Origin of the sequence: Comamonas piscis, from assembly GCF_014109725.1 — a bacterium.
Classification (GTDB): Bacteria; Pseudomonadota; Gammaproteobacteria; order Burkholderiales; family Burkholderiaceae_C; genus Comamonas; species Comamonas piscis.
Genome location: NZ_CP058554.1, coordinates 1,419,851 through 1,535,193 on the forward strand (window position 1 = coordinate 1,419,851; position 115,343 = coordinate 1,535,193).

Genomic DNA, 115,343 nt, shown 5'->3' on the forward strand with positions numbered 1-115,343 from the left:
TGACCACCGAGCTGATGCGCGAGCGCCTGGGCGGCCCGGCGATGAACCATGTGCCCTACAAGGGCAGTGCGCCTGCCGTCATCGATCTGATGGCCGGCCGCATTGAGGCGATGTTTGATGCGACCTCGGTGTTTGATCCCTACATCAAGTCCGGCAAGGTGCGCCCCATCCTGGTGACCAGCAGCAGCCGCGTGGCCTCGATGCCCGATGTGCCGACCCCCGCCGAAGTGGGCCTGAAGGATTTCGAGATCATCTCGTTTATCGGCATGTACGGCCCACCCGGCACCCGCCCGGAGGTGGTGCAAAAGCTCAATGCCGCCATCAATACGGTGCTGAAGGAGCCTGCGGTGATCCGCAGCTTTCAGGAGCGTGGCGACCAGCCCGGCGGTGGCACGCCTGAGCAGCTGGATGCCATGACGCGCGCGCAGTACAAGCTTTGGGGCGACGTGGTCAAGGCCAACAAGATCCACGCGGAGTAAGGGCTGAGCCAGGCCAGGCGCGCCGGGCGGCGCCCTGGTCTGCAGCGTTCAACGCACAAACTGGTTGAGCTGGATGATGGGCATGAGCACGGCCATCACGATGATGCCGACCACGATGCCCATGCCGACGATCAGCAGCGGCTCCAGGATGGTGGCCAGGCGCATCGCGCGGCGCTTCACATCGCCAGCCAACTGGTTGGCCACGCGCTGCAGCATTTGCGGCAGCTCACCGGTCTGCTCGCCCAGGCGGGCAAACATCGACAGCAGCGCGGGGAAGCGCTTTTTTTGCGCCAGGGCCGAGGCGAGGGGCGCGCCCTCGCGCACCTGGTCCAGCGCATCGATGGCGTCCTGGCGCATGGCCTGGTTGGAGACGGTCTCGGCAGCGGCCTGCAGCGCCTTCAAGATGGGCACGCCCGCATTGCTGAGCATGGCCAGGGTGGAGGCAAAGCGGGCCGCATTGTAGTTGCGCGCGAGCTTGCCAACGACCGGCAGCTGCAGCCAGCCGGCATCAAAGCGCTGGCGAAAGGCGGGCTGGCGCAGCGACAGGCGCAGCATCACGGTGCCGACAAAGGCCAGGCCGGCGCCCAACCACCACCAGTGGCGGATCAGGTCGCTGAAGCCCAGCATGATGCGGGTCAGCAGCGGCAGCGCGTGCTTGGTGCCCGAGAACACCTCGGCCACCTGGGGCACCACATAGCTCATCAGCACCATCACCACCACAAAGGCAAAGCAGGTGACGATGGCCGGGTAGAGCGAGGCACCGATGAGGCTGTTCTTGAGCTGGTCGCGCTCTTCCAGATCATCGGCCAGCCGCGACAGCACCTGGTCCAGGTGGCCGCTGTGCTCGCCCGCATCGATCACGGCGCGGTAGATCTGCGAAAAATCACGGGGGTAGAGGGCCAGCGACTTGGCAAAGGTGGAGCCGCCATTGACCTCGGCGCGCAGGCTGGCCACCAGCTGGCGCTGGGGCTCGCTGTCGATCTCTTCGATCAGGGCGGTCAGCGCCCGCTCCAGTGGCAGGCCGGAGCTGATGAGGCCGGCCAGCTGGCGCGTCCACACTGCCAGGCTGGTGGCATTGAAGACCGCGCGCCGGCTGCGCACCATGCTGGCGCCGCTGTCGTCGACATCGCCCAGCGGCTCGACCGCCAAAGGCACCATGGCCTGGGCACGCAGCAGGCTGCGCGCCGCCTTGGCGCTGTCGGCTTCGATCATGCCCTTGCGGGTCTGGCCCTGGGCGTCTAGAACTTCGTACGAAAAAGCGGGCATGGGCTGGTGGATAAAACAAGGTGGCTCAACGGCCACCCGGGGGCTATTGTGCCCCATCCACGTGGCACGCTGATGGCACAGCCCCGATCAGGCCGCTGCTGCACTGGGCATCTCGACGGGGCCATCGAGCGTGTTGGCACGCTGGGCCGCAGGGCGCTGCAGCAGCGGCAGCGCATAGTCCTGGAAGGCGGGCAGGCTCGGCAGGCTGCCCTCTTGCATGCTCCAGCCGATATAGCTGGCCAGGTACAGGTCGGCGGCCGTGAAGTGGTCGCCACAGACATAGCGCTTGCCGGTCACCGCCAGCTGCAGGCTGCGCAGCACATCGTCAAACCGGCCATAACCGGCTGACAGCGCCTGGCGCTCGCTCTGGTTTTGCAGCCAGCCCTCCGCCTTCGCGGTGGACACCGCCTCGACGGGGCCCGCCACCAGGAACAGCCAGCGGTAGTAGCTGCCACGCTCGGTGCTGCCCAGCGCTGGAGCCAGCTTTTTCTCGGGGTAGAGATCGGCCAGGTAGGCCAGAATCGCGCCAGTCTCGGTCACCATCGTGTCGCCATGCTGCAGTGCTGGCACCTTGCCCATGGGGTTGAGCGCCAGGTAGTCGGGCGCCTTCATCGTGCCGCCAAACTCCAGCCGCACCGGTTCATAGACGGCATCGCACTCTTCCAGCATCCAGCGCACCATGCGGGCGCGGGACTGGGGGTGGTAGAAAAAGCGCAGCGGGGCGTTGTGGGTGTTCATGTCAGGGTCCTGTTCAGTGCTTGGCAAAATCGCCATGCATGCAGGTTAGACAGGGGCGCTGACAGAAACTGTCAGCAGCTGAACAGGAAGCGGCCCGCGCTTATGACCAGCCATTCAGCGTGTAGCCCGTCTCCGCCAGCCAGCGCTGGATGAGGCTGTGGCGGCTGTGCGGATAGCGCTCCTGCAGCTCCTGCATCGCATGCACCCGGTCGGCGCGAAAGTGGCGAAAGCCCTGGCGCAGCTCGCACCAGGCAGACACGACCCGGCTGCGGTCGAAATAGGCCATCGCAAACGGCCAAACCAGGCGCTCGGTCAGGCGGCCGTGCTGGTCCTCGTACACCAGCACCACCTTGTGCTCGGCGCGGATCGCGCGGCGCAGCGCCGTCTGCCAGGTCTCCTCTTGGGTGGCAGGCTGCATATTGGGGACCATCAGGCCGCTGGTATCGACTGCTATGCGCAGCTCCAGCGGCAGGGCGCTGCGGATGCGGTCCATCGCGGCGCTGGCCGCACGGGCCAGTTGCGGGTCGGCCTGCAGGCTGGCCCAGCGGGCGCCCAGCAGCAGGGCTTCGAGCTCATCGGCATTGAACATCAGCGGCGGCAGCAGAAAGCCGGGTCGCATCTCAAAGCCGATGCCCGGATCGCCTTCGATGGCGGCGCCTTGCTCGCGCAGGCTCGCGATATCGCGGTAGACGGTGCGCAGGCTCACCTGCAGGGTCTGGGCCAGCGCCGGGCCGGTTTGCGGTTGGCGCGCGCAGCGCAGCAGATCGAGCAGTTGGAGCAGGCGGGCAGGGCGGGACATCGCGCAAGCATAGCCGTTCTGCCGCGCCTGCAACCCGCTTAGTTGGGCGGTTTTTGCCCGATCTCGAAGTTGGCCTGGATCTCCAGCGCGCGCACCAAGCCGGAATGGTCCCAGCCCGCGCCGCCATGGGCCACGCAGCTGTTGAACAGCTCCTGCGTCTGGGCGGTGTTGGGGAGCGACACGCCAAGCTGGCGCGCGCTGGCGAGGGCTAGGTTCAGGTCCTTTTGGTGCAGCGCGATGCGGAAGCCGGGATCAAACGTGCGCTTGATCATGCGCTCGGCATGCACTTCCAGAATCTTGGACGAGGCAAAGCCGCCCAGCAGCGCCTGGCGCACCCTTGCCGGATCGGCCCCGGCGCGCGATGCAAACAGAAGCGCCTCGGCCACCGCTTCGATGTTCAAGGCCACGATGATCTGGTTCGCCACCTTGGCGGTCTGGCCGTCGCCGTTGCCGCCTACCAGGGTGATGTTTTTGCCCAGGGTCTCGAACAACGGCAGCACCCGTTCAAACGACGCCTCCGGCCCACCCACCATGATGGACAAGGTTGCATTCTTGGCCCCCACCTCGCCACCCGACACCGGCGCATCCAGGTACTGCGCGCCCAGTGCCGTGATGCGTTTGGCAAAGTCCTTGGTCGCCACTGGCGAGATGGACGACATATCCACCACGATCTTGCCGCTGCTGCCTTTGAGCCCGGCGGCCAGGCCATCGGGCGCAAACAGCACTTTCTCGACGTCGGGCGTGTCGGGCACCATCACAAAGACGATATCGGCCCGCTCGGCCACGCCGCGCACTGACGTGCATTGGGTGGCTGTGCTTTCTGCGATATGGGCGGGCACCTTGCCGCGCGTGTTGATAAACAGCTGGTGGCCGGCGGCGATCAAATGGCTGCACATGGGGGCGCCCATGATGCCCAGGCCGATAAAACCCAGTTTGAGTGGCGTTGCATGCATGCAGAAATCTCCTTGGCTTTTATTGAGAGGGGTGTCCGTTTCGGGGCGCGGATCAAGCGGTGGCGGCGACCCGCTTCTGGCCCGCCACGGTCTCCAGCCAGTGCAGTCCCGCCTCGGTGCTCTGCGCGGGCTTGTATTCGCAACCTACCCAGCCGCTGTAGCCAATGCGGTCCAGGTGCGCAAACAGGTAGGGGTAGTGGATCTCGCCGCTGCCCGGCTCATGGCGGCCCGGGTTATCTGCCAGCTGCACATGGCCGATGCGGGCCAGGTGCTTTTGCAGGGTGGCGGCCAGCTCGCCTTCGCTGCGCTGGGCATGGTAGATGTCGTACTGCACAAAGGCATTGGCGGCGCCTACTTCGTCCAGAATGTCCAACGCCTGGTCGGTGCGGTGGAGGTAGAAGCCGGGGATGTCGAAGGTATTGATGGGCTCGACCAGCAGGCGCAGGTCGGCCATCCGCAGCGCCGCTGCGGCAAAGCGCAGGTTGTCCACCAAGGTGCGGCGCAGGGTGGCGGCATCCACATCGGCAGGTGCTTTGCCGGCCAGGCAGTTGAGCTGGGGCACGCCCAGTGCATGGGCATAGGTCACTGCCTTGGCAACGCCGGCGCGGAATTCATCCACCCGCCGGGGATCGCAGGCAATGCCGCGCTCGCCTGCGTCCCAATCGCCGGCAGGCAGGTTGTGCAACACAATCTGCAGGCCGGTGGTATCGAGCCGACTCTGGATCTCTTCTATCGTATGGGCATACGGAAACAAAAACTCCACGGCTTCAAAGCCGGCCTGGGCGGCGCGCTCAAAGCGGTCGAGAAACGGCACTTCGGTAAACAGCATGCTGAGGTTGGCAGCAAAACGGGGCATGGCGAACTCCAATCCAAAAATCGGTTGCTTAACTGAGCACCGCGAGGGCGCTGGGTGCATCGGCCTTGTCGGCGGCCAGGCCTTCGAACTCGACGATGTTGTCGATCTCGGTGCCCATGGCGATATTGGTCACCCGCTCCAGAATGCATTCGATGACGACGGGCGTGCGGTGCTCGGCCATCCAGGCCTCCGCCTGCTGCATCGCGGGGGCAAAGTCCTCGGGGCGGTGTACGCGGATGGCCTTGCAGCCCAGGCCTTCGACGACCTTGACATGGTCCACGCCATAGCCGCGCGCAGCGTCGTCGGCGTCCATATTGATGTTGTCAAAGGCGAGCTGCACGCAGTAGTCAATGCTGAAGCTGCGCTGCGCCTGGCGGATGAGGCCCAGGTAGCTGTTGTTGACCAGCACATGGATGTAGGGCAGCTTGAACTGCGCGCCCACGGCCAGCTCCTCGATCATGAACTGGAAGTCGTAGTCGCCCGACAGCGCGACGATCTTGCGCTGCGGATCGGCCACGCGCACGCCCAGCGCGGCGGGTGTCGTCCAGCCCAAGGGACCGGCCTGGCCGCAGTTGATCCAGCGACGGGGTTGGTAGACATGCAGAAACTGCGCCCCGGCGATCTGCGACAGGCCGATGGTGGAGACATAGGTGGTGTCGCGGTCTACGGTCTGGTTCATGCACTGGTAGATGCGCTGGGGCTTCATCGGTACGTTGTCGAAGTTGGTCTTGCGCAGGTAGTCGATGCTGTTCTTGCGGCCCTGGCAGTCGGCCACCCAGGCGCTGCGGTCGCGCAGCTTGCCAGCGGCCTTCCAGTCCTTGGCGACAGCGATGAACTGCTCCAGCGCGGCCTTGGCATCCGAGACAATGCCGAAATCAGGCGCAAACACGCGGCCGATCTGCGTGGGCTCGATATCGACGTGGATGAACTTGCGGCCCCGGGTGTAGACATCGACCGAGCCGGTATGGCGGTTGGCCCAGCGGTTGCCAACGCCCAGCACAAAATCCGAGGCCAGCATGCTGGCGTTGCCATAGCGGTGGCTGGTCTGCAGGCCGCACATGCCGGCCATCAAGGGGTGGTCGTCGGGGATGCTGCCCCAGCCCATCAAGGTGGGGATCACCGGCAGATCCAGGGTCTCCGCCAGTTCCACCAGCAGGTCTGCCGCATCGGCATTGATGACGCCGCCGCCGCTGACGATCAAGGGGCGCTCGGCGGCATTGAGCATCGCGATGGCCTTTTCGGCCTGTTTGCGGGTGGCGGCGGGCTGGTAGGCGGGCAAGGGCTCGTAGGTGTCGATGTCGAACTCGATCTCGGCCAGTTGCACATCGATGGGCAGGTCAATCAGTACCGGGCCGGGGCGGCCTGAGCGCATCAAGTGGAAGGCCTGCTGGAAGGCGCCGGGCACCTGGGCGGGCTCCAGCACGGTGGTGGCCCACTTGGTCACGGTCTTGGCGATGGAGGCGATGTCCACGGCCTGGAAGTCCTCCTTGTGCAACCGGGCGCGCGGCGCTTGGCCGGTGATGCACAGGATCGGGATCGAGTCGGCGCTGGCCGAGTACAGGCCGGTGATCATGTCGGTGCCGGCAGGCCCGCTGGTGCCGATGCAGACGCCGATATTGCCGGCCACGGCGCGGGTATAACCCTCGGCCATATGGCTGGCGCCTTCGACATGGCGGGCGAGGATATGGCCGATGCCGCCATGCTCCTTCATCGCTGCGTACAGCGGGTTGATGGCAGCGCCAGGCACGCCGAATGCGACGCTCACACCTTCTTTTTCCAGCACGCGGACGGCGGCTTCGATTGCTTTCATTTTGGCCATGGGGTCTCCTTTACAGCTGGGTTCGACTGTAGGGAAGGCGGGCCTTTGGCGGAAGGCGCAGGCAGACCATAAAATTTATTCCACTCAGGAATGGGCGGTGCTGCGCCGCATGCCGCATCATCGTGCGCAGAGGCGCTAAGAACCTGTTCAAACAAGCGCTCATCGTGTGACATGTGGCAAGCCATGCCGCAGCATTCCCAGGAGACAAACCATGGACCGACTCGATGCCATGCACATGTTTGTGCGCGTGGTGGAAACGGGCAGTTTCACCAAGGTGGCGCAGGAGTTTTCATCGACCCAGCCCACGGTGACCAAGCAGGTCGCAGCGATGGAGGCGCGGCTCAAAGTGCGCCTGCTTAACCGCAATACGCGGGGCGTGAGCCTGACCGAGGCGGGCGCGCTGTACTACGAGAAATGCAAGCGCATCGTCAGAGATTTGGCCGATGCCGACAATGTCGTGCAGGTGCGGCAAACGCAGGTGCAAGGCCAGCTGCGCATTGGCAGTTCGGTCGCATTTGGGCGGCGCGTGCTGATTCCGCTGGCGATGGATTTCATGAAGCACAACCCGCAGGTGCAGGTGGACCTGAGCTTTGAAGACCGCTACACCGACCTGGTGGCCCAGGGCATTGATGTGGCGTTGCGCCTGGGCAAGCTGGCGGATTCATCGCTGGGTGCGCGCATGCTGGGCGTCAATCCCTGGGTGTTGGTGGCCTCCCCCGCCTACCTGCGCAAGCACGGCACGCCGCGCCGGCCTTCAGACCTGAAAGAGCATTCGGCGCTGATCTACAGCAGCGTGCAGGGCAATGATGTCTGGCGCCTGCGCAATGCCAGTGGCGAGTCCGTCTCCGTGCCAGTCACGGGTCGGCTGCGCTCCAACAACCTCTCGGCCCTGCTGGCCGCTGCGCGCTCGCACATGGGCGTGGCCGCGCTGCCGCGCTATGTGGCGCATGAGTCGCTCAAGGCGGGCCGCGTGGTCGAGGTGCTCAAGACCTGCCGCCTGCCGGAGCAGGAGATCCACGCCGTCTACCCCTCGCCGCGCCTGGTGCCGCAAAAGGTGCAGTCCTTTATCGCGTTCTTGCAGGGCAGCTTTGATGCGGCCTGGTGGGAGAACCTGCCCCAGGGCGGCTAGGTGCGGGAGGGGCTGCCCAGCCTGGCAGCCCGCATCACAGAATCAGAATGGCGCGGAAATCGTTGACATTGGTGTGTGTAGGCCCGGTCACCACCAGGTCGCCCAGCGCGTCGAAAAAGCCATAGGCATCGTTGCGATCCAGATGGTCGCTAAGGCGCAGCTTCTGCTCGGCCGCGCGCTGCAGCGTGTCGGGTGCCACGCTCGCGCCGGCATTGTCTTCCACGCCATCGATGCCATCGGTATCGGCCGCCAGCGCCCAGACACCGCCCTGCCCTTGCAAGGCCTGCGCCAGGCCCAGGCAGAACTCGCCAGCGCGCCCACCCCGCCCCTTGGCGGCACCGGGTTGGCGTGGGCGGATGGTGACGGTCGTTTCGCCCCCGGAAAGGATCACGCAGGGTTTGGCAAACGGGCTGCCGTGGCGGGCCACGGCGCGTGCCAGCGCCGCATGCATCTTGCCGATCTCGCGCGACTCGCCCTCGATCTCGTCGGATAGCACATGGGCAGCGATACCAGCGGCGCGTGCGGCTTCGGCGGCGGCCTCCAGCGATTGCTGGGGCGTGGCGATCAGATGCACCGCATGGCCGGCAAAGCGGGCATCGCCGGGCTTAGGCGTCTCCAGCGAGCCATCCTCCAGCGCGGCGCGCAGGCGCTCGGGCAATGGGATCTGGTAGCGGTTCAGAATGGCCAGCGCCTCGGCGCAGGTCGAGGCATCAGGCACCGTGGGGCCGCTGGCGATGACCGAGGGATCGTCGCCGGGCACATCGCTGATGGTCAGGGTCACCAGCTTGGCGGGGTGGCAGGCAGCAGCCAGGCGCCCGCCCTTGATGCGCGACAGGTGCTTGCGCACGCAGTTCATCTCGCCAATCGCAGCGCCGCTCTCCAGCAAGGCCTGGTTGATGCGCTGCTTGTCCTGCAGGTCCATGCCATCCGCAGGCAAGGTCAGCAGCGCCGAGCCGCCACCCGAGATCAGGCAGAGCACCAGGTCATCGGCGGTCAAGTCTTCTGTGAGTGCGAGCATGCGCTCGGCGGCGGCCAGGCCGGCGGCATCGGGGATAGGGTGGGCGGCTTCGACCACCTCCAGGCGCTGGGCCAAGCCTGGGGGACGGGGCGGAATGTGTGCGTAGCGGGTGACGACCAGGCCCAAGAGGGGTGCATCGGGGGGCCACAGCGCCTCTAGCGCTTGCGCCATCGACCCGCCTGCCTTGCCGGCGCCGAGGACCACGGTGCGGCCTTTGGGCGGTGGCGGCAGGTACGGCGCCATGCTGTGCAGGGGCTGTGCGCGCAGCACCGCGCGGTGGAACAGGTCCAGAAGAAACTGCTGGGGATCGCGCCGGGGATCGGCCAGCGCTGGTGGTGGGGTATGGCTCATGCGGTAGGTCTCCGCTGGCCATTATGAAAGCAGGCTGCGCGCGCGGGTGGCATAGGCGTTATTCCTGGCCAGTGCTTTACTGGCCGCTCATCGCACTGTGCAACAGGTCTTGCCTCAACCGGGAGGCGTGCGGTTGCCCCAGTCGGTGTAGAACACGCCGCTGGCATCCTTGCGAACATAGACATAGGCGGCGCCGCCATGGGTGTCGCCATGGGCATGGGCCTTTTCGGGGATGCGCCAGTAGTAGACGGTGCCATCCAACTCGGCAAACTGGCCGATGTACTGCAAATCCTCGGCGCGCACCGGGTCGGCGCTGCCCAGCGACTGGCCCAGCTCCATGCGCACATAGCGCGGCACGGCGCGCTCCTGCGCATCGCTCAGGCCTGTGCTGCCTAACCAGGGCGCCGTTTCTTGCACCTCCGATTCGACCTGCAATTGCTCCTGCTTGGTGCGGTACTCGCGGCGGAACTCTGGCGTTTGCATGTGCGCGGCCAAGGCCGGGTCTTCGCTGCGGGCCGCTGGCAGGGCTGCTGCTGCAGGCGGGGCTACAGCGGGTGCCGCCTCTTGGGCCTGGGGGGCAGGGGCAGGATCGTCGGGGGGCTGCTGCATGCAGCCGGCCAGCAAGGTGCAGGCCGTCAGCGCCGCTGGCAGGGTGGTTCTATAGGGGGCAGACATGGCGCAAGCATAGCCTGGGTGAGGCGGGATCGGCACCGTTTCAGTGCAAAAAAGGGCGCCGATCCGCAGGTAAAGACTGTCTTGAGCCCTTGCGTTTAGCCCGCGTAGCCGGCCCGCAGTGCTTGCGCCGCAATATCGAGCGAGCGCAGGCGCAAATCGCCGTCATAGATATCGCAGACCAGCATCAGCTCATCAGCACCGGTGTGCTCGGCGAGTATCTGCAAGCGTTGTTGAACGCGCTCCGGCCCGCCAATGGACGCGACGGCCAAAAAGCCTTCAATGGCCTGGCGCTCGGCCATGTTCAGGCCTTCCATAAAGCCTTCGACCGGCGGCGGCAGCAGGCCGCGCTTGCCGGTCACAATGCCCAGCACGCGCTGGTAGGTGCTGCTGGCGAGGAACTCGGCCTCGCTGTCGGTAGGGGCTGCAATCACCGGCGCGCCGACGATCACATAGGGCTTGTCCAAGGTCGCCGAGGGTTTGAACAGATCACGGTACAGCTGCACGGCCTGCTGCAGCATGCGCGGCGCAAAGTGCGAGGCAAAGGCATAGGGCAGGCCCAGGTGCGCCGCCAGCTGGGCCGAGAACAGGCTCGACCCCAGCAACCACAGCGGCACATTGGTGCCAGCGCCCGGCGTGGCTACCAGCTTTTGCCCGGGCTGCGCGGGGCCCAGCAGGCGCTGCAGCTCCATCACATCGCGGGGGAAATCCTCTTCCGTCTCGACCCGGTCACGGCGCAGTGCCCGCATCGTCATGCCATCGGTACCCGGCGCGCGACCCAGGCCCAGGTCAATACGGCCCGGATAAAGCTCGGCCAAGGTGCCAAAGGCCTCGGCCACCACCAGCGGTGCATGGTTGGGCAGCATGATGCCGCCCGAGCCCACACGGATAAGCTGGGTCGCCCCCGCCACATGGCCGATCAGCACGGCCGTGGACGAGCTGGCAATGCCCGGCATATTGTGGTGTTCCGCCATCCAGTAGCGCGTAAAGCCGAGCGACTCGACATGCTGCGCCGTGCGCACGGCCAGTTGCAAAGCCTGGGCAACGGTGCCGCCTTCGCGCACAGCCACCAGGTCCAACATCGAAAGCGCGGGGGGTGTTTTTCTCTCAGTCATGCGGACATTCTTGCCTAGGCAAATATCCTTTGCTGACTGTGGGTATGGACGAAATGGGTAGTCCGGGATCGGGTCTTTGTCCGTGCGGCGCAGCGCCTGAGACAAGGAAATTCAACGCCGCCGAATCTCCCGCGCGCAGCTGATCCCCACCAGAATCCCCCAGAGCAGCACGAGCAGCGCAGTCGCCAGATAGCGCTCCCCTTGCTGCATCGCAAACCAGGAGATCACCAGGGCCATCAGGCCGGCGATGCGCATCAGCCGGCGCAGCTGCGCGGTGGCCATGCGTGGCTGGAAATGGCGCAGCGCCGCCAGGCTGGCGATGGCCAGGACGGTGAGCCAGAGAAACAACATGCCGCCATACGGCGCGACGAGGGTATTGAGGGATTCCAACATGGGGCGATTGTGTCAAATCGCCAATACCCGTTGGCGCGGGCTGCGCCTACGGGGTATTAGGAAGATCTCTGTCACTCGCGGGTGACGCGGACGACTTCTTCTGCGCTGGTGATGCCTTCGCGCACCAGGCGCTCGCCATCCTCGCGCATCAGCTGCATGCCGGTGGCCATCGCCTGGTTGCGGATCTCGGACTCGGGCACCTGGGCGTGGATCTGGGCGCGGATGGCCTCGTCCACCACCAGCAGCTCAAAGATGCCGGTACGGCCGCGGTAGCCGCTGGGGTCGCTGTCGTCGATGCGGCGCACCAGGCGCTGGGCCAGCACGCCCAACAGCGACGAGGACAGCAGGAAGGGCTCGACGCCCATGTCGGTCAGGCGGGTGATGGCGCTGGTCGCATCGTTGGTGTGCAGGGTGGCCAATACCAAGTGACCGGTGAGGGAGGCCTGGATGGCAATCTGCGCGGTTTCAAAGTCGCGGATTTCACCAATCATGATGATGTCCGGGTCCTGGCGCAGGATGGCGCGCAGCGCCTTGGCAAAGGTCAGGTCGATCTTGGGGTTGACCTGGGTCTGGCCGATGCCCGACAGCTCGTACTCGATCGGGTCTTCCACCGTCATGATGTTGCCCTGGCTGGCGTCAAGCCCACTCAGCGCTGCATACAAGGTGGTGGTTTTGCCCGAGCCGGTGGGGCCGGTGACCAGCACGATGCCGTGTGGCTGGGCGACCAGTTTTTCAAAGCGTTGCAAGGTCTCACCCTGCATGCCGACCGAGCCCAGGCTGAGCTTGGATTCACTCTTGTCGAGCAGACGCAGCACGGCGCGCTCGCCATGGGCGCTGGGCAGGGTGGAGACCCGCACATCGATGGCGCGGGTGCCCAGGCGCAGGCTGATGCGGCCGTCCTGAGGCAGGCGTTTTTCGGAGATGTCCAGGTCCGCCATGATCTTGAGGCGCGAGATCAGCGCCGCATGCAAAGCGCGGTGGGGTTGCACCACTTCGCGCAGCGAGCCATCGATGCGAAAGCGCACGCTGGAGTGGCGCTCATAGGGCTCGATGTGGATGTCCGAGGCGCCGTCGCGCGCCGCTTGTGTGAGCAGGGCGTTGAGCATGCGGATGATGGGCGCATCACCGGCCGATTCGAGCAAGTCCTCGACGGCGGGGATGTCCTGCATCATGCGCGAGAGGTCGGTACCTTCCTCGACCTCGCTGATCACGGTGGCGGCATTCGATTCGCTGTGTGAATAGGCGGCGCTGATGCGCTGGGCCAGTTCGGCATCGGCCAGCTGGGCCATGTGCTGCACGGGGTATTTGCGCAGCACCTCGGACAGCGCGGAGCCCTGGGGCTTGGCGCCGTGCCACAGCAGGTGCTGGCCGACATCTTCTTCCAGCAGCAGCTGGCTGCTGCGCGCAAAGGCGTAGGGCAGGGGGTGGCGCATGGGATCGTGTCTCTCTGGGCGCTATCAGGGCTCGAAGCGCATGCCTTGCGGCGTCACGGTCAGCGGACGGGATTCGATCACCGGCGTCTCGGAGTAGCCCAGCGGCGTGCCCGATACTTGCTGACCCATCGGCGTGATGATGGACGAGTCGTTGATCGGCACGCGGCTGCTTTGCTCGGGCTGGGCAGCAATTTGCGCACCGCGCATCAGCTCGTAGCGGTCCATGCTCACCTGCTGGGTGGCAGCGGCATCGCGCATCACCACCGGGCGCAAGAAGACCATCAGATTGGTCTTCTTGCGCGAGCGGGTGTCACTGCGGAACAGCGCGCCAATGCCGGGAATATCGCCCAGGTAGGGCACTTTCTGCACCGAGCCGGAGTATTGGTCCTGCAGCAGGCCGCCGATCACGATGACCGAGCCATCGTCCACCAGCACGGTCGATTCGATCGAGCGCTTGTTGGTGGTGGGGCCGTTGGTATTGGTGCTTGTGCCAGCGAGCACGTCAGACGTCTCTTGGTAGATGGTCAGCTTGACGGTGCCGTTGGCATTGATCTGCGGGCGCACGCGCAGGGTCAGGCCCACATCCTTGCGCTCCACCGTGGTGAAGGGGTTGACGGTGCTGTTGCCGGTGCTGTTGGCATAGGAACCGGTGACAAAGGGCACGTTCTGGCCGACCAGGATCTGCGCTTCCTGGTTGTCCAGGGTCAGCAGGTTGGGGGTGGCCAGCACATTGCCGTCGGCATTCGATTGCAGCAGGTTGGCCAGCGCGCCCAGCACATATTCGCCGTTGTGCTTGAAGGCCAGGCCCGCGTTCATGCCGGCGCTGGGCAGGGTGCTGTAGGTGCCGTTGGCAACGCCAGCGGCCAGGTTGAACAGGTTGGCCCCGCCCACGGTGAAGTTGTTGCCGATGACGCCGACGACATTGTTGCCCTGGCCCAGCAGGCTTTGCCACTGCACGCCAAACTGCGCAGCCTTCTCGGCACTGACTTCGACAATCAGGCTCTCGACCAGCACTTGCGCGCGGCGGCTGTCGAGTTGGTCGATAACGGCGCGGATCTGGCGGTACAGCGGCTCTGGCGCGGTGATGATCAGCGAGTTGGTCGCCGTGTCGGCCTGGATGATGCCGCCGGTCGCGCTGCCGCTGTCGCCCGAGGTGCCCAGCGAGGTGCCGGTGCCCAGGCGCGTGCCTGATCCCAGGCCGCCTGCGCTGCTGTTGCTGGCACTGCCGCCCAGGGTGCCGCTGGTGCTGCCGCCCAGCGATGTTGCGCCGCTGCGCGTGTTGCTGCTCAGCCCACCGCTGCTGCCGCTGCTCGACAGGTTGGTGGCGGGGCTATTGCTGTTGCTGTCCTGGCCGGCCAGGGCTGCGCGCAAGGTGGTGGCCAGCGCCGTGGCATCGGCATTGCGCAGGTAGACCACATGGATATTGCCCGAGGCATTGGCGCCACGGCTGGGACTGTCGAGCTTGCCGATCAGCATCTTGGCCTGCGACAGGCGCGCCGGGTTGGCCGCGCGCAGCAGGATGCTGTTGGTGCGCGGGTCGGCCAGCACCGAGGTGCGGTAGGCATTGTCAGACTGCGCGGCGCCGGGGGCTGCACCGGCGGTAGTGGTGCCGCTGCTGGCGATGGTCTGGCCGCCTTCGAGCAGGCGTTGCAGCAGGGGCACGATGTCGGAGGCGACGGCATGCTCCAGCGCCACCACTTCCACATCGCTGGCGTTGGCCACATCCATCGACGCGATGATGCGCGAGAGGCGCTGCAGGTTGTCGGCGTAGTCGGTGATGACCAAGGAGTTGTTGCCCGGGTTCACATTGATGGTGTTGTTGGGGCTGATCAGCGGGCGCAGCACCGGCACCAGGTTGTTGGCGCTCTCGAAGTTGAGCTTGAAGATCTGGGTGACGATCTGGCCGCCACCGGCGACCTGGCCACCAGCGCCGCCCTGGGTGATGCGCACCGTGCCGCCCTGGAGCTTGGCATCGGCTTCGGGCACCACCTTGTACAGGCCAGCGGCCTCGACCACGGTGTAGTTCTGCAGCCGCAGCGCCGCCAAGAACTGCTCAAACGCTGCCTGGGGCGAGACGGGCCGGTCGGTCACCAGGTTCATCGTGCCCTTGATGCGCGGATCCACCACCACGCTCTTGCCGGTGATGGTGGCCATGGTGCGCGCGATGGACTCAATGTCGGCGTTGGCGAAGTTCAAGGTCACCGGCTCGCCGGGGCGAATGCTGGCCGTGCCGGTGGTGATGGCGGTCTGCGCAAGCGCCGCGCCATTGCCGCCCATTAATAGGACGCTCACCGCGATGGAGTGCAGCGCAAATCGATAAATGGGAGAGTGGTAATGCATCATATGTTCAACCAACCGAGAGCAACACGCGGCTTCCGCTGCGCTGCCCAATCATAGTCAATAGATTTGCGAGAGCGGCCTCACGCCCTTCGGCGGCCCAGGCTTCTCCCTGAAAACGCAGGCGCTGGCCCACCCATTGGCCTTGGCCTTTGAGCTGGAGTGCGCCATCCAAGGTCGACAGTTGCAGGCCGGTGCTGTCACCGCCTTGCAGTTGCAGCCGGTAGCTGCCCAGCGGCTGGATGGTGGACAGGCGCGAGGTCACCGCCATGACATCCAGGTCCGCGCCGCCCTGCACCTGCAGGCGCCCGGCATTCAGCGCCAGCGACAGACCACGGGTTTTGAGCAGCAGCTGGCCTTGGGGCTGGATGGTGTTCCAGGGCGTGCCCAGGCCCACCAGCAGTGATGCCGGCCAGCGGCTCTCATGCGTGGCCAGTTCTATGCTGGCACCGCCCCAGTGGGGCTGGATGCGGATGGGCATCGGCGTGGCCATGCAGCAGCTGGCGTTCCAGCGCATGTTGAGGCCGCGCAGGCCCGGGCGCAGCGCCCAGTCCACGCGGCCGGGCAGGGCCATCTGGTCGCGGCTGGCCTGGCCGCCGGTAAATACCCATTGGGCCGAGCCGTTCCAGACGGTGCCGCGCGGCTCGCGCAGCTGCAGCTGGCCCTGGCTGGCCCAGGCCAAGCCTTGGGCCAACCAGTGCGCCGGTGCAAACAGCACCAGGGCCGCCAGGCCGCCGGTGCAGGCACCCAGCACCGCCCAGCGCCAGGGCGCACGGGCGCCGCTGCTGGGCAATGGGGGTGAAGTGCGTTGCAGGGCCATCGGGGGGTGCTGCGCTTACTGTGCAGGCAACTGCAAAACGATATTGCCCGACCAGGTGGGTGCGGCGGTAGGCGCCGCGCCCTTCGCCGGTTCGTCGCGGGTCAGGCGCAGCTCAGACGCAATCGCATGCGCATTGGCGCGCACCTGGCCCAGCCAGCGCTGGGTGGAGGCGGCCGAGGCGCGGCTCAAAGTGACGGTGACGCGCTCGCCGAGCACCGCCAGCTTGGCGGTGGTGCCCAGTTGCTGGGTCAGCGAAGCTTCGAGCTGCTGGCGCGCTTGCGCGGTGCTGACCTTGGTGGCGGATTGCAGCTGGCGCGCTTCGGCCTGCAAGGCCTGCATGCGGGCGAGTTGCTGGTCGAGCTGGGCGTGCGCCGCAGGCGCGCTGCGCCAGGTTTGCAGCACCGGCGCAATCGCCAGCCACCACAACAGCGCGATGAATACGATGCCGGTGGCCAGGCTGACGCCCCGGCGCTCACGCGCATCGAGCGCGCGCCAGCGTTGGCGCAGCAGGTAGGCGGCGCTGGAGGTGGCCGTGGCAGATGCCGCCGGACGGGAGTTGTTTTTCTTCATGGCTGGGCCTGTGCGCGGATGACCCATTGGTCGTTTTGCATCTGGGCCTGCAAGCCCTGGGCCTGCAGTTTCTGGCTGAAGGCCTCAAAGCCATCGGTGGGCAGGCCGCGCAGGCGCAGCTCGCCGCCGCTGTATTCGACCGTGCTGGGCACCGTGCCGGCGGGCAGGCTGGACAGCGCCTGGCCTGCAGCGGCCAGCAGGGGCTCGGCATCGGTAGGCGCCAGCCCGCCTGATGCCAGGCGCAGGTTGGCGACTTCGCGCGCCATCTGCACGGGGGCATCGACGACGACCTGCACGTTGGGGAAGGCAGTGGTCAGGCTGCTGCGCACCAGCGCGGCCTTGGCCTGCAGCTGGTGGCGCTCTTGCCAGGCCCAGATATTGGCGCCCACGATGGTGAGTACCACCAGGGCCAGCACGGCCCAGCGCGCAGGGCGCCATGCCGGGGCATGGAGCACATCATTGAGGCCGCTGCCCAGGCGCCGTTGCAGGCGGTTGCGCCCGCTGTTGGCAAATTCCAGCTGGGCCAGGTCCCAATCGCTGCGGGCAGCGTCGCGCAGGGTTTGGGCGGGGCTGTAGAGCTGTACCGGACGCTGCAGCCAGTGCTCGGCGGTGCTGACCACGGCGGGTTCGGCATGGACGATGCTGTCGGGCCCCAGCGGCGGCAGCAGCGCTGCGCTTTCGCGGGTGACCGGCAGCACCAGCACCGCATCGGCGCCATCGCTACCGTAGACCAGGGCTTGCGCTAGCTCAGGGCTACCGGTGATGAGGATCTGTGCACCATCGGGCGAAGGCTCGCCCGGCGCATGGCTGGGCACGACGCGGGCCACCGCGCGGCCGGCCGATTCCAGCGCCTGCAGGTGGTCACGCAGCCACTGGCGCGGGCAACAGGCGACCCAGATGGGTTCGCCCTGGCCGGCGGCGCGGGTATCGGGCTGCAAGGCAAAGTGCAATTGGGCGGGGTCGTCGAGCAGGCGCTCTTCCAACAGGCCTTCGAGTACCGCACGCAGCCGGGGCGAGCCGGGGCCCACGCCCTGGGGCAGGCTGACCCGCTGCCAAGACAGCATCGCAGCCGGCACCACTGCCACCACCTCGCCAGTGCGGCCCGGTTGGGGCAGCAGGCCAGCGCTGGTGCTGCCTTGCTGGCTGATGGCCACGCCATCCGGAGACAGGGCGTAGCTGTAGCTCCCGGCCGCGCTGGGCGCTGTGTCCGGCCCGGGGGCCAGCGGCAGTGAAATCAGTAAGGTACTCATGGGCGTGTTGTGCGCTGCATTGTAGAGGTGTCGGCTTCACCGAACTGCAATACGTTTGTCATCATGTTCTTGTGAGGGCACAGCCGCCTAGTTGGCGGCGCCGTCTCCCATCAGGCTGGCGGCCAGCGCAGCACCACGCTCGCGCACCACCGTCGTTACATTCAGGCCCTGGCGGTAGACCAGGGATTTCTCCTGCACCACCAGGTCGTCAAAGCGCAGACGCGCCCAGACCTCGAAATAAATCGATTTGACATCGAGCAGCGCGTTGGCATTGCTGAGCGCCGTACTGTTGGGGAAGCGTTTCTGCAGATCGGCCACATCATCAAAGGCTCTGCTCAGGCGCAGCTGTGCAATTTGTTGGGCGGTGGCAAAGTCCAGGCCCTCGACCGCTGCCCAAATGACGGTCGCCGATGCGGTGTTGATGTTGACCTTGCTCTCCTGGGGCAGCAAGACCATATAGGGCTCCAACCGGGCCAGCGTGCCGGGCGACAGGCCCCACCAGGCCAGCTCTTTGTAGGTGCGGGGCAGCAGCGGTGCATTGGCGGCCTTGCCCTCGGTGCGCAGTGCGGCCTGCGCTTGTTGGCTGAGGACGGTCAGCTCGGCGCTGGGCAGGCCCAGGCGCTCAAACAGGCGCTGGAACTGGCGCAGCGCCACGGGGTTGATCTGGCCGTTGGAGACCAGGTTGCGGATATTGAGCCGCGCCTGGGCATCGACAATGGCGCCCGACAAAAAGGCCTGGGCGGCATCGATGCTGCTGTCGTCGGCATTGCTCTGGTTGTTGGAGGCCTGCAAAAAGGTGGACAGGCGCGCTTCGGCCAGCGGCACGGACCAGGGCTCGGACAGTGAATCGGGGCCACCGACGCGCGCATCCTGGCGCAGCACCTGGCGGGAGAAATCCAGCCCACCCAGCAGCAGCCAGGCGGCCTGCACGCGGGTGCGCTCTGCGCCTTCAACCTCCAGATTGCGCCATTGCTGCCAGACGGCGCTGGCGGCAATCGTGGCCACCAGGGTGACGGTGAGCATGGCGGCCAGCAAGGCGGCGCCACGCTGGCCGCTGCGGGGTAGGCGGAGCGGCTTCATGATTTGTTGCCCGACATGATGGGGTTGACCCAGTCGTTGGTGATGACGCCCGACAGCGCGCCCGGTGCGGGCAGCTCCAGGCGCAGGCGGATGCCATCGGGCAGCGCCACCGTGGTGGGGTTGTTGGCATCGGTCTGGGGATTGGCGCCCTGGCTGGACAGCGGGTTGCTCCAGCTGTTGCCCCGGAAATACAGCAGCTGCCAGCCGCTGATGGGCATCAGCACGGTCTGCTGCGGGCCGCCATCGGCGTTGGTGTTGGTCAGCGCGCTATTGGTGACGGCGTGGGCCGCCATCTCCCAGGCCTGCTGCCACTGTTGCAGATCACGCACGGGGGCGGACTGCCAGCGCACCCAGTAGTCGCGGTTGCCCAGGCTGCGCTGGGCCCAGCTGACCACGCGCAGGCCTTGTTCGTTGATATCGCTGCTGCGGCGGGTGAGCCGCAGCACGCGGCCATCCCAGTCCACCGGGGTGGTGGCGGCCACGCGCTCGATGGCGTTCAGGTCCGTGTTCCACTGCGACAGCGCCGCCTGCACCACCATCACCTCTTCGCTGTACGCCTGGGCTTGCTGCTGGGCGCGCACCATGCCGTCGATGCCGCGCCAACTGGCAAGTGTCATCACCGCCAGGATGGAGATGGCGATCAGCAGCTCGATCAAGGTAAAGCCCTGGATGCGCTGCGGGCTAAAAGCTGGGCGACGCGGCATCAGTACCTCCCCACGATGGTGCTGAGGCGCAGCAAGGGCGCGCCGCCGGAGAACACATGGGCATCGATGCGGCGGAAATCCGGGTTGGGCGTGGCAAACACGCCCACGCGCACATCAAACATGCGGCCCGCCTGCTCGCAGGCCACACTGGTGTTGCCCAGGCCGGGCAGTTGTTGAGAGAGGCGGGCGGCAATCAGCTGGTTCTCGGCACAGATCTGCGCGAGCATCACATCGCTTTGGCGGCCCGCCGTCTGGGTCAGCGCGTTCATCGCCTTGCCACCCGCGAGCAGCGCAATGGCGACGATGGCGAGCGCGACCAGCACCTCGATCAAAGTGAAACCGGAATGGGGGGAGGGCTTGCTGGGCACGCGAGGCGGGTGGAGAAGAGGTTCAGGGCGCTTGCAAGGCAAACGGGCGCACACCATCGGTGGCCACGGCAATGCTGTTCGCGTTGCGGTTGGGGTAGGCGAGTACCACCGTCTGGGGGCCGATCAGCGCCTCTGGCCCGAGGATGATATCGCCACTGCTGCGCACTGCCACCGGCGGATGCAGCCAGGCGCCCTGGCGGGAGCCGCCTTGCAGGCCTTCAATGACAAAACCCTGGCTGTCGGCACGCCAGCGCACCGGCTGGCCACTGGCGCGGGACTGGGCCCGGGCGGCCTCCAGCTGCGCGGCCAGGCGCTGGCCTTCGCGCTGGAGCTGGTCCTGGCTGTTGTCGCCCATCGCAAACACCACGCCGGCGCTGGCCAGCGCCATCAGGGTGATGACGACCAGCAGCTCCATCAAGGTAAAGCCGCGCTGGCGGCGCGGCTGGGCGGTGGGGGCAAGGGCGCGAGGCATGGGGCCTGAAGGCGGAGCAGCGGGAAAAGGCAGAAAGCAGCAGTAAAGCGGGCTTATTGCCGCTTATTGCCAGCTGCCGATGTCGGCGTTATTGCCTTCACCGCCGGCCTGGCCATCCGCACCAAAGCTCATCACATCGACCTCGCCTTTAACGCCCGGGTTCAGGTACTGGTAAGGATGGCCCCAGGGGTCATTGGGCAGCTTTTCCAGGTAGGGCTTCCAGTTCATCGGCGCGGGGCCGCTGCTGGGGCGGTTGATCAGCGCGGCCAGGCCTTGTTCGGCGGTGGGGTAGCGCTGGTTGTCCAGGCGGTAGCGCTTGAGGGCGCCGCCGATATTGGTGATATCGGTGCGCGCGGCCGTCACGCGGGCTTCATCAGCAGCGCCGATGACATTGGGCACAATCAGCGCGGCCAGCACGCCGATGATGACCAGCACCACCATCAGCTCGATCAAGGTAAAGCCGCGCTGGATGTTGGCTTGTATGCGGCGGGCAGCCGACTGCGGGCGTAAGGAAAACATCATGCTCTCAAGTCAAAGGGGGTCAAAGTGATGAAACTGACATCTGGGTGCATCATAATCTGCGAATGGTGACACTATCGCGCAACCCCTGGTCTCCTCGGCTGGCGGCCGGCTTTTTATGGGCTGGCGCTGCGGCATTGGCGGTGTTCTGGGGGCTCAAGCTGTCGGCACCGCGCCAGGTGCTGGCCGTCCCGCAAGCAGGTGGCCCGGCTGCCGTGCAGGTCGATGGTACTGCCATGGCACGCCTGTTTGGCGTGCAAGATGGCGCGCCCGCCGCAGCCCCGGCTGCAGCGACCCGCTGGCGTTTGCTGGGTGTTATGGCCGGCAAGAACAGCGGTGGTGGCGCGGCCGTCATTGCGGTGGATGACCAGCCTGCCAAGGTGTTCCGTGTAGGCGCAGTGGTTGCCGATGGCCTGGTGCTGCAGTCGCTGCGCAGCGATGCACCCCGCGCCGTGACCCTGGGCGCTGGCGTGGATGGCCCGGCTGCGATGAGCATTGCGCTGCCTGCGCTGCGACCTATTGATGCGGTTGCAGGCCCAGCCCCCGCGAGCCCAGCCGCACCGCAAGTGCAGGGCGCTGTACCTGTGCCCACGCCGGCGTCTGCGCCAGTGGCAGACACTGCTGTCAATGTGGACCGCAGCACCGGTTCGCTGCGCGACTGAGCGCGCAGGCCCCGCTAAAGATTTACGTAAAGGTTTGTTCAGTTGTTGCTGAGCAGCGGTAGCCGGAGCCAGTCCCCGTAGGCGAGTTTGACCGACGGCCAATCCTTGGCCAACGGCACTCTGTCGCCCCGGGTCAGCAGCCAATGCGCACACTGGGCCACACCGGCATGGCTGATCCAGAGCACGGGCTGGCCGGTCTCCAGCGCCTGCTGGCGCGCAACATCAAGCGCGCGCGCCACACGCCGCATCATCGTGCCCAGCGATTCGCCGCCGCCCGGTGCATAGCCCATGAAGTCCGCCGTCCAGGCCTGTATCTCATCGCGGGCGATATCGTTCCAGCGCTGGCCTTCCCAGGCGCCAAAATCCATTTCCGCCAGGTCGTCGCACACCGTCAGATCAAAGCCTGGCGCCTGCGCCTGTAAGACCGCAGCCAGTTGGGTGCAGCGTTGCAGCGGCGAATGCCATAGCTTGCCGATGTTGAGCAGCTCTGCCCCCCAGGCGCCGTGCAGCGCGATGGCAGCGGCGGCGGTGGCCTTGTCATCGGCGGCCATATTGCTGCGGCCATAGCACACGCCTGGCGCCACCAGGGGCTGGGCATGGCGCTGCAGCCACAGCGCGCTCATACGAGCGCCTGGGCCAACAATGTGCCGATGGGGCCCAGCGACAGCGCTGCGCCCAGGTAAAAGCCCATCTCGCTGACCTGCTCGGCAGCGCCCAAGCCATCGCCGGTAAAGCCTTGCAGGCGGCGCTGCAGCCATTGGCGCATCCACAGCGCGGCGGCGGCGCTGAGCACCAGGGCCAACAATAAGACGACCCAGCCTTGCGTCAGGCCCAGCAGCAAGGCGGCGGGCAAGGACCAGGCTAGGCAGCAGACGAGGCCCTGGCGGCTGATAAATGCTGCCAGCGGCTTGCTTTTGGACGTGGCGCTGTCACCCACATGGGGCAGACTGCGCACGACAAACATCGGCCACAGCCGGGCGATGACATGGGCGGCAACCAGGCTCGCCATCGCCAGCGCCAGGCTGTGGCTGGCGAGTAGTGCGATCAACGCCGTTTTGCTGAGGATGGCCAAGACCATGGCCATGGCCCCATAAGCGCCGATGCGCGAATCCTTCATGATCTCCAGCGCGCGCTCACGCTGGTGGCTGCCGCCCAGCCCATCGACCACGTCGCTCAGGCCGTCTTCATGGAAGCAGCCGGTGAGCAGCACGGTGGCCAAGGTGCTGAGCACAGCGGCCACCAAGGGGCTGTAGCCATTGCCAGCGGGCAGCAGCAAGCTGCTGGCGGCCAGCACGCCGGCAGCGACCAGGCCCACGATCCAGCCGACACCCGGGAAGTGGCCGGCGCTGGCGCGCAGCATCTCCGGGCTGTAACCCACCCAGTCGCCCAGTTTGCCGCTGATGGGGATGCGGGTGAAAAACTGCACTGCCAGCAAAAAATGGCGCAGGGCTTGCATGGTGCGGTCGGTGCGGGTGGCGCCTTTGGGCTTCAAGCCTGCAGGAACAAGCGGTAAGCCGGGTTCTGCGTCTCTTCGACCCAGGGGTAGCCCAGGTTGTTCAAGAACTGCTCAAAGGCCTGCGAGTCTTCCTGGGGCACTTGCATGCCGACGAGGATGCGGCCGTAATCGGCGCCCTGGTTGCGGTAGTGGAACAGCGAGATGTTCCAGTTGGGGGCCATCAGGCTCAGGAACTTGAACAGCGCGCCGGGCCGCTCGGGGAAGATGAAGCGCAGCAGGCGCTCATCCTGCGCGAGCTGCGAGCGGCCGCCCACCATATGGCGCACATGCTCCTTGGCCAGCTCGTCAAAGGTCAGGTCCAGCGCGTCAAAGCCGTTCTTTTGGAAGTTGCGGCAGATCTTTTCCGACTCGCCCTTGCTGTTGGTGGAGATGCCGACAAACACATGGGCGCGGCGGTCATCGCTGATGCGGTAGTTGAACTCGGTGACGCTGCGCGCGCCACCCGGCAGGTTACCGATGACTTCGCAGAAGCGCTTGAAGCTGCCCCGCTCCTCCGGGATGGTGACGGCAAACAGCGCTTCCTTTTCTTCGCCCACATCGGCCCGCTCGGCGACAAAGCGCAGGCGGTCAAAGTTCATGTTGGCGCCGCTCAGGATGGCGGCATAGGTCTCGCCCTTGGTCTTGTTCTTGGCGACATACTGCTTGATGCCGGCCACGGCCAGCGCGCCCGAGGGCTCGACGATGGAGCGGGTGTCGACAAAGATGTCCTTGATCGCGGCGCAGACCGAATCGGTATCGACGGTGATGTATTCATCGACCAGGCCGTGTGCCACGCGGAAGGTCTCTTCGCCCACCAGCTTGACCGCCGTGCCATCGGCAAACAGGCCCACATCGTTCAGCGCCACGCGCTTGCCTTCGCGAGCGGATTGGATCATCGCGTCCGAATCGTTCATCTGCACGCCGATGACCTTGATCTCAGGCCGCACCGCCTTGATGTAGTTGGCCACGCCGGCAATCAGGCCGCCGCCGCCAATGGCGACAAACACGGCATTGAGCTGGGAGGAGCCGATTTTCTGCACCTGGCGCATGATCTCCATCGCAATGGTGCCCTGGCCGGCGATCACATCCGGGTCGTCAAAGGGGTGGACAAAGGTGAGGTTCTGTTCCTTTTGCAGCTTGAGCGAGTGCTCATAGGCATCGCTGAAGCTCTCGCCCGCCAGCACCACTTCGCCGCCCAGGCCCTTGACCGCATCGACCTTGAGCTGGGGCGTGGTGGTTGGCATCACGATCACCGCGCGGGTGCCCAGGCGGTTGGCCGACAGCGCCACCCCTTGTGCGTGGTTGCCAGCTGATGCACAGATCACGCCCGCCTTGAGCTGCTCGGCCGTCAGGTGGGCCATCTTGTTGTAGGCGCCGCGCAGCTTGAAGCTGAACACCGGCTGCTGGTCTTCGCGCTTGAGCAGCACCTTGTTGTGCAGGCGGCGGCTGAGGTTCTTCGCAGGATCGAGGCCCGATTCAATGGCCACGTCATAGACACGCGCAGTCAGGATTTTCTTCAGGTAATCGGCCGGCGTCAGCGCGGCTGCAGTCTTGGAGGGCATAGGGGATGCACGCTAGAGAAAAGAGGCAACAACAAGGAGATGGCGCATGCGGATGGCGCCTGGCCCATGCGCCGACCCGCAGCGCAGGCGCGGGTAGCGGCATGGGCGGGAGCGGCAAGCATCTGGCTATGGGGGAGATCGCTGCACTATAACCGCTGGCGCTCACTGGAGCAGGCCAGGGGCAGATTGGCGGCGCCCGGGCAGAAAAAAAGCCCCTGATGTGAATCAGGGGCTTGAAACCACCATTTGAGAGGTGGAGGAGACAACTTGCATGCTGGTATCCACTTAGTTTGGCTTGGCCAGGCTGTGGAGCAGCAGATGAGTCCGAGTATAGCGACGTTTCTGTTGCGATGCAGCAAAATAATGTGCGCAACCATTTTTTTCCCCAATGCTGTTGATAGACAGCAACAAATGGCAGGGGTCAGGGCAGATCTGCCACACTGGCAGCGTCTGATTTTTGGAGTGTTGCAATGGAATGCACGGTAACGTGGACAGGCGCCAGCGGCGCGCGTTCGGGAATGGGTTTTGTGGCCGAAACCGGCAGCGGCCATGTGGTGGCCATGGATGGCGCGCCCGATGCCGCCAACCCAGCCAACGGCGGCCAGAACTTCGCCGCCCGCCCGATGGAGCTGCTGCTGGCCGGCACCGGCGGCTGCACCGCCTATGACGTGGTGCTGATCCTCAAGCGCGGCCGCCACGATGTGAAGAACTGCACCGTGGCCCTGAAAGCCGAGCGCGCCGACACCGAGCCCAAGGTCTTCACCAAGATCCATATGCAGTTCACCGTCACCGGCAAGGGCATCCCTGCCGCTGCAGTGGAGCGCGCGATTGCGATGAGCCATGAGAAATACTGCTCGGCCAGCATCATGCTGAGCAAAACGGCGGAGATCACGACGGGGTTTGACTTGGTGGAAGCCTAAAGCTGCTCCCGTTTAGATACGCTGCGATAGCCGCATGTAACCGCCTTCGTGGCGGTTTTTGCATGCTGGATTTCTGCAGGCATGCCATACCTTAGGTGCCTCTGCTTATCTTTACATTCAGCAGCTCTATATACGGTGCGCAGTCACCGTCATCACCTTGGAGGCGATCTTCATCAGCATGCGGGCGGGCAGGGGTACGGGCAAGGCGCCTGCATCCACCGCAGCGGCGGCGTGGCGCTCTTCGTCGGCTTTCATCTGGCTGACGACGGCGCGCGACGGCGCATCATGCACGGGTAGCAGCTCCAGGTGGGACTGCAGATGCAAAGAGACCTGGTTTTCTGTTTCTTCGACAAAACCTAGGCTGGCGCGGTCGCTGACCTTGGCGGCTACGGTGCCAATCAAGAAGGCGCCGGCAAACCACAGTGGATTGAGGATGCTGGGGCGCTCACCCAAGTCTTGCAGGCGCTGGTGCGTCCAGGCCAAGTGGTCCATCTCTTCTTGCGCGGCCTCCAGCAGGTGTTCGCGCAGCTGCTCGTCGCGGGTCACCATGGCTTGGGCGGTGTAGAGCGCCTGGGCGCAGACCTCACCCACATGGTTGACGCGCATATAGGAAGCAGAAAGTTTTTTCTCCTCCGCACTGAGGTCGGCCTCGGGGATGCCCGTAGCCGGCGAGGGATGCGCCGCATGCGGCGTTGCGAACAGGGTACGCAGGGCGGTATCTGCCGCGCTAAGGAGTCGATCTTGCATAGATTGCCATGCTAACCAGTAGAATACACCCCGCTGCAAACATGGCGAATCTCCTCTGAAACGGCTTGTTTTGCAGCAAATTTTTGTCGAAAAATAGGACGGCTGCTGACATTCGTTAAACGTTGCACTCAAGCAACGATTTGCAGCGAATAGCTCTTCATGTGGGGGAATTTGTTTGCGCAACCGCCTGCGGTCTGTTGAAATAGAGAGAACTTCCACACTAGGAGGTTGGCGCGGGAGCAGGTAGAAGTTGTGCAGAACCGTGAGGCTGACATTAACCCCCCCGTACCAGCGCCGTCTGTTAAACCTTGGAGTAACTCGCAATGAAAAAATCTCTTGTTGCCTTGGCAGTGCTGGCCGCTTCCGGCGCCGCAATGGCTCAATCTTCCGTGACCCTGTTCGGTATCGTTGATGCTGGCGTGACCTACGCTAAGACCAGCGGTGGCGAAAGCAACTACGGTCTGACCAATTCCGGTAACGCCACCAGCCGTCTGGGCTTCCGCGGCGTGGAAGATCTGGGCGGCGGTCTGAAGGCTGGTTTCTGGCTGGAAGGCGCAATCCAGAACGACAGCGGTACCGCTTCCGGCGGCGGCGCTGCAGGTCCTGGCTTCGAGTTCAAGCGTCGTTCCACCGTGTCCCTGATGGGCAACTTCGGTGAAGTGCGTCTGGGTCGCGAACTGACCGCAGCTTACAACACCGTGTCTGGCTACGACGTGTTCGGCCAGGTCGGTATCGGCCAAAACTTCAGCTTCGGCAACGGCACCTACGGCTTCGGCGACCCAGTTCGCGTTGGCAACATGGTTTCGTACTACACCCCTAACATGTCCGGCTTCACCGCTGGCGTGAACTACGGCTTCGGCGAAACCGCTGGTGACAGCTCCGCTAAGCGTTACATCGGCGTGTCCGCTGGTTACAACAACGGCCCTCTGAGCGCCGGTATTGCTTACGACCAGCAAAACGATCCTACCGCCAGCTTCGAAAAGGCTCAAGGTCTGGGTCTGGGCGCTGCTTACAACTTCGGCGCTTTCAAGCTGTCGGGTCTGATCCGTCAAGTGCAAAGCACCCCAGTGGGTGGTGGCAGCAAGGCTAAGTTCCAGTCCGCTGGTCTGGGCGCAACGGCTGCTGTCGGCGCTGCTGGCGAAGCACGTCTGGCTTACAACTACTACGACAACAAGGAAATCGAAGGCAAGGCTCACCAGCTGTCGCTGGGCTATGTCCACAACCTGTCGAAGCGCACCGCTCTGTACGGCACCTACGCTTTCCTGAAGAACCAGAAGAGCGAAACCATGAGCCTGTCGGCTAATGGCCTGGGTATCGATCCAGCTGGTGCTGGCAAGAACCAAAACGCTATCACCGTTGGTGTGCGTCACGCTTTCTAATGAATGGCTAGGGTTTCCTAGCTACTCAACCTGAAAAGCAAAAAAGCCCGTCGCAAGACGGGCTTTTTTTATGCCTGTTCGTAGCATGCAGTTCAGCGGATGCAATGCGCGTTGCATCCCTCGTTGCCGCAGCACCAGGGATTGCTCGCGCGCCTGCAGGCATAAAGCCCATGCGGAGGCTGAGCCCTGGATCTGCTTTAAACCGAGCGTTGCCCTTCCTTGCTGCCAACGCTTGAGGCAGTTGCCCCGCGCCTTGTGGCAACCTGCATACATGCAGCACCCTGTATCGCTGCTGATAGACCCCAAGATGCAGCTGTATCGCTTTTTTCTGGCTGCAGAGCGCAGCGGCCGGTGTGGTCTTGCGATGCTGGCGTTTCCCAATTTGGCAGACGAAGCTGCGTTTTGCCCGACAAAACACCTGCTTTTGCCCATCACATAACAGAAATAAACAGCACTCGGGAATATCCCCGCCCTGGGGGAAGCACCATGCGGAAGATCGGTTCCTTGCGGCATAGTGAAGCACTACTATTCTGCGAGGACTTATGAAACAGCCTTCTCTTGCTCTGGTTGCGATAGCGGTTGCCGCCGTTTTGTCAGCTGGCGTGGCCCAGGCCAAGCCCTTCAAGTGGGCCAGCCAGGCTGATGTCGCCAGCTGGGATATCCATGCCCAAAACAATGGCCTGCACAACGCCATTCATCCCTACGTCTACGAAACCCTGGTCACCTACAACAGCAAGACCTTCGCGGTTGAACCTTTGCTGGCCACGTCGTGGAAGGAAGTCAGCCCCAAGCAGATGCGCTTTGCCTTGCGCCAGGGCGTGAAGTTCCAGGATGGTTCGAGCTTCACCGCTGACGATGCCGTGTTCTCGATCACCCGTGCCATGGCCAAGACCTCGAACTATGGCCCCTTTGTGCAGGGCATCGAGAAGGTCGTCAAGGTCGATGACGGCACCATCGATATCTTCATGGTGGACCCCAACCCCGTGTTGCTGCGCCAGATGACCGAGCTGCGCATGATGAGCAAGGCCTGGTCGGAGAAAAACAAGTCCACCGAACCCATGGACATCAAGAAGGCCGACGAGAACTTTGCCCACCGCAACGCGATGGGTACCGGCCCCTTCATCCTCGAATCCTGGCAGCCCGATGTGCGCATGGTGCTTAAGAAGAACCCCAATTGGTGGGGCCAGATGCCGGGCAATGTGAGCTCCATCACCTACACCCCCATCAAGTCGGCCCCCACCCGCATGGCGGCGCTGCTGTCGGGTGAGGTCGATATGATCCTCGACCCGACCCCGCAAGACCTGAACCGCCTGCGTGCCAGTCCGGATCTGAAGATCCTCGAAGGCCTGGAAAACCGCACGATTTTCTTTGGCATGGACCAGTTCCGCGACGAGCTGCCCGGCTCCAGCGTCAAAGGCAAGAACCCGCTCAAGGAGCAGAAGGTGCGCCAGGCGCTCTACCAGTCCATCGACATCCAGGCCATCACCAAGACCATCCTGCGTGGCTTGGGCAAGCCCACCGGAACCTTGGTCGCTCCGCAGGTCAATGGCTGGACGGAGACAGTGGGCCAGCGCCTGCCCTACAACCAGGATGCCGCCAAAAAGCTGCTGGTTGAGGCTGGCTACCCCGACGGCTTTGAAGTGGACTTTGCCTGCCCCAACAACCGCTACATCAGCGACGAGGCCATCTGCCAAGCCGTCACCGCGATGTGGGCCAAGATTGGGGTCAAGGCCAAGCTGCGCACCCTACCGATGGTCACCTACTTCCCGATGATTCAGCGCAACGAAGCCAGCATTTACATGCTCGGCTGGGGTGTGCCCACCTTCGACTCTCTCTACAGCCTGCAGTCGCTGGTGCGCAGCGTCGGCAAGGGCGGGGACGGCAACTACAATGTCGGCCGCTACAGCAACGAGCGCATGGATTACCTGGTAGACCGCGTCAAGACAGAAACCGACCAGCCGGTGCGCACCCGCATGCTGACCGAGGGGCTGCAGCTGTCCAACGACACGGTCTCGCACCTGCCGTTGTATGACCAGGTGATCCCTTGGGCGATGAAGAAAAACATCGACCTGGTACACCGTGCAGACAACCGGATCGATATCAAATTGGTCACGGTGCGCTGATCTGTGGCGAGTGGTTTCCAGGCTCGCTGCCCCTAACGGTGGCGGGCCTTTTTATAAAAAGCGATAGAGGATAGGCAGACAACACGGGTGCTAGGGATGCTCTGCAGAGAGTCCCTTAGGCACCTTCCCTCTGTTTGTCACGATGAGAGTCAGCCATGTTTGCATTCATATTGCGCCGATTGATACAGGCGGTGATCGTGATGATCGCCGTGGCGTTCATTTCCTTCATGTTGTTCCAGTATGTCGGTGACCCGGTCACCTTCTTGCTGGGCCAGGATGCCACCCCACAGCAGATTGCCGAACTGCGCAGCGCGCTGGGGCTGGACAAACCCTTCTTTGTGCAGTTCTGGCACTTTCTGGTGAATGCCGCCCAAGGCGAATTTGGCATCAGCCTGCGCCAAGGGGCCAAGGTGTCTTCGTTGATTGCTGAGCGCTTCCCGGCGACCTTTGAGCTGGCCATGGTGGCCGCCTTGCTGGCGCTGGTGGTAGGGGTGCCGATGGGCGTGTATGCAGCGCTGCGCCGGGGCAGCTTCATGAGCCAGATGTTCATGACCTTGTCCTTGCTAGGTGTGTCCCTGCCCACCTTCCTGATCGGCATCTTGCTGATTTTGATTTTCTCGGTGCATCTGGGATGGTTCCCCAGCTTTGGCCGTGGCACCACCATGCAACTGGGCTTTTGGAGCACGGGCCTGCTGAGCGCCAAGGGCTGGCACCACATCATTCTGCCGGCCATCACCCTGGCCATTTTCCAGCTCACCTTGATCATGCGCCTGGTGCGTGCCGAGATGCTGGAGGTGCTGCGCACCGACTACATCAAGTTCGCCAAGGCGCGGGGCCTGAGCAACCGCACCATCTACTTTGGCCATGCGCTGAAGAACACCTTGGTGCCGGTGATGACCATCACCGGTTTGCAGCTGGGAGGCCTGATTGCCTTCGCCATCATCACCGAGACGGTGTTCCAGTGGCCCGGCATGGGCCTGCTGTTCATCCAGGCGGTGACCTTTGCCGATATCCCGGTCATGGCGGCCTACCTCTGCCTGATTGCGCTGATTTTTGTGGTCATCAACCTGGTGGTCGATCTGTTGTACTTCGCCGTTGATCCGCGTTTGCGCGTCGAGAAGTCGGGAGGCCATTGAGATGCCACGTCTGCCCTATAGCGCCAATTCGCGCGCCTTTTCGCACCTCGCCCAGATCCATCCGGAGTTGACGGCTTTCCGCCGTGACCTGCATGCCAATCCGGAGCTGGGTTTTGAAGAAAAATACACCGCTGCCCGTGTGAGCGAAGCCTTGCGGCTTTGCGGTGTTGACGAGATCCACCAGGGCATCGGCAAGACCGGCATCGTCGGCGTCATCCGGGGCCAGAAGCAGGGAAGTGGCCGCATGATCGGCCTGCGTGCCGACATGGATGCACTGCCGATTACCGAGCAGGGCAACTGCAGCTGGCGATCGGGCAAGCAGGGGCTGATGCATGCCTGCGGCCATGACGGCCACACCGCCATGCTGGTGGGCGCTGCCCGCTACCTGGCGGAGACCCGCAATTTTGACGGCACCGCCGTGCTGATCTTCCAGCCCGGCGAAGAAGGCTATGCCGGCGCCCGCGAGATGATCCAGGACGGCCTGTTCGATCGCTTCCCGGTCGATTCTGTCTATGCCATGCACAACTGGCCTGCGATGCGCCAGGGCATGATCGGCATCAATCCCGGCGCCATGATGGCCGCGGCCGACCGTATCCAGATCAATATCAGCGGCAAGGGCGGCCATGGTGCCCATCCTTACCAAACCAATGATGTGGTGCTGGCGTCGGCCCACCTGATCACGGCGATGCAGTCCATCGTCTCGCGCAATGTGCGCGCCATCGATGCAGCGGTGATCAGCATCTGTGCGGTGCAGTCCGGCGACCTGGGCGCCTTCAGCGTCACGCCCGGCACCGCCACCTTGGTGGGCACCGTGCGCACCTTCAACCCCGATGTGCAAAACCTGGTGGAGCGCCGCCTGGGTGAGCTGTGCCAGGCCTTGGGCCTGGCCTTTGGCGTCAATGCCCAGCTGCAGTACGAGCGCTCCTATCCCGCAACCATCAACACCTCTGAGGAAGCGCTGTTTGCCGGCGATGTGGCGGCCGATCTAGTCGGCGAGCCGCTGGTGGTGCGCAACATGGACCCGAGCATGGGCGCCGAGGATTTCTCCTTCATGCTGCAGCAAAAGCCTGGCGCCTATCTGCGCCTGGGTCAGGCCGTGGGGGACGACATCATCCCGCTGCACAACAACCGCTATGACTTCAATGACGATGTGCTGCCGCTGGGTGCGGCACTGCACGCCGGCATCATCGAGCGTGGCATGCCACTTGCTTTGTACTAAAGCCGCAGCATCCGGCCCGCGAGGGCTGGATTTCACAAAAAAGGGAAGAACGATGAAATACACGATGAGCAAGACCTTGTTGGTATCGCTGCTGGCTGCTGCCTATGTTTCAGCCGGCGCGCAAACGGTGCGCATCGGCGCCCAGGGCGATGCGCTGTCGATGGACCCGCATTCCTTCAACGAGACCGTGCAGCTGAGCGTCACCGGCAATGTCTATGAACCGCTGGCCGGCCGCAACAAGGATTTGAGCCTGCGCCCGGTGCTGGCCACCCAATGGGAGCAGACCTCGCCCACCGTCTGGCGCTTTACCCTGCGCAAGGGCGTGAAGTTCCATGACGGCACGCCGTTCACCGCCGATGATGTCGTGTTCTCGATGATGCGCACGCAGTTGGAGGGGTCGGACATGAAGTCCTACACCAACCCCATCAAAGAGACGCGCAAGGTTGATGACTACACGGTCGATATCGAAACCAAGGACCCGGCCCCAATCCTGCCGAGCATGATCTCGCAGGTGTACATCATGAGCAAGGCCTGGTCCGAGGCCAACAATGCCGTGAACCCGGTGGACCGCCGCAAGGGCATCGAGAACACCGCCTCGTTCAAGGCCAATGGCACGGGTCCTTATCGGGTCGGCGAGCGCCAGCCCAATGTGCGCACCGTCTTCAACCGCAGTACCAACTACTGGGACAAGATCGAAGGCAATGTGCAGGAAGTCGTCTACACCCCGGTGGCCAACGATGCCACCCGCGTGGCCGCACTGCTGTCGGGCCAGGTCGATGTGATCGATCCGGTGCCGGTGCAGGATCTGGACCGAGTTGCCAACACGGGCAGCACCCGCGTGGTGTCCGGCCCTGAGCTGCGCGCCATTTTCATGGGCATGGACCAGAAGCGCGATGAGCTGCTGAACTCCAGCGTCAAGGGCAAGAACCCGTTCAAGGACAAGCGCGTGCGCCAGGCCTTCTACCAGGCGATCGATATCGACGGCCTGCACAAGCAGGTGATGCGCGGCGCATCGGGCAACCTGGCCACCTTGATCGGCAAGGGCGTCAATGGCTATCCCGACGACATCAAGCGCCTGCCATACGACCCGGCTGCGGCCAAGAAGCTGCTGACTGAAGCCGGTTACCCCGATGGCTTCTCGCTCACGCTGAACTGCTCGAACGACCGCTACATCAACGACAGCCGCATCTGCCAGGCGGTGTCGGCCAACCTGGCCAAGATTGGGGTCAAGGTACAGCTCAATGCCGAGACCAAGGGCACCTATTTCCCGCGCATCATGCGCCATGAAACCGCTTTCTACATCTTGGGCTGGACGCCATCCACCTACGACGCCCACAACCCGCTGCTGGCCTTGATGAACTGCAACGACGGCAAGGGGGCAGGCGCCTTCAACTACGGCAACTACTGCAACCCCAAGGTCGATGCCTTGACCCACCAGGTGCAGTCCGAGACGGACACCACCAAGCGCAACCAGGCCATCCATGAAGCGCTGCAGACTGTGGCCGACGATGTGGGCTACCTGCCCTTGCACCAGCAGTACATGAACTGGGGTGTTAGCAAGAACCTGGAGCTGGTGCAGATGGCCGACGGCTTCATGCCCTTCAAATGGATGACGCTGAAGAAGTAAATGCCCCGGGCCGCTGCAGTGTAGCGGCCAGTGACAAACGAGAGAAACGATGACGATGAAAAACCGATTCAGGCGCTGGATGGACAGCGATGTGGGCTACAGCTTCCGCAATTCGCCCACGGCGATGGTAGCTGCCTTTATTGCGGCGGTCTGCGTGTTCTGCGCGCTGTTCGCAGGCTGGGTGGCCCCCCACAACCCTTTTGATTTGACCACCTTGGAGCTGAGCGACGCGCGCATACCACCGGTGTGGAGCGAGGAGGGCGGCTGGAAGTACATCCTGGGCACCGATGACCAGGGCCGCGATATTCTGTCGGCGCTGATGTATGGCGCGCGTATTTCGTTGATCGTGGGCCTGGCCTCGGTGGCGTTGTCGGTGGTGGTCGGTGTGGGCCTGGGCCTCTTGGCCGGCTTCAAGGGCGGCTGGATCGATTCGGTGCTGATGCGCCTCTGTGATGTGATGCTGTCCTTCCCTGCCATCCTGGTCGCTTTGCTGATCGCCGGTGTGGGCCGTGCAGTGTTTCCCAATGCCAATGAATCGCTGGCCTTTGGCGTACTGATCATCTCGATCTCGCTGACCGGCTGGGTGCAGTATGCGCGCACGGTGCGCGGCTCCACGATGGTGGAGCGCAACAAGGAGTATGTGCAAGCCGCCCGCGTTACCGGCGTGGCGCCTTTGCGCATCATGGTCAAGCATGTGCTGCCCAATGTGCTGGGCCCCGTCATGGTGCTGGCCACCATCCAGGTGGCGACGGCCATCATCACCGAGGCAACCCTGTCCTTCCTGGGCGTGGGCGCGCCGCCCACCTCGCCATCGCTGGGCACCCTGATCCGCGTGGGCAATGACTACCTGTTCTCCGGCGAATGGTGGATCACCATCTTCCCGGGCCTGATGCTGGTGCTGATCGCGCTGTCGGTCAACCTGCTGGGCGACTGGCTGCGCGATGCGCTCAACCCGCGCCTGCGTTGATGGTGCGGACACAAGACGAACAAGGAACAACCACGATGTCATTGTTGGAAGTAAAAAATCTGGTGGTCGAGTTTCCCAATCGCCACGGTGTGCTGCGGGCGCTGGACAATATCTCCTTCTCCATCGCCCCAGGCGAGATTCTGGGTGTGGTCGGTGAATCGGGCGCGGGCAAGTCGCTGACGGGCGCGGCCATCATCGGCCTGCTGGAGCCGCCAGGCCATGTCGCCTCGGGCGAGATCCTGCTCGAAGGCGAGCGCATCGACAACCTGTCTGCCGACAAGATGCGCCATATCCGGGGCCGCCGCATTGGCGCGATCTTCCAGGATCCGCTCACCTCGCTGAACCCGCTCTACACCGTGGGGCGCCAGCTGATCGAGACCATCCAGGCCCACCTCAAGGTCTCGGCGCGCGAAGCCCGCGAGCGCGCCATCCAGCTGCTCAAGGACACCGGCATTCCAGCTGCCGAAGAGCGGATTGACCACTTTCCGCACCAGTTCTCCGGCGGCATGCGCCAGCGTGTGGTGATTGCGCTCGCGCTGGCGGCCGAGCCCAAGCTGATCGTGGCCGATGAGCCGACCACCGCGCTCGATGTGTCGATCCAGGCGCAGATCATTGGCCTGCTCAAGAACATCTGCCGCACCCGGGGTGCGGCCGTGATGCTGATCACCCACGACATGGGTGTGATTGCCGAGACCTGTGACCGGGTTGCGGTCTTGTATGCCGGCCGTGTCGCGGAAATCGGCCCGGTGCATGAGGTGATCAACCACCCCGCACACCCCTACACCCGGGGCCTGATGGCGTCCATTCCCGACATGGATGCCGACCGCGAGCGCCTGAACCAGATCGATGGCGCCATGCCCCGGCTCAATGCCATCCCCAAGGGCTGCGCCTTCAACCCGCGCTGCCCCCAGGTGTTTGACCGCTGCCTGGAACAGCGCCCGGAGCTGATGGCCGCTGGCGCCACCCAGGCCGCCTGCTGGCTGCATGCAGCCGATTACCAGCCCCACGAGGCTGCCACCGAGGACACGGTATGAGCGAGATGGCAACCCTGAAGAACCAAGATGCAGCGACGCTGAAAGCGACGCAGGACAGCCAGCCGCTGGTGCAGGCGCGTGACCTGGCCAAGACCTTCGATGTATCGGCACCCTGGCTCAACCGCGTGCTGGAGCGCAAGCCGCGCAGCCTGCTGCGCGCCGTCGATGGCGTGAGCTTTGACATTGAGCGGGGCAAGACGCTGGCGCTGGTGGGCGAATCGGGCTGTGGCAAGAGCACGGTGGCGCGCCTGCTGGTGGGCCTGTACGGCCCTACGCGCGGCACCTTCACCTTTGATGGCCAGGATGCGCATGCCGCGTTCCGCGACCCGAATGCGCGCGCCATGCGCCGCCGGGTGCAGATGATCTTCCAGGATCCCTATGCCAGCCTGAACCCACGCTGGCTGGTCGAGCAGATCATTGGCGAGCCGCTCAAGGAGCATGGCCTGATCACCAACACCGAGCAGCTCAAGGCCCGCGTGGCCGAGCTCTTGGTGCAGGTGGGCCTGGCGCCGATGGACATGCTCAAGTATCCGCACCAGTTCTCGGGCGGGCAGCGCCAGCGTATCTCGATCGCCCGCGCGCTGGCGACCGAGCCGGAGTTTCTGGTCTGCGATGAGCCCACCTCGGCACTCGATGTGTCGGTGCAAGCCCAGGTGCTTAACATCATGAAGGACCTGCAGAGAAAGCGTGGTCTGACCTATCTGTTCATCTCGCACAACCTGGCTGTGGTGCGCCACGTCAGCGACCAGGTGGGTGTCATGTATTTGGGTAGGCTGGTAGAGCTGGCCGATAAGCAAACCCTGTTTTCGCAGCCGCGCCACCCTTACACGCGCATGCTGCTCGATGCCATCCCAAAGATGCATGACACCGGCAAGGCCCGCACCCCTGTGCAGGGTGAGGTGCCCAATCCGCTCAACCCTCCCACCGGCTGCGCCTTCAACCCGCGCTGCCCGCTGGCCAATGACCGCTGCCGCAATGAGCGCCCGCAGCTGATCGATGATGCCGGCGTGAAGGTGGCCTGCCATGCAGTCGAAGAGGGACGTATTCCGGCACTGTAAAGCACAGATCTTCTGTAAAAACGGCGCCTCAGGCGCCGTTTTTGTTGGGAGGCACACCTGCTTGCTAAGCCCCTTTGCTATTACAGAAAGTCACACCTACGTCATCTGGCGGACAAACCATAGAGCTCTTTTGTCAAATCGGAGACCAGAATGGTTGCAGTGTCAGTGCGAGAGGGATCGCGTCGGGTGATGGTGTGGGCGGTGTGTGGTGTGGCAGCTGCCGTGATGGTGGCCTGCGGTGGCGGCGGCTCCAGCGATAACGACAGCGAAAAAGACGATGTGCTGACGATCCTGCACATCAATGACCACCACTCCACCTTGGCCAGCAAGACGGCGACCCTGCAGTTGCCCGTCGATGGCAAGACCACGGCCGTGACCGTGGACGCCGCAGGTTTCCCCCGCGTGACCGCTGCGATTGAAGCGCTGGCTGCGCAGTCGACCAATGTGCTCAAGCTGCACGCGGGCGATGCCGTCACCGGCACCCTGTACTTCAACCGCGCAGGTGCCGATGGCGAGGCCGACATGGCCATGCTCAACACCGTGTGCTTTGATGCCTACACCCTGGGCAACCACGAATTCGACAAGGGCGACTCGGGCCTCAAGGGCATCCTGGACCGCCTCAAGTCCGGCGGCTGCACCACCCCGGTGCTGAGCGCCAACGTGCAGTTCGGTGCCAGCTCGGCGCTGAAATCGGCCAACATGGTCTCGCCCTCCACCGTGGTTGAGCGTGGCGGTCAGAAGATCGGTATCGTCGGCCTGACCATTGCGCAAAAGACCAAGGCCTCATCCAGCCCGGATCCAGACACCTTGTTCGAAGACGAAGCCGTGGCGGCCCAGCGCGAAATCGACAAGCTGCAGGCCCAAGGCGTCAAGCGCATTGTGCTGCTCAGCCACATTGGCTACGACAACGACCGCACCATTGCCAAAAAGCTGCGCGGTGTGGACGTGATCGTTGGAGGTGACTCGCACACCCTGCTGGGCCCAGACGCGATGAAGACCATCGGCGTGGGCACGCCAGGCGGCGCCTACCCCACCAACACCACCGACCTCGACGGCAAGCCCGTCTGCATCGTGCAGGCCTGGGAATACTCGCAAGTCGTGGGCGAGCTGAAGGTCAAGTTCGACAAGGACGGTGTGGTCAGCCAGTGCGAAGGCACGCCTCACGTGCTGATCGGCGATGACTTCAAGATCGCCGGCACTGCCGCGACCGAAGCCCAGCGCACGTCCATCATCAGCAGCGTGAATGCTGCCGGCTTCCTGCGCATCACCGCACCGTCGGCCCAGGCTGCCGCCGTGCTCAAGCCTTTCACCGACAAGGTTGCCAGCTTCAACGTGACCAAGGTGGCCTACGCACCTCAAGAGCTGTGCTCGCGCCGGGTACCAGGCGGCGAGGGCAGCACCGACTACAGCCGCTCCAGCGCAGCCTGCAACACCGAAGGCAGCGTCAGCCTGCGCGGTGGCGATATCCAGCAGCTGGTCGCACAGTCCTACCTGGAAGTGGCCAACCGCCAATATGGCGGTGCCGACATCTCGCTGCAAAGCGGTGGTGGCGTGCGTATTCCGCTGAATGGTGAAGTGACGGCGGCCAATGCGATCCAGGTGCTGCCGTTTGGCAACATGCTGTACCGCCTGGATGTCACCGGTACGGAAGTCAAGGGCATGCTGGAAGATGGCCTGGAAGCCGTGTACGGCGCCGGCGGCTCGACCGGCCCTTACCCTTACACCGGCGGCATGCGCTTTGACGTGAACGCCAAGGCCGCCTTTGGCAGCCGTGTCACCGGCGTCGAAGTGCGCGACTCCACCAGCGGCCAATGGGCTGCGCTGGAGCAGGGCAAGACCTACCGCCTGTTTGTGCTGAGCTTCAACGCCAATGGCGGTGACGGCTACAAGACCCTGGCTTCCGTGCCTGCAGCGCGTCGCCTGGATATTGGTGTGCTCGATGCCGATGTGTTCTTCAACTACATCGAATCGCAGCCCAAGGATGCCACGACCGGTCTGCCGGCGCTCAAGCGCCTGTCCACCGACCTGTACAGCACCAAGAGCTTTGTGGATGTGCGTTAAACGCTAACGCTTACGCAGCATGACAACGGGGCAGCCTTGGCTGCCCCGTTTTTCGTGCTGTCTCGGCGATAACGCTGTCAGGTGTAGCGCTTGGCGTGCAGGTTGTCCTTCATCTGCTGCAGCACCGGTTGCAGCGGCTCGCCAATGCGCAAGGCCACGCTGGTGGCCAGCACATCCAGAATCAAGAGGTGTAGCAGGCGCGAAACCATGGGGCTATAGCGGTCGTAGCCCTCGGGGTGGTCGGCGGCCAGGTGGATATTGGCCGCGCGTGCCAGTGGCGAGCCACTGGCGGTGATGGCGATGGTCGTCGCGCCATTGCGCTTGGCAATATCGGTGGCATCCATCAGGTCGCGGGTGCGGCCGGAGTTGGAGATGACGATGGCGCAGTCGCCTGCACCCAGCATGGTGGCGCTCATCACCTGCATGTGGCCATCGCTGGTCGCCAGGCTGGTGACGCCCAGGCGAAAGAACTTGTGCTGCCCATCTTGCGCGACGATGCCGGAGTTGCCCACGCCATAGAACTCGATGCGCTTGCCCGCCTGCCAGGTGGCCACGATGGCGCTGGATGCCGCCTCCAGCGCCGTGGTGCTGGCGGCATTGCGGTAGGCCAGAAAGGCCGCTACCGAGTTGTCCACCACCTTGACCATGACATCGCCGGTCTTGTCATCGGCATCCACGCTGCGGTGGATAAAGGGCACGCCTTCGCTGACGCTGCCCGCCAGCTTGAGCTTGAAATCGGCCAGCCCGTCATAGCCCATGCTGCGGCAAAAACGGACCACGGTGGGTTTGCTGACATGGGCCAGCTCGGCCAGCTCGCGCACCGGTCGCGACGCAAAGGCGCGCGGATCGGCCAGCACCAGGCGCGCGACGCGCTGCTCGGCCGGTGCCAGCGAGGGGAGGGAGGCGGTGATGCGGTCTAGCATGGGTATCCCTTGTGGGTGGCAGCGGTGATCAAAACTCTTCCATCCAGCTGTGGCCGTCGCGTGCCACCAGCGCGCTGGCGGCGCCCGGGCCCCAATGCCCTGCCACATAAGGGCGGGGCGCTTCGCCCCGGGCGTTGGCCTGTTGCCAGGCCTCCAGAATCGGCTCCACCCACTGCCAGGCGGCCTCTTGCTCGTCGGCGCGCACAAACAGGTTCAGGCGCCCGGCGATCACATCGAGCAGCAGGCGTTCGTAGGCGCCCACGCGTTCGGTGCCAAAGCGCTGGTCAAAGTCCAGGTCCAGCGCGGCGGGGGACAAGGTCTGCACACCGCCGGTATCGGCCTGGCTCTGCGCGGCGGCCATCAGCTGCAGGGTCAGGCCATCCTTGGGCTGCAGGTGGATGGTCAGGCGGTTGGCCGCGCCTAGGGGCGTGCGGTAAATGGCATGCGGCACCTGGCGGAAATGCACGACGATCGAGGCCTCGCGCCCCGCCAGGCGTTTGCCGGTGCGGATGAAGAAGGGCACGCCGGCCCAGCGCCAGTTGCTGATCTCGGTGCGCAGCGCCACAAAGGTTTCGGTCTGGCTGGTGGGCGAGACGCCTTCTTCCTGGCGGTAGCCCGGCACAGGCTTGCCGGCAATCTGGCCGGCCGCATACTGGCCGCGCACCACATCGCGGGTCACCGTCTCTGGCGTCCAGCGCTTGAGCGACTGCAGCACCTTGAGCTTTTCATTGCGGATCGCATCGGCATCGGCGCTGATGGGCGGCTCCATGCCAATCGCGCAGAGCAGTTGCAGCGCATGGTTTTGCACCATGTCGCGCAGCGCGCCGGTGCTTTCGTAGAACTCGCCGCGCTTTTCCACGCCCAGCTGCTCGGCCATCGTGATCTCGATGCTGGCGATGTTCTCGCGCCGCCACAGTGGCTCGAAGATGGCATTGCCAAAGCGCAGGGCCAGCAGGTTTTGTACCGAGGGCTTGCCCAGGTAGTGGTCGATGCGGAAGATCTGGGTTTCGGAAAACACCTCGCGCACGGCCGCGTTGATCGCGCGGTTCGATGGCAGGTCGTGGCCCAGCGGCTTTTCCAGCACCACGCGGGTGCGCTCGGTGGCCAGGCCGGCGGCGCCCAGTTGCTGGCAGACGGTGGTGAACAGCGAAGGCGCCGTCGCCAGGTACATCACCACGGTGTCGGCCTCACGCGCCTGCAGCAGCTCGCGCAGCGCGGCATAGTCGGCCGGTTGCGAGAGGTCCATGCGCAGGTAGTGCAGGTGCTGGGCAAAGCGGGCAAATTCTGCATCGCTGGGCCGCTTGTCGGCCTCAACCTCGGCCAGCCGCTGGGCGATCAGCGCGCGGTACTCGTCATCGCTCATGGCGCCACGGCCTACGCCGATGATGCGGCCATCGGCCGGCAGGCTGCCATGGCGGAAAGATTGGAACAGCGCGGGCAGCAATTTGCGCCAGGCCAGATCGCCGGTGCCACCAAATAAAACCAGATCAAAACGCATGAAACTTCCTGAACATCAAGGCAGGGATTAATGTAACTCAGTTTCATCCACGGAGGAGACGCCGTAGAATGCAGCCAGCCGCAAACCGCGCAGAAGTTCGGTTAAGCTTGAGCGCCCCTCGTGTTGACCGCACAAAGGCACCGCAGACCGGATATTGACCAAGAGCAGACCATGAACCAACTCGATGCACTCAAAGCGCTGACCACGGTGGTGGCAGATACCGGTGACTTTCACCAGCTGGCCCAGTTCCAGCCGCAAGACGCGACCACCAACCCGTCCCTGATCCTCAAGGCCGTGCAGAAGGCCGATTACGCGCCACTGCTGACCGAGACGGTGCAAAAGTTCCGTGGCAAGCCGCTGGATGAGGTGATGGACCGCCTGCTGGTGCGCTTTGGCGCCGAGATCCTGTCCATCATCCCCGGCCGCGTCTCGACCGAGGTCGATGCCCGTTTGTCGTTTGACACCGATGCCACGGTGGCCCGCGCCCAGCGCATCATCGCGCTGTATGAGGCCGAGGGCGTGCACATCGACCGCGTGCTGATCAAGATTGCCTCGACCTGGGAAGGCATCCAGGCCGCCAAGGCCTTGGAAGAACAAGGCATTCACACCAACCTGACCCTGTTGTTTGCCCAGTGCCAGGCCATTGCCTGCGGCCAGGCCAAGGTGCAGCTGATCTCGCCCTTTGTGGGCCGTATCTACGACTGGTACAAGAAGCAAGCCGGCAGCAACTGGGACGAGGCCGCGATGGCCGGCGCCAACGACCCGGGCGTGCAATCGGTCAAGGCGATTTTTGATTACTACAAGCATTTCGGCATCAACACCGAAGTGATGGGCGCGAGCTTCCGCAATATCGGCCAGGTCACCGCGCTGGCCGGTTGCGATTTGCTGACCATCTCGCCCGAGCTGCTGGCCCAGCTGGCGGCGGCCGATGCACCGCTGCAGCCGGCCTTGAACGCCGAAGCGGCCAAGGCGCTGTCGCTGGAGCGTGTGCAGTACGACGAAGCGGGCTTTCGCTTTGCACTGAACGAAGACGCGATGGCCACCGAAAAGCTGGCCGAGGGCATTCGCGCCTTTGTGGCCGATGCCATCAAGCTCGACAAGTTGTTGCAATCGGCCTGATCGGGTGGCTGCCAGCCCGCCTGGCAGCCCCGCCCAGCCATCTACACTGCCCTATGAACCGAGAATGTGCGACACAGCGCAAGCGCTGCGATGAAACCCCCGCATGGCAACTGCTTCAACAGCATTACGACGCTGAGGGCCGCAGCCTCGACCTGCGCGCGGCCTTTGCCGACGATGCAGCGCGGCTGGACCAGTTCAGCCAGCAAGCCCCCCATCTGTTGGCTGATCTGTCCAAAAACCTGATCGATCGCCAGAGCGAGCAGCTCTTGCTGCAGCTGGCCCGCGACTGTGGCCTGGAGCAGGCCCGCGATGCGATGTTTGCCGGGGCAGAGGTCAATGCCTCCGAAGGCCGGGCGGCTATGCACTGGCTGCTGCGCCAGCCCGCCAACGGGCTGGAAAGTTGGCTGCCGGACAGCCCCGCGTTCGTGCGCGAGGCCCTGGCCGATGTTCACGACAGCCTGGCGCAGATGCTGGCGCTGGCCGAGCAGGTGCGCGCCAATCCGCAGATCACCGACATCGTCAACATTGGCATTGGTGGCTCGGACCTGGGCCCGGCCATGGTGGTCAATGCGCTGGAAGACTGGCGCATTGCTGGTAAACGCTTCCACTTTGTGTCGAACGTGGACGGCCATGAGCTTGGCCATGTGCTGGCGCAGACCCGGCCCGAGAGCACCTTGTTCCTGGTCGCGTCCAAGTCCTTCACCACCTTGGAGACCATGGTCAACGCGCATTCGGCGCGCGACTGGTTTTTGGCCCAGGGCGGCAGTGATGACCGCAGCGCCGCGCTGTCGATCTCCAAGCACTTCTGGGCGCTGACCACCAATACCGAGGCCGCAGCGGCCTTTGGCATCGACACCACGCTGGGATTCTGGGACTGGGTGGGCGGCCGCTATTCGCTGTGGTCGGTGATCGGCTTGCCGATTGCGATTGCGGTTGGGGTCGAATCCTTCCGTGCGCTGCTGCAGGGCGCGCATGACATGGATGTGCACTTCAAGACCGCGCCACTGGCGCAGAACCTGCCGGTGCGCCTGGGCTTGCTCGACATTTGGTACCGCAACTTCCAGGGCTTTGCCACGCGCTGTGTGGCGCCCTACAGCCATGGCCTGCGCCGCCTGTCGGCCTACCTGCAGCAGCTGGAGATGGAAAGCAACGGCAAGGGCCGGGATGTGCACAACCAACCGCTGCCCTATGCCACATCACCCGTGGTCTGGGGCGAGCCGGGCACCAATGGCCAGCATGCGTTTTTCCAGATGATCCACCAGGGCCGCGATGTGATTCCGGTGGAGTTCATCGCCGCGCGCGAGGGCGGAAAAAACCTGGCCAGCCACCAGAACAACCTGGTGATCAATGCCATTGCGCAAGCACAGGCGCTGCTGGTGGGCCGCACCGAAGAGCAGGGCCCCAAATACTGCCCGGGCAACCGCCCCAGCACCTTCTTGCTGATGGACAAGCTCACCCCCACCTCGCTGGGGGCGCTGATTGCGCTGTACGAGCACCGCGTGTTTGTCAGCGGTGCGCTCTGGGGCATCAACAGCTTTGACCAGTGGGGCGTGGAGTTGGGCAAGCAGCTGGCCAAGGATCTGTTTGCGCGCCGTGACCAGGGCGACTGGCAAGGCGTGGATCCTTCGACGGTGGCATTGGTCAGCCGGCTGGCACCTTAAGCGCTGTCACCCCTGGCGCTGCCGGATACGGCAGCGCAGCATGGTGTTTCCAAAACAGCAACACATGCTTCGGAATACGCGCTAGGGATTGGCGCGACTCTCTGGAATACTCGGAGGCTGGATGCGCTGGCGCAAAGTCAGTGCATCCCATTTGTTTTAGCGCGCATGCGCAGCGTGCCAAACCAGCGCAATCACAAAGCTGGTGGGGCGGCGTAGGCCCAGTGTCTAGCTGCCAATTCGTCATTTCCAAGGAGTACATAATGAAATTCAGCATCAAGATGGTTGCTGCAGCCGTGGCTTTTGCCGCAGGCGGCGCGGCGTTTGCGCAAAGCACCTTTGACAAGATCAACAGCACCGGCAAGGTGGTCGTGGGTGTGCGTGAAAGCTCGGCCCCGATGGCCTATGCGATTGGTTCCAACCAGACCTTCGGCGGTTACCACGTCGAGCTGTGCGAGCGCGTGCTCAAGGAAATCGCGCCCAAAGCCAAGATTGAGTACATGGCGCTGACGGCCCAGAACACGATGCCACTGGTGCAAAACGGCACCGTGGACATCGGCTGCGGCCCCACCACCAACAACCTGAGCCGCCAAAAGCAAGTGGCCTTTGCGGTGACCACCTATGTGAGCCAGGTGCGCGCAGCGGTGCGTGCGGATTCCAACATCACCAGCGTCAAGCAGCTCGATGGCAAGACCGTGGCCGCCTCGGCTGGCACGACGGCCGTGCAGCTGCTGCGCAAGTTCGCCAAGGACAACAGCATCAACCTGCCCACCACCTTGGGCAAGGACCACTTCGAGAGCTTCATGCTGCTGGAATCGGGCCGTGCCGACGCCTTTGTGCTGGACGACAACCTGCTGGCCGGCGTGATTGCCAACTCGGCCAACCCCGCTGGCTTCAAGATTGTCGGCGAGCCGCTGGGATCGGAGCCGATTGCACTGCTGTTCCGCAAGGACGACCCCGCCTTCAAAAAGGCCGTGGACGACAGCTTGAGCAAGATGATGAAGTCTGGCGAGCTGGCCAAGGTCTATGACAAGTGGTTCATGCAACCTATTCCGCCTAAGGGCCAGGCGCTGAACCTGCCGATGAGCGATGCGCTGAAGAAGCTGCTGCAAGAGCCCAACGACAAGCCGCTGGAAGCCTACGCGGACCAGTAAGCCGCCACGCTTTGCAGCACCTACCACCCAGCCTCGGCTGGGTTTTTTTATGCCTGCGTGCTGGCTGCCGCCAACCGCGTTGACGCCCCCATCCCATGTTGTGCGTAATTGGAATAATTTGCCGCGCTATTGTCGTTTGACCTAGAACAAGCCTCTGCCTAGCATGACGCGCAGTGCTGATCTGGTGCGCTCGCTGCGATGGGCGGCTGGCCTCAGCCCCATTTCCCCGTTTTATTAGCTTTTGATCTGGTACCCCCGATGACCCACTTTGTGCACCCCGATGAGGTTCGTTCGCGCTTCTCCCGCGCCATGTCCGATATGTACCGCGACGAAGTGCCGCAGTACGGCAGCCTGATGGCGCTGGTGGCCCAGGTCAATGGCGAGGTACTGAAGACCCAGCCCGCACTGGAGCGCGCGATGGAGCAGGCCGATGAGCTGGAGCGCCTGGATGTGGAGCGCCATGGCGCCATCCGCGTGGGCACCAAGGAAGAGCTGTCCACCCTGCGCCGCCTGTTCGCCGTGATGGGCATGGAGGCCGTGGGCTACTACGACCTGTCGGTGGCCGGTGTGCCGGTGCACTCCACTGCCTTCCGCCCGGTGTTGGGCAGTTCGCTCAACCGCAACCCCTTCCGCGTGTTCACCTCGCTGCTGCGCCTGGAGCTGATTGCCGATGCCGCGGTGCGCGAAGAAGCAGCGGCGATCCTGGCCCGCCGCCAGATCTTTACGGAGCGCGCGCTGGCGCTGATCGCCCAGTGCGAAGCAGCCGGTGGCCTGAGCGATGCAGAGGCTGATGAGTTTGTGCGCGAAGCGCTGGAGACCTTCCGCTGGCACAGCGATGCCACCGTGGATGCCGCCACCTACGACAAGCTGCACAAGGCCCACCGCCTGATAGCGGATGTGGTCTGCTTCAAGGGTCCGCACATCAACCACCTGACGCCCCGCACCCTGGACATCGATGTGGCCCAGGCAGGGATGCCTGCCCATGGCATGGATGCCAAGGATGTGGTCGAAGGCCCACCCCGCCGCGCTTGCCCCATCCTCCTGCGCCAGACCAGCTTCAAGGCGCTGCAAGAGCGTGTGCTGTTCCCCGGCAGCGATGACCAGGGAACGCACACCGCCCGTTTTGGCGAGATCGAGCAGCGCGGCGTGGCGCTGACCCGCAAGGGCCGTGCCTTGTACGACAGCCTGCTGGCCAATGTGCGCAGCATGGGCAATGCCGGCAGCGCCAGCGCCAACTACCAGGACCGCCTGGAGTCGTCGTTTGCGGCCTTCCCCGACAGCCACGACGCCATGCGCCAGCAGGGCCTGGCTTTCTACCGCTATGTGCTGCAGCAGCCGGTGGGCGATGCCTCAGCCGATATCGAGACCCTGATTGCCGATGGCGTGGTACGCGCCGAGCCCATCGTGTACGAGGATTTTCTGCCGGTGAGCGCCGCCGGTATCTTCCAGTCCAACCTGGGCGGCGAAGTACAAAAGCACTACGAGGCCAACCAGGCACAGCAGGCTTTCGAGGCCGACCTGGGCGCCCGGGTGCATGACGAGATCGCGCTGTACCAGGCGATGCAGGATGCATCCCTGCAAGCGGTGCGTGAGGCGCTGGCACAAGCCGACGTGGCAGAAAGCGTGGCCTGAGCGATGGCCGCCTCTGATATGGACAACAGCGAACTGCTGAGCGCACTGCAGGCCATCGTGGGCGAAGTGGGGGTGCTGCAAGGCGCCGATATGGCCGCCTACGAAGAAGGCGCGCGCTACGGCCAGGGCCGTGCGCGCCTGGTGGTGCGCCCCGCCGATGTGGCACAGGTGCAGGCTGTTGTGCGGCTCTGCGCCGAGCGCGGCCTGGCATTGCTGCCCCAAGGCGCCAACACCGGCATGGTGGGTGCCAGCACGCCGGACATGAGCGGCACCCAGCTGGTGCTGAGCCTCTCGCGCCTGCGCAGCCACTGCGAGGTGGATGTGGCCAACCGCAGTGTGGTGGTGGATGCGGGGGTGACCTTGCAGGAACTCAACGACAAGCTCGAACCCCATGGCCTGTGGTTCCCGATCGACCTGGGGGCCAACCCTTCGATCGGCGGCATGGTGGCCACCAACACCGGTGGCACGCGCCTGATCCGCTACGGCGATGTGCGCTCCAACCTGATGGCGCTGCAAGTGGTGCTGATGGACCCACCCGGCGAGGTGGTAGAGCTGGGCCGTGCGCTGCGCAAGAACAATACCGGTGTGGACTGGAAGCAGCTGTTTGTCGGCGGCTCTGGTGCAGGCGCCATCGTGACCCAGGCCACCATCCAGGTGCATGCCCGCCCGGCGCAACGCGCCACGGCGCTGGTGGTGCCCGCGTCGGACGAGGCGGTGATGGAGCTGCTGCAGGCCTTTGAGCGCGACCTGGGCGATTGGCTGGCTGCCTTTGAAGGCATCTCGGGCAATGCGATGCAGGCGGCCATTGACCATGTGCCCAACCTGCGCAACCCCTTTGCGCCGGACGATGCGCCCGCGTTTGCCATCCTGGTCGAGTTGGAGGCCAATGCCTCGCCCAAGTACAGCCAGCTGGATCTGCAGGAAGTGCTCAACAGCTTTCTGGAAGACCAGTTCGAGTCGACCATCGTCAATGCCGCATTGGGCAATGCCACCGAGCTGTGGCACTTGCGCCATAGCATCAGCGAAGGCGCACGCGCGCTGGGCAAACCGATTGCGTTTGATGTGTCGGTGCCGCGCTCGCGCATCATGGAATTCTGCCGCGAGGGCCGCGCGCTGGTGGCGCGCGACTACCCTTTCCTCACGGTCGTGGACTTTGGCCACATCGCCGATGGTGGTGTGCACTTCAACGTCATCTGGCGCAAGGATGCGCCCGAGCAGTACGACGCGGCCGTGGTGCAGCGCCTGCGCGATGCCATCTACGGCATGGTGGTGCAGGACTTTGGCGGCAGCTACAGCGCCGAGCATGGCGTAGGCCCCCACAACCTGGCGTACTACCAGCGCTTCACGCCGCCACTGCTGCAGCAATGGGCCGATGGCTGGCGCGAGCGGCTCGATCCGCAGCACCTCTGCGGCACCGTGGATTTGGGCACCGCCAAAAACTAGGACCCTGGCCGTGCCTGCGTTGGTGGGCATGGCCAATAACAACAACCAGAGACAACCCAGCGAGACAAGGCCATGTCCTTTTTTCAATTCACCCCCGCCTTTGCCAACCCCCAGGGCTCGCCCATCCGGGAGCTGTTTCCCTACCTCAGCCGGCCGGGCATGGTCTCGCTGGCCGGCGGCTACCCCTCGCCCAGCCTGTTTGACCAAGAGGGCCTGGCAGCGGCCGCTGCGCAGGCGATGACCACCGGCGCCACCGCGCTGCAATACGGCGCCACGGAGGGTTCGCCCGCGCTGCGCGAACAGCTGGCCGCCCAGTGCCAGGCACGCGGCATCCGCTGCAGCGCTGCCGATATGCTGGTGACCACCGGCTCGCAACAGGGCTTTGACCTGCTGCTGCGCGTGCTGATCCAGCCTGGCGATGCTGTCTGCGTGGAGACCCCCGCTTACCCCGCTACCATTGCGGCGCTGCGCCAGGCGGGCGCCCAGATACTGAGCACGCCAGTCGACGGCGATGGCCTGGATGTGGAGGCACTGGCCGCCATGCTGGCCGCGCTGCCGGTGGCCGAGCGCCCCAAGCTGCTCTACACCGTGCCCAACTTCTCCAACCCCTGCGGCACCCTGCTGGTGCAAGCGCGCCGCGAGCGCCTGGTGCAGCTGGCGCTGGAATATGGCTTTGTCGTGGTCGAGGACGATCCTTATGGCGAACTGGCCTTTACCGATGCGCGCCCCGCACCCGTCTATGCCGCTGCCCAGCAGCAGGTGGGCGAGGGCGAGAACCCGGTGGTTTACCTGTCGAGCCTGTCCAAGACCGTGGCCCCCGGCCTGCGCGTGGGCTGGATGGTGGCCGACCCGGCCGTGCTGCGCCGTTGCACCGTGGCCAAGCAGACCAATGACCTTTGCACATCCCCCCTGGCCCAGGCCGTGGCCGCCAGCTACCTGCAATCGGGCCGCTATCCCCAGGCAGTGGCCAAGGCCTGTGCGGAATACCAGCGCCGCATGCTGGCGCTGACCCAGGGCTTGAAGGCCCGCTTGGGTGATCTGGTGCAGTTTGTCCAGCCCGCTGGCGGCATGTTTGTCTGGATGACGTTTGATGCCCGCATCGATCCGCAAAAGCTGTTTGATGCCGCCGTCGCAGCCAACGTACTCTTTGTGCCGGGCAAGGCCTTTTATGCGGACAACGCCCAGCTGCATTCCATGCGCCTGTCTTTTGCGGCGCCCGATGTGGCGCAGATTGAGCAGGCGGTCGATAGGCTGACTGAAGCATTTCATAAAGCCAGCTAAGCGCTAGCCAAGCCATAGCACCCGAGCCCGTTGGTATCAGAGCCGACGGGCTTTTTTTTGGGTGTGCTGGGCTGTGATCTGCGGCTGCCTACCCGGTGTTGTCGCAACAGGCATATGTTGCTTTGGTAGGTTGTTGTTAATTCAGGAGATTTTTAGGAAAACGCGGAACAGAATGGCGCTGTTCTGGACGCTGTGCCGTGCAGAATCCTTGGTTCAACCGGAGGAGGATGGGGGATCGGACGGCTTCGCAGCCGCTCCCCCCGGGCCTGTACTCCGATCTTCAGGAGAAACTCCATGGCTGCTGCAAAGTTCTCACGTCGTTGGCTGATGGCCGCTGCTGGCTTGCTGGCCTGCACCGCCCATGCGGCCTACCCCGATAAACCCATCAAGATCATTGTGCCCAGCGTGGCCGGAAGCAGCCCTGATGTCTTGGTGCGCCTGGTCGGCAATGCGCTGTCGCTGCAGCTGGGCAAGCCGGTGGTGATCGAGAACAAGGGCGGGGCAGGGGGCAATATCGGCATGCAGGCGCTGGCCAGTTCGGCGCCCGATGGTTATACGTTGGGCTACGGCAACAATGCCACGTTGACCACCAATGAGTTCCTCTTCAGCAAGCTGCCCTATGACCCGCGCAGCTTGCTGCCGGTTGGCGGCATCGCCACCACCAGCAGTTTCCTGCTGGTCCATCCCGAGGTGCCGGTCAACTCGGTGGAAGAACTGGTGACCTATATCCGCAGTTCGGATGCCGCGATGCACTATGGATCGGGCGGCATTGGAACCACCAGCCATCTGGGTGCGGAGTTGTTCAAGACCAAGATGGGTCTGCGATCAGCGGTACATGTTCCCTACAAGGGCTCCCCACAGGCGCTGAACGATTTGGTCGGAGGCAGTTTGCAGTTCTACTTTGAAAACATCGTCACTGCGGCGCCGCAACTGCAAGCGAGCAAGCTGCGTGCTTTGGCTGTGACGAGCGCCAAGCGCTCGCCCCAGTACCCGCATATTCCGACCATGCAGGAGGCGGGTGTCCAGGGCTTTGTGATGAACGCCTGGGGCGGTTTGCTGGTGCCACCGGGCACCCCCCGCGATGTGGTGGAACGCTTGAACACCGCCTTGAACCAGGTGCTGCAGTCACCGGACATCAAGGCGCAGCTGGAGAAAATGGCCTATATCCCGTTGGCAGGCATGCCGGAGGATTTCAAGGCGCTGGCCGACGCGGAGCGGGCGCATTGGGGTGCCGTTGTGAAGGCCAGCGGCGCCCGCGTGGAATGAGGTCGCAGCGGACCACCGCGGCCCATGGCCGCAGTGCCTTGATCCAACTTTTGGGGGAGAGCCAGCAAGATGAAGACACCGGCATTTGATGTGTTGATCCAAGGCGGCGAGCTGATCGATGGCAACAGGCGCCCGCGCTACCGCGCCGATGTGGGTATCCGTGGCACGCTGATAGCGGCCTTGGGTGACCTGTCCACGGCCACGGCCCAGCGGGTGATTGATGCCCGTGGCAAGATCGTCGCGCCCGGCTTTATCGATGCGCACTCGCACGACGACCAGGCGTTGCTGTTGCAGCCGCAGATGCCGTTCAAGCTCTCGCAGGGCGTCACGGCGGTGGTTACCGGCAACTGCGGCATCAGCGCCGCGCCGCTCCACCCCGACTCGCCGGTGCCCGCACCGCTGAATCTGCTGAGCGACACAGCCACGCGCTTTCCAACGTTTCAGGCCTATGTGGGTGCGCTGCACGAATCACCGGCTGCGGTGCATGTCATCCCGCTGGTGGGGCATTCCACCTTGCGTGTCGTGGCGATGGCTGATCTGGACCGGGACGCCAGCCCTGATGAAATCGCCCAGATGCAGGCCTTGCTGCGCGAGGCCTTAGCCGCTGGTGCGGTGGGCCTGTCATCGGGCACTTATTACCCGCCGGCGGCTGCAGCCAGCACGCAGGAGCTGTGCCGCGTCGCCCAGCCCTTGGCCGAATACGGCGCGCTGTATGTGAGCCACCTGCGCGACGAGGCCGCGCACAGCCAGCTGTCCATCCATGAAAGCTTGCAGGTCGGCCTGCGCGCAGGCACGGGTGTTGTCATCTCCCACCACAAGCTGCAGGGCGCCAGCAACTGGGGAAACTCGGCGCTGACCTTGCCGCAGATCGAGGCGGCCATGCGGCGCCAATGCCTGTCGTTGGATTGCTATCCCTACCATGCCAGCTCCACCATCTTGCACCTGCAAGAAGAGCGCTTGCTGGGCAAGATCGTCATCGCCGACAGCGGGCCCTACCCCGAGCTGCAAGGCCAGGAGCTGGGCGACATCGCCCGGCGCTGGCAGGTATCGCGCGCCGAGGCCTCGGCCCGCCTGCAGCCCGCCAGTGCCATTTACTTCAACATGGACGAGGCCGATGTGCAGCGCATCCTCGCCTTTGGCCCCACCATGATCGGCTCGGACGGCGTGCCATCCAACGAGCGCCCGCACCCACGTCTCTGGGGCACCTTTCCCCGCGTGCTGGGCCACTACAGCCGTGATCTGGGGCTGTTCCCGCTGGAGACGGCCGTCTGGAAGATGACGGGCCTCACCGCCCAGGTCTTTGGTATCGACAAGCGTGGTGTGCTGGCCGACGGCCACTATGCCGACCTCTGCGTGTTTGATCCGCAAACCGTGCGCGACACCGCCACCTTTGATGACCCTAAGCAGCCCGCTACAGGCATCGACTGCGTCATCGTCAATGGCGCCATCGCTTACGAGCAGGGCGTTTACCAGGGCAGCCGAACCGGCACGGTGCTGAGGCGCACCGTGCCAGCCCAGGTCAGCCCGGGTTGGCAGACGCTGCACAACACGCCATCCAGCAGCCCGTGATCGCATAGCGGGCGGTGGATGGCTGGACTGCATGGCTGCCTACCCTCTCCCCCTCAGAAGTCGTAACGCATACCGACATTCACGCTGCGTGGCGCGCCCCAGGTGTAGAACAGGCCGATGGCGCTGAAGTTGTTCACGCCGGCTTTGTAGTGCTTGTCTAAAGCGTTGTTGATGTTCAGGCTGAAGGACAGTTGTTTGTCGACCTGGTAGCGGGCCATCAGGTCCAGCACCGCGTAGCTGCTTTGTTCTAACGTGGCAGCGCTGTTGCTGACGGAGGTCTTGTCTTGCCAGCGGGTGGAGGCGCCAACGGTCAGGCCGCGCAGTGTGCCTTCGTCAAAGCGGTAGGTGCTGCCCAGTTTGAATTGGTACTCGGGGTACTGGCTGGTGTTGCTCAGCGAGCTGTTTTGCCGCACGAGGCTGCCCTGGGCTTGCCAGCCGCGTGCCAGCTTGCCCGACAGCTCCAGCTCCCAGCCATGGCGGGTGGCAGAGGCGACCGAGCGGTAGGCGGTGTCGCCACCGGGGGTCAGGCCACCGGTCTCTTCGGCGGTGTTCTTGGTCTTGATCCAGTAGTGGCTGATGCTGGCGTTCAGGCGCTTGTCAAAGAACTCGCCCTTGATGCCGACCTCATAGGTGTTGCCTTCTTCGGGCTTGAGGGTGCGGCCTTGCTCGTCTTGCGAGGTCTGCGGCTGGAAGATGCTGGCGTAGCTGGCGTAGGCCGACAGGTTGGGGTGGAAGTCATAGACCAGACCGGCATAGGGCGTGTAGACCGCGCTCTCGTTCATGTCGTAGTTCCACCAGTAGGGGGTGGTGTCGCGCTCTTCAAATTTGGTCACGCGCAAACCGGCAATCAGCTGCAGCGGATCGCTGAGTTGAAAGCGGCCTGCCGCATAGGCATAGCGCTGCTTTTGGCTGAAGCGGTTGTCGCCATAGGTCCAGCTGCTGGTGTCGGGCTCGGGCAGGTAGGCACCGCCCTGGTCGTAGCGGGTGCCCAGGCCTTCCAGCGGTAGCAGGGTCAGTGCGTTCAAGGGCAGTTTGACGCTGCTCTCGAAGCGCGAGATACCGATGCCGGCAAGCAGCTCATGCTGGCGGCCGAGCAGGCTGAACGGGCCCTTGATGTCCAGGTTCACGGTCCAGTTGTTGTTGCGCATGTCCGTCCAGCGGCCGTAGTTGACCCGGTCCTGGTCGTAGAGGTAGGCGGCAAACATGTCGTCCATGCGCACCTGTTGGTGCGAGAACTTGAGGCTGCTCGTCCAGCCATCGCCCAGGCGCTGCTCCAGGCTGCCAAACAGGGTGAGCGCGTTCTGGTCATAACCGCCCCAGGGCGCGCCGGTGTTAAAAGAGCGTGGCCGGTCGGGCGTTTTGACACCGGCACGGGTGTAGCCCTGGATGGGCTGGGTGGTGCCGATGCCATTGGCCGCCCGCTGGCGGTAGGTAAAGCCGACATTGAGCAAGGTGTCGGGGCTCAGGTCGGCCTCCAGGGTGCCGAACAGCATCTTGCTTCTGCTGTCTTCATGGTCACGAAAGCTGCCGGCATCGGTGGCCGATGCCACCAGGCGGCCGCGCAGGGTGCCGGCTTCGTTGAGCGGGCCGCCGATATCGGCCTGGGCGCGGTAGCTGTCCCAGCTGCCGGCGCTGGCCTGCACGCTGGCCTGGAAGCTACGGGTGGGGCGCTTGCGCACCATGTTGACGGTGGCGCCGTATTCACCCTTGCCCACCACCAGGCCCGACGAGCCCTTGAGCACATCGATATGGTCGATCTCGGCCATGTCGTCGAGCGAGAACAAGGTGCTGGTCAGGTAGTACCAGCCGCTGCGCACCTGGGCCATGCCATCGGTCTGCAGATTGACCGAGGTGCCGCGCGCCTGAAAATCGGTGGCATTGCCCTGGCGGTAAATGCCGATGCCGGGAGTCTGCTCCATCACATCGGTCAAGGTGTCCAGCTTGAAGTCGTCCATGCGCTGGCGGGTCATCACGCTGACCGACTGCGGGGTCTCGCGCAGGCTCAGGCTCAGGCCTGTCGCCGTGGCGCTGGGGCCGCGCTGGGTGTAGCTGCCGCTGCCTTCGGTGGCACCATCACGCTGGCCCTCCGCTGTCACGGTAACGGTCGCCAGGGTCGCGCCTTCTTCTCCGACCGATGCCGCCTTGATGACCACGGCCTGGCCTTCCACCGTGGCCACCAGGCCTGTGCCGGCCAGCAGGCGGTCCAGCGCCTGGTTCGGGGTCAAGGTGCCGACGATGGCTGGGGCCCGCTTGCCAGCGACCAGGCCTTGCTGGGCAATCAGCTGGATGCGCGTTTGCCGCGCCCAGTCATTGAGTGCCTCAGCGAGCGGCTGGGCTTGGATGTTGAAGGCCAGCGGTGTAGCGGGTAAGGCGGCGCTTTGCGCATGGGCTGCCACGGAGCCCAAGGCCAGGGCAAGGGCCAATGCCAGCGGAGCGGGGCGCAGAAGGGGGTACGACATCGGGATCCTCAAAGTAGTCAATGCAAATCATTCCTACTGAGGTAGACGCATGAGTGGCGAGAAATACGGTAATGGCTGCGAAAAATTTTTTAAAAATTTTGCGGGTGCCGGCGATGCCTGGGATGCCAGCTGTGTCAACGCGCAGCGCGGATCTCCAGCCCGCCTGCCACCTGCTGCAGCCGCACTGGCAGCGCATGGGGCAGGATCTTGCGCAGGGTCAGGGTGTCGCTGGGGTCAAAGGTGCCGCTCAGGCGCAGCGTGGCCACCGCCGGATCGTTGATCGTGAGGCCCGTGCTGCCATAGCGCTCAAACTCTGCCAGTGCCTGCGCGAGCGGCGTGTTGACAAAGCTGATGCGGTGCTCGCGCCAGGCGGCTATGCCTTCGGCGGCGACGGGCTGAATGGGGTGCAGGCTGCCTTGGGCATCGGCCCTGATCTGCTGGCCGGCCACCAAGGTCTGGGCCTCGGGGATCTGCGCCAGCGCGGGGCCGGGTGCGCCATCGCGGCGCACCACGCGCACCTTGCCTTCTTCCACCGCCACGCGCACGCCATCGCTGCCGGCCAGCCCCGGGGTATAGCGCACCGAGAACCGCGTGCCCACCACGGTGATGCCGACCGGGCCACTCAGCACATGGAAAGGGCGCTCAGGGTTGGCCTGCACGCTGAACACCGCCTGGCCCTCGTGCAGCAGCACTTCGCGGCGGTCGCGGTAGTAGGCGACCTCCAGCCGGGTGGCAGTATCCAGCCGCAGCTGGCTGCCATCGGGCAGCTGTACTTCAAGCTGCCGGCCGCGCTCGGAGGCATAGGCTTGGGTAAACAGCGGCTGTGCTTGCCAGTGCTGCCAGGCCAGCAGCCCGGTGCCGCTGGTCATCAGCAGCGCTGCGGCCATACCCAAGGAGGGCAGCACCCAGCGGCGGCGCAAGACCGTGGCGGCTGCTGCGCGGGAAGCAGGCGCTTCTGCTGCTGCCAGTTGCGCCTTGTCATGGGCCAGATTGCGGCGCAACTGGGCGAGCGCGTCGGCGGGGATCGCGTCGATCGCGGCCGAATGCTGCTCCCATTGCAGGTAGGCTGGCCGATGGCTGGAATCGGCCTCCAACCACTGCTGAAAGGCTTGCTCGTCCGCTGTGCTCCAGTCCGCGCGCTGGCGCCGCACACACCAGTCCAGCACCTGCGGGCGCAGGCCGGCGGTGTTGTGGGGTGGCAGTGGCGTTGCGTTCATCTCGTGGTCAGTTCTGGATTCCGGAGGCAGGCATGGGCGGCTCATGGTTGGGCACGTTTGCTGCGTGTGCGTTCGCGCAGGGGCGGCGGGATGCCATCGAGCCGGTCCTGGCAACGCCAGCAGGCCTCCATCGCGATTTGCAGCTGCATCTCGACAGTGCGGGTCGAGATGCCCATCTGCGCTGCGATCTGCGCATAGCTCAGGCCGTCGAACTTGTAGAGCATAAAGGCTTCACGGCAGCGCGGCGGCAATTGGTCGATGGTGGCGACCAGGGCGGCCAGACTCTCACGCGAGGCGAGGATGTTCTCGGGCTCCAGGCTGCGCGGGCCTGCCAGATGCTCGAGTCCCGATGCCTCGTCGACCGAGACGGGCGCCGTCTCCAGCTCGGCGCGGATGCTGCTGCGCCGGTGCTGGTCGATCACCAGATTGCGGGCGGTGCGGTAGAGCAGGGCGCGCGGGTCTTGCACGGCCTGGCCGGTTTGTTGCGCCGCCAGCACGCGGGCATAGCTTTCCTGCGCCAGATCGGCTGCCGTATCACGGTCATGCACGGATCGGGACAGAAAGTTCAGCAGTTCGCGGTAGTAGCGCTCAAACACCAGGCGGCCGTTGCAAAAGAGAAAAGGAGGTCTTCGCAACCGGTGGATGCCGTCGTCGCGGTTGGGGACCGCACGGAGTTATACACGCAAATGGGAATTGTTTTCATTATCGTTGATTGTGAAGCTCCTTCCAGGGGCGATGGCCCTGCAGCCGATCCCTAGTGTTTTTACCAGTGCGTAAAACTTTTATAAGGCATTTAATAGGCTCATAAGCGCTGCGAAACAGCAGCGAAGGACAGATAAAACACCCACGATGAGGGCCTGATGAACCCTCCCTGGTTGGTGCAGCTTTGGCGGTGAATGCCTTGCACAGCAATGCCATTCGCCGGACCGGTTGTAGATGCAGTGGCGCGGTCGCAGGCGGCATGCTCAAGGAGCCGTTCGCACTCGCGCTGGTAACCCAGTCGAGGAGGATGAGTCATGAACGGACCCAAGGGATGCGGTGTGCGCGCAGGACGGCTTGGCGCGGACCAATACGCTGAAAATTTCTCGGATGCGCACCCGCCGCTGACATGGGCGCAGGCATCGATCGAAGCCGAGCGCTGTTATTACTGCTTCGACGCACCCTGCGCCACGGCTTGCCCGACCAGCATCGATGTACCCAGCTTCATTGCCCGCATTGCGCAGGACAACATCCGGGGCGCTGCCAAAACCATTCTTGAATCGAACCCGCTGGGCGGCATGTGCGCCCGGGTGTGCCCCACCGAGGTGCTCTGCGAACAGGCCTGCGTGCGCAACACCAATGAGGACAAGCCGGTGGAAATTGGCGCGCTGCAGCGCTATGCCACCGACCGCTTCATGGCCGCCGGCGGCGCGCCGCTGTTCACACGGGCCGAACCAACGGGCAAAAAAGTAGCCGTTGTCGGCGCGGGCCCGGCCGGGTTGGCCTGTGCCCACCTGCTGGCCTTGCAAGGCCATGATGTCAGCCTGCTCGATGCCAAGCCCAAACTGGGTGGCCTGAACGAATACGGCCTGGCCAGCTACAAAACCACCGACGATTTTGCGCAGCAGGAAATTGACTGGCTGCTGTCAGTCGGCGGCATTGCCCCGCGCAACAACCAGCGGCTGGGCCGCGACTTTACCTTGGACAGTCTGCTGGCCAACCATGACGCGGTGTTCCTGGGCCTGGGCTTGGGCGGAGTCAATGACCTGGGCATCGCCGAGCCCAGCGCGCAGGGCTTGCGCAATGCGGTCGATTTCATTGCCGATATCCGCCAGGCTTCGGACAAATCCACGGTGCCAGTCGGCCGGCGCGTGGTAGTGATTGGTGGCGGCATGACGGCGGTGGACGCCGCCGTGCAGGCGCGCTTGCTGGGTGCCGAAGAGGTCAGCATTGTGTATCGGCGCGGCCAGGATGCGATGTCGGCCTCCGCCGTGGAGCAGCAATGGGCGCAGACCCATGGTGTGACGATCCGCCTGTGGGCCGCGCCGCAGGAGCTGCTGGTGGAGGACGGTGCCGTCAGCGGCATCCGCCTGGCCAGTACCCAGCTTGTGGATGGCAAGCTGCAAACCACCGGCGAGACCACGGTGCTGGCAGCCGACATGGTGCTCAAGGCCATTGGTCAGAGCTATATCGCCGAGCCAGCGGGTGCGCGCATTGCCCTCAAAGGCGGGCGGATTGCGACGGACGAGGACGGCCAGACCAGCCTCGAGCGGGTGTGGGCAGGTGGGGACTGCCGCTGGGGCGGGCGTGACCTGACGGTGGAGGCCGTGGAGCACGGCAAACGCGCCGCAGGCGCCATGCACCGCCTGTTGATGCGCGAAGTGGGTGTCAGCGCCTGAGGGCGCGCGCCCAGCCCCTAGCCACTGAACCAAGGAATCGCCATGGCCGATATTCGCAGCAATTTTCTGGGCATCCGCAGCCCCAATCCGTTCTGGCTGGCCTCGGCGCCGCCGACCGACAAGGAGATCAATGTTACCCGCGCCTTTGAGGCAGGCTGGGGCGGTGTGGTCTGGAAGACCTTGGGCGAGGACCCGCATGTGGTCAACGTCAATGGGCCACGTTACTCCACCTTGTTGTCGCAGGACCGGCGCGTCATGGGCCTGAACAACATCGAGCTGATCACCGACCGCCCTCTGCAGATCAACCTGGAAGAGATGACCCGGGTGAAACGGGCCTGGCCGGATCGGGCGCTGATTGCCTCGCTGATGGTGCCCTGTGTGGAGGAGAGCTGGAAGCGCATCCTGCCGATGGTGGAAGACACCGGTGCCGATGGCATTGAGTTGAACTTTGGCTGCCCGCACGGCATGAGCGAGCGCGGCATGGGCGCGGCCGTGGGCCAGGTGCCCGAGTACATCCAGATGGTCACCGAATGGTGCAAGCACTACAGCCGGCTGCCGGTAATTGTGAAGCTCACGCCCAATATCACCGATGTGCGCTTTCCGGCACGTGCCGCCAAGGCCGGCGGCGCCGATGCGGTGTCGCTGATCAACACCATCAACTCGGTGATGGGCGTGAACCTGGACACCCTGGTGATGCACCCCAGCACCGATGGCAAAGGCTCGCACGGCGGCTACTGCGGCCCGGCCGTCAAGCCGATTGCACAGAACATGGTGGCCGAGATCGCCCGCGATCCACAGACCGCCGGCCTGCCGATCTCGGGCATTGGCGGCATCACCACCTGGCGGGATGCGGCCGAATACATTGCGCTGGGCTGCGGCACGGTGCAGGTCTGCACAGCCGCGATGGTGTATGGCTTCAAGATCGTGCAGGATATGTGCGATGGCTTGTCGCAGTACATGGATGCGCATGGCTTCCAGACCATCGAAGACTTCCAGGGCCGCGCGGTGCCCACCGTCAGGGACTGGAAGGACCTGAACCTCAACCACATCGACAAGGCCGTCATCGACCAGGACAGCTGCATACAGTGCGGACGCTGCCATGTGGTCTGCGAGGACACTTCGCACCAGGCCATCTTCTACCAAAAGGGCGATGCCGGTGAGCGCCGCTTTGAGGTGAACGAGGCTGAATGCGTGGGCTGCAACCTCTGCGTCTCTATCTGCCCGGTGCCCGACACGATTTCGATGCGCAGCCTGCAGCCCGGCGAGGTGGATGCGCGCACTGGCAAGACCGTCACCGGCGAGTACGCCAACTGGACCACCCACCCCAACAACCCGTCACGGGTGGCAGCGCAGATGTCACCTTAAATAGCAGGCGCGCTATCCCTCCAGATGGCGCGCTTTTTGCATGATTGAGCTTGGCTACAGGATGGAACGCAAGACTTTGGATTCGGATCTGGATTTGGACGCTTAGAACCTCTCGATAACACCACTCAAGGAGTGAGCAATGTCCCATGACGCGCAAGCAGGAGGTGCCGCCGGCAGCGAAGCCGGTGGCCTTTGGAACGACGACCTCGCACCCACGCAAGCATCGCAGCGAACGTGGACCTGGTACCACTTCACGGCGTTGTGGATAGGCATGGTGATGTGTATCCCCGCCTACACCTTGGCGGCGAGCCTGGTCGAAGGCGGCATGTCGGCGTTCCAGGCGGTGATGACGGTGTTTGTGGCCAACCTGATTGTGCTGGTGCCCATGCTGCTGATTGGGCATGCGGGCGCGAAATATGGGATCCCTTATGCGGTGCTGGCCCGCGCATCTTTCGGCACCCGGGGCGCCAAGCTGCCGGCGGTGCTGCGTGCCTTGGTGGCCTGCGGCTGGTATGGCATCCAGACCTGGTTTGGCGGGCTGATGATCTATACCTTGCTGGGCGTGATCCTTGGCCATCCGCTGGAGAGCGAAAAGATCTCCTGGCTGGGCATCAACGTTGCGCAGCTGGTTTGCTTCCTGGTCTTCTGGGCCATCCAGTTCTATTTTGTGGTGCATGGCATCGAGTCCATCCGCAAGCTGGAGACCTATACGGCACCGGCCAAGATACTCATCTGCTTTGTGCTGCTCTGGTGGGTGTATGACAAGGCGGGCGGCTTTGGTCCGATTTTGAGCAAGCCGTCGGCCTTTGCGGCTGGCGAAGCCAAGGCGGGCCAGTTCTGGGGGACCTTCTGGCCGTCGCTCACGGCGATGATTGGTTTCTGGGCTACGTTGGCGCTGAACATTCCCGACTTCACCCGCTTTGCCAAGTCGCAGCGCGACCAGGTGTTGGGCCAGGCCATTGGCCTGCCGGTACCGATGGGGCTGCTCGCGGCCTTGGCGGTGATCGTCACCTCGGCCACCGTCGTCATCTATGGCAAGGCGCTGTGGGATCCCGTGGATGTGGCGGCGCGCATGACGGGCGCTGCGGTGCTCATCGCCCTCATCGTGCTGCTGGTGGATACCGTGAGCGTCAACCTCGCGGCCAATCTGGTGGGGCCTGCCTATGACTTCTCTGCGCTGAATCCCCAACGCATCAGCTACCGCACCGGCGGCTATATCACCGTGGCGATTGCCATCCTGATGATGCCCTGGAAGATTCTGGAGTCCACCCAGGGCTACATCTTCACCTGGCTGATCGGCTACTCCGCGCTGCTGGGCCCGATCGCCGGGATCTTGATGGTCGACTATTTCCTGATCCGCCGCACCCAGCTGGATGTGGATGAACTCTACCGCGAGGGCGGCAAATATAGCTATTCCAATGGCTGGAACTGGGTGGCGGTGGCGGCGTTTGTCTGCGGCGTGGCGCCCAATATTCCAGGCTTTCTCAATGCCGCGTTTCCTGCCACGTTCCCCAACGTGGGCGCGCTCTTCAAAGACCTGTATGCCTATGCCTGGTTCATTGGCCTGTTCATTGCCGGTGTCGTCTACCGCATTGGGATGGCCAGCCATGTGGTGGCCTCGCAGGCCGTTTTGCGGCGTGCCTGAGCGGCAGCCGCCGATTTTGTGATCTGAAAAAAGGAGAGACATGATGAGCACAGCCAGCCACCCCCTTTTGATCCGTGGGGGAACCGTCGTGAATGCCGACCGCGAAGAGCGCGCCGATGTGCTGCTGGTGGACGGCAAGATAGTTGCAGTCGGTGAGGGCGCTGCGGCCCAGGCACCTGCCGGCACCGAAACCCTGGATGCCAGCGGCCAGTATGTGATGCCCGGCGGCATCGATCCGCACACCCACATGCAGCTGCCCTTCATGGGCACGGTCACGGCCGACGACTTCTTCACCGGTACCGCCGCTGGCCTGGCCGGCGGTACCACCACCATCATTGACTTTGTGATTCCCGCGCCGCAGGAATCGCTGATGGACGCCTACCGCAAGTGGCGTGGCTGGGCGGAGAAGTCGGCAGCCGACTACTCCTTCCATGTGGCGGTGACCTGGTGGAGTGAGCAGGTGCGTGAGGACATGGGCCGGCTGGTGCGCGATGAGGGCATCAACAGCTTCAAGCACTTCATGGCCTACAAGAACGCCATCATGTGCGACGACGAAACCCTGGTGAACAGCTTCAAGCGCGCGCTTGAGCTGGGCGCCATGCCCACCGTGCATGCCGAGAATGGCGAGCTGGTCTACCTGCTGCAGCAGGAGGTGGCGCGCATGGGCATCACCGGCCCGGAAGGGCATCCGTTGTCACGCCCGCCGATGGTGGAGGCCGAGGCCGCCAACCGCGCCATTGCCATTGCCGATGTGCTGGGCGTGCCCATTTATGTGGTGCATGTGAGCTGCCTGGAGGCGGCCGACGCCATTGCCCGCGCCCGGGCGAGGGGCCAGCGGGTTTACGGCGAAGTGCTGGCCGGCCATTTGACGATTGACGACAGCGTCTACCGCCATCCCGACTACGCCACCGCCGCCGCCTATGTGATGAGCCCGCCGTTTCGCCCCAAAGAACACCAGGAGGCGCTGTGGCGCGGCTTGCAGGCAGGGCATTTGCACACCACGGCAACGGACCACTGCACCTTCTGCGCCGAGCAAAAGGCGGTGGGCAAGGACAATTTTGCCAAGACCCCCAATGGCACGGGCGGCGTTGAAGAGCGCATGGCCGTGGTCTGGGATGCGGGGGTGAACACCGGGCGCCTGACGCCCAGCGAATTTGTCGCGATCACCTCGGCCAATACCGCCAAGCTCTTCAATGTCTATCCGCGCAAGGGCTTTATCGGGGTGGGCGCCGATGCCGATGTGGTGCTCTGGGACCCCAAGGCCACCAAGACCTTGTCGGCCAAGACTCAGCACTCGAAAGGCGACTTCAACATCTTTGAAGGCCGGCAGGTGACGGGCCTGCCCAGCCACACCATCAGCCGAGGCCGGCTGGTGTATGTCAACGGCGAGCTGCGGGCCGAAAAGGGCGCCGGTCAGTATTTCAAGCGGCCGGCTTTTGGCCCCAACTTCCAGGCGGTGCAAAAGCGTGCGCAAGAGACGGCGCCCACGGCCGTGGCACGCGCGCAATGAAACAAGGAGATCGAGCATGGACACGAAAGTGAAGACCGATACCAGCCAGCTGCGCATCAATGGCGACCGGCTCTGGGCATCGCTGATGGAGCTGGCCCAGATTGGTGCCACCCCCAAAGGGGGCGTCTGCCGCCTGGCCCTGACCGACCTGGACCGCCAGGGCCGCGACCTAGTGACACGCTGGGCCAAGGAGGCGGGCATGACCGTCACCATCGACAAAATCGGCAATGGCTTTATGCGCCGCCCTGGCCGCAACAACAGCCTGCCGCCGATCATGACCGGCAGCCATATCGACACCCAGCCGACGGGCGGTAAGTTTGATGGCAACTATGGCGTGCTGGCCGGCATTGAGGTGGTGCGCACGCTTAACGACCATGGCATTGAGACCGAGGCCCCGATCGAGGTGGCGTTCTGGACCAACGAGGAGGGCTCGCGTTTTGTGCCGGTGATGATGGGCTCGGGCGTGTTTGCCAAGGCCTTCAGCCTGGAGCATGCCTATGCCGCCAAAGATACCGACGGCAAAAGCGTGAAGGACGAGCTGGAGCGCATTGGCTATATCGGCCCGCAGGAGCCGGGTGACCACCCGATTGGCTACTACTTCGAAACCCATATCGAGCAAGGCCCGGTGCTGGAGGACCACGACACGACCATTGGCGTGGTGACCGGCGTGCTCGGCATTCGCTGGTATGACTGCACCGTCACCGGCATGGAGGCGCATGCCGGCCCTACGCCGATGGCGCTGCGCAAGGATGCCTTGCAGGTTGCCACCCAGGTGATGCAGGAAGTGGTGGCCTGCGCGCACCGCCACCCACCGCATGGGCGTGGCACGGTGGGCATGGTGCATGTGCATCCCAACAGCCGCAATGTGATTCCGGGCGAGGTGAAATTCAGCATGGACCTGCGCAATGCCACCGATGCCGATTGCGAGTCCATGGACCAGGACATCCGCGCCGTGGCCGCACGCATCAGCCAGGAGACCGGTCTGCCGATCAAGATCGACCTGGTGTCCAGCTACACTGCCCAGCCCTTCAACGCAGACTGCATTGATGCCGTGCGGCGCGGCGCGCAGATGCTGGGCTATTCCCACATGGATGTCGTCTCCGGCGCGGGCCATGATGCCGTCTATATGGCGCGCCTGGCGCCTGCGGGCATGGTCTTCATCCCCTGCAAGGATGGCATATCGCACAACGAGATCGAGGATGCCAAGCCCGAGCACATCACCGCGGGCTGCAATGTGCTGCTGCATGCGATGCTGGAGCGCGCCTGCCGCTGAGTCGGTGCGGATGGGATCGCTGCAGGGGCTCCTTCACGCGGGGCTCCAGCTATCCCAGGGCGTCGCAGCGTTGCGAACCTTAGCCAGAGACGATAAAAAACCCGGCCACCTTTGACGGTGCCGGGTTTTTTGGTGTCTGGCACCAAGCCCACAAGCATGGTTGCGGGCTTGGTATGCGCTATGGCAGCCGTGGCAATTACATGCCCATGCCGCCCATACCACCCATGCCGCCCATGTCAGGCATTGCAGGTGCGCCTTCAGCCTTGGGGGCTTCAGCGATCATGCACTCGGTGGTCAGCAGCAGCGAAGCCACGGACGCAGCGTTTTGCAGTGCGGTGCGGGTTACCTTCGTTGGGTCCAGGATACCCATTTCCAGCATGTCGCCGTAGCTGTCGTTGGCAGCATTGAAGCCGAAGTTGCCGGTGCCCTTGAGGACGGCATCCACCACCACCGATGGCTCGCCACCAGCGTTGGCCACGATTTCGCGCAGAGGCGCTTCGATGGCCTTCAAGATCAGCTTGATGCCAGCGTCTTGCTCGGCATTGCCGGTCTTCAGGTCGCCCACGGCTTGACGTGCGCGCAGGAACGCCACGCCGCCGCCAGCCACGATGCCTTCTTCCACAGCAGCGCGGGTTGCGTGCAGGGCGTCTTCCACGCGGGCCTTCTTTTCCTTCATCTCGACTTCGGTGGCAGCGCCCACCTTGATCACGGCAACACCGCCGGCCAGCTTGGCCACGCGCTCTTGCAGCTTTTCACGGTCGTAGTCGGAGGTGGCTTCTTCGATCTGAGCGCGGATTTGCTTCACGCGGGCTTCGATTTCAGCAGCTTGGCCAGCACCGTCGATGATGGTGGTGTTTTCCTTGCCGATTTCGACGCGTTGGGCTTGGCCCAGGTCTTCCAGGGTCACTTTTTCCAGCGACAGGCCGACTTCTTCAGCGATCACTTTGCCGCCGGTCAGGATGGCGATGTCTTCCAGCATGGCCTTGCGACGGTCGCCAAAGCCTGGAGCCTTCACAGCCACAACCTTCAGAATGCCACGGATGGTGTTGACCACCAGGGTAGCCAGTGCTTCGCCTTCGACGTCTTCTGCCACGATCAGCAGAGGACGGCCGGCCTTGGCCACGGCTTCGAGCGTAGGCAGCAGGTCACGGATGTTGCTGATCTTCTTGTCGAACAGCAGCACGAAGGGGTTGTCCAGAATCGCGGCTTGCTTTTCTGGGTTGTTGATGAAGTAGGGCGACAGGTAGCCACGGTCGAACTGCATGCCTTCAACGACGTCGAGTTCGTTGTCCAGCGACTTGCCTTCTTCCACGGTGATCACGCCTTCCTTGCCGACCTTGTCCATCGCGTCAGCAATGATCTTGCCCACGGATTCGTCGGAGTTGGCGGAGATCGAACCGACTTGGGCGATTTCCTTGGAGGTGGTGGTGGCCTTGGATTGCTTCTTCAGCTCTTCCACCAGCGCAGCGACAGCCTTGTCGATACCGCGCTTCAGGTCCATCGGGTTCAGGCCAGCGGCCACGTACTTGGAGCCTTCGCGCACGATGGCTTGGGCCAGCACGGTAGCGGTCGTGGTGCCGTCACCAGCGATGTCGTTGGTCTTGGAGGCCACTTCCTTCACGAGCTGGGCGCCCATGTTTTGCAGCTTGTCCTTGAGTTCGATTTCCTTGGCCACGGACACACCGTCCTTGGTCACGGTAGGGGCGCCGAAGGAGCGCTCGAGCACCACGTTACGGCCTTTAGGGCCCAGGGTCACCTTGACGGCGTTAGCCAGAATGTTCACGCCTTCAACCATGCGTGCACGTGCTTCACCGCCGAATACTACGTCTTTTGCTGCCATTTGTGGCTCCTAAATACTTGAAAACTTGAAATGAGAATGAATGCTCGGGAGAGAAAGCGTAGCGAGCAGGTGTCAGGCTAGGCGCACGGAGCACAGCAACCGGAACGTACTTGGGTACGTGAGGATTGCGAGCACCGCGCAACGACGCATGACGCCTGCGCAGTAGCTTTATTTCTCGACAACAGCGAAGAGGTCTTCTTCTTTCATTACCAGCAGTTCGTTGCCGTCCACCTTGACGGTTTGGCCCGAGTACTTGCCGAACAGCACGCGGTCGCCGACCTTCACACCCAGCGTGATGAACTCGCCTTGGTCGTTCTTCTTGCCTGGGCCAACCGCCAGCACTTCGCCTTGGTCTGGCTTTTCAGCAGCGTTGTCAGGGATGTAGATGCCCGAAGCGGTCTTGGTTTCGTTTTCCAGACGCTTGACGATCACGCGATCGTGCAGAGGACGCAAGTTCATAACAACTCCTTCAATGTCAATACCAGGTTTGGATGAAAGATGGCCCGGCTTATGCCGCACCAAATACGCAAAAATTTCTGAGTAGCGGTGGTTTTAGCACTCTACCCCTTCGAGTGCTAATAATAAGGTCATTTGATGACAGTTCAAGTGCAGAGGGCGGAAAAAATCGTCGCCGGGGCGCTGCCCGATCACGATGGCTCTCAGCGGGAACTCTGCAAATGCTTATCTAGATTGGCTTTTTTGCTAGCAAATAAGATGCAGCGTTAAGCTGGTTTGGTGCCGTTTGGCCGCCCATGCTGCGGGCAGGGAGGCTGTCGGCAGCGCTCAATCCGGCAGTGCAATCTGGAGCGTCGCGGCCAGCATCTGCACCAGCAAGGCCTCGGCTTGGGCGAAGTCGCCAGCGTCCAGCGCTGCCTTGTTCTGCAGCAAGGCAAACTGGGTTTGCTGGTCGACATAGCCTTGGGTGATGGCCCAGATGCTGAACATCAGGTGCTGGAAATTGACCGGCGCGATCAAGCCTTGCCCAGCCCAATGTGCAAACGCCGCCACATTGGCCGCGAGCAGCGGGGCGATGCGTTCGCGCACCGCCGAGGCCGCAAACGGCGCGCCGGCAATCATCTCCTTGGTGAACAGCTGGCTGCCATAAGGGCGGGTGCGGGCGAACTCGAACTTCTCGCGGATGTACTGGCGGATCTGCTGCGCGGGGTCGCCGTCCTTGGACAGGCCCGTCATATGGCCCAGCCAGTCATCGATCACCGAGGCCAGCACGGCCTGGTACAGCGCCTCTTTGCTGGGGTAGTAATACAGCAGGTTGTGGCGGCTGAAGCCTGCGTCCTGCGCGATCTGCTCCAGCGGTGCACCTTCAAAACCCAGCAAGGCGAAATGCCGCTCTGCCGAGCCCAGGATCATGTCAATCTTGCGCAGGCGGGCGGCACTGGGTTTGCGGGCCATCGCGGCAGTGGCTGCATGCGCGCTGGCTGGCGGTGTGGGAAGGGCATCATTCATGAGCCCGTATTGTCTGGCATTTGGGAGGCCTTGTAGCCAGACATGAATAGCGCTGCACGACAGACAAGAAAAAAGGCAACGCATCGCGTTGCCTTGCTGACCAAGCGGTGCCTTGCGGCACCCGGGCATGCGGCCCGGTTGGGTGGTCTTATTGTGGGCGGCTGTTGGTGGGGAAAGGCCATGCAGCATTGGTGCTGAGCACGGTCTTGACTGGCTCTGCAGCGGCAGGCGCAGCTGCAGCGGGAGCCTTGGCAGGAGCGGCAGCCTTCTTGGCTGGAGCGGCCTTCTTGGCAGGTGCTGGAGCCTTGGCAGCAGCAGGGGCCTTGGCAGGTGCAGCAGCCTTCTTGGCTGGAGCTGGAGCCTTGGCAGGAGCGGCAGCCTTTTTAGCTGGAGCAGCAGCGGCCTTCTTCGCAGGAGCAGCAGCCTTTTTAGCTGGAGCAGCAGCCTTCTTAGCTGGGGCCGCAGCCTTCTTAGCAGGAGCAGCGGCCTTCTTGGCAGGAGCTGCAGCCTTCTTTGCTGGAGCAGCGGCCTTCTTGGCAGGAGCAGCAGCCTTCTTGGCCGGAGCAGCAGCCTTCTTAGCAGGAGCCGCAGCCTTCTTGGCAGGAGCAGCGGCCTTCTTCGCAGGAGCAGCAGCCTTCTTAGCTGGAGCAGCGGCCTTCTTCGCAGGAGCAGCAGCCTTCTTAGCTGGAGCAGCGGCCTTCTTGGCGGGAGCGGCAGCCTTCTTAGCTGGAGCAGCGGCCTTCTTGGCGGGAGCGGCAGCCTTCTTAGCTGGAGCAGCGGCCTTCTTGGCAGGAGCGGCAGCCTTCTTAGCTGGAGCAGCGGCCTTCTTCACGGCGGTCTTGGCGGCTGCGGTGGATTTGGCTGCAGGCTTGGCGGCGACCTTTTTTGCGGCGGCTGGCTTGGCAGCTGCCTTTTTGGCGACGGCCTTGGCAGCAGGCTTTGCAGCTGCTTTGGTGGCGGCTGGCTTGGCAGCGGCCTTTGGCTTTGCAGCTGCCTTGGGGGCGGCTGCCTTGGTTGCAACTGCCTTCTTGGCAGTTGCCTTGGTGTCAGCAGTTTTCTTGCTTGCTTTGGACGTTGCCATGCTCTTCTCCTTCGGGTCAATTTAGAAAGCAGACTTCATGCCTGGTTGAATTCGACACGAAGTTTTGATAGCAAACTGAATTGTGCATCAGCTGCTAGCAACTGGCATAGTGCAAACCTCAATAAAGACGCCAAATTTCACAGTTTTCTCTCAGGAAAACCACATTCTGACGGGGTTTGCACATCAAGGACGGCGTCAATCCCAGGAAAGCGCGCCACCCGACTGGTATTCGATGACGCGTGTCTCGAAGAAATTTCGTTCCTTTTTCAGGTCGATCATCTCGCTCATCCACGGGAAAGGGTTGTCCTCGTTGGGAAACAAAGCATCGAGTCCGATCTGCGTTGCGCGGCGGTTGGCGATGTAGCGCAAGTAGCCTTTGAACATCGATGCGTTCATGCCCAACACACCCCTCGGCATCGTGTCTTCTGCGTATTGATATTCAAGTTCGACCGCTTGAATAAACAAGGCCTTGATCTCGTCCTTGAATGCGGCGGTCCACAGGTCCGGGTTCTCCAGCTTGAGCTGGTTGATCAGGTCGATGCCGAAGTTGCAGTGCATGGACTCGTCGCGCAGGATGTACTGGTACTGCTCGGCCGCGCCGGTCATCTTGTTCTGGCGGCCCAGCGCCAGGATCTGCGTGAAGCCGACATAGAAAAACAGGCCCTCCATCAGACAGGCAAAAACGATCAGGCTTTTGAGCAGGGTCTGGTCGTTCTGGGCGGTGCCGGTCTGGAAGTTGGGGTCCATGATCGCCTCGATGTAGGGGATCAGAAACGCATCCTTGTTGCGGATCGACGGGACCTCGTTGTAGGCGTTGAAGATCTCGGATTCATCGAGCCCGAGCGACTCCACGATGTACTGGTAGGCATGGGTGTGGATGGCTTCTTCAAAGGCCTGGCGCAGCAGGAACTGCCGGCACTCCGGTGCGGTGATGTGGCGGTAGGTGCCCAGCACGATATTGTTGGCGGCCAGCGAATCGGCGGTGACAAAAAAGCCCAGGTTGCGCTTGACGATGCGGCGCTCATCCTCGGTCAGGCCATTGGGCGATTTCCACAGCGCGATGTCGCGCGTCATGTTCACCTCTTGCGGCATCCAGTGGTTGGCGCAGGTGGCCAGGTATTTCTCCCAGGCCCATTTGTATTTGAAGGGCACCAGCTGGTTGACATCGGTCTTGGCATTGATGATTCGTTTGTCGGCGGCATTGACGCGCTTGAACGTGGCTGTTGGTGGCGATGCAGTCGATGCGGATGGCGAGGCCACCGTGCCGGTTGCGGTCGCCGGCGTGGCCAGCGCGTCCATGGATTCTTCTTCAAAGCTCAGCATGGATGAATGCTCCTGGTGGTGGCCTCGGTTGCGGCCAGTGTCAGAGGGTCAGCGGGGTCTACTGGCAGGCTTCGCAGCCGGGGTCATCGATGGCGCAAAAACGGATGTCGGTGCCGGGCGTGTTGGCTTGCGATGTGGCGGCCGCTGCGCTGGCGATGGCTTGGGCAACAGGCGAGGCATGGCTGCTGGGCACGGCATTGAGCACGCGGCTTTGGATGGTGGATTTTTCGGCCTGCGTGGCGCTGGTGGTGCGCAGGTAATAAGTGGTCTTGAGGCCGCGCACCCAGGCGAGCTTGTAGGCGTCGTCGAGCTTCTTGCCCGAGGCCCCTGCCATATAGATATTGAGGCTTTGCGCCTGGTCTATCCATTTCTGGCGCCGCGAGGCCGCTTCCACCAGCCAGACCGGATCGACTTCAAAGGCCGTCGCATACAGGGCCTTGAGTGCATGGGGCACGCGGTCGATGGGGCGCAGCGAGCCATCGAAATGCTTGAGGTCCATGACCATCACATCGTCCCAGAGGCCCAGTGCTTTGAGGTCGCGCACCAGGTACTGGTTGATGACGGTGAACTCGCCCGACAGGTTGGACTTGACCGACAGGTTGCCAAACGAGGGCTCGATCGACGCATCGACACCGACAATGTTGGAGATGGTGGCTGTGGGTGCAATGGCGACACAGTTGGAGTTGCGCATGCCGTCCTGCGCGATCTTGCGGCGCAGCGCTTCCCAGTCCAGGCGCATGCTGCGGTCCACCTGCACATAGTCGGCCTGGCCCCGGGCCTGGGCGAGCAGGTCCAGCGTGTCCAGCGGCAGGATGCCTTGGCTCCAGAGCGAGCCGGGGTAGCTGCTGTACACCCCGCGCTCGCGCGCCAGCTCAGTCGATGCCCAGTAGGCGTAGTAGCAGACGGCCTCCATCGAGGTGTCGGCAAATTGCACAGCCGCATCGCTGGCGTAGGGGATGTGCAGTTGGTAGAGGCTGTCCTGGAAGGCCATGATGCCCAGCCCCACCGGGCGGTGGCGCAGGTTGGAGTCGCGTGCTTTATCGACCGCGTAGTAGTTGATGTCGATGACGTTGTCGAGCATGCGCATCGCCGTGGTGATGCTGCGCTTGAGCTTGTCATGGTCGAGGGTCATGCCGCCTTGGCCGTCGTCCTTCAGGTGGCGCGCCAGGTTGACCGAGCCCAGGTTGCAGACCGCGGTTTCTGTGGCGCTGGTGTTGAGTGTGATCTCCGTGCAGAGGTTGGACGAGTGCACGACGCCCGCATGCTGCTGTGGCGAGCGAAGGTTGCAGGCATCCTTGAAGGTGATCCAGGGGTGGCCGGTCTCGAACAGCATCGAGAGCATCTTGCGCCAGAGATCGACTGCGGGAACCGTCTTGCTCAGCGCCAGCTCGCCGCTGGCGGCCTTGGCCTCGTAGGCGGTGTAGGCTCGCTCGAAATCCTGGCCAAAGCGGTCATGCAGATCGGGCACATCGGAGGGGGAGAACAAGGTCCAGAGGCCTTTTTCCATGACCCTTTGCATGAACAGATCGGGGATCCAGTGGGCGGTGTTCATGTCATGGGTGCGGCGGCGGTCATCGCCGGTGTTCTTGCGCAGCTCCAGAAACTCCTCGATGTCCAGATGCCAGGTTTCCAGGTAGGCACAGACGGCACCCTTGCGCTTGCCGCCCTGGTTGACTGCGACAGCGGTGTCGTTGACCACCTTGAGAAAGGGCACCACCCCTTGCGACTCCCCATTGGTCCCTTTGATATGGGCGCCCATCGCGCGCACGGGGGTCCAGTCATTGCCCAGGCCGCCGGCAAACTTGGACAACAAGGCGTTCTCGCGGATCGCATCGTAGATGCCGCCCAGGTCATCGGCGACGGTGGTCAGGTAGCAGGAGGACAGCTGGGAGCGCAGGGTGCCGCTGTTGAACAAGGTCGGGGTGGACGACATGAAGTCGAAGGACGAGAGCAGCTCGTAGAACTGGATGGCGCGTGCATTGCGGTCTTCCTCTTGGAGCGCCAGGCCCATGGCCACACGCATGAAGAAGGCTTGGGGCAACTCGATGCGCTGCTGGCGCAGATGCAGAAAATAGCGGTCGTACAGGGTCTGCAGCCCCAGGTAGTCAAACTGCAGATCGCGCTCGGCTTGCAGGGCGGCAGCCAGCCGGGGCAGGTCGAAGTCCAGCATCTCAGGCGTGAGTAGCGCATGCGCCACCCCTTGCGCGATAAAGTCGGGAAAGTTGCGGCGATAGGCTGCGCCCATGTCGGCACTGCTGACGTCCTGGCCAATCACTTCAAACGTGATGGTGTGCAGCAACAGGCGCGCGGTGACCAAGCTATAGTCCGGGTCTTTTTCGATCAAGGTGCGGGCGGCCAGGATGGAGGCTTTGAAAACCTCGTCCATGTTGACGCCGTCGTAGAGGTTGCGCAGGGTCTCGCGCAGGATGGGCGCGGGGTCAACATCCTGGCCCAGGCCTTGGCAGGCAGCGGCGATGCGGTCATGGAGTTTTTTGACATCGAGCACCACCGTCTGGCCCTGGTCCACCACCCGCAGCGCGGCATGGGCGGGGGTGTGCTGCGCCTGGAGTTGGGCGCGTTCCTGGTTGCGGCGCTCGCGGTACAGCACATAGGCGCGGGCCACCTCATGGTTGCCGCCGCGCATCAGGCCCAGCTCCACCTGGTCCTGCACGTCTTCAATGTGGAAGGTGCCACCGCTGGGGCGGGAGCGCATCAGCGCGCGCACGACCGTGTGGGTCAGGTTCTCGACCACTTCACGCACACTGGCCGACGCCGAGCCCTGGCTGCCGTGCACCGCCAGAAAGGCTTTCATGATGGCGGTGGTGATCTTGGGGGGCTCGAAAGGCACCACTGCGCCGTTGCGCCGCATGATCTGGTAGTCCGGCAAGACGGTGAATCCATCCAGGGTGCGCGAGCCAACCGCCGCTGTGGGCTGTTGCTCGGAAAGCGAAGCAGCGCTCATGATGTCCTCTCTGTGGTGTGCAAAAGCAGGAGAAGCAGCGCTGCGGAGGGCCGGTATCACTGAGCCGCTTGATACCGCCTCACACTACATGTAGTGTTTTATTGGGCGCTGGACACTACCTGTAGTGTATGGCGCCTTGTGCATTTTGTATGCAGCGCAAAGTGCCATGCTGCGCAGCAATACTGTGGCCACTGCGCATGGCGTGGTGTTTTGCGCAGGCAAACCACCGCTGTGCGTGTGTTTTCTGGCGGAACCCTGCTGCGAGCCTGCGTAAAACATAGGCATTCCACTTGCAAAAAAATTTTTCAAGTGTGGAGAAATGCTGTGTTTTTTGTGGCACGTATGCCTTGAATTGCACGCCGATGCGCGAAAAAGCGGGCTGTTTAGTGGGGTGGGCTATAGCCCGATTTAGAGATTGACTGAAGCGGGAAACATCGATGCCGGCCAGGCCAGGTCCTGCTGCAGCCGGGGCCAGCTGAAACCCGGGCCGGGGTCGTTCTTGCGGCCTGGCGCAATGTGCTCATGGCCGGCGATATAGGCGATCGCATACTGCGCGCGGATCTGCTGGCACAGCTGCACCAGACTCTGGTACTGCGCCGGCTCAAAAGTCTCGCCTTCCAGGCCTTCGAGCTCGATGCCGATGGAGTCATCATTGCAGCGGGGCCGGCCGCGCCAGAACGATTGGCCGGCATGCCAGGCGCGATGGTCGGCACTGACAAACTGCCACACCACCCCTTGGCGGCTGATGAAGAAATGAGAAGACACCTGCAGGCCCCGAATGCTCTGGAAGTAGGGGTGGGCATCCCAGTCGAGCTGGTTGGTAAACAAGCGCTGCACATCGCCCGTGCCGTAGATGCCAGGCGGCAGGCTGATCGAATGGACGACGAGCAGGTCGGTGGAGGCGCCGACAGGCCGGGGGCCGAAATTGGGCGAGGGGCAGTGCGTGGCCGTGCGCAGCCAGCCGTCCTGCCACAGCGCCGGATCGGGCGCTGTCTGGGCGCGGTGGGCAGGGGTGTCCGGTGGCTTGGGCATGGTCTCAGGCCCTAGGGCTGTACCCCATCGCTGGGGTCGTGGATCTGCAGCCGCTCCATGCGGTAGCGGATCTGGCGCAGGCTGATGCCCAGGCGGTTGGCGGCGGCTGTGCGGTTAAAACCAAACTCCTGCAGCGCGCGCACCAGGATGTCGCGCTCAATCGCATCGAGCCAGGCCTGGAGATCGGAGGGCAGATCCTGCGGCGGCGGAAAGCGCTGCAGGCTGCTGGGTACCGCGGCTGTGGCCTGCGGCTCGGGCGGCAGCAGCGGCGCAGTGGGCAGCACATAGGCCGGCGCCCGCTCTGCGACCATGGCCTGCGCAGGTGCCGGCATCGGCGATGCGGTATCGGCCCGGGCGGGCTCGATGTGCAGCAGGCCGCTGTCGCTCAGGGCCACCGAGCGCAGCAAGAGGTTCTCCAGCTCACGCACATTGCCCGGCAGCGCATGGCCGGCCAGCGCGTGGAGGGCCTCGGTGCTGAGCTGGGGCACGGGCTGCCCGCTCTCATGGGCGATGCGCTCCAGCAGCACCTGGCACAGCGCGGGCAGATCCTCCCGGCGCTCGCGCAGTGGCGGGATAAAGATGTCGATGACGTTGAGGCGGTAGTACAAATCCTGGCGGAAGCGCCCCGTCTGCACATCGGCGCCCAGGTCCCGGTGGGTGGCGCTGACGATGCGTACATCGACCACTTCTTCCTGCTGGGCGCCCAGCGGGCGCACCTTGCGCTCCTGGATCGCGCGCAGCAGCTTGGCCTGCATGGACAGCGGCAGCTCGCCGATTTCATCGAGGAAGAGGGTGCCGCCATGGGCAGCCTGGAAAAAGCCTTCACGGTCCTGGTTGGCGCCGGTGTAGGCGCCTTTGCGGGCGCCAAAAAACTCGGCTTCCAGCAAATTTTCCGGAATGGCGCCGCAGTTGACGGCCACCATCGGGCCCGTGGCGCGCTGGCTGTTGCGGTGCAAGGACTGGGCGACCAGCTCCTTGCCGGTGCCCGATTCGCCGCGCACCAGGATGGGCGCCATGCTGCCAGCCACCTTGGCGATGCGCTCGCGCACCTGCTGCATCACCAGCGAGGGGCCAATCAGTTCACGCTGGGCAGGGGGGCCGGGCTGCGAAGGCTTGCCTGGCAGCGCTGTAGGCTGAAAAGCAGCCGGAGAGGCGGCTTGCAAAGGCGCGGGCTGCAGCCCCTGGCTGGCCGAGGCCACCACCTGGCGGAACTGCTTGAGGTCCACCGGCTTGGTCAGGTAGTCAAAGGCGCCTTCGCGCAAGGCTGCGACGGCGTTGTCGGCCGAGCCATACGCGGTCATGACGATGGCGCGCTCGGACCGGCCCTGGCTGCGCAGGTCCTGCAGCAGCTCCATGCCCAGGCCGTCGGGCAGGCGCATGTCGGTGATCAGGATCTCGAAGCGGCGCTGCTGCAGCTGGGCGCGGGCTTCCAGCACCGAGCCGGCCGTGTAGACCCGGTAGCCTTCGCGCAGCAAGGTCAGCTCATAGAGGGTTCTGAGGTCGGGCTCATCGTCCACGACCAGAACAGTGGTGTTTTCAAAACTCATGCCTGGTGGATCAAATCTGTCTGCTGGGGATACGCGGGGCTGGCGGCCCGGCGAAACTGCACGATGAAGGCATTGCCCTGCGCCAGCGCGGGCAGCGCGGCGCTCTGCCTTTCGTAGCGGATCATAGCGCCATGGCGGGTGCAGAGCTCACGGCAGATGTACAGGCCCAGGCCGCTGGAGCGGCTCTCGGAGGAGAAGAAGGGCTCAAACAAATGCTTTTCGATGGTGGGCTCGATCGGTGCGCCGTCGCTCCAGACTTCCAAGGTGGTCGTGCCGGTCAGGCTGCTGTGGGTGCTCACGCGCAAGGAGTCGGCGCAGTCGCGGCGGTAGCGCTGGCCGTTGTTGAGCAGGTTGTAGAGCAACTGGCGCAGGTGGCCGGTATCAAAGGCCACCAGGCTGTCTTCAGCTTTCAGCGACAGCGCCACGGTGTGCGCTGCAGGCGCCATCGACATCCAGTCGTGGCAGATCTGCAGCACCGTGTCATTGAGCGCAATGGAATCGCCTTCGCCGGGCTGGATCTGGTTGTGCACGCGGGCAATGTCCAGGATGTCTTCGGCAATGCGGCCCAGGCGCTGGGCATTTTGCTCGACCATGTAGGTCAGGCGCTTTTGGCCCGGGTCGGTCAGCTCTTCATCCAGCAGCGCATTGGCCTGGGTGATGGCCGTCAGCGGGTTGCGGATCTCGTGGGCAACGGCGGCTGACATGCGGCCCATGGCCGCCATTTTCTCGGTGCGCAGCCGCGCTTCGATCTCGCGCAGGTCATGCAGAAACACCAGGCACAGCGGGTCATTGTCATGGCTGCCGATGGAGCCGAAGGTGGGCAGCGGATGGGTCAGCCAGGTACGCACATGCAGGCCGATCGGCGCCATCTGCGGTGCGGTCAGAGCCAGGTCCTGCGAAAAGGGTTTTTGCTGGGCAAAGGTTTGGCTAACCTGCTCGACCACTGCGCGCCAAGCTGGCAACTGCGCCAGTTCCAGCGGCAAATGGGGATGGCCCAGCAAGGCCATGGCGGCTGGGTTGGCAATGCGCACCTGCAAGGCCTGGTCGGCCACCAGCACGCCATCGGGCAGGTTCTGCAAGATCAGCGCATTGATCTGCTCTTGCTGGTTGGCAGCGGCCGCATTGCGCAAGCCGTGCAAGGTCTCGCGCTCCACGCGCGAGGCGAGCAGGCGTACCAGAATGCCCACCAGAAAATAGGCTGCGCCGGCCAGCCCGGCCTGGACGGTGTTCTGCGTGGCATCGGCCTCCAGCACCGAGAAACGAAAGCTCAGCGACTCGACAATCAGAAAAATCGTGATGTAGGCGCAACTGCCCAAGGTCACCAGCCAGCCGCCCAGGGTGCCGGCAAACAGCACTGCCAGCCCGAACATCGGCGTCAAGGTGTAGGTGCCCGTCTTGGTGACTTCCAGCAGCGAGATCAGCAGCAGATCCATGCCCACGGTGGGCAGCCAGGCGTAGACGCGGCGCTGCAGCGGTGGCTTGTGGCTGAGCGCGGCATACAGCATGGCCGAGATGCCATAAACGCCCAGCAAGGCCAGCTGCGACAGAAGCTGGCCCGATGCGGCCGGTGTGATGGCCATGGCCGCGAGCGCCAGCAGCAGGGCCACAAAAACCCGGGCCACCAGGTAGCCGCGCCACAGGCGTTTGAAAGGCGTCTCCATCAACTCCAGCGCGGCCACGGTGGAAGCGCCCCAGGCTTAGCGTTTGCCAGGCGCGGTGGCCTGGGCAAGGTGGGCTTGCGAGCAGTAATGCAGGCCTTGGTAGCGGATGGCATCGGACTGCGGCAGGTGCACGCCGCAGTGCGCGCAGTTCACCATGGGTTCGGGCTTGGCCAAGCGGTTCTTGGGTGGTGGCGGGGTGTTCTTGACCCGTTGGCGGCGCCACATGTGCCAGCCCACGGCCAGCACCAGCAATACCAGCAAATACTTCATGGTGGCTCAGTGTTTCAAGATGACTTCAAGGACAAAGCGCGAGCCCACATAGGCCAGCAGCAGCAAGGTGGCGCCCACATAGAGCATGTTGACGGCGCGCTGCCCGCGCCAGCCAAAGCGCTTGCGGCCGACCAGCAAGATGGCAAATGTCAGCCAGGCCATCAGCGAGAACACGGATTTGTGGTTCCAGACCCAGGCCTTGCCGTACAGTGCCTCGCCAAACCACCAGCCGGCCAGCAAGGTGGCCGACAGCAGGATGAAGCCGGCAGTGACAAAGCGGAAGGTCAGGCGCTCCAGCGCCAGCAGTGGTAATCCGCTGTCATGGCTGCCGTCCTGGCGCATCTGGCGCTCGGCCCGGGTCATCAGCGCGGCATGCACCACTGCGGCGGCAAACAGGCCATAAGAGGCAATACCCAAGGCCAGATGCAGCGGCAGCCAGGGCGAGGCATTCACATGCAGCGGGCTGCCGGGGAACACACCGGCCAGCAGCACCGCCATGCAGCCCATGGCCGACAGCGGCCAGCGCGAGCGCAGTTGCGGGTAGAGCTGCTGCTCGACCACATAGACCGTCAGCACCAGCCATGCAGTCACCGACAAGGCGGGCGCAAAACCGAAGTGGGGCGTGTCGCCAATCAGGCTCCAGGCGATGGCTGCCAGGTGCAAGGCCCAGGCGGCGCGCAAGCCCCAGCGCGCGCTGGTCTCCTGCAGGCGGCGGGCCGCAAGCGCGGGGATGGCATAGGCAATAGCCGCAGCAATGGCCAAGGCCCAGCCGATGGGGCTGGTGCTGGCTGCGGCAAAGGCGGGAGAGAGCATGCCCGCTATCATAGCTGCGGCGAAAGGCCTGTGTGGCCTGGGCTGAGGCCAGCGCCTCCCAATCTGCTGGCTATTGCACCCAGTCAGATGGCGCGAGCCGCCCTCCACCCGCGCGTCCAGAGGGTCACTAAAGCCCGACGCCGGCTGCGCAGACGCGGTTGCGGCCCTTGGTCTTGGCCTCGTAGAGCAGCTCATCGGCACGCCGCAGGCAGTCCTCCATGCCATCGGTCTGGCCGCAGTGGATGGTCAGCACCCCGCAGCTCACGGTCAGTTCCGGCGCGGTGGTCGAGGCTGCATGGACGATGGACATTTTCTGCACCTCCCGGCGAAAGCGTTCCACCACCTCCAGCGCATCGGCATGGCCGGGCAGGATCAGCGCAAACTCTTCGCCGCCAAAGCGGGCGGCCAGGTCATAGGGGCGGCGGGCATGGCGTGCCAAGGTGCCTGCCACTTGCTTGAGCGCCTCATCGCCTTGCACATGGCCGTAGTGGTCGTTGTAGAGCTTGAAGTGGTCGATATCGATCAGCGCCAGGCCCAGTGGGTCGTTCCGGCGCAGGCACACGCGGTGGCTGCGGCGCAGCATGTCATCAAAATGCCGGCGGTTGGCCAGGTTGGTGAGGCCATCCACCTGGGCCAGGCGCTGCAAGGCCTGGCGTTGCAAGGCCAGGTCGATCTGGTTGCGCACCCGCACGCTGACGACGGCCGGGCGGATGGGCTTGGAGACATAGTCGGCCGCACCCAGCCGCAGGCCGTATTCTTCCGCTGCCGCATCGCTTTGGCCGGTGATGAAGATGATCGCAATGCCGGCGGTGGCCTCGTGTTTTCTCAGCTGGGTCAGCACCTCGTAGCCATTCATGCCGGGCATGCTGACATCGAGCAGTACCAGCAGCAGGCGGTGCGATTCGCGGGCGGCGATGGTCAAGGCGCTGGGGCCGTCCTTGGCCAGCAGCACGCGGTACTGCTGGCCCAGCAGCTCGGCGAGCATGGAGCGGTTGACGCGCTCGTCATCCACAATCAGGATGGTGGGTTGGTCGTTATCGGGCTCGGCTTGCATGGGGTATCCATCAAAAATCTCAACAGCGCAGAGAGCGGCGCTCAGGACAAAATCTGTTCCAGCCGCTCGATGGCGGCCAGTGCGGCGTCGGCGTCCAGGTCTTCCACATGCTGCAGGATTTGCTGCAGCAGCGGCGTCCAGCGCGCGGCCGGACTGGCCGAGAGCATGCGTTCGAGTTCACTGACCGCTGCGTAGTCGCCATCGGCCACCAGGCGCTTGAGCTGCTGGAGTTCCTGGCGCAGGTGGTGGACCGGCGCTGGGCCCGCAGCAGGCGCCATGTTGATGGCCGCCTCGAGCGGGCTGGGTGCATTCTGGCGCGTCGCCATGCCTTGCAGCAGGGTTTGCAGCTGGGCCGCAAACTCGCTGGTCTCTGCGTGCAGCTGGTGCTGCGCTGTCGCCTCGGGTGGCCGCGCCTGCGTCCAATCCCTGGCCTGGTTCTCGATGGTTTCAGCGGCCTGCACCAGCGCGGCGGCATCGAGGTAACCCAGCGCGCCCTTGAGCGAATGGGCCAGCATGGACAGCGGCTGCCATTCAGCCTGCTGCACATGCAGTACCAGGGTCTGGGGCGCATCGGCAAAGTCGCGGTAAAAGCCGGCCAGCACCCGCTCCACCCGCTCGGCGTTGCCATGGAAGCGCTGCAGCATCTTGGCGTGGTTGATACCCGGGGTGGACGCCAGGCGGGAGTCATCGCGCAGGAACTCGGACTCGGCGGCGTCCTGGCCGTCGGCGCCGCTGTGTGGGCCTGCGATCCAGTCGCTCAGGGTCTCGTACAGCTTACGTTCGTCAATCGGTTTGGTCAGGTGGGCGTTCATGCCCGCTTCTTCAATCGCGCTGCGGTCCTCGACCCGGGCCTGGGCGGTCAGGGCAATCACCGGCAGTTGGCGCAAGTGCGGAAGCTGGCGCAGGGCGCGGGTCGCATCCAGTCCATCCATCTGCGGCATGTGGACGTCCATCAGCACGGCATCGTAGTGCTGCCGTTCGAGCATGCTCAGCGCTTCGGCGCCATTGGTGGCCAGGCCCACCTGCACGCCGACCAGACTGAGAAAGTCGGCCGCCACCTCACGGTTGAGTGCATTGTCATCCACCACCAGCACATGTCTGCCGCGCAGTTGGGGGTAGAGCTGGGCCGGGTTGGCATGTGACGCCTGCGGCGAGGCTGCGGCACCGGGCAGCGCGCGCCGCGAGACGCTGCCGCCCTGCGATTGCAGCGCCTCCAGAATGGCGTTGAACAGCACCGACTGCGTCACCGGCTTGATCAGCAGGCCTTGCAGACGCAGTGCTTCTGCCTTGCGCATGACCTCGTCACGGCCATAGGCCGTCACCATCAGCACCGCCGGGGTGGAGGAGAGGTTTTCTTCCTCCCGGATGCGGCGCGCCACCTCCAGCCCATCCATGCCCGGCATGCGCCAGTCCATCAGCACCAGGCCATAGGGCGTGCCCACGCGTGAGGCCAACTGCAGATCGGACAAGGCCTGCTCGCCCGAATCGACCGTGTCGGCGCGCATGCCAAAGCCGCGCACCATCTCGGCCAAGATGTCCCGGGCACTGGCGTTGTCGTCGACGATCAGCACCCTGTCTACCGGCGTGCCGTGGTAGCGGGCTGGCTTGGGTGCTTGCTGCATCTGGGCGGTATGCAACTGCACGGAGAAGTAAAAGGTGCTGCCCAGACCCGGGCTGCTTTCCACCTTGAGCTCGCCACCCATCTGGCCCACCAACCGGTGGCAAATGGCCAGGCCCAGACCCGAGCCGCCATAGCGCCGCGTGGTCTGGCTGTCGGCCTGGGAGAAGGGGCGGAACAACTGGCTCATCTGGGACGGGTTCATTCCAATGCCGGTGTCCTTAACGCTGACCTCCAGCCCGATCTTGCCTGGCGGCAGGGCGCGGTTGCTGGCGATCTCAGCGGTTCGGATGCTGATCACCACCTCGCCCAAGTGGGTGAACTTGATGGCGTTGCTGACCAGGTTGTTGAGCACCTGGCTCAGGCGCAGGGGGTCGCCGCTCAGTTGCCGAGGTACATCGGGCGCTACCGAATACACCACCTCGATGGCCTTTTCCTCGGCGCGCAAGGTCGTCACGGCCGAGACCGTTTCCAGTACATCGTCCAGCGCGAACTCCACATTCTCCAAGGTGAGCATGCCCGCTTCGATCTTGGAGAAATCCAGGATGTCATTGATCACCGACAGCAGCGCATTGGCCGACAGCTCCACCTTCTCCAGGTAGTTGCGCTGTTTGGGCAACAGCGGCGTTTGCTGGATCAGGCGCGTCATGCCGATCACGGTGTTCATCGGCGTGCGGATCTCATGGCTCATCGTGGCCAGGAACTCGGACTTGGCGCGCTCGGCCGCCTCGGCCATTTCCTTGGCTTTTTGCAACGCCAGCTCTGCCTCGCGCTCGCGGGTGATATCGAGCATGATGCCGTCCCAGGCCGTACCGGCCTCCTGGCGGCTGGGCGCCGAGCGGCAGCGCAGCCAGCGCAGGCCGCCATCGGGGCGGATGATGCGGAAGCTGCAGTCAAACAGGCTCATGCGTTCCAGCGCCTCGCGCTGCTGCTGCCGGTACATGGCCAGATCGGCCGGATGGATGGTTTTGGTATAGGCCGTGTTGTCCGCCATGATCGCCTGCGCGCTGACGCCGATGAGCTTTTCAATACCGGCGCTGATATAGCTCATGCGCAAGGGAGCGGCTTCGCCTTCAACGCGGTAGATCGCGCCGCTGGGCAGGTTGTCGGCCAGGGCTTCCAGCCGCTGGCGCGCCTGCTCGCGCTCGGACAGATCCTGTATTGTGCCGCTGAGGCTGACGATCTGGCCGTTGCTGTCATAGTCCGCCTGGCCCAGGATGCTGGCCGGAAACTGCCCGCCATCGGGCGTGTAATGGACGATATCGAGGCGGTAGGGCTGGCCGGTCTGGGCGCATTGCGCAATGGCAGCGGTCACCCGGGCATAGTCCTGCGGCGGCATCATGTGCGCGACGTCGTCCTGGGTCAGCTTGGGGCCCTGCGGGTCCAGGCCGTTCATCTCGTACATCATGTCCGAGGCCTCGATGTGCCCGCTGGCGAGGTCGAGTGTCCAGCTGCCGATGCGCGAGAGGCGTTCGGCGCGGCGCAGCGAGTCATAGCTTTGGCGCAGCTGGTGCTCGGACTCACGCATCTGCGTCATGTCGCGCGAGATGCCCAAAAGCCCAATGACTTCGCCGTGCTCGTCGCGGTACGGGCTTTTGATGGACTGGAAGCTGAGCCGGCGTCCGTCGATCAGGGCGTGGGCCTCCGACACCACCGGCTTGGTGGTCTGAAATACGGCGGCATCGTCCTGGGCAAAGTTGTTGCGGCCACCCAGGATCTCGGCGTCGGTCTTGCCGATCAGGCCCCCGGGCGGCATCTGGGTGATGGCTTCGGCAGCGGGGTTGGCGAACACATAGCGCCCCTGCCGATCTTTGACAAAGACAATGTCCGAAGTGCCACGCATCACCGCATCGAGCAGGTGCGTGGACTGGCGCCACTGCTGGGTGCTTTTCTCCACCTGCTGCTCCAGCGCAGCGTTCAGCAGTTGGATCTCCTGGTCGCGGCGCACCCGCTCGGTGATGTCATGCGCGATGGTGAATAGCTGCTTTTGCCCCTCCGCCCACTGGCAGGTGATGTGCACCTCTACGGGAAAGCAGGAGCCATCCTTGCGCTGGTGCGTATTCGTCGCCACGGCGTGGTCCCCGGGCTCCATCTTCTGCCACATGGCATGGAGCGCTTCCTCGGGCAGGTCCAGCGCAAAATCGGCCACGTTCATGGCCAACAGCTCTGCCCGGCTGTAGCCCATCTCCTGGTAGGCCTGGGCATTCACATCCAGGATCCGGCCTTGCGTATCGGTCACAAAGAATGCGTCCGAGAAATGGTCTAGCAAGTGGCGATACGGCGTATCTGGCATCGGTGGTCCTGGTCAAAGAAAGCGCCACCTCCAGGTGGCGGGTAGGGCGCTGGTTTGAACGGCCGTGCAGCTACAGCAGGGGCGTGCAAGGGCCGCTGAGGCATTGTCGCGGTTCCCTGCCGGTATTTGCGCAGCCTGAGAGCCTAAATTCGTTTGGCGCTTCATGGTCAAACATTTCTCTATGGTGGGGAGCGGGCCATAGTTTCTTGCGCTGGGCCGCCAGCTGGCAGCCCCGACCCCGCGCCGGTTTTGGGGCGAGCGGGTAGAATCAAAGGTTTGCAGGGTTGTTGCTTACAGCCCTTTGCGCCCGGGCACCCGATGCCGGCATGACCACGGCGCGCCGCTTTGCCACGATTACTCAAGACTCCACCCTATGGCTTCCGCACTGACCGATAAACTCTCGCGCCTCGTCAAGGAAATGCGTGGCCAGGCCCGCATTACCGAATCCAACGTCCAGGACATGCTGCGCGAAGTGCGCATGGCCTTGCTGGAGGCGGATGTGGCCTTGCCGGTGGTGCGTGACTTCATTGCCCGCGTGAAGGAAAAAGCGCTGGGCCAGGAAGTGCTGGGCAGCCTCAAGCCAGGCCAGACCCTGGTGTCCATCGTCAACAAGGAACTCGCCGCTACGATGGGCGAAGGCGTGGCCGACATCAACCTGCAGGCCCAGCCGCCAGCGGTGATCCTGATGGCCGGTCTGCAAGGTGCCGGTAAGACGACCACCACGGCCAAGCTGGCCAAGCACCTGATCGAGCGCCGCAAGAAGAAGGTGCTGACCGTCTCGGGAGACGTCTACCGCCCCGCCGCTATCGAGCAGCTCAAGACGGTCACGCAGCAAGCAGGTGCCGAATGGTTCCCCAGCACGCCCGACCAAAAGCCGTTGGACATTGCCAACGCCGCGCTCGACTATGCCAAGCGGCACTATTTCGATGTGCTGCTGGTCGACACCGCTGGTCGCCTGGCCATCGACGAAGTGCTGATGACCGAAATCCAGCAACTGCACAGCGCCTTGAAGCCGGTTGAGACCTTGTTTGTCGTCGATGCCATGCAGGGCCAGGATGCGATCAACACCGCCAAGGCCTTCAAGGAAGCCTTGCCGCTGACCGGCATCGTGCTGACCAAGCTCGACGGCGACTCGCGCGGCGGTGCGGCGCTGTCGGTGCGCCAGATCACCGGCGCGCCGATCAAGTTTGCCGGTGTCTCGGAAAAGCTCGATGGCCTGGAAGTGTTCGACGCCGAACGCCATGCGCAGCGCGTGCTGGGCATGGGCGATATCGTCGCCCTGGTCGAGCAGGTGTCCAAAGGCGTGGACATGGAAGCGGCCCAGAAGATGGCCGAAAAGATCAAGTCCGGCGACGGCTTTGATTTGAACGACTTCCTGGGCCAGCTCCAGCAGATGAAGCAGATGGGCGGCCTGTCGACCTTGATGGACAAGCTGCCCTCCGAGCTCGCAGGCAAGGCCGGCAAGGTCGACATGGACAAGGCCGAGCGCGAGGTGCGCCGCAAGGAAGGCATCATCTGCTCGATGACCCCCTATGAACGCGCCAAGCCAGAATTCATCAAGGCCACGCGCAAAAAGCGTATTGCCGCAGGCGCTGGTGTGCAGGTGCAAGAGGTCAACCGCCTGCTCAACGAGTTTGGCCAGATGCAGCAGATGATGAAGAAGATGAAGGGCGGCGGCCTGATGAAGATGATGAAGAAGATGGGCGGCATGAAGGGCATGATGGGCGGCGGCATGCCCAAGCTGCCGTTCTAAGCACGTTCGGTCTTTGCGGCGCTGCCCATAGCGCCCTCCATCGCCAAGGCGCCCTTGCACAGGGCGCCTTTTTACTTTCTGCTCTATCGGTTTACCGGTGTGGCGAGCGCTGCCGCTCTCGCTCGGCCAAGGCGGCCTTGCGGGCGCTGATGTAGTCACGGGTCAACGGCACCGCCTCTTGCTTGCGGGCCATCTGCACCTGAAAGACGGCAATGTCCTGGTAGCGGAAGGCGGTCTCGGACATCGACAGGTAGAACTCCCACATCCTGCAAAATCGTTCGTCGTACAGTTCCATAGCTTGCGCGCGTTTGGCCATGAAGCGCTCACGCCAGTGCCGCAGGGTAAGCGCATAGTGCAGGCGGAGCACCTCGACATCGGTGACTACCAGGCCGGAGCGCTCCAGCGCGGGCATGAACTCGGACATCGACGGAATGTGCCCGCCGGGGAAGATATAGCGCTCAATCCAGGGGTTGTTGAAATCCGGCACATCGCTGTTGCCGATGAAGTGCAGGAGCATGACCCCGTCCTCGCGCAGCAGCGAGCGGCATTGCTGGAAGAAGGCATCATGGAACGCGGTGCCGACATGCTCGAACATCCCCACTGACACGATACGGTCAAAAGGCCCCTGGGTGTCGCGGTAGTCTTCCAGCCGGTAGTCCAACTGGGCTGCCTTGTCTGACAGCGTTGCACGTTGGCGCGCGACCTCCAGTTGCTCCACGGATAGCGTGATACCCGTCACCTGCCCCGCGTCCGCCACTTCGGCCAGGTAGCGCGAGAGCCCGCCCCAGCCGCAGCCAATGTCGAGCACCTGCTGACCCGGCTCGACCAGCAGCTTGGCGGCGAGATGCCGCATCTTGGCCAGCTGGGCCACCTCCAGCGGCTCATCGCCTTGTTCAAAGTAGGCGCAGGAGTACTGGCGTTCGCCATCCAGAAAGAGGTCGTAGAGCTGGTCATCGAGGTCGTAATGGTGGGCCACATTGGCGCGGGCCTTGCGACGCAGGTTGTGCTGCAGCAAGGGCTTGAGCCGCATGCGCCAAGCATCCAACGTACGCACTGTCGCCGATACCGGCACGTTCTTGGCATGGCGGAGCAGCAGTTCCAGCACGTCATAGATGCTGCCTTGCTCCACCACCAGGCGTCCCTGCATGAACATCTCGCCAAAGTTCAGATCCGGATCCCGCAGAATGGCCCAGATCGCCCGCGTGTCGCTGAAGCGGATGCTGGCCGTGGGCGAGGTCCCTGCGCCAAAGCGCTGACTTTTGCCGGAGGGGAAGACTACCTCCAGCATGCCCGTCACGACAAGAGGCGCCAAATTGCGCGCCAACAGCTGCTCTGCCAGTTTCCCAAACATGGATGTCCGCCCTTTCTCGTCTTTCTGCTGAAGATCTTTGAACCAAGGTCGGAGTGTGTGTCCCCGTTATTGCGGGGTTGTCGAGCGATTGTTGCCAAATCGTGGAGAGGCGCCATGTGCCAGCGGATGTCCCCATAAAAAACGCCTGCATGCAGCAGGCGTTGGTGGGGGGAGATGCTGCCGTTTTAGGACACCACCACCTGGGCCTCGCCCGCCTGCATATGGCCGACCACGCAGGCATCGGCAAAGCCTTGGCTTTTGAAGATATCGAGCACCTGGCCAGCCGCATCGGGGGTGCAGGACACCAGCAGGCCACCCGAGGTTTGCGGATCGGTCAGCAGGCTGCGCATGGCTTCGGGCACTTGCGCATCCAGCGCCACGTGGCTGCCATACGAATCCCAATTGCGACCCGATGCGCCGGTCACCACGCCTTGCTGGGCCAGCGCCAGCACGCCGGGCAGCAGCGGCAGCGCGGCGCTGTCGATCACGGCCGTCAGCTGCGCGCCGCGCGCCAGCTCCAGCGTATGGCCCAGCAGGCCAAAGCCGGTGACATCCGTCAGCGCATGCACATCGGCCAGCTGCGCCAGCGCGGCACCGGGCCGGTTCAGCTGGGTGGTAGTGCGCACCATGCTGGCGTAGTCACTGTCGCTGAGCAGGCCTTTTTTCAAGGCGGCAGACTGGATGCCAACGCCGATGGCCTTGCCGAGGATCAGCACATCGCCCGCCTGCGCATCGCGGTTGCGCTTGAGCTGCGCCGGGTTGACGATGCCGATGCCAACCAGGCCGTAGATGGGCTCGACCGAGTCGATGGAGTGGCCGCCGGCGAGCGGAATGCCGGCATCTCGACAGACAGACTCGCCGCCTTCCAGAATCTTGGCGATGACATCATGGGGCAGCACATTGATCGGCATACCGACAATGGCCAGCGCCATCAGCGGTGTGCCGCCCATCGCATAGATATCCGACAGCGCATTGGTCGCGGCGATGCGGCCAAAGTCATAGGGATCATCGACGATGGGCATGAAGAAATCGGTGGTCGCAACAATCGCCTGCGTGTCGTTGATCTGGTAGACCGCCGCGTCATCGGCCGTCTCTGTCCCCACCAAGAGCGGTGCATAAAACTGCTTGGGCACCGCACTGCGGCTCATCAGATCGGCCAGCACCCCAGGGGCAATCTTGCAGCCGCAGCCACCACCATGCGACAGCGAGGTCAGGCGCGGCGAAGCGGGAAGGGGGGCAGTCGGGGCATTCATACAGACATCCTCATGGGTAACAGACAAGCGAGAAAAACGGTGCCGCCAATGGCGACCCACCATTATCGGCATTTGGCGGGCGGCGCTGCGCTGTTTTTGGAGGACGAGGAGGCGGCCATTCCGGAGATGGGAGAAAGCGGTGGGAGAGGGCCTGGCGAGACTTTGTGGGCATTCCCATTTGGGGCCGCTGTTGCCGTGCCCATCAGGAGTTGGAGGCGAGCGATTGTCCGGTGCTATAACGCGCTGGATATCTGCATGTGTTGTTCGTTGTCGCCACTGCATGTGTACAGCACACAGATGCCTATAAAGAAAATGTCAATCAATGCAGTATTTTTGAATTGGAAAAAGCAAATGTCGGCCTGAGATAACATGGTTGCCAGAATTACATGGGGCAGTGCTTCATCAGGTATGCTTTCAGATTTTTCTGGGAAATAAAATTGAGGCGGGGGTATGCGAGAGAATAATTTCGATCTGCTTCGACTCATGGCGGCCTTAGGCGTGTTCTGGGCCCATGGTTCTCTCTTCTATGATCTGCAGATCACCCCGTTTTTCAACAATACCTACAGCGCTGGCTCGCTGTCGGTGTACGTCTTTTTCTTTATCAGTGGCTATCTCAATGTGCAGAGCTGGCGTCGAACGGCGCAATGCACAGCGTTTGGCATCAAGCGGGCGCTGAGGATTTTCCCCGGGCTGCTGGCGGCGGCCTTTGTCTCGGTGTTTGTCATTGGTGGACTGATGACGACGCTGGACCTGAAAAGCTTTCTGGCTTCGGGGCAGACCTGGGGGCTGTTTGTCAACTATGGCAGCGGCCTTGCAACACTCAACCACCTGCCGGGAGTGTTCGCCAACAATCCTATTCAAAACGCGGTCAATGGCTCCTTGTGGACCATCAAGTACGAAGTGATGATGTATATCCTGCTGGCCCTTTTTGGCGTCACGCTTGGGCTTTCCCGCCGGGTTCTCATCACCATCGTGGCGCTGTCGGCCGCGGCTTTTCTGTTGGTCAAGGTTCCTGCATTGGATGAGGGAGCCATCAGCTGGCGAGATTTCTGGCAATTCGCCGCCATGTTCTTTGCGGGGGCTGCTTTTAACTACATTCCCGCCCATCGCAGGTTATGGCTGATCGTGCCCATGCTGTTGGGCTTCGCGATTGCTTGCACCGGTACCAACCTGGCGGTCGTTCAGGGCGGGGTTTTTCTCTGTTTGCCCAGTGCCATTTTTCTGCTGGCCCATTGGAAGCCCCTGACCCGTATCCGGCTGCGCCATGATTTGTCTTATGGCATCTACATCTATGCATTTCCGGTGCAGCAGGCCCTCACCGAGATCAGCCTGAGACATGGGATTTCCAAGCCTATATATATGGTCGTGGCGCTGGTCATCGTGTTGATGCTGGCGCTGGCATCCTGGGTCCTGATCGAGCGCCCGGCCATCGCATGGTCCCGCGCTCTGGTGAAGCCTAGGCGTCGGCCCTCGCATTCCTATGTAGAACCCTGAAATGATCCAGCAAATACAGTTACTCCGCTTGATGGCGGCGCTATGGGTGGTGGTTTTTCATGGCGCGTTGCTGGGGATGTTTTCGGAGGTTAGCCCCTGGCTGGCTTCTGTCATCCAGTTTGCCTATGCCGGGGTGGATGTTTTCTTCGTTATCAGCGGCATCATCATGGCGCATTCCACCAAAAATATAGGCTATGGGCCACGCACTGCAGCGACATTTCTGCTGGCTCGACTGTCCAGAATCTATACCGGCTGGTGGCCGGCCATGCTGCTCTATGTCATCTACTTAAAAGTAACGCATCAACTCGGCCCCCACATCCAGCTGCAGGCATCATTTTTTCTCTACTTTTCGGATCTTGCAGGCCTTGTCAGCATTGCGATCTGGTCATTGATGTTTGAGCTGTATTTTTACCTGCTCTTATCACTGGGCTTGCTGCTGCCGAAATGGAATCGTGAGCGCGCTCTTAAAATTCTTTTTGCTGCACTGGTTGTGCTCAATCTCTATCTGTTGGGGGGGCGCTCTGCTGCAGATGGAGGCAGGGAGCAAAACTGGATTCAGCTCTTTTATATAGCCCCGCTGGTCGCCGAGTTTTTTATGGGCTACTTTCTATACCAGTATCTTCAAAAACAGTCGGCGGCGTCATGGAAACCATGGGGGCTGCTGGCGGCCACATGGATTGCGCTCATTGTCTATTCCATGCCCCATTTTGAAGATTATCCTTATGGTTTGGCGAATTTTCATTACTGGCCAGAACGCGCGGTGTTGATTGGCGGCGCCGCCTTGGCAATTGTCGGCATGGCCTTGAAGCTTCCTTCTCCGAAGAGCAGGTTCTTGCGCATGTTGGCGCAGTGGGGCGACTACTCTTACGCTATTTATTTGCTGCACATTCTGGCGTTCAGCCTGATGCTGACGCTATTGCCATGGAATAGTTTGAATGGCCAACTCCATCTGGTGATTGCCCTTGGCGTCATCCTGGCCTTGCTGCCAGTCTCGGCCGCCTACTACCACTGGGTCGAACGCCCAGCCTATCGATTCTGCCGCCAACGCATCAACCGCTGGCTGAACCCGCTGGTTCCTGATGGGTCTGGGCTGCTGCCGATCTACAAAAATCAACAGCCGCGATAAGGCATGCGCGGAGGGCGCTTAGAGCCATGGTGACTCAGCAGTGGATATGAGGAGCATACCGGGCGCAAGCACCAGCGTCGCAGACCATGCGTTGAAATACTGAGAGGCGGAAAAGAGAGCAGGGCGCAGCCTCTGTCGGTCTGTGTTACCGGGGCGGATACCGAAGTGGCGGAAGACAGCTGGAGTCGAACCAACCCAGGAGTGGCTGACACCCCTCACCGGGTTTGAAGCCCGGCCGCGCCACCGGGCACGATTGCCTTCCCTGCAACACGTGCGTGTTGGGCAAGATGGAAGATTGTAGCGGCTCCGCGTGGCGGCTGCGGCTGGCGCTGCCGCATACCCTGGAGTGGCTTACGAGGTGCTACCTGCCTGCCAACGGACACCCGGACGCAGCACATGCGTATCGCGCACGCGGCGGGTGTAGCCCACGCGGTCGAAGAACTCCAGGATCTGGATGGCGCGCTTGCGGCCCAAAGCGGTGGCATCGCGGAAGGCATGGGCCTGCACTTCGCCGCGCTCGGCCTGTTGCGCAAGCTCTGCGGTGAGTGCCGCCAGCGCATCCATGCAGGGCGCGGCATAGAACAAGTCCTTGACCACCTGGAACACCAAGCCCTGACGGGACAGCTTTTTGAGCAGCTGGCGCACCAGCTCCTCCCCGGCGCCATGGTCGCGGGCCAGGTCGCGCACCCAGGGCGGGTCAAAGCGCCCTGCGGTGATGGCCGGCAGCAGCCGCTGGGCCAGGGCTTGTTCGGCCTCGCTCAGTTGCACCGTGTGGCCGGGCAGGTGCAGCCAGGCGCCGCTGCTGGCGATCTGGCCGGCGGCGATCAGCGCATCGAGCAGGCCGTAGTAGAGGGCATCGTGGGGGCCATGCTGCAGCGCAGGCAGGGCCATGCGGCGCAGCCGGGCTGCGTTGATGCCGGGCTCGTCTGGGGCCACTTCGTGAAAGCGTTGCAGGGCTTGCAGCAACTGGTCTTGCAGCGTTTGCCAGGCAGCGATATCCACCAGTAAGGCGTCGCCATCGGGCAGCGGCAGGCTGGTGCTGTGCGTGGCGATGGCAGGCGTGGCCGTGCCGGTCAGCCGTACCAACTGCGAGCGCGCCAGGCCCAGCGGTGCCTCGGCCAGCAGCGGGCCGGTGTCGGCCGTGTCAATCCAGTGCGCCAGGGCGGCCAGGTAGGCCATGCGGCTTTCGCTGCGGCGCTTGCGGGCGGGGGCATAGGGGTCGAGCACCATGGCACCAGCAATGGTGCGGTTGGCCTGGGCATTGCGCACGATGACGCGGTCACCGGGCAGCACCAGGGCGGGTGCATCCAGCACCAGCTGGGCCAGCGCTTCGGTGCCTGGGGCCAGGTCGCCATCTTGCAGCAAGGCGATATGGCCGGTGCAGCGCATGGTGCCCAGGTGCAGGTGTACGGCGGCCCATTGCGCCAGTGGCGGCGCATTGGCCAGCAGGTGCAGGCGCACATCGATGCGCTGGGTGGTCTGGCGCAGGCGTGCGTCCATGATCCAGTCGCCGCGCGTGATGGCTTCCTTGGCAATGCCGGCCAAGTTCAGCGCGCAGCGCTGGCCGGCCAGGCCCCGCTCGCTGGCCTGGTTTTGCGCATGGATGCTGCGCACGCGTACGGGCTCGTCGCTGGCGGAATGCACAAGGCTGTCGCCCACTGCTACCTGGCCATTGAAGACGGTGCCGGTGACCACCGTGCCTTGGCCGGGCAGGCTGAAGACCCGGTCCACCGCTAGGCGGAACAGCCCGCCATGGGCGCGCTGGGGCATGGCCTGGGCCTGCTGGTGCAGATGCTGGCGCAGGGCCCAGACGCCCGGGTCATCAGGCAGCGCGGCTGCGGTCTCAAAAATAGGGGCATCGGCCAGGTTGCTGCGCGCCAGAATGGCGGTGATCTCGTCGCGCACTTCATCGATGCGGGCACGGGGCACGCGGTCCACCTTGGTGAGCGCGATGCTGCCGTGGCGGATGCCCAGCAGCTGCAAAATTTCCAGATGCTCCAAGGTCTGGGGCATCACGCCGTCATCGGCGGCCACCACCAGCAAGGCATGGTCGATGCCGACGGCCCCAGCGGCCATGGTGTGCACAAATTTCTCGTGGCCGGGCACATCGATGATGCCCAGCACATCGCCATTGGCCAGGCGCGTATAGGCGTAGCCCAGTTCGATGGAGATACCGCGCGCTTTTTCTTCTTTCAGGCGGTCGGTTTCCACACCGGTGAGGGCACGCACCAAGGTGGTCTTGCCATGGTCGATATGGCCTGCGGTGCCGATGATCATGCCGGGCCGTCCTTGCCGCTGCTGCCCAGCGCCAGCTGCTGCAGGTTGGCAGCAAAGGCGGGCTGGTCAGCGGCTTCGAGGCAGCGCAAGTCCAGCCACAGCGCATCGTCGCGCAGCCGGCCGATCACCGGGCGCGGCAGCTGGCGCAGTGCGGCTTCCAGTTGCTGCAGCAGGCGGCCGGCGCGTTTGCGCTCACTGGGGCGCACGACGAGGCCGTGGCTCGGCAGGCTCTCGACGGGCAGCGCGCCGCTGCCAATCTGGCTGGTCATCGCTGCATGGTCCACCACATAGTCGGCGCCCAGCAAGTTTTGCAACGGCTCTTGCAGCAGCATCGCCTGCTGCTGCATGGCGGCAGCGGGGCGGGTGAACAGGCGCAAGGTGGTCAGGCGCTCTGCCAGTTTTTCCGGATGCAGGTAGAGGCGCAAGGTGGGTTCCAGCGCGGCCAGGGTGAGCTTGCCCACACGCAGTGCGCGCTTGAGCGGGTTTTTCTTGATCTGGGCGATCAGGGCCTTGCTGCCGACGATGATGCCGGCCTGCGGGCCGCCCAGCAGCTTGTCACCGCTGAAGGTAACGATATCGGCGCCGGCCTCGACCGTCTCGCGCACGGTGACCTCATACGGCAGGCCCCAGTCGCGCATGTCGATCAGGGTGCCGCTGCCCAGGTCCACGATCAAGGGCAACTGGCGCGCATGGGCGATGCGCGCCACATCGGCCTCAGGCACCGACTTGGTAAAGCCGCTGATCGCGTAGTTGCTGCAATGCACCTTCATCAGCGCCGCGCTGTGCTCGCCCAGTGCGGCTTCGTAGTCCTTCTCATGGGTGCGGTTGGTGGTGCCCACTTCTACCAGGCGGGCGCCCGCGCGGGTCATCACATCGGGGATGCGGAAGGCGCCGCCAATCTCGACCAGCTCGCCGCGCGAGACCACCACCTCCTTGTCGCGCGCCAAGGTGGACAGCACCAGCAGCACGGCGGCTGCATTGTTGTTGACGATGGTGGCCGCTTCTGCGCCGGTCAGGCGGCAGACGAGGTCTTCGACCAGGTCATCGCGGTCACCGCGGCCGCCGTCGGCCAGGTCGTATTCCAGGTTACTGGGCGTCGCCAGGGCCTGCACCACCGCATCGATGGCCTCTTGCGGCAAGAGCGCCCGGCCCAGGTTGGTGTGCAGCACCGTGCCGGTCAGGTTGTAGACGGCTTTGAGACGCGGCGCAAAAAGCTGTTGTAGCTGGTGCTCGGCAGCATCCAGCAGGGCATCGGCACTGTCAGGACTGCTGCCCGCCTCTGCCAGCCAGCGGCTGCGGGCATCCGCCAGTGCTGCGCGGATGGCTTGTGTGCACTGGGTCTTGCCATAGCTGTCCAACAGCGCAGCGGTGCGCGGGTGCTGCAGCAGCTTGTCAACAGAGGGCAGGTGGGACGGTGCGTTCATGGGCAAACCAGCTTAAACAGGGGCAGACATAAAAAAACGATGGGCTGCAGCGGGCAGCGCCATCGTTCAGTATGGCATGGTGCCAAGCCTCAGATCAGGGATGCGATCTCAGTGCAGATCGGGCACGCTGCCATCGGCATCCGCCGCTTGCGGCTCAGCGACAGCCACAAACAGCAGCGGGTTGCCACTGGCACGCGCGAAGGACGTCTGCTCGCTCATCAGCAGGTCCAGCATCAGGCTGGCCAGGTCATCGGCCAGCGGCTCGGCCAGCGGGTCTTTTTCCTGGTTGACCATTTTGCGGTAGCTGCCGCACTCGGTACAGGTCTCTGCCAGCACGACATCCTTGCCGCCCTCCAGGCCCTGGTAGCGCACGCCCTTGGTCGATTCGCAGTGGCTGCACTTGATGCGCACCATATGCCATTCGGTGGCGCAGCAGCCGCAGTGCAGATAGCGGTGGCCGGCCATCTTGCCGCCGATGCGCACCACGCCCGCGACCGGCTCGGTGGCGCAGACCGGGCAGATGGTGGCCGGGTTGGTAAAGGGGATGTCGGCCAGGCGCAGTTGGCTGGCGCGGGTGGCAAACACCACTTGCAAGGCCGCCATCACAAAAGGCGCCAGGCCCACATCGCGCGCGGCCAGCTCCTTGGTGAGCAGGCGCTTGGCCAGTGCATTGCGGTCGTCGTTGTTGCAGCGTTGCAGCTCGGCAATCAAGGGCTGCAGTGCTTCGGGCAGGCCATCGGCACTGGCCAACTGGCCCAGCATGCCGTCCAGCACCTGGTGCCAGGCGGGGTCCAGGTGGTCGGCCGCTGGCAGCAAGGGCGACGAGAACTGCTGGGCCTGGGCAATGGCCGCTGCATCCGGTGCGGCAACTTGCAGGCCCTGAGCCGCTTTGTGCTGGGCTTCCACCAGCTTGGCGATAAACAGCAGGTAGTCCGCAATCGGGTTGCCATCGGCCAGTTGGCGGATGCGCTGGGCACGGTCGAGGAACAGACTGCTGGTATTGGGCAGCAGCACGCGCGGGAAACTAGTGTGGTCGAGCGACTCGATTTCACCGGGTTGAAGAATGCGTTGCATACGGGGATTTTCTCAAATATCAACGCCGATAGTCCTGGCGGGGCTATCGGCGTTGGGGAGGAGGGCGTGGAGCGTTGGCGTGGGGCACAGCGGGATGCGGCCACTGACCGTATTCCGTGTGCCAGCCCACAGGCGCATCAGGCGCCGTGTTTGCGGCTGGTCTGCTTGTCCAGGTCCGTTGTGTCGCCCGTCATGCGGCGGTACCACAGCGGGTGGTGAAAGCGCGCCCAGGCGCGGGTGACGGTGCCGCGCGTCATCGCGCGGATCGTGCCCTTGGTCCAGATGGCGGCATAGATGTGGGCGATGATCAGACCGATCAGTCCAAAAGCCGACAGCGCATGCAGCAGCGCCGCAGCGCGCACCACATTCACCGGCAGGTTCCACCAGGCACGCCACATCAGCACGCCGGTCACCAAGAGGCCCGCCATGCACAGCACCAGCATCCAGAACAGTACTTTCTGGCCGCCGTTGTACTTGTCCACTGGCGGCATCTTTTCGTGCTCGCCGTTGACCAGGGCCGGCACGTTCTTGAGCCACTCCACATCGTTCTTGCGAATGAGGTTGAGCTGCCAGAAGCGGAAGAACATCAGCACAAAGCCGACGCTCATCACCAGACCGATGTAGGGATGCAGGATGCGGGTCCAGGGTCCGCCACCGAACAGGTTCGTCATGAAGAAGAACGAGGGGTGGAAGAACGCCAGGCCCGACAAGGCCAGCAGCACAAAGCTGATCGCGACCACCCAGTGGTTGACGCGTTCGCCAGCGGTGTAGCGCTGAATATCACGGGTCTTGCTTTTCATCGTCCAGACTCCTCGTGGTGGTCAATGCCCTTTTCCGCGCGGGCCCGGGCGGCTTCTTCCTCTTCGAGCTCCTCAGGCACTTCCAGCGGGCCCTTGGTGATGTAGTGGAAGAAACTGCCGACGGCCGCAACGCCCAAGGCGGCCAGCGCCAGCGGCTTGGCCACACCCTTCCACAGGCTCACCATCGGGCTGATCGATGGATCATCGGGCAGGCCGTGGTAGAGCGAGGGCTTGTCGTTATGGTGCAGCACATACATCACGTGGGTGCCGCCCACGCCTTGCGGATCGTAGAGGCCAGCCTTGTCAAAGCCGCGCTCCTTCAGATCGACAATGCGCTCCTCGGCACGCTCTTGCATGGCGGTCTTGGTGCCAAACATGATGGCGCCGGTCGGGCAGGTCTTGACGCAGGCGGGTTCCTGGCCGACTGCTACGCGGTCCGAGCACAAGGTGCACTTGTAGGCCTTGTGGTCCTTCTTGGAGATGCGCGGGATGTTGAACGGGCAACCGGTCACGCAGTAGCCGCAGCCCACGCAGTTTTCCTCCTGGAAATCCACGATGCCGTTGGTGTACTGCAAGATGGCACCAGGAGACGGGCAGGCCTTGAGGCAGCCCGGGTCTTCGCAGTGCATGCAGCCGTCCTTGCGGATCAGCCATTCCAGGTTGCCGGTGGCTTCGTTTTCGTATTCCGAAAAACGCATCACCGTCCAGGAGTTGGCCGTCAGGTCGGTCGGGTTGTCGTAGACCCCGGCCGCTGCTGTGCCCACATCGTCACGCAGATCGTTCCACTCCATGCAGGCGGTCTGGCAGGCCTTGCAGCCGATGCACTTGGAGACATCGATCAGCTTGGCCACCTCGCCGCCATGCGGGCTGCGCACGCTGGGTGATGGGGTGGTGGTGGCGGAGCGGCGCTTGATATCCAATGATTGAAGAGATGACATCGCTGCTCCTTAGATCTTCTCAACCTTCACGAGGAAGGTCTTGAACTCTGGCGTGTTGCTGTTGCCGTCACCCACAAACGGGGTGAGGGTGTTGGCGAGGAAGCCAGGCTTGGTCAGGCCCTTGAAGCCCCAGTGGATAGGAATACCCACGTGGTGCACCGTCTTGCCTTCGATCTGCATGGGCTTGATGCGCTTGGTCACCACCGCAGCGGCCTTGATGTAGCCCCGCTTGGAGCTGACCTTCACCATGGCGCCTGTCGCAATGCCGATCTCCTTGGCCAGCGCCTCGCCGATCTCGACGAACTGCTCGGGCTGGATGATGGAGTTCAGCAGCGCGTGCTTGGTCCAGTAGTGGAAGTGCTCCGTCAAACGGTAGGTCGTCCCCACATGCGGGAACTCGTCCGCCTTGCCGAAGGTGTCCCAAATAGCAGGGAACACGCGGGCTGCCGGGTTGCTGACGGCCTTGGCGTTCTTCGGGTACATCGGGTTGTAGCCCAGCGGGTTGTCAAATGCCTCGTAGTGCGTCGGGAACGGGCCTTCGTTCAGTCCCTTGCGGGCAAAGAAGCGGGCCACCCCTTCCGGGTTCATGATGAACGGACCGGTGCCGGTTTCGGGCTTGATGGTTGCGCCGTAATCGGGCACATCTGCGCCACCCCAGGTCTTGCCGTTCCACTGCACCAGCGGGCGGTTGGGGTTGAAAGGCTTGCCTTCCAAGTCCGCCGAGGCGCGGTTGTACAGCACGCGGCGGTTGGCCGGCCAGGCCCAGGCCCAGTTCAGCGTGTTGCCGATACCGGTCGGGTCGCTGTTGTCGCGGCGGCCCATCTGGTTGCCCGCCTCGGTCCAGCTGCCCGTCCAGATCCAGCAGCCACTCATCGTGGTGCCGTCGTCGCGCAGTTCGCCAAAGCCGGACAGCTGCTGGCCGGCAGGGCGCAAGACCTTGCCATCCGGAGCCGTCAGGTCGGTCAGTGCCCGGCCGTTGTACTCCTTGGCAATCTCTTCGGACGACGGATGTGCCGGCTGCGAATAAGGCCACCAGAGGTTCTGGATCGGGTCGGGGAACTTGCCGCCGTCCTGCTGGTAAGCGGCCTTCATGCGCAGGTGCAGCGCCGACATGATAGCGATATCGGTCTTGGCCTCGCCTGGTGGCTCGGAGGCCTTCCAGTGCCACTGCAACACACGCGAGGAGCTCACGACAGCGCCATCTTCTTCAGCGAAGCAGGTGGTGGGCAGGCGGAACACCTCGGTCTGTACCGATGCGGTGTCGATGTCGTTGTGCTCGCCGTAGTTCTTCCAGAACTCCGAGGTCTCGGTGGCCAGCGGGTCCATGATGACCAGGAACTTGAGCTTGGCCAGACCGTCGCGCACGCGGCTCTTGTTGGACAGCGCCGCCAGCGGGTTGAAGCCCTGGGCGATGTAGCCGTTGACCTTGCCTTCGTTCATCAGCTCGAAGATCTGCAGCATGTCGTACTGCTTGTCGAGCTTGGGCAGGTAGTCATAGCCCCAGTTGTTTTCCAAGGTAGCAGCCGGGCCCCAGAAAGCCTTCATCAGGCTCACATGGAACTTGGAGTAGTTCTGCCAGTAGCTCATCTGGTTGGCACGCAAAGGCTTTTGCGTACGCGCTTCGATGTACTTCTGGTAGTCCTGCTCGCCCTGGTTGGCCAAGGTCAGATAGCCGGGCAGTGCGTTCGACAGCAGGCCCAAGTCGGTCAGACCTTGGATGTTGGAGTGACCGCGCAAGGCGTTCATGCCACCACCGGCCACGCCGATATTGCCCAAGAGCAGTTGCACCATCGCGCCGGTACGCAGGATCTGCGCGCCGATCGAGTGCTGGGTCCAGCCCAGTGCGTACAGGATGGTGGCCGCGCGACCAGCCTCTGCCGTCGATGCGAGTTTTTCGCAGACATGCAGGAACTTGGCCTGGGGCGTGCCGCAGGCGCTCTCCACCTTCTCAGGCGTGTAGCTGGCGTAATGGCGCTTGAGCCATTGGTAGACGCAACGTGGGTGCTGCAGGCTCGGGTCGGTCTTGACGTAACCGTCCTCGCCCAGCTCGTAGTCCCAGCTGGCCTTGTCGTAGGTGCGCTTTTCCGGGTTGTAGCCCGAGAAGATACCTTCGTCGAACGCAAAGTCTTCCCGCACGATGAACGTGAAGTCGGTGTAGTTGCGAACGTACTCGTGGTGGATCTTGTCGTTACTCAGCAGGTAATTGATCACACCGCCGAGGAAAACAATGTCCGAACCGGAGCGGATAGGGGCGTAGAAATCCGCCACCGAAGCCGATCGGTTAAAGCGCGGGTCGACCACCATGAAGTGAGCCTTGTTGTGCTCCTTCGCCTCGGTCACCCATTTGAAGCCGCAAGGGTGGGCTTCAGCGGCATTGCCGCCCATGATCAAAATAACGTCCGCGTTCTTGATGTCGACCCAATGGTTCGTCATCGCTCCACGGCCAAACGTCGGGGCAAGACCTGCCACCGTCGGGCCGTGTCAGACACGTGCTTGGTTATCGAATGCCAACATGCCCCAAGAACGGGCCACTTTGTAGGTGATGTAACCGGCTTCATTGCTGGCAGCCGATGCGGCCAGCATGCCGGTCGATGTCCAACGGTTCACCGTCAGGCCATCATCGGTCTTCTCCAGGAAGTTCGCGTCGCGATCGTCCTTGAGCAGCTTGGTAATGCGGGTCAGCGCCTCATCCCAGGACAGGCGCTTCCACTCGTTGGAGCCGGGCGCGCGGTATTCGGGGTAGAGCAGGCGGTTGGGGCTGTGGACGATGTCCAGCAGCGATGCGCCCTTGGGGCACAAGGTGCCGCGGTTGACAGGATGGTCGGGATCGCCTTCGACGTGGATCACCGAGAGTTTGGCGTTCTTGCCGCCATCGCCCAGCGAGTACATCAAAATGCCGCAGCCAACAGAGCAATACGTGCAGGTTTGCCGTGTCACTGTGCTGCCGACCAGCTTGTACTGACGAACCCCAGCCAGCGCGGTGGCGGGCGAGAAGCCCATCACTGCCAGGCTGGAACCCGCCAGAGTCGAACCAGTCACTTTCATGAACTGGCGTCTGGAGAATTGCACCATGGGGGTGTCCTTTCAATGAAGGATGCTTGTTTTCTATGCTTACGACACAAATTGTAGTCTTCTCCCCCTGAAAGCAGAATAGTTGGGCATTCGGGGTATTCAGCACGTTTGACAAATTGGTAAAAATCCGGGACATGCGGTGTGTCAGCGACAAATACCAATACATTTCACAAACTTGCGTGAAACTGTGAATAATATGCTTTATGAATTTTTTCGGCCTGATGCCAAGGGGGAGACCATGGACCACCACACTGCAGCTGCGCGCCGACCATTCTTGCTCTGGGCGCTGTCGGCATCGGCGCTGCTGGCCGGCTGTGGCTCTTCGCCCCCGCGCACCGCGCGGCAAGAGGGTGGGCAGCGCAGCGCAGGTGGTACATCGACGTCACCGCGTGTGGACAGCGGCGTCGTGCCCATCAACCTGGGACTGAGCGGCGAGCTGCGTGAGGCGCTGTATGCGCGGGTGATGCTGGTCGTGAACACCCCCTACACCTATGGCGGCAATACGCCCGAGGGCGGCTTTGACTGCAGTGGCCTGATCCAGTATGCGATCCAGGGCATCACCACGCGCCGGCTGCCGCGTACTACGGCGCAATGGGCGGGAGTGAGCGCCGAGATCGACCGGGGTGACCTGAAACGCGGGGATTTTGTGTTCTTCAACACGATGGGCGGGCGCTACTCGCACATGGGCATTTATGCCGGCAACAACCAGTTTGTGCATGCGCCATCAAGCGGTGGCGTGGTCAAGACGGTGAGTCTGGCCAACCCCTATTTCTCGCGCAGATTTACCGAAGCCCGCACGATTTTTGACGCTTGATAATATTCATCGGCCATATAACCGATGGAATAGTGGCAAGCATCTAACGCCAGGCGTAGGCACCCCAGGGGTGCGAGGCATCCAGCAACCAGTGCTGCAACTCCTCGGGGCTGATGCTGCGGCCCAGCGCATCGGACCGGCCCTTGGCCACCCATTGCGCGCGGCCCTGCGTGTAGGCCTGCGCAAACTCCTGCCAGCTGCCAAAACAATCACGTGCCCGTGCAGCATTGAGCTGCAGCAGCTGCCACTGCTGCTCAGGGCTGATCCAGCCCAGCATGGCGGCGGTGCGCACAAAGAAGCTCGTGCGCGCGCAGGCAAAAGCCATCGCGGCGCGGGCATCTTCCCCCGCTTGCAGCCGTTCCACATCCAGACACCACCAGCGCGTGCGCATGCGCTCAGGCAATTGCGCGCGCACCTGGGCATCGTCCAGATCGGTGCGCAGGCCAAAGGCGTGCAAGGCCATGGGCCGCAGCGATGCCGCCAGGCTGGTGGTGGGTGCGGGCATGTCGCTGTCGGCAAAACCGCCTTTGAGCGCATGGAAGGCCATTGGGTGTGCCAAGGCCAGCGCCCAGTTCTGCTCGGGGGTTAGCAGGTAATGCGCAATCGGCGCCGAAGCGGCAGTGGCTTGGCTGCCCCATTGCCGGCGAAAGGCTTGCACGCATTGCCACACCAGCCACAGTCCGATGGCTGCCACCAGGATCTGAATCATCGCTGCACCTCCGGCTGTGTGCTCGGCGGTGTTTTGCCCGCCTGCTCCAGGCTGTAGGCCAGTGCAGGCGGCAGCGTTTGGCCCGCCAGCAGGCTGCTGTCATGCGCGGCGGCCAGCCACTGCACCAGTGGCGAAAGTTGGGGCACATGGGCCAGCAGGCGGGGCTGGCGCTGCCAAATCTGCAAATGCTCGGCTTCGCTGTGCAGGGTCTCGACTGCATGCCACCCCGCTTGGGAACCGCTGGTGCGCAGCAGGCGCATGCCCAGCGCATCATCGGGCGTCTCTTCGCTGGTGTGCAGCTGGTTCAAAAAAGCGATGACATCGGCGCGGTAGCGGTCCACCGGCGGGCGGTTTTGTTTGCCCTTGATCTGGTCGATGCGCAAGCGCCCATCGGGCTGCAGCCAGGCATTGATGGTGATGCGGGGCTGGCGCTGGCCGGTGCGGTAGCTGAAGATGCGCATGCGGCCTTGCTCGCAGCCTTCGGCATAGTGCTCGCCATAGCCGCCGGTCAACTGGCGGCGGTTGGCAAATTGGCCCAGGCAGTGGCGCATCATCTGGCTCTCGTAGGCCATCTCTTCGCGCAGCACGCCGCTGCCGGGCAGCAGCTCAACGAACTCGCCCTGGCTGCCTTGCCACAGCGGCTGCACCGCCTGGGGCTGGTGCTGGCGCCAGCCGGCCAGTTGCTGGGCCTCAAAGGCCTGGTGCTCCTGCGCCCAGCGCTCCAGTGCCTGCGGGCAGTTGATGCGGGCGAGCTTGCCTTCCAGCGAAGTGCCCTGACGCGATTGCAAAAACTCCAGCAACTGGCGTTCCAAGGCCAGCACGCTGTCATGGCTGGGGTTGATCCACCACAGCACCGCATCGTTGGGGCTGGATTCGGGCCCTGGCTTGCGGGCCAGCAAGGCCAGCGCCCAGGCCGGCGCGCCAGCGGGGTAGTGCTGCTGCAGTGCTTCGGTGGTGGTGATGGCCTGCACTGCCTCGGGAGGCGCGTTGAAGTTGCCCACCAGGTAGCGGTAGAAGTGGTTCTGCAGCCAGGCCTCTATTTCAGCGCTGTCGCCGCGCTCGCGGCTGCGCGCGCTGATGCGGGCCTTCAACTCTGGCGCGTTGACCACATTGCGCGCCAGGTACACGGTGCTGTTGCGCATTGATGCGCTTACCAGAACTTCCACCAGGCTTTGCCGCCTGCTGTGTCAGGCGCTGTGGTGATCAGCTGGGCGCTCAGCTTGTCGACGCTGGTTTGCAGCTTCTCGCGCTCGGCCGGGTCATCGACGGGCGCACAGGCCAGCGCCAGTTGGTAGATCTTTAGCGCCTCTGGGTCCGTGCCCGAGGTCTGCATCGCATCGCCCGCGCGGCGCAGCAGATAGGGGTTTTGGCGCTGCTCCAGCTCGGGCAGCAGCGCCTGCAGGCGTGGCAGCACCTCGGCGCCATGGGTGGCCGAGTAGTAGTCCAGCTGGTTCAGCAGGCTGCGCAGATAGTCATAGCGCTCGCTGCGCTGCTCGTCCTCGTCAAGCTGGCTCCACCACTCGTCCAGGCGCTCCAGCCAGATGCTGTTTTCTACATTGCGGTCTTGCTGGTAGAGCGCGTAGGCCACCTTGGGGAAGTAATCGCAGGGGCTGTGGCGGCTGTAGCCATTGTCCCGGCTGTAGTGCCACAGCTGCTCAGCCGCAGCAATGAGCTGCGCGTAGTTGTCGCTGTCGATATGGGTGGAGACGATGCCGTTGTAGTGCTCGGCAAAGGGGCTGGTCGCGATACCCTTGGCATGCAGGGCCAGCGCACCGTCGTAGTTCTCGTCGTTGTAGCGGTACTTGATGGCCAGGTTGTTGCACAGCATCGAGTAGTCGTGCAGGTTGCCATCCTTGTAGCTGCCCTGGCCGGTGGCAAACCAGTGCTCAAAGCGGGCCTGCCCCGTCTCGTAGTAGTGCTTGATCCAGCGCAGCAGCTCGTCATAGGGCCAGTCGGCGGGCAGCTCGTCGCCTTCCATGCCGATGGCCTGCATCAGCGCCTCGTCATCATCCAGCTGCACGCCCATGGCATAGCACCAGCTGCCGCTGTCGCAGCGGATATAGGGTGACTGCAGCGCGCTGGCCAGGCCGGCCACGCGGGCGCGGCAGACAAAGAGGCGATAGGCCAGCTCGCCATTGGCGTACTGCGGGCGCTCGGCCAGCGTCTCCAGCAGCGGCAAGGCCTGCGCATACTGCTGCTGCACAAACAAGTGGTTGCCTTGCAGCAGGCGCCACATCGGGTGGTTGAGCGACTGCTGCTGCACCAGCGCGCTGTAGTGCGCAAAGGCCTGGTCGGCATCCATGTCGGCGGGCAAAAATTCGGCCAGGTCCTCGTCCTGGGCGGCGGCCATCAAGGTCAGCGCCCAGTAGGGCGCGCCATCCGATTCACCCAGCTGGGCCAGCGCCTGGCGGCTGGCTGCTTCGCGCGATCCTGGGCGGCTGTGCAGGCTGCTTTCAAAGCACATGTGGGCGGCTTCGGGCAAGCGGGCGGCCTGCACTAGCCAATCGATCAGCAAGGCGCTGCTGTTGTCATCGCTGTCGCGCACCAGCGCAAACCTGCCTTCCTGGCCTTTGCTGATGGCGGCATCCAGCGCGCCTTGCTGGTGCAGACTGCCAGCGGCCAGCCGAGCGAGCTGCGCCCGGGTATCGCGCCAGGCGGCGGGCGATGCGTTGCTGGGCAGGCTGGCCAGGGTCAGCTCGCTGTGCAGGGCCAGCGCGTCGGGCGCCAGCGCAATGATGTCCTCGCCCAGCAGCAGCCAGTCGTCGGTGTCGATGTCCTGGCCCGCTTCCGCGCGCTGGAGTTTTTGAAGCGCGTAGTGGCCCAGGTCCCGGGCAGCTTCGGAGTTGTTCTTGGCCGCTTCGATGCGGCCCAGGCGTGTGGCCAGCATCGCATCGTCCCAGGCGCGCAGGTGGGCGCGGTCGGCCTGCTGGCTTTTGTGCTGGTGTTGTTTGCGGCAGATCTGCTCTTGCAGATCCAGTGCCTGCGCCTGGTGGGCATGGCGTGCCAGGTGGCGCCAGGCGCGGTCCAGGTCGCCCTGGTCACCGGCCTGTTCCACGGCGGCCATGGCGTTCTCGATCACGCTGCGGTAGGTGCCCTCCGGTAGCGCGTCCACATCTTCTGCCGCATCGGTCTGCATCATCGCCAGGGTGACGGCGGCATCGCGCTGGGCGCTGGGGGCCAAGTCTTGCAAGAGCCGGGGCTGGTGCTGCTGCACGGCAGCCAGGGCCTGCGCCGGCTGGCCAGCCATGCTCCACAGGCGGTAGAGGCGGCGCAGCTGGTCGACATCATCGGGCAGAAGAGGGCGTGATGCCAGCTGCTCGGCAGCGGCCGCCTGGCGGGCCGACCATTCCTGCGATTCGTCATCGGCGTCAAAAAAGGCTTCTACATGGTCCAGAAAGGCATCGAGCGCCTCGCTGCGCAGGGCGGTGTTGGGATCGGATGCGGAAGCCATGAGGATGGAGCCTTTCTAGTCGTTATGGCGCATCCCTCATGCGCCCCCTGCATGCTAACGGCCCCCAAGGCGGGTGTGGCCTTTGCGGGCTCCGAAAGCAGGCAGAACGGCCATTTTCACCGTGTTTTGTGCAGCTGACCAGCGCTGCGCAAACCGGTCAACTGCGGCTCTCAGTGGGTGATAAGCACTTCACCGCGCAAGGTGTAGGTCATGCTCTCGGTGATGCGCACATCGACCATCTGGCCAATCAGGCGCTCCTGGCCGGGGAAGTTGACCACGCGGTTGCACTCGGTGCGGCCCATCAGCTCGCCGTTGTCGCGCTTGGATTTGCCCTCTACCAGCAGGCGCTGCACGGTGCCCAGGCGCTCATCGCTGATGGCCTTGATGTTGTGGTTGATGACGGCTTGCAGCTCTTGCAGGCGGCGCAGCTTGACCTCGTAAGGTGTGTCATCGGGCAGGTTGGCGGCGGGGGTGCCGGGGCGGGGGCTGAAGATAAAGCTGAACGAGTTGTCAAAGCGCACATCGTCGATGAGCTTCATCATCTTCTGGAAGTCTTCTTCGGTCTCGCCGGGGAAGCCGACGATAAAGTCGCTGCTCATCGCCAGATCGGGGCGGATGGCGCGCAGCTTGCGCACCGTGCTCTTGTATTCCATAGCGGTGTAGCCGCGCTTCATCGCCATCAGGATCTTGTCGCTGCCATGCTGCACCGGCAAGTGCAGGTGCGATACCAGCTTGGGGATCTTGGCATAGGCCTCGATCAGGCGCGGCGTGAACTCATTGGGGTGGCTGGTGGTGTAGCGGATGCGCTCGATGCCGGGGATCTCGGCCACGTATTCGAGCAGCAACGCAAAATCAGCAATCTCGGCCGTGTCGCCCATCTTGCCCAGGTAGGCATTCACGTTCTGGCCCAGCAAGGTGATTTCCTTGACGCCTTGCGCAGCCAGGCCCGCGACCTCGACCAGCACGTCCTCAAACGGGCGGCTCACCTCTTCACCCCGGGTGTAGGGCACCACGCAGTAGCTGCAGTACTTGGAGCAGCCTTCCATGATGGACACAAAGGCGGAGGCGCCTTCAACACGGGCTGGCGGCAAGTGGTCGAACTTCTCGATCTCGGGGAAGGAGATGTCCACCTGTGGCTTGGCCTTGGCGGCGCGGGCATTGAGCAGCTCGGGCAGGCGGTGCAGGGTTTGGGGGCCAAACACCACATCGACATAGGGCGCGCGCTTGATGATCTCGGCGCCTTCCTGGCTGGCCACGCAGCCGCCCACGCCAATCAGCACGCCCTTTTCCTTCAGGTGCTTGATGCGGCCCAGGTCGGAGAACACCTTCTCTTGCGCCTTCTCGCGCACCGAGCAGGTGTTGAACAGGATCAGGTCGGCCTCTTCCATGACCTGGGTGGGCTCATAGCCTTGGGCGGCGCCCAGCACATCGGCCATCTTGTCCGAGTCGTACTCGTTCATCTGGCAGCCGAAGGTTTTGATAAATACTTTTTTGGACATGGTGCAAATCTCGTGGGGGGCCCAGGGGCTGCGCTTGCAGGCCTGAAGGAATACTGAAATACGGCAGAAAGCCAGGCGCCGGACGGGCGCACTGCTGCCTAAAAGGGGATGTGCAGGTCGCTCCGCCGGGCTTGACCGCTGCGGTCAGCCCATGCGGCGGCGCCAATGCGCTTTATTTAAAGAGTCCGCTCCAGAAGCCGTTGTCGGCCCGGTCGCGCTTGAGGGCGGCTTCGTCGCTGTTCAAGATCCAGGCGGCATGCACGCGGCCACTGGATTTCTCGACCACATAGTTGACCGTCAGCTTCTGGCCCAGCACGGTGTTGGGGCGCAGCGTCGTGTTCTGCGGGTTGTAGAGCTTGAAGGCTGGAGCCAGCAGCAGCGCCTGGTTGTCGATCGTCGCCTCAGTCGGGCTGGTGACCACCAGATTGCCACGCAGGGCCTGGGGTGGAAAGGCGCGGACCGGCCCCTGGAAGGGGGCGAAGGTGGCGGTCTGGGCCAGACTGGGCAGGGCGCTGATGCCGCCCAGTGCAAGGGCCAGAGCGGCGAGGCTGGCACGCGTGGCGCGTCGCAGGCGATGTGGGTGTGTGTGGGGTGTGGTGCAGCGGTTCATGGTGTATATCCAGGGGCTGGAGGCCGCATTCTACAAACACCGGCGGTGCCGCAGTCCGGCACTGGGGCAAGGGGGGGTACGGGCTAGTGCGTGGCCGCCTGGGTGCTGATGACGAGGCCGGCCAACACCAGCGCCATGGCTGCCAGCAACGCCGGCGTAGGCATGCGCTGGTGCAAGGCCAGCTCCAGCAGTGCGGCGGTGACGGGCCCCAGCGCTTGGAAAGCGATCACCTGCGATGCCTGCAAACGGCCCAGCGCCCAGAGCAGGCAAAAATACCCCAGCCCGCTCGACAGTCCGATAAAGACCATATGGCCCCACTGCGTGGCAGAAAACACTGGCAACAGTGACTGGCTTTGCAGCGCGCCGTACAGCGCCAGAAACAGCACCGATGCCGCCATCGCCAGGCAGCTGGTGGGCAGCGCCGGGTAGCGCCGCATATAGGGGCCGTAGAGGATGCTGGTGGCCGCACCCACCACGGTGGCGGCCAGCAAGGCCGCCATGCCACTGCCGCCCAATATGGCCAGGCCGCCCAAGCCACCAGCAGGGCTTGCGCTGCCAACCAGCAGCACGGCCACACCGCCCACGGCCAGCAGCAGGCCTGCCAGCCTGCGGGTGCTGAAGGCCTCGCGTCCCGAGAGCGCCGCCAGGCACCAGGTAAACAGCGGCATGGTGGCAAACACCAGTGCGCAGGTCGATGCGGGCAGCCGCGCCAGCGCATGGTTGAGCAGCAGGATCAGCACCGCAAACTGCAGCACGCCCAGCAAGGCAATCGCCAGCGCATCACGGGCGCGGTAGCGGGGCCAGGTCGCCAGCAGTGCAGGGCCGGCCAAGATGGCCAGCCCGATGGCATAGCGCAAAAAAGCCAGGCTGGCCGATGAGGCGGCGGGCGATAGCGTGCTGGTGGAGACCATGGCCGCACCCACCAGCATTCCCGTGGTGGCCGCTGCCCACAGCGCTGGTTGGCGGGCCTGCATACGGGGCCTAGGCGCCGTGCAGGCGGCGGCTGAATTGTTGTTCCACCACCATCGATCCCCATTGCTGGCCGGCTTCTTCATGCACCAGCGCAAAGCCCATCGACTCGTAGAGCTTGCGGGCGGCATCCAGCCCTTGGAAGGTCCACAGCTCGGTGCTGGCAAAGCCGCGCTGGTCGCAAAAAGCCATGGCCTGGGCCATCAGCTGGCGGCCCACACCGCCGCCACGGCAGCCATCATCCAAGATGAACCAGCGCAAGTGCGCCTGGTTGTTGCCCTGGTCCTGGCCGTCAATGGCGACCGAACCGACGATGCGCTCGTTCTGCACGGCGGTCCAGACCTGGTTGCAGGGCTCGCCCAGGCGGCCGCTGAATTCGGCAACACCCGAGGCCACCTTGCTCTCAAAAAATGCGCCAAAGCCCCAGTGTTTGGCATAGAAGACCGCATGCATCTCCGCGATGCGGCCGATCAGCCCGGGGCGGTAGCCGCTGTGGATCTGGATGCTGTTGCTGGCAGGGGTGGCGGACGCGTCTTGGCCGGCCGTGCTGCCCAGCCGGTGCGCCTGCAAGGCCTGGGCGTAGGCGCTCAAGCCCTGCGCCACGGCCTGCTGCAATGAGGGGTTGAGCTGCGCCAGCGCGCTGCGCACCTGTGTTTGTCCATAGGCGTGTATGCCCGCTACCGTGCTTTGCCCCTGCGCCGACAGCTGCAACTGCTTGGCGCGTGCATCGTCGGCGCAGGGCTGCTCCTGCAGCTCGCCTTGGGCAATGAGCTTGGCGACCATGCGGCTGACGCTGGATTTGTCCAGCCCCAGAAACTCCGCCAATTGGGCAGCAGTGACCTGGCCATGCGCATCGATTTCCAGCAGCGCATGGACCGCAGACGCCGAATAGGGTGTGGCCGCCAAAGTGTTGGCCATAAAGCCCAGCTCCCGCACCATGGTGCGGGAGGCGCTGCGGATGTCGTTGACCAAGGGGGTGTCGGCTGCCATACGGTGCTCCAGTAGTTGGTTGCACTATACATCAATTTGGTTGTATGCTGCAACTTTCTTGGAGAGTCACCATGGCTGGCGCTAGCAAGGCTGCTTTATGCAGCGTCCAGCCGGTAGCTCGACACCGACAGCCCGCCCATAAAGGCTTCCTCATGGTAGATGCGCACCGCGCGGTCAGCTTCAGCGGCGCCGACCGCCACCATCAGCGGCAGCAGATGCTCTTCGCGCGGATGGGCAATGCGTGCGGCGGGCGCGTCTTCCCAGTCCAGCAGGCGTTGGCTGCGGCTGGCGCTGTCCACTTGCAGCATGGTCTCGGCCAGCCAGTCGTCAAACGCCTTGGACGGCACCTTGGCCTGCGGGCCAAAAGCGCGCAGGTTGTGGTACGACAGGCCGCTGCCGATGATCAGCACATCCTCATCGCGCAAGGCGGCCAGCGCGCGGCCGAGCGCCAGGTGCTCAGCCGGGTCCAGGCCCCGGCGCAGCGACAACTGCACCACCGGCACATGGGCCTCGGGGTAGATGGCGGCCATGGGCGAGAACATGCCGTGGTCATAGCCGCGCTCGGCATCCTGCTGCACGGCAATGCCGGCCTGGGCCAGCAGTCCCGCCACGCGCTCGGCCAGCGCAGGCGATCCCGGCGAACGGTAGTGGATCTGGTAGGTGTGGGCTGGAAAGCCGCCGTAGTCATAGATCATGCCGGGCTGGGGCGTGGACTGCACGGTAAAGCTGTCGGCCTCCCAGTGGGCTGAGACCATCAGGATGGCGCGGGGTGTGCGGCCGATCTGGCGTGGGATATCGGCCAAGGATGCGGCCAGCTGCGCATAGTAGTCGTGCATCTCGGGCATCCAGGGCCAGGGGCCGCCGCCGTGCGAGATGAAGTAGACGGGCAAGCGGCTGCCGCTGGTGCTGGTAGATATGGTGTTAGTGGTCATGGTGGTCATGCTGAAAACTCCTTGTCTCTACTGTAGTAGCTGCCTAAAAGGAAACCAAGTAGCTAAAATGCAGCGATAAATTTCCTGAGAGGAAACTATGGACCAGCTCACAAGCATGCAGGTGTTCCAAGCGGTGGTGGACAACGGCAGCTTTGCCCAGGCGGGCGAGCGCCTGGGCATATCCGCGCCGATGGTCAGCAAGCATGTGGCCCAGCTGGAGCAGCGGCTTGGCGCGCGCCTGCTCAACCGCAGCAGCCGCCATCTCAGCCTGACCGAGGCGGGCCAGCGCTGGTATGCGCAAAGCAGCCTGGCGCTGGAGATGCTGGATGCAGCGGCCCAGGAGATCGGCCAGCACCACCAGGCCCCCAGCGGCCAGCTCAAGATCAGCGCGCCCGTGTGGTGTGCCACTCCGCAGATGGCACGCATCTTGGCGCGCTACCGCGCCCGGTATCCGCAGGTGCTGGTCGACATCCATCTGGACAACCACAAGATCGACCTGGCCACCGCCGGCTACGACATGGCCTTGCGGGCCTCGTCCGACCCCGCACCGCATTTGATTGCCCGCCCGCTGTGCCAGGTGCCCTTTTATCTGGTGGCCAGCCCCAACTATCTGGCAAGCGCAGGGCAGCCGCAGCAGCCTGCCGATTTGGCCCAGCACCCCGCCGTGCTACCCAGCTATGTATCGCTCAGCCCCATGCAACTGAGCCAGCCCGGCGCCCGCAGTGCGCCATTGCAGCTGAAGCCAGCCCTGCTGTCCGATGATTCCAATCTCAGCCTGCATGCGGTGCGCGCCGGCATGGGTCTGGGCTTTTTGCCATCGTGGCTGGTGGAGGACGATCTGCACAGCGGCGCGCTGCAGCGGGTGCTGCCCGCGTGGGAGGCGCTGACTGTCACCCTGTATGCGATTTACACCAGCCGCCGCTACTTGGCGCCCAAGGTGCGCAGCTTTATCGATTGCCTGTCGCAGGAGCTGGGTGCTGACGCGGACAGCGCTGCAGTCTAGCCCGCGCGGCGGAAGGTGAGATTGATGCGCACGCCATCCAGCAGCGGGTGGGCCACCGGGCTGGTACCGTCCTTGACGGGCATCACCCCGTGGTAGCGCATGCGGTCCACACCGCCCCAGACCACCACATCGCCATGCTGCAGCGGCAGCTTTTGCGTGGCATCGGCGCGGGCATCGCCACCCCACAGGAAGACGGCGGGCAGGCCCAGCGATACCGATACGATCGGATGCTGGGCATCGCCTTCGTCCTGGTGCAGGGTAAGCCGGGTGCCGACGGTGTAGCGGTTGATCAGGCAGGCATTGGGGGCGAAAGGCGGCAGGTCTGCCGCTTCTGCGGCCTGTGCGGCCAGCGCTGCAAAGGCCTCGGGCATCGGCGGCCAGGGCTGGCCGCTCAAGGGGTCGGTGGCGGTGTAGCGGTAGCCCTGCGCGTCGCTGTACCAGCCACATGCACCGCAGTTGGTCATAGCCACCTGCATGCTGCGCCCGCCGGGGGTGCGCAAATGCCGAAACGGCGCCTGCGCCGCCATCGCTTGCACCTGGCTGAGCAAGGCCTGTTCCCAGCGCAAGGCAAAACCGCGCAGCACGCAGGCCTGGCGGCCAATGGCGATGCGCTCCCAGGGCGGCTGGTTGGTGTCCTCTGCAGCGAGGCTGAACAGGTCTTGCATGCCGGTTATTGTGCCGTGGCTGGGCCGGAAAGAGAAAAACCGCAGTGATTTTGCAATCACTGCGGTTTGAAACCTGGTGGTCGTAGTGGGACTTGAACCTACGACATCAGCATTATGAATGCTGCGCTCTAACCAACTGAGCTATACGACCGGCAGAAGGAAATTATATACCGAAATTTTGGCCCGCTGAACAATCTGCAAGGTTTTGTACAAATCGGGCCTGTCGCCCCTTTGTCGCTTGGCTGGTGCAAAGGCTGCCAAGCGCTAACGCTCGGCTATCGTTGGCCATCCTCGCAGCGACTGATCAGCTGTTGCTGAACTGGGCCGGGCGCTTGTTGACGAAGGCATCCATGCCTTCCTTCTGGTCATTGGTGGCGAACAGCGCGTGGAACAGGCGGCGCTCAAACATCACGCCGTCGTTCAAGCTGCCCTCAAACGCGCGGTTCACGGATTCCTTGGCGGCCATCACGGCCAGTTGCGAGAAGCCGCTGATGATGATGGCGGCGCCCAGCGCCTCTTCCATCAGCTTGTCCACCGGCACCACGCGGCTGACCAGGCTGGCGCGCTCAGCTTCGTCGGCGTTCATCATGCGGCCGGTCAAGGCCAGGTCCATGGCCTTGGCCTTGCCCACGGCGCGGGGCAGGCGCTGCGTGCCGCCAGCACCGGGGATGACGCCCAGTTTGATCTCGGGTTGGCCAAAGCGGGCGTTGTCGGCGGCGATGATGAAGTCGCACATCATGGCCAGCTCGCAGCCGCCACCCAGCGCGTAGCCGCTGACGGCGGCAATCACCGGCTTGCGGATGCTGCGGATCGCTTCCCAGTTGCGGGTGATGTAGTCGCCGCCGTAGGCATCGGCAAAGCTGTAGTTGGCCATGGCACCAATGTCGGCGCCGGCGGCAAAGGCTTTTTCGCTGCCAGTGATGATCATGCAGCCAATGTTCTTGTCGGCATCAAAGGCCTTCAGTGCCTCGCCCAGCTCGTTCATCAGCTGGTCGTTCAGCGCGTTGAGCGCCTTGGGGCGGTTCAGGGTGATGATGCCCACCTTCTCGGCTTCGACGCGCACTTCGATCATTTCATAGGCCACGGTCTGTCTCCTTGGGTTTGTGGGGCAGCAGCGGCCTGCTGGCGCCCGCATGGTCGAAGGGCATCCTACACCAAGGCAGCTGCTGCGGCGCAGCAGGCCGCGCAAGATGGCGCTTTTTGGGTGCAGGTGGGCGGCTCGCTGCCCCTGGTCAGCGCCCGTCCAGCCAGAGGTTGACCCGGTTCACATCGGCGACAGCCAAGGTGACGGTATCGGTCTTGCTGGCAGCTTTTGGGGCTTTTTTGCGGCCTTTGGCGGGGGTCGCTGCGGCGCGCGGGGGCAGTTGCAGCGGCAGGCGCAGCAGGCGCTTGTCGCGGGCGACCAGGGCCAGCACCTGCTGGGCATCGCCAGCGTACAGCGGCAGGTCGTCCAGCTTGTGGATGCGCCAGCCAATGCTGTCGGTGTTGGCCTGCAGCGGCTCAATGCCCAGCCATTCATCGCCGGCCATCATGCCCGCCGCCTCGGCCGTGCCACCGCGCAGCACCACCTTGATGGCGATGCCTGTCGCGCCTTCTGCCACGCGCAAGCCCAGCTGTTGGGCGATCTGCGGGGTGTCGGGCTGGCAGTCCACGCCATGGGCTTGCAGCAGTGCGGCCACCGGCAGATCAAGCTTGCCATGCACCCAGGCGCGGATGTCGGCGGCCCAGCTACGGTCGGTCAGTTCATCCAGCACATCGAGCAGGTCTTGCTCGCGCATGGGGCCGGCCTTGCAGCGGCGGTAAAGCGCACGCATCACCTGGTCGAGCCCGGCGTGGCCTTCGCGGCGCAGGCTCAGGTCCAGGCACAGGGCAACCAGCGAGCCCTTGGTGTAGTAGCTGACGGTGGCGTTGGGCGTGTTCTCGTCCTGGCGGTAGTACTTGACCCAGGCGTCAAAACTCGATTCGGCCAGGCTTTGCACATGGCGGCCCGGGGTTTGCAGCACCTGGTTGATGGTCTTGTTGAGCAGCTTCAGGTACTGGCTGTTGTCCAGCAGACCGGCGCGGCGCAGCACCAGGTCGTCGTAGTAGCTGGTAAAGCCTTCAAAGAACCACAGCAGCTCGGTGTAGTTCTCTTTTTCATAGTCGTAGCTGGCCAGCTCCATCGGCCGCAGGCGCTTGACGTTCCAGGTATGGAAGTACTCGTGGCTGATGAGGCCTAACAAGGTGATGTAGCCGCTGCTGGCCTTGGCGTCGCCCTTGCGGGGCAGGTCGCGCCGGCTGCAGATCAGCGCGGTGGAGTTCTTGTGCTCCAGACCACCGTAGTTGTCGTCCATGGCATTGAGCATGAATACATAGCGCTCAAACGGCGGCTTGCCCCGGGTATGCCAGAGCCGGATCTCGGTCTCGCAGATCTTCTGGGTATCGGCGATCAGCCGCGCACCATCAAAACTGGGCGGCGCCCCGGCCACCACAAAGCGGTGTGGCACGCCATGGGCCATGAACTCGGCACTCCAGAATGGGCCCATCTCCACCGGGCAGTCCACCAGCTCGTCGTAGCTGCTGGCGTGGTAGCGGCCAAAGCCTTGGGGGTTGGTTTGTGCAGCGGTCAGCCCGGTTGCCAGTTGCCAGTGGGGCTGCTGGGCAGGCGGCTCAACGTGCAGAACCTGCAAGAGCGCCTCGCTGCCATGCACGCGAAGAAAAACGCTGGTGCCATTGAAAAAGCCGCGCTGGCTGTCGAGCCAGGCGGTGCGCACGGAGCTGTCGTGGGCGCAAATCTGGTAGCTGAGGGTCAGGGGCTCGCCGGCGCTGCAGTCCACCACCCAGGTATTTTTGTTTTGCTGCTGGATGTCGACCAACTGCCCGCTTTGGCTGGCGCCCAGGCCTTGCAGCGATTTGGAGAACTCGCGCACCAGGTAGCTGCCCGGTATCCACACCGGCAAGGACAGGCTTTGCATCGCCTTGGGCTGGGGGATGTTGAGCACCACCTGGTAGAGGTGGGCATGCAGATCGATGGGCGTGATGGTGTACTGGATGGCATTGGCTGCCACGGCGGAGGCGCTTTGGGTCATAGCCTGCAAGCGTAGCCCCAATTGCATGGGCGGGTGCAGACCTGGGGATTGCGCAGCCAATGGACGCAAAAAAGGCCCCGAAGGGCCTGGAAAAAAAGGGGGCGGCAGAGCGCCAGAATTACTTGATGGCCTTGAGGCGCTTTTCCAAGTCATCCGAGCCGATGGCGCCGGGGACGCGCGAGCCGTCTGCAAAGAAGATCGTCGGCGTGCCGGTGATCTTGTACTTGCGGCCGAATTCCATATTGCGTTGCAGGGCGGTCACATCGCAGCTGGATGCAGCGGCGGGCGAATCGGTGCCCTTGAGCATATGGCTGGCCCATTCCTTGGCCGGGTCCTTCGCGCACCAGATGTTGCGCGACTTCTCGACCGAGTCGGGGCTCAGGATCGGGTAGAGGAAGGTGTAGACCGTCACGTCCTTGACGTTTTGCAGGTCCTTCTCGAAGCGCTTGCAGTAGCCGCAGTTCGGGTCTTCAAACACGGCAATCTTGCGCGAGCCGTTGCCCTTGACGGTCTTGATCGCGTCCTTCAGGTTGAGGCTGTTGAAGTCCACCGCGGTCAGCTTGTTGATGCGGTCTTCGGTCAGGTTGCGGTG

Annotated in this window: 94 protein-coding genes and 2 tRNA genes (2 of these 96 running past the window's edge); 31 read left to right on the top strand and 65 right to left on the bottom strand. The window is 63.8% G+C overall.

Annotation, left to right across the window (positions count from 1 at the left end):
• Window positions 1–479 carry the final stretch of a Bug family tripartite tricarboxylate transporter substrate binding protein gene (locus tag HS961_RS06300; RefSeq protein ID WP_238347813.1) on the top strand. Its footprint begins 544 nt before the window's first position, so only the last 479 of its 1,023 coding nucleotides appear in the window; its start codon lies off the left edge, out of view; its stop codon occupies window positions 477–479.
• A 48-nt stretch (window positions 480–527) separates the two neighbouring features.
• On the opposite strand, the gene gspF is transcribed toward HS961_RS06300, so the two are convergent.
• From gspF to gcl, 6 genes are all read right to left on the bottom strand, one after another.
• Window positions 528–1,745: a type II secretion system inner membrane protein GspF gene (gene gspF / locus HS961_RS06305; RefSeq protein ID WP_182326897.1), complete on the bottom strand. Its 1,218-nt coding sequence runs from the start codon at window positions 1,743–1,745 to the stop codon at window positions 528–530.
• Between the two features lie 87 nt (window positions 1,746–1,832).
• On the bottom strand, window positions 1,833–2,483 hold the full coding sequence (locus HS961_RS06310; RefSeq protein ID WP_182326898.1) for a glutathione S-transferase family protein: 651 nt from the start codon (window positions 2,481–2,483) through the stop codon (window positions 1,833–1,835).
• 100 nt (window positions 2,484–2,583) lie between these two features.
• On the bottom strand, window positions 2,584–3,282 hold the full coding sequence (locus HS961_RS06315; protein WP_182326899.1) for a helix-turn-helix transcriptional regulator: 699 nt from the start codon (window positions 3,280–3,282) through the stop codon (window positions 2,584–2,586).
• Between the two features lie 38 nt (window positions 3,283–3,320).
• The gene (locus HS961_RS06320) at window positions 3,321–4,235 is read right to left on the bottom strand and encodes a 2-hydroxy-3-oxopropionate reductase (RefSeq protein WP_182326900.1); all 915 of its coding nucleotides are present in this window, start codon (window positions 4,233–4,235) and stop codon (window positions 3,321–3,323) included.
• A 52-nt stretch (window positions 4,236–4,287) separates the two neighbouring features.
• Window positions 4,288–5,091, bottom strand: coding sequence for a hydroxypyruvate isomerase (gene hyi, locus HS961_RS06325; RefSeq protein ID WP_182326901.1), 804 nt, complete (start codon window positions 5,089–5,091; stop codon window positions 4,288–4,290).
• 28 nt (window positions 5,092–5,119) lie between these two features.
• Complete coding sequence (gcl, locus tag HS961_RS06330) at window positions 5,120–6,910, bottom strand: glyoxylate carboligase (protein WP_182326902.1); 1,791 nt, start codon at window positions 6,908–6,910, stop codon at window positions 5,120–5,122.
• 211 nt (window positions 6,911–7,121) lie between these two features.
• On the opposite strand from gcl, the gene HS961_RS06335 reads away from it, so the two are divergent.
• Window positions 7,122–8,039 (top strand): LysR family transcriptional regulator, encoded by a 918-nt coding sequence (locus HS961_RS06335; RefSeq protein WP_182326903.1) that lies wholly within the window; start codon window positions 7,122–7,124, stop codon window positions 8,037–8,039.
• A gap of 34 nt (window positions 8,040–8,073) precedes the next feature.
• Here the strand turns inward: HS961_RS06335 and HS961_RS06340 are convergent, their stop codons facing one another.
• From HS961_RS06340 to gspG, 14 genes are all read right to left on the bottom strand, one after another.
• On the bottom strand, window positions 8,074–9,408 hold the full coding sequence (locus HS961_RS06340; protein ID WP_182326904.1) for a glycerate kinase type-2 family protein: 1,335 nt from the start codon (window positions 9,406–9,408) through the stop codon (window positions 8,074–8,076).
• A 114-nt stretch (window positions 9,409–9,522) separates the two neighbouring features.
• Window positions 9,523–10,083: a hypothetical protein gene (locus HS961_RS06345; RefSeq protein ID WP_182326905.1), complete on the bottom strand. Its 561-nt coding sequence runs from the start codon at window positions 10,081–10,083 to the stop codon at window positions 9,523–9,525.
• Window positions 10,084–10,178: 95 nt separating this feature from the next.
• Window positions 10,179–11,195, bottom strand: coding sequence for an LLM class flavin-dependent oxidoreductase (locus tag HS961_RS06350; protein WP_238347814.1), 1,017 nt, complete (start codon window positions 11,193–11,195; stop codon window positions 10,179–10,181).
• Between the two features lie 111 nt (window positions 11,196–11,306).
• Complete coding sequence (locus HS961_RS06355) at window positions 11,307–11,588, bottom strand: hypothetical protein (RefSeq protein WP_182326906.1); 282 nt, start codon at window positions 11,586–11,588, stop codon at window positions 11,307–11,309.
• Window positions 11,589–11,659: 71 nt separating this feature from the next.
• Complete coding sequence (locus tag HS961_RS06360; protein ID WP_182326907.1) at window positions 11,660–13,021, bottom strand: GspE/PulE family protein; 1,362 nt, start codon at window positions 13,019–13,021, stop codon at window positions 11,660–11,662.
• 24 nt (window positions 13,022–13,045) lie between these two features.
• Entirely contained in the window at window positions 13,046–15,364 is a 2,319-nt protein-coding gene (gspD, locus tag HS961_RS06365) for a type II secretion system secretin GspD (protein WP_412101632.1), read from the bottom strand.
• Window positions 15,365–15,368: 4 nt separating this feature from the next.
• Entirely contained in the window at window positions 15,369–16,178 is an 810-nt protein-coding gene (gene gspN, locus HS961_RS06370; RefSeq protein ID WP_182326909.1) for a type II secretion system protein N, read from the bottom strand.
• 15 nt (window positions 16,179–16,193) lie between these two features.
• Window positions 16,194–16,748: a type II secretion system protein GspM gene (gene gspM, locus HS961_RS06375; protein ID WP_182326910.1), complete on the bottom strand. Its 555-nt coding sequence runs from the start codon at window positions 16,746–16,748 to the stop codon at window positions 16,194–16,196.
• Complete coding sequence (gspL, locus tag HS961_RS06380; protein ID WP_182326911.1) at window positions 16,745–17,998, bottom strand: type II secretion system protein GspL; 1,254 nt, start codon at window positions 17,996–17,998, stop codon at window positions 16,745–16,747. The genes gspM and gspL overlap by 4 nt, the downstream gene beginning before the upstream one ends.
• 87 nt (window positions 17,999–18,085) lie before the next feature.
• Window positions 18,086–19,078, bottom strand: coding sequence for a type II secretion system minor pseudopilin GspK (gene gspK, locus HS961_RS06385; RefSeq protein WP_182326912.1), 993 nt, complete (start codon window positions 19,076–19,078; stop codon window positions 18,086–18,088).
• Complete coding sequence (locus HS961_RS06390) at window positions 19,075–19,782, bottom strand: prepilin-type N-terminal cleavage/methylation domain-containing protein (RefSeq protein WP_182326913.1); 708 nt, start codon at window positions 19,780–19,782, stop codon at window positions 19,075–19,077. The genes gspK and HS961_RS06390 overlap by 4 nt, the downstream gene beginning before the upstream one ends.
• Complete coding sequence (gene gspI, locus HS961_RS06395) at window positions 19,782–20,150, bottom strand: type II secretion system minor pseudopilin GspI (protein WP_238347815.1); 369 nt, start codon at window positions 20,148–20,150, stop codon at window positions 19,782–19,784. Before gspI ends, HS961_RS06390 begins: the two co-directional genes overlap by 1 nt.
• A gap of 22 nt (window positions 20,151–20,172) precedes the next feature.
• A complete protein-coding gene (locus tag HS961_RS06400; protein ID WP_182326915.1) occupies window positions 20,173–20,622 on the bottom strand; it encodes a pilus assembly FimT family protein in 450 nt (149 codons plus the stop codon).
• Window positions 20,623–20,685: 63 nt separating this feature from the next.
• Window positions 20,686–21,144 (bottom strand): type II secretion system major pseudopilin GspG, encoded by a 459-nt coding sequence (gene gspG, locus HS961_RS06405; protein WP_272956289.1) that lies wholly within the window; start codon window positions 21,142–21,144, stop codon window positions 20,686–20,688.
• 62 nt (window positions 21,145–21,206) lie between these two features.
• Here gspG and HS961_RS06410 point away from each other — a divergent pair, with 62 nt between their 5' ends.
• Window positions 21,207–21,803: a type II secretion system protein N gene (locus HS961_RS06410; protein ID WP_182326916.1), complete on the top strand. Its 597-nt coding sequence runs from the start codon at window positions 21,207–21,209 to the stop codon at window positions 21,801–21,803.
• Between the two features lie 38 nt (window positions 21,804–21,841).
• Here the strand turns inward: HS961_RS06410 and HS961_RS06415 are convergent, their stop codons facing one another.
• From HS961_RS06415 to ilvA, 3 genes are read right to left on the bottom strand one after another with little or no spacing between them, the layout of a single operon-like run.
• On the bottom strand, window positions 21,842–22,426 hold the full coding sequence (locus HS961_RS06415) for a histidine phosphatase family protein (protein ID WP_182326917.1): 585 nt from the start codon (window positions 22,424–22,426) through the stop codon (window positions 21,842–21,844).
• Window positions 22,423–23,259: an adenosylcobinamide-GDP ribazoletransferase gene (gene cobS, locus HS961_RS06420; protein WP_182326918.1), complete on the bottom strand. Its 837-nt coding sequence runs from the start codon at window positions 23,257–23,259 to the stop codon at window positions 22,423–22,425. The genes HS961_RS06415 and cobS overlap by 4 nt, the downstream gene beginning before the upstream one ends.
• 32 nt (window positions 23,260–23,291) lie before the next feature.
• Window positions 23,292–24,860, bottom strand: a complete 1,569-nt coding sequence (ilvA, locus tag HS961_RS06425) for a threonine ammonia-lyase, biosynthetic (RefSeq protein ID WP_182326919.1) — start codon at window positions 24,858–24,860, stop codon at window positions 23,292–23,294.
• A 470-nt stretch (window positions 24,861–25,330) separates the two neighbouring features.
• On the opposite strand from ilvA, the gene HS961_RS06430 reads away from it, so the two are divergent.
• Complete coding sequence (locus tag HS961_RS06430; protein WP_182326920.1) at window positions 25,331–25,780, top strand: OsmC family protein; 450 nt, start codon at window positions 25,331–25,333, stop codon at window positions 25,778–25,780.
• Between the two features lie 126 nt (window positions 25,781–25,906).
• Here the strand turns inward: HS961_RS06430 and coq7 are convergent, their stop codons facing one another.
• Complete coding sequence (gene coq7, locus HS961_RS06435) at window positions 25,907–26,527, bottom strand: 2-polyprenyl-3-methyl-6-methoxy-1,4-benzoquinone monooxygenase (protein ID WP_182326921.1); 621 nt, start codon at window positions 26,525–26,527, stop codon at window positions 25,907–25,909.
• Window positions 26,528–26,850: 323 nt separating this feature from the next.
• On the opposite strand from coq7, the gene HS961_RS06440 reads away from it, so the two are divergent.
• Window positions 26,851–27,906 (top strand): porin, encoded by a 1,056-nt coding sequence (locus HS961_RS06440; protein ID WP_021025741.1) that lies wholly within the window; start codon window positions 26,851–26,853, stop codon window positions 27,904–27,906.
• Between the two features lie 21 nt (window positions 27,907–27,927).
• Here HS961_RS06440 and HS961_RS06445 read toward each other — a convergent pair whose 3' ends face one another.
• A complete protein-coding gene (locus HS961_RS06445; protein ID WP_182326922.1) occupies window positions 27,928–28,419 on the bottom strand; it encodes a hypothetical protein in 492 nt (163 codons plus the stop codon).
• 29 nt (window positions 28,420–28,448) lie between these two features.
• Here HS961_RS06445 and HS961_RS06450 point away from each other — a divergent pair, with 29 nt between their 5' ends.
• The 8 genes from HS961_RS06450 to HS961_RS06485 all read left to right on the top strand — a co-directional run bounded on the left by HS961_RS06450 (window position 28,449) and on the right by HS961_RS06485 (window position 39,131).
• Window positions 28,449–30,029 (top strand): ABC transporter substrate-binding protein, encoded by a 1,581-nt coding sequence (locus HS961_RS06450; RefSeq protein WP_182326923.1) that lies wholly within the window; start codon window positions 28,449–28,451, stop codon window positions 30,027–30,029.
• Between the two features lie 155 nt (window positions 30,030–30,184).
• Complete coding sequence (locus HS961_RS06455; RefSeq protein ID WP_182326924.1) at window positions 30,185–31,165, top strand: ABC transporter permease; 981 nt, start codon at window positions 30,185–30,187, stop codon at window positions 31,163–31,165.
• Between the two features lies 1 nt (window position 31,166).
• Window positions 31,167–32,384 carry a M20 aminoacylase family protein gene (locus tag HS961_RS06460; protein ID WP_182326925.1) on the top strand — a complete coding sequence of 406 codons (1,218 nt, stop codon included), beginning with the start codon at window positions 31,167–31,169 and terminating at the stop codon, window positions 32,382–32,384.
• A 52-nt stretch (window positions 32,385–32,436) separates the two neighbouring features.
• Complete coding sequence (locus tag HS961_RS06465; RefSeq protein ID WP_182326926.1) at window positions 32,437–34,011, top strand: ABC transporter substrate-binding protein; 1,575 nt, start codon at window positions 32,437–32,439, stop codon at window positions 34,009–34,011.
• A 55-nt stretch (window positions 34,012–34,066) separates the two neighbouring features.
• Complete coding sequence (locus HS961_RS06470) at window positions 34,067–34,978, top strand: ABC transporter permease (RefSeq protein WP_182328156.1); 912 nt, start codon at window positions 34,067–34,069, stop codon at window positions 34,976–34,978.
• Between the two features lie 35 nt (window positions 34,979–35,013).
• The gene (locus tag HS961_RS06475; protein ID WP_182326927.1) at window positions 35,014–36,012 is read left to right on the top strand and encodes an ABC transporter ATP-binding protein; all 999 of its coding nucleotides are present in this window, start codon (window positions 35,014–35,016) and stop codon (window positions 36,010–36,012) included.
• Window positions 36,013–36,017: 5 nt separating this feature from the next.
• Window positions 36,018–37,070, top strand: a complete 1,053-nt coding sequence (locus tag HS961_RS06480) for an ABC transporter ATP-binding protein (protein ID WP_238347919.1) — start codon at window positions 36,018–36,020, stop codon at window positions 37,068–37,070.
• Window positions 37,071–37,220: 150 nt separating this feature from the next.
• Window positions 37,221–39,131, top strand: coding sequence for a bifunctional metallophosphatase/5'-nucleotidase (locus HS961_RS06485; protein WP_182326929.1), 1,911 nt, complete (start codon window positions 37,221–37,223; stop codon window positions 39,129–39,131).
• A 77-nt stretch (window positions 39,132–39,208) separates the two neighbouring features.
• Here the strand turns inward: HS961_RS06485 and HS961_RS06490 are convergent, their stop codons facing one another.
• Together HS961_RS06490 and zwf are read right to left on the bottom strand one after the other, a co-directional pair.
• Window positions 39,209–40,054, bottom strand: coding sequence for a MurR/RpiR family transcriptional regulator (locus tag HS961_RS06490; protein ID WP_182326930.1), 846 nt, complete (start codon window positions 40,052–40,054; stop codon window positions 39,209–39,211).
• Window positions 40,055–40,082: 28 nt separating this feature from the next.
• The gene (gene zwf / locus HS961_RS06495) at window positions 40,083–41,552 is read right to left on the bottom strand and encodes a glucose-6-phosphate dehydrogenase (RefSeq protein WP_182326931.1); all 1,470 of its coding nucleotides are present in this window, start codon (window positions 41,550–41,552) and stop codon (window positions 40,083–40,085) included.
• A gap of 171 nt (window positions 41,553–41,723) precedes the next feature.
• On the opposite strand from zwf, the gene tal reads away from it, so the two are divergent.
• From tal to HS961_RS06535, 8 genes are all read left to right on the top strand, one after another.
• On the top strand, window positions 41,724–42,671 hold the full coding sequence (gene tal / locus HS961_RS06500; RefSeq protein ID WP_182326932.1) for a transaldolase: 948 nt from the start codon (window positions 41,724–41,726) through the stop codon (window positions 42,669–42,671).
• Window positions 42,672–42,724: 53 nt separating this feature from the next.
• Window positions 42,725–44,332, top strand: coding sequence for a glucose-6-phosphate isomerase (pgi, locus tag HS961_RS06505; RefSeq protein WP_182326933.1), 1,608 nt, complete (start codon window positions 42,725–42,727; stop codon window positions 44,330–44,332).
• 260 nt (window positions 44,333–44,592) lie between these two features.
• A complete protein-coding gene (locus tag HS961_RS06510; RefSeq protein WP_182326934.1) occupies window positions 44,593–45,483 on the top strand; it encodes a transporter substrate-binding domain-containing protein in 891 nt (296 codons plus the stop codon).
• 258 nt (window positions 45,484–45,741) lie between these two features.
• Window positions 45,742–47,115, top strand: coding sequence for a VOC family protein (locus HS961_RS06515; RefSeq protein WP_182326935.1), 1,374 nt, complete (start codon window positions 45,742–45,744; stop codon window positions 47,113–47,115).
• Between the two features lie 3 nt (window positions 47,116–47,118).
• Window positions 47,119–48,558, top strand: a complete 1,440-nt coding sequence (locus HS961_RS06520; protein ID WP_182326936.1) for an FAD-binding oxidoreductase — start codon at window positions 47,119–47,121, stop codon at window positions 48,556–48,558.
• A 72-nt stretch (window positions 48,559–48,630) separates the two neighbouring features.
• The gene (locus tag HS961_RS06525; RefSeq protein WP_182326937.1) at window positions 48,631–49,839 is read left to right on the top strand and encodes a PLP-dependent aminotransferase family protein; all 1,209 of its coding nucleotides are present in this window, start codon (window positions 48,631–48,633) and stop codon (window positions 49,837–49,839) included.
• A 294-nt stretch (window positions 49,840–50,133) separates the two neighbouring features.
• A complete protein-coding gene (locus tag HS961_RS06530) occupies window positions 50,134–51,105 on the top strand; it encodes a Bug family tripartite tricarboxylate transporter substrate binding protein (protein ID WP_182326938.1) in 972 nt (323 codons plus the stop codon).
• Between the two features lie 69 nt (window positions 51,106–51,174).
• The gene (locus HS961_RS06535) at window positions 51,175–52,674 is read left to right on the top strand and encodes an N-acyl-D-amino-acid deacylase family protein (protein WP_182326939.1); all 1,500 of its coding nucleotides are present in this window, start codon (window positions 51,175–51,177) and stop codon (window positions 52,672–52,674) included.
• A 53-nt stretch (window positions 52,675–52,727) separates the two neighbouring features.
• Here HS961_RS06535 and HS961_RS06540 read toward each other — a convergent pair whose 3' ends face one another.
• From HS961_RS06540 to HS961_RS06550, 3 genes are all read right to left on the bottom strand, one after another.
• Window positions 52,728–55,133 carry a TonB-dependent siderophore receptor gene (locus HS961_RS06540; protein ID WP_182326940.1) on the bottom strand — a complete coding sequence of 802 codons (2,406 nt, stop codon included), beginning with the start codon at window positions 55,131–55,133 and terminating at the stop codon, window positions 52,728–52,730.
• 134 nt (window positions 55,134–55,267) lie between these two features.
• On the bottom strand, window positions 55,268–56,350 hold the full coding sequence (locus tag HS961_RS06545; protein WP_182326941.1) for a FecR family protein: 1,083 nt from the start codon (window positions 56,348–56,350) through the stop codon (window positions 55,268–55,270).
• A 41-nt stretch (window positions 56,351–56,391) separates the two neighbouring features.
• Window positions 56,392–56,985 carry an RNA polymerase sigma factor gene (locus HS961_RS06550; protein WP_327012015.1) on the bottom strand — a complete coding sequence of 198 codons (594 nt, stop codon included), beginning with the start codon at window positions 56,983–56,985 and terminating at the stop codon, window positions 56,392–56,394.
• 381 nt (window positions 56,986–57,366) lie between these two features.
• Here HS961_RS06550 and HS961_RS06555 point away from each other — a divergent pair, with 381 nt between their 5' ends.
• The 5 genes from HS961_RS06555 to HS961_RS06575 all read left to right on the top strand — a co-directional run bounded on the left by HS961_RS06555 (window position 57,367) and on the right by HS961_RS06575 (window position 64,521).
• Window positions 57,367–58,728: an NAD(P)-dependent oxidoreductase gene (locus tag HS961_RS06555; RefSeq protein ID WP_182326942.1), complete on the top strand. Its 1,362-nt coding sequence runs from the start codon at window positions 57,367–57,369 to the stop codon at window positions 58,726–58,728.
• 42 nt (window positions 58,729–58,770) lie between these two features.
• Entirely contained in the window at window positions 58,771–60,093 is a 1,323-nt protein-coding gene (gene preA, locus HS961_RS06560; RefSeq protein WP_182326943.1) for an NAD-dependent dihydropyrimidine dehydrogenase subunit PreA, read from the top strand.
• A gap of 139 nt (window positions 60,094–60,232) precedes the next feature.
• A complete protein-coding gene (locus HS961_RS06565; RefSeq protein ID WP_182326944.1) occupies window positions 60,233–61,738 on the top strand; it encodes an NCS1 family nucleobase:cation symporter-1 in 1,506 nt (501 codons plus the stop codon).
• A 43-nt stretch (window positions 61,739–61,781) separates the two neighbouring features.
• Window positions 61,782–63,248: a dihydropyrimidinase gene (gene hydA, locus HS961_RS06570; RefSeq protein WP_182326945.1), complete on the top strand. Its 1,467-nt coding sequence runs from the start codon at window positions 61,782–61,784 to the stop codon at window positions 63,246–63,248.
• Between the two features lie 16 nt (window positions 63,249–63,264).
• Window positions 63,265–64,521 (top strand): Zn-dependent hydrolase, encoded by a 1,257-nt coding sequence (locus HS961_RS06575; protein ID WP_182326946.1) that lies wholly within the window; start codon window positions 63,265–63,267, stop codon window positions 64,519–64,521.
• 196 nt (window positions 64,522–64,717) lie between these two features.
• On the opposite strand, the gene groL is transcribed toward HS961_RS06575, so the two are convergent.
• The 13 genes from groL to HS961_RS06640 form a co-directional block, all read right to left on the bottom strand.
• On the bottom strand, window positions 64,718–66,361 hold the full coding sequence (groL, locus tag HS961_RS06580) for a chaperonin GroEL (RefSeq protein WP_182326947.1): 1,644 nt from the start codon (window positions 66,359–66,361) through the stop codon (window positions 64,718–64,720).
• A 168-nt stretch (window positions 66,362–66,529) separates the two neighbouring features.
• Window positions 66,530–66,820, bottom strand: a complete 291-nt coding sequence (locus HS961_RS06585) for a co-chaperone GroES (protein ID WP_182326948.1) — start codon at window positions 66,818–66,820, stop codon at window positions 66,530–66,532.
• Between the two features lie 324 nt (window positions 66,821–67,144).
• Window positions 67,145–67,825 (bottom strand): TetR family transcriptional regulator C-terminal domain-containing protein, encoded by a 681-nt coding sequence (locus HS961_RS06590; RefSeq protein ID WP_182326949.1) that lies wholly within the window; start codon window positions 67,823–67,825, stop codon window positions 67,145–67,147.
• 148 nt (window positions 67,826–67,973) lie between these two features.
• The gene (locus HS961_RS06595) at window positions 67,974–68,906 is read right to left on the bottom strand and encodes a hypothetical protein (protein WP_182326950.1); all 933 of its coding nucleotides are present in this window, start codon (window positions 68,904–68,906) and stop codon (window positions 67,974–67,976) included.
• Window positions 68,907–69,101: 195 nt separating this feature from the next.
• A complete protein-coding gene (locus tag HS961_RS06600; RefSeq protein ID WP_182326951.1) occupies window positions 69,102–70,229 on the bottom strand; it encodes a ribonucleotide-diphosphate reductase subunit beta in 1,128 nt (375 codons plus the stop codon).
• 58 nt (window positions 70,230–70,287) lie between these two features.
• On the bottom strand, window positions 70,288–73,191 hold the full coding sequence (locus HS961_RS06605; RefSeq protein WP_182326952.1) for a ribonucleoside-diphosphate reductase subunit alpha: 2,904 nt from the start codon (window positions 73,189–73,191) through the stop codon (window positions 70,288–70,290).
• A gap of 408 nt (window positions 73,192–73,599) precedes the next feature.
• A complete protein-coding gene (gene ampD / locus HS961_RS06610) occupies window positions 73,600–74,223 on the bottom strand; it encodes a 1,6-anhydro-N-acetylmuramyl-L-alanine amidase AmpD (protein ID WP_182326953.1) in 624 nt (207 codons plus the stop codon).
• Window positions 74,224–74,234: 11 nt separating this feature from the next.
• Window positions 74,235–75,770 carry a sigma-54-dependent transcriptional regulator gene (locus HS961_RS06615; RefSeq protein ID WP_182326954.1) on the bottom strand — a complete coding sequence of 512 codons (1,536 nt, stop codon included), beginning with the start codon at window positions 75,768–75,770 and terminating at the stop codon, window positions 74,235–74,237.
• On the bottom strand, window positions 75,767–77,449 hold the full coding sequence (locus HS961_RS06620; RefSeq protein ID WP_182326955.1) for a sensor histidine kinase: 1,683 nt from the start codon (window positions 77,447–77,449) through the stop codon (window positions 75,767–75,769). The genes HS961_RS06615 and HS961_RS06620 overlap by 4 nt, the downstream gene beginning before the upstream one ends.
• Before the next feature lie 18 nt (window positions 77,450–77,467).
• A complete protein-coding gene (locus tag HS961_RS06625) occupies window positions 77,468–77,701 on the bottom strand; it encodes a PP0621 family protein (RefSeq protein ID WP_182326956.1) in 234 nt (77 codons plus the stop codon).
• A gap of 6 nt (window positions 77,702–77,707) precedes the next feature.
• A complete protein-coding gene (locus HS961_RS06630; RefSeq protein ID WP_182326957.1) occupies window positions 77,708–78,514 on the bottom strand; it encodes a cytochrome C assembly family protein in 807 nt (268 codons plus the stop codon).
• 127 nt (window positions 78,515–78,641) lie between these two features.
• The gene (locus HS961_RS06635; RefSeq protein WP_182326958.1) at window positions 78,642–79,568 is read right to left on the bottom strand and encodes a diguanylate cyclase; all 927 of its coding nucleotides are present in this window, start codon (window positions 79,566–79,568) and stop codon (window positions 78,642–78,644) included.
• 41 nt (window positions 79,569–79,609) lie between these two features.
• A complete protein-coding gene (locus tag HS961_RS06640; RefSeq protein ID WP_182326959.1) occupies window positions 79,610–83,479 on the bottom strand; it encodes a response regulator in 3,870 nt (1,289 codons plus the stop codon).
• Between the two features lie 373 nt (window positions 83,480–83,852).
• On the opposite strand from HS961_RS06640, the gene ffh reads away from it, so the two are divergent.
• Window positions 83,853–85,232, top strand: a complete 1,380-nt coding sequence (gene ffh, locus HS961_RS06645) for a signal recognition particle protein (RefSeq protein ID WP_182326960.1) — start codon at window positions 83,853–83,855, stop codon at window positions 85,230–85,232.
• Between the two features lie 91 nt (window positions 85,233–85,323).
• On the opposite strand, the gene HS961_RS06650 is transcribed toward ffh, so the two are convergent.
• Both HS961_RS06650 and selD read right to left on the bottom strand, forming a co-directional pair.
• Entirely contained in the window at window positions 85,324–86,583 is a 1,260-nt protein-coding gene (locus HS961_RS06650) for an SAM-dependent methyltransferase (protein ID WP_182326961.1), read from the bottom strand.
• 185 nt (window positions 86,584–86,768) lie between these two features.
• Window positions 86,769–87,836 carry a selenide, water dikinase SelD gene (selD, locus tag HS961_RS06655; RefSeq protein WP_182326962.1) on the bottom strand — a complete coding sequence of 356 codons (1,068 nt, stop codon included), beginning with the start codon at window positions 87,834–87,836 and terminating at the stop codon, window positions 86,769–86,771.
• A gap of 450 nt (window positions 87,837–88,286) precedes the next feature.
• Between selD and HS961_RS06660 the strand changes: the two genes are divergently transcribed.
• Together HS961_RS06660 and HS961_RS06665 are read left to right on the top strand one after the other, a co-directional pair.
• A complete protein-coding gene (locus tag HS961_RS06660) occupies window positions 88,287–89,330 on the top strand; it encodes an acyltransferase family protein (protein WP_182326963.1) in 1,044 nt (347 codons plus the stop codon).
• Between the two features lies 1 nt (window position 89,331).
• A complete protein-coding gene (locus tag HS961_RS06665) occupies window positions 89,332–90,456 on the top strand; it encodes an acyltransferase family protein (RefSeq protein ID WP_182326964.1) in 1,125 nt (374 codons plus the stop codon).
• Window positions 90,457–90,622: 166 nt separating this feature from the next.
• On the opposite strand, the gene HS961_RS06670 is transcribed toward HS961_RS06665, so the two are convergent.
• The 7 genes from HS961_RS06670 to fdnG form a co-directional block, all read right to left on the bottom strand.
• Window positions 90,623–90,718: transfer RNA gene (locus tag HS961_RS06670), tRNA-Sec, on the bottom strand.
• An 89-nt stretch (window positions 90,719–90,807) separates the two neighbouring features.
• A complete protein-coding gene (selB, locus tag HS961_RS06675) occupies window positions 90,808–92,733 on the bottom strand; it encodes a selenocysteine-specific translation elongation factor (RefSeq protein ID WP_182326965.1) in 1,926 nt (641 codons plus the stop codon).
• Complete coding sequence (selA, locus tag HS961_RS06680; RefSeq protein ID WP_182326966.1) at window positions 92,730–94,157, bottom strand: L-seryl-tRNA(Sec) selenium transferase; 1,428 nt, start codon at window positions 94,155–94,157, stop codon at window positions 92,730–92,732. Before selA ends, selB begins: the two co-directional genes overlap by 4 nt.
• A 108-nt stretch (window positions 94,158–94,265) precedes the next feature.
• Entirely contained in the window at window positions 94,266–95,231 is a 966-nt protein-coding gene (gene fdhE / locus HS961_RS06685; RefSeq protein WP_182326967.1) for a formate dehydrogenase accessory protein FdhE, read from the bottom strand.
• 137 nt (window positions 95,232–95,368) lie between these two features.
• Window positions 95,369–96,031 (bottom strand): formate dehydrogenase subunit gamma, encoded by a 663-nt coding sequence (locus tag HS961_RS06690; RefSeq protein ID WP_182326968.1) that lies wholly within the window; start codon window positions 96,029–96,031, stop codon window positions 95,369–95,371.
• Window positions 96,028–96,969, bottom strand: a complete 942-nt coding sequence (fdxH, locus tag HS961_RS06695) for a formate dehydrogenase subunit beta (RefSeq protein ID WP_182326969.1) — start codon at window positions 96,967–96,969, stop codon at window positions 96,028–96,030. Before fdxH ends, HS961_RS06690 begins: the two co-directional genes overlap by 4 nt.
• Before the next feature lie 9 nt (window positions 96,970–96,978).
• Window positions 96,979–100,041, bottom strand: a complete 3,063-nt coding sequence (fdnG, locus tag HS961_RS06700) for a formate dehydrogenase-N subunit alpha (RefSeq protein WP_182326970.1) — start codon at window positions 100,039–100,041, stop codon at window positions 96,979–96,981.
• 238 nt (window positions 100,042–100,279) lie between these two features.
• On the opposite strand from fdnG, the gene HS961_RS06705 reads away from it, so the two are divergent.
• Window positions 100,280–100,855 (top strand): C40 family peptidase, encoded by a 576-nt coding sequence (locus HS961_RS06705; protein ID WP_182326971.1) that lies wholly within the window; start codon window positions 100,280–100,282, stop codon window positions 100,853–100,855.
• Between the two features lie 43 nt (window positions 100,856–100,898).
• On the opposite strand, the gene HS961_RS06710 is transcribed toward HS961_RS06705, so the two are convergent.
• From HS961_RS06710 to HS961_RS06745, 8 genes are all read right to left on the bottom strand, one after another.
• Window positions 100,899–101,564, bottom strand: coding sequence for a DUF1266 domain-containing protein (locus HS961_RS06710; RefSeq protein WP_182326972.1), 666 nt, complete (start codon window positions 101,562–101,564; stop codon window positions 100,899–100,901).
• Window positions 101,561–102,706, bottom strand: coding sequence for a hypothetical protein (locus tag HS961_RS06715; RefSeq protein WP_182326973.1), 1,146 nt, complete (start codon window positions 102,704–102,706; stop codon window positions 101,561–101,563). Before HS961_RS06715 ends, HS961_RS06710 begins: the two co-directional genes overlap by 4 nt.
• An 8-nt stretch (window positions 102,707–102,714) precedes the next feature.
• Window positions 102,715–105,015: a hypothetical protein gene (locus HS961_RS06720; protein WP_182326974.1), complete on the bottom strand. Its 2,301-nt coding sequence runs from the start codon at window positions 105,013–105,015 to the stop codon at window positions 102,715–102,717.
• Between the two features lie 170 nt (window positions 105,016–105,185).
• A complete protein-coding gene (miaB, locus tag HS961_RS06725; RefSeq protein WP_182326975.1) occupies window positions 105,186–106,514 on the bottom strand; it encodes a tRNA (N6-isopentenyl adenosine(37)-C2)-methylthiotransferase MiaB in 1,329 nt (442 codons plus the stop codon).
• A 172-nt stretch (window positions 106,515–106,686) separates the two neighbouring features.
• Window positions 106,687–107,124 carry a hypothetical protein gene (locus HS961_RS06730; protein ID WP_182326976.1) on the bottom strand — a complete coding sequence of 146 codons (438 nt, stop codon included), beginning with the start codon at window positions 107,122–107,124 and terminating at the stop codon, window positions 106,687–106,689.
• Window positions 107,125–107,207: 83 nt separating this feature from the next.
• Window positions 107,208–108,098: a DMT family transporter gene (locus HS961_RS06735; RefSeq protein ID WP_182326977.1), complete on the bottom strand. Its 891-nt coding sequence runs from the start codon at window positions 108,096–108,098 to the stop codon at window positions 107,208–107,210.
• A 7-nt stretch (window positions 108,099–108,105) separates the two neighbouring features.
• On the bottom strand, window positions 108,106–109,083 hold the full coding sequence (locus tag HS961_RS06740; RefSeq protein ID WP_182326978.1) for a bifunctional helix-turn-helix transcriptional regulator/GNAT family N-acetyltransferase: 978 nt from the start codon (window positions 109,081–109,083) through the stop codon (window positions 108,106–108,108).
• Window positions 109,084–109,178: 95 nt separating this feature from the next.
• Window positions 109,179–110,024: a DODA-type extradiol aromatic ring-opening family dioxygenase gene (locus tag HS961_RS06745; RefSeq protein ID WP_412101633.1), complete on the bottom strand. Its 846-nt coding sequence runs from the start codon at window positions 110,022–110,024 to the stop codon at window positions 109,179–109,181.
• Window positions 110,025–110,112: 88 nt separating this feature from the next.
• On the opposite strand from HS961_RS06745, the gene HS961_RS06750 reads away from it, so the two are divergent.
• Window positions 110,113–111,018, top strand: coding sequence for a LysR family transcriptional regulator (locus HS961_RS06750; protein ID WP_182326979.1), 906 nt, complete (start codon window positions 110,113–110,115; stop codon window positions 111,016–111,018).
• Here HS961_RS06750 and alkB read toward each other — a convergent pair.
• The 5 genes from alkB to HS961_RS06775 all read right to left on the bottom strand — a co-directional run.
• Window positions 111,015–111,683: a DNA oxidative demethylase AlkB gene (gene alkB / locus HS961_RS06755; RefSeq protein ID WP_182326980.1), complete on the bottom strand. Its 669-nt coding sequence runs from the start codon at window positions 111,681–111,683 to the stop codon at window positions 111,015–111,017. The two genes, HS961_RS06750 and alkB, sit on opposite strands and share 4 nt — an antisense overlap.
• 74 nt (window positions 111,684–111,757) lie before the next feature.
• Window positions 111,758–111,834 (bottom strand) — tRNA-Met (locus HS961_RS06760).
• 153 nt (window positions 111,835–111,987) lie between these two features.
• Window positions 111,988–112,767, bottom strand: coding sequence for an enoyl-CoA hydratase (locus tag HS961_RS06765; RefSeq protein ID WP_182326981.1), 780 nt, complete (start codon window positions 112,765–112,767; stop codon window positions 111,988–111,990).
• A gap of 148 nt (window positions 112,768–112,915) precedes the next feature.
• A complete protein-coding gene (locus HS961_RS06770; RefSeq protein ID WP_182326982.1) occupies window positions 112,916–114,751 on the bottom strand; it encodes a M61 family metallopeptidase in 1,836 nt (611 codons plus the stop codon).
• A 118-nt stretch (window positions 114,752–114,869) separates the two neighbouring features.
• Window positions 114,870–115,343: the 3' portion of a DsbC family protein gene (locus tag HS961_RS06775; protein WP_182326983.1), read on the bottom strand. It continues 240 nt past the right edge of the window; the window shows 474 of its 714 coding nt (coding positions 241–714); its start codon lies off the right edge, out of view; its stop codon occupies window positions 114,870–114,872.

Excerpts from the sequence above, each read along its gene's own strand:
- gspF (WP_182326897.1), bottom strand. The coding sequence starts at position 1,745 with ATGCCCGCTTTTTCGTACGAAGTTCTAGACGCCCAGGGCCAGACCCGC.
- HS961_RS06310 (WP_182326898.1), bottom strand. The coding sequence starts at position 2,483 with ATGAACACCCACAACGCCCCGCTGCGCTTTTTCTACCACCCCCAGTCC.
- HS961_RS06315 (WP_182326899.1), bottom strand. The coding sequence starts at position 3,282 with ATGTCCCGCCCTGCCCGCCTGCTCCAACTGCTCGATCTGCTGCGCTGC.
- HS961_RS06320 (WP_182326900.1), bottom strand. The coding sequence starts at position 4,235 with ATGCATGCAACGCCACTCAAACTGGGTTTTATCGGCCTGGGCATCATG.
- hyi (WP_182326901.1), bottom strand. The coding sequence starts at position 5,091 with ATGCCCCGTTTTGCTGCCAACCTCAGCATGCTGTTTACCGAAGTGCCG.
- gcl (WP_182326902.1), bottom strand. The coding sequence starts at position 6,910 with ATGGCCAAAATGAAAGCAATCGAAGCCGCCGTCCGCGTGCTGGAAAAA.
- HS961_RS06335 (WP_182326903.1), top strand. The coding sequence starts at position 7,122 with ATGGACCGACTCGATGCCATGCACATGTTTGTGCGCGTGGTGGAAACG.
- HS961_RS06340 (WP_182326904.1), bottom strand. The coding sequence starts at position 9,408 with ATGAGCCATACCCCACCACCAGCGCTGGCCGATCCCCGGCGCGATCCC.
- HS961_RS06345 (WP_182326905.1), bottom strand. The coding sequence starts at position 10,083 with ATGTCTGCCCCCTATAGAACCACCCTGCCAGCGGCGCTGACGGCCTGC.
- HS961_RS06350 (WP_238347814.1), bottom strand. The coding sequence starts at position 11,195 with ATGACTGAGAGAAAAACACCCCCCGCGCTTTCGATGTTGGACCTGGTG.
- HS961_RS06355 (WP_182326906.1), bottom strand. The coding sequence starts at position 11,588 with ATGTTGGAATCCCTCAATACCCTCGTCGCGCCGTATGGCGGCATGTTG.
- HS961_RS06360 (WP_182326907.1), bottom strand. The coding sequence starts at position 13,021 with ATGCGCCACCCCCTGCCCTACGCCTTTGCGCGCAGCAGCCAGCTGCTG.
- gspD (WP_412101632.1), bottom strand. The coding sequence starts at position 15,364 with ATGATGCATTACCACTCTCCCATTTATCGATTTGCGCTGCACTCCATC.
- gspN (WP_182326909.1), bottom strand. The coding sequence starts at position 16,178 with ATGGCCCTGCAACGCACTTCACCCCCATTGCCCAGCAGCGGCGCCCGT.
- gspM (WP_182326910.1), bottom strand. The coding sequence starts at position 16,748 with ATGAAGAAAAACAACTCCCGTCCGGCGGCATCTGCCACGGCCACCTCC.
- gspL (WP_182326911.1), bottom strand. The coding sequence starts at position 17,998 with ATGAGTACCTTACTGATTTCACTGCCGCTGGCCCCCGGGCCGGACACA.
- gspK (WP_182326912.1), bottom strand. The coding sequence starts at position 19,078 with ATGAAGCCGCTCCGCCTACCCCGCAGCGGCCAGCGTGGCGCCGCCTTG.
- HS961_RS06390 (WP_182326913.1), bottom strand. The coding sequence starts at position 19,782 with ATGCCGCGTCGCCCAGCTTTTAGCCCGCAGCGCATCCAGGGCTTTACC.
- HS961_RS06400 (WP_182326915.1), bottom strand. The coding sequence starts at position 20,622 with ATGCCTCGCGCCCTTGCCCCCACCGCCCAGCCGCGCCGCCAGCGCGGC.
- gspG (WP_272956289.1), bottom strand. The coding sequence starts at position 21,144 with ATGATGTTTTCCTTACGCCCGCAGTCGGCTGCCCGCCGCATACAAGCC.
- HS961_RS06410 (WP_182326916.1), top strand. The coding sequence starts at position 21,207 with ATGGTGACACTATCGCGCAACCCCTGGTCTCCTCGGCTGGCGGCCGGC.
- HS961_RS06415 (WP_182326917.1), bottom strand. The coding sequence starts at position 22,426 with ATGAGCGCGCTGTGGCTGCAGCGCCATGCCCAGCCCCTGGTGGCGCCA.
- cobS (WP_182326918.1), bottom strand. The coding sequence starts at position 23,259 with ATGCAAGCCCTGCGCCATTTTTTGCTGGCAGTGCAGTTTTTCACCCGC.
- ilvA (WP_182326919.1), bottom strand. The coding sequence starts at position 24,860 with ATGCCCTCCAAGACTGCAGCCGCGCTGACGCCGGCCGATTACCTGAAG.
- HS961_RS06430 (WP_182326920.1), top strand. The coding sequence starts at position 25,331 with ATGGAATGCACGGTAACGTGGACAGGCGCCAGCGGCGCGCGTTCGGGA.
- coq7 (WP_182326921.1), bottom strand. The coding sequence starts at position 26,527 with ATGCAAGATCGACTCCTTAGCGCGGCAGATACCGCCCTGCGTACCCTG.
- HS961_RS06440 (WP_021025741.1), top strand. The coding sequence starts at position 26,851 with ATGAAAAAATCTCTTGTTGCCTTGGCAGTGCTGGCCGCTTCCGGCGCC.
- HS961_RS06445 (WP_182326922.1), bottom strand. The coding sequence starts at position 28,419 with ATGCCGCAAGGAACCGATCTTCCGCATGGTGCTTCCCCCAGGGCGGGG.
- HS961_RS06450 (WP_182326923.1), top strand. The coding sequence starts at position 28,449 with ATGAAACAGCCTTCTCTTGCTCTGGTTGCGATAGCGGTTGCCGCCGTT.
- HS961_RS06455 (WP_182326924.1), top strand. The coding sequence starts at position 30,185 with ATGTTTGCATTCATATTGCGCCGATTGATACAGGCGGTGATCGTGATG.
- HS961_RS06460 (WP_182326925.1), top strand. The coding sequence starts at position 31,167 with ATGCCACGTCTGCCCTATAGCGCCAATTCGCGCGCCTTTTCGCACCTC.
- HS961_RS06465 (WP_182326926.1), top strand. The coding sequence starts at position 32,437 with ATGAAATACACGATGAGCAAGACCTTGTTGGTATCGCTGCTGGCTGCT.
- HS961_RS06470 (WP_182328156.1), top strand. The coding sequence starts at position 34,067 with ATGAAAAACCGATTCAGGCGCTGGATGGACAGCGATGTGGGCTACAGC.
- HS961_RS06475 (WP_182326927.1), top strand. The coding sequence starts at position 35,014 with ATGTCATTGTTGGAAGTAAAAAATCTGGTGGTCGAGTTTCCCAATCGC.
- HS961_RS06480 (WP_238347919.1), top strand. The coding sequence starts at position 36,018 with ATGGCAACCCTGAAGAACCAAGATGCAGCGACGCTGAAAGCGACGCAG.
- HS961_RS06485 (WP_182326929.1), top strand. The coding sequence starts at position 37,221 with ATGGTTGCAGTGTCAGTGCGAGAGGGATCGCGTCGGGTGATGGTGTGG.
- HS961_RS06490 (WP_182326930.1), bottom strand. The coding sequence starts at position 40,054 with ATGCTAGACCGCATCACCGCCTCCCTCCCCTCGCTGGCACCGGCCGAG.
- zwf (WP_182326931.1), bottom strand. The coding sequence starts at position 41,552 with ATGCGTTTTGATCTGGTTTTATTTGGTGGCACCGGCGATCTGGCCTGG.
- tal (WP_182326932.1), top strand. The coding sequence starts at position 41,724 with ATGAACCAACTCGATGCACTCAAAGCGCTGACCACGGTGGTGGCAGAT.
- pgi (WP_182326933.1), top strand. The coding sequence starts at position 42,725 with ATGAACCGAGAATGTGCGACACAGCGCAAGCGCTGCGATGAAACCCCC.
- HS961_RS06510 (WP_182326934.1), top strand. The coding sequence starts at position 44,593 with ATGAAATTCAGCATCAAGATGGTTGCTGCAGCCGTGGCTTTTGCCGCA.
- HS961_RS06515 (WP_182326935.1), top strand. The coding sequence starts at position 45,742 with ATGACCCACTTTGTGCACCCCGATGAGGTTCGTTCGCGCTTCTCCCGC.
- HS961_RS06520 (WP_182326936.1), top strand. The coding sequence starts at position 47,119 with ATGGCCGCCTCTGATATGGACAACAGCGAACTGCTGAGCGCACTGCAG.
- HS961_RS06525 (WP_182326937.1), top strand. The coding sequence starts at position 48,631 with ATGTCCTTTTTTCAATTCACCCCCGCCTTTGCCAACCCCCAGGGCTCG.
- HS961_RS06530 (WP_182326938.1), top strand. The coding sequence starts at position 50,134 with ATGGCTGCTGCAAAGTTCTCACGTCGTTGGCTGATGGCCGCTGCTGGC.
- HS961_RS06535 (WP_182326939.1), top strand. The coding sequence starts at position 51,175 with ATGAAGACACCGGCATTTGATGTGTTGATCCAAGGCGGCGAGCTGATC.
- HS961_RS06540 (WP_182326940.1), bottom strand. The coding sequence starts at position 55,133 with ATGTCGTACCCCCTTCTGCGCCCCGCTCCGCTGGCATTGGCCCTTGCC.
- HS961_RS06545 (WP_182326941.1), bottom strand. The coding sequence starts at position 56,350 with ATGAACGCAACGCCACTGCCACCCCACAACACCGCCGGCCTGCGCCCG.
- HS961_RS06555 (WP_182326942.1), top strand. The coding sequence starts at position 57,367 with ATGAACGGACCCAAGGGATGCGGTGTGCGCGCAGGACGGCTTGGCGCG.
- preA (WP_182326943.1), top strand. The coding sequence starts at position 58,771 with ATGGCCGATATTCGCAGCAATTTTCTGGGCATCCGCAGCCCCAATCCG.
- HS961_RS06565 (WP_182326944.1), top strand. The coding sequence starts at position 60,233 with ATGTCCCATGACGCGCAAGCAGGAGGTGCCGCCGGCAGCGAAGCCGGT.
- hydA (WP_182326945.1), top strand. The coding sequence starts at position 61,782 with ATGAGCACAGCCAGCCACCCCCTTTTGATCCGTGGGGGAACCGTCGTG.
- HS961_RS06575 (WP_182326946.1), top strand. The coding sequence starts at position 63,265 with ATGGACACGAAAGTGAAGACCGATACCAGCCAGCTGCGCATCAATGGC.
- groL (WP_182326947.1), bottom strand. The coding sequence starts at position 66,361 with ATGGCAGCAAAAGACGTAGTATTCGGCGGTGAAGCACGTGCACGCATG.
- HS961_RS06585 (WP_182326948.1), bottom strand. The coding sequence starts at position 66,820 with ATGAACTTGCGTCCTCTGCACGATCGCGTGATCGTCAAGCGTCTGGAA.
- HS961_RS06590 (WP_182326949.1), bottom strand. The coding sequence starts at position 67,825 with ATGAATGATGCCCTTCCCACACCGCCAGCCAGCGCGCATGCAGCCACT.
- HS961_RS06595 (WP_182326950.1), bottom strand. The coding sequence starts at position 68,906 with ATGGCAACGTCCAAAGCAAGCAAGAAAACTGCTGACACCAAGGCAACT.
- HS961_RS06600 (WP_182326951.1), bottom strand. The coding sequence starts at position 70,229 with ATGCTGAGCTTTGAAGAAGAATCCATGGACGCGCTGGCCACGCCGGCG.
- HS961_RS06605 (WP_182326952.1), bottom strand. The coding sequence starts at position 73,191 with ATGAGCGCTGCTTCGCTTTCCGAGCAACAGCCCACAGCGGCGGTTGGC.
- ampD (WP_182326953.1), bottom strand. The coding sequence starts at position 74,223 with ATGCCCAAGCCACCGGACACCCCTGCCCACCGCGCCCAGACAGCGCCC.
- HS961_RS06615 (WP_182326954.1), bottom strand. The coding sequence starts at position 75,770 with ATGAGTTTTGAAAACACCACTGTTCTGGTCGTGGACGATGAGCCCGAC.
- HS961_RS06625 (WP_182326956.1), bottom strand. The coding sequence starts at position 77,701 with ATGAAGTATTTGCTGGTATTGCTGGTGCTGGCCGTGGGCTGGCACATG.
- HS961_RS06630 (WP_182326957.1), bottom strand. The coding sequence starts at position 78,514 with ATGCTCTCTCCCGCCTTTGCCGCAGCCAGCACCAGCCCCATCGGCTGG.
- HS961_RS06635 (WP_182326958.1), bottom strand. The coding sequence starts at position 79,568 with ATGCAAGCCGAGCCCGATAACGACCAACCCACCATCCTGATTGTGGAT.
- HS961_RS06640 (WP_182326959.1), bottom strand. The coding sequence starts at position 83,479 with ATGCCAGATACGCCGTATCGCCACTTGCTAGACCATTTCTCGGACGCA.
- ffh (WP_182326960.1), top strand. The coding sequence starts at position 83,853 with ATGGCTTCCGCACTGACCGATAAACTCTCGCGCCTCGTCAAGGAAATG.
- HS961_RS06650 (WP_182326961.1), bottom strand. The coding sequence starts at position 86,583 with ATGTTTGGGAAACTGGCAGAGCAGCTGTTGGCGCGCAATTTGGCGCCT.
- selD (WP_182326962.1), bottom strand. The coding sequence starts at position 87,836 with ATGAATGCCCCGACTGCCCCCCTTCCCGCTTCGCCGCGCCTGACCTCG.
- HS961_RS06660 (WP_182326963.1), top strand. The coding sequence starts at position 88,287 with ATGCGAGAGAATAATTTCGATCTGCTTCGACTCATGGCGGCCTTAGGC.
- HS961_RS06665 (WP_182326964.1), top strand. The coding sequence starts at position 89,332 with ATGATCCAGCAAATACAGTTACTCCGCTTGATGGCGGCGCTATGGGTG.
- selB (WP_182326965.1), bottom strand. The coding sequence starts at position 92,733 with ATGATCATCGGCACCGCAGGCCATATCGACCATGGCAAGACCACCTTG.
- selA (WP_182326966.1), bottom strand. The coding sequence starts at position 94,157 with ATGAACGCACCGTCCCACCTGCCCTCTGTTGACAAGCTGCTGCAGCAC.
- fdhE (WP_182326967.1), bottom strand. The coding sequence starts at position 95,231 with ATGCAACGCATTCTTCAACCCGGTGAAATCGAGTCGCTCGACCACACT.
- HS961_RS06690 (WP_182326968.1), bottom strand. The coding sequence starts at position 96,031 with ATGAAAAGCAAGACCCGTGATATTCAGCGCTACACCGCTGGCGAACGC.
- fdxH (WP_182326969.1), bottom strand. The coding sequence starts at position 96,969 with ATGTCATCTCTTCAATCATTGGATATCAAGCGCCGCTCCGCCACCACC.
- HS961_RS06705 (WP_182326971.1), top strand. The coding sequence starts at position 100,280 with ATGGACCACCACACTGCAGCTGCGCGCCGACCATTCTTGCTCTGGGCG.
- HS961_RS06710 (WP_182326972.1), bottom strand. The coding sequence starts at position 101,564 with ATGATTCAGATCCTGGTGGCAGCCATCGGACTGTGGCTGGTGTGGCAA.
- HS961_RS06715 (WP_182326973.1), bottom strand. The coding sequence starts at position 102,706 with ATGCGCAACAGCACCGTGTACCTGGCGCGCAATGTGGTCAACGCGCCA.
- HS961_RS06720 (WP_182326974.1), bottom strand. The coding sequence starts at position 105,015 with ATGGCTTCCGCATCCGATCCCAACACCGCCCTGCGCAGCGAGGCGCTC.
- miaB (WP_182326975.1), bottom strand. The coding sequence starts at position 106,514 with ATGTCCAAAAAAGTATTTATCAAAACCTTCGGCTGCCAGATGAACGAG.
- HS961_RS06730 (WP_182326976.1), bottom strand. The coding sequence starts at position 107,124 with ATGAACCGCTGCACCACACCCCACACACACCCACATCGCCTGCGACGC.
- HS961_RS06735 (WP_182326977.1), bottom strand. The coding sequence starts at position 108,098 with ATGCAGGCCCGCCAACCAGCGCTGTGGGCAGCGGCCACCACGGGAATG.
- HS961_RS06740 (WP_182326978.1), bottom strand. The coding sequence starts at position 109,083 with ATGGCAGCCGACACCCCCTTGGTCAACGACATCCGCAGCGCCTCCCGC.
- HS961_RS06745 (WP_412101633.1), bottom strand. The coding sequence starts at position 110,024 with ATGACCACCATGACCACTAACACCATATCTACCAGCACCAGCGGCAGC.
- HS961_RS06750 (WP_182326979.1), top strand. The coding sequence starts at position 110,113 with ATGGACCAGCTCACAAGCATGCAGGTGTTCCAAGCGGTGGTGGACAAC.
- alkB (WP_182326980.1), bottom strand. The coding sequence starts at position 111,683 with ATGCAAGACCTGTTCAGCCTCGCTGCAGAGGACACCAACCAGCCGCCC.
- HS961_RS06770 (WP_182326982.1), bottom strand. The coding sequence starts at position 114,751 with ATGACCCAAAGCGCCTCCGCCGTGGCAGCCAATGCCATCCAGTACACC.